Source organism: Pseudomonas sp. TE3644 (assembly GCF_056278815.1).
Genome location: NZ_JBWBQF010000001.1, coordinates 925,001 through 1,039,727, shown reverse-complemented (window position 1 = coordinate 1,039,727; position 114,727 = coordinate 925,001). Strand labels below are relative to the sequence as shown.

The window sequence follows — 114,727 nt, the reverse complement described above, 5'->3', positions numbered from 1 at the left end:
CTGTGCGGCATAGCGTATCGCAGTCCGGCCAAATTCCGGACACAAAAAAAGCGACCCTAAGGTCGCTTTCTTTGTGCTTCAAGGAGTTCAAGGCCTCGAAGCTTTGTATGGCGCAGCGGACGGGACTCGAACCCGCGACCCCCGGCGTGACAGGCCGGTATTCTAACCGACTGAACTACCGCTGCGTATCGCTTGCACTTGCGTGCAGTTGAAACTGGTCTGACCGAGAACTTTCGAGTTTCTCGATCTCTGACCCGGCAAGGCCGAATCAGGTAAAAATGGCGCAGCGGACGGGACTCGAACCCGCGACCCCCGGCGTGACAGGCCGGTATTCTAACCGACTGAACTACCGCTGCGCAGTGTTGGATGCCTTCTCAGTAACAAGGCCTCCCCTCTTGGTTTAGAAGAGGATCAGAGTGGTGGGTGATGACGGGATCGAACCGCCGACCCTCTGCTTGTAAGGCAGATGCTCTCCCGGCTGAGCTAATCACCCGCTTGCCTCTCCAATGACGCGAACTTTACGCAGCTATCGAAGGTAAGTCAATAACTTTATTGAAGTTTTTTCCAAAAAGTCGGTATTGCCACAGCCCTGCCCCTGCAGGGTGACACCGTAGCCGCTGCCGCCAGGCTGCGCTGGCCCTGTGCTCCGCTGGAGATCTCCAGTGTACTCAGGGGCGAGCGCAGCCTGGCGGCAGCGGCTACGGGTCGGATGCGAGGGTTATTCCTGGTAAATCATCTTGCGGGTCATGCCGCCGTCCACCACCAGTTCCTGCCCGGTGACAAAGCCTGCATTTTTGGACAACAGCCAGGCCACCAGCGCCGCCACGTCTTCCACGGTACCCACGCGCCCCGCCGGGTGCTGGGCGTGGTCGGCATCGCTCAGCGGTGCTGCGCGACGCTCGGACAGGTCGCGGGCATCAATCCAGCCCGGGCTCACCGCATTGACGCGGATCTCCGGGCCGAGGCTGATGGCCAGGGCGTGGGTCAAGGCAACCAGGCCGCCTTTACTGGCAGCGTACGCTTCGGTGTCCGGTTCGGACTGGCCAGCGCGGGTAGACGCCAGGTTGACGATGGCCCCGCAATGCGCGCGCAGGTACGGCGCACAATGCTTGGCCAACAACATGGGGCCGCTGAGGTTGACGGCCAGCACGCGGTTCCACTTCTCCAGCGCCAGCGTTTCCAGCGTGGTGTTGTGGGGGTCGGTGATGGCGGCGTTGCACACCAGCGCGTCCAGGCGGCCGAACTGGCCCAGCACCTGGGCCACGCCTTTCTTGACCTGGGCTTCGTCGGCCACGTCCATGGCGATGAACACCGCGTTCTCGCCCAGGGCCTTGGCCACCTTGGGGCCGCGCTCGCGGTCAAGGTCGGTGAGCACCACCTGCCAGCCCTCGGCAATCAGCCAGGCAGCGATGCCCAGGCCGATGCCGCGCGCCGCCCCAGTGACCAGGGCAACCCGGCCATTGTGGCTGGCGCTTTTCGCAGACCAGTCGATCACAAGGCCGCCAGGCCGCGCGCAAGGTCGGCTTGCAGGTCGGCTACGTCTTCCAGGCCTACGGCCACGCGGATCAGGCTGTCACGGATACCGGCGGCTTCGCGCTCGGCAGGCGACAGGCGACCGTGGGAGGTGGTGCCCGGGTGGGTGATGGTGGTTTTGCTGTCGCCCAGGTTGGCGGTGATGGAGATCAGGCGGGTAGCGTCGATGAAGCGCCAGGCGCCCTCTTTGCCGCCTTTCACTTCAAAGCTGACCACGCCGCCGAAACCGCCACGCATCTGACGCTTGGCCAGTTCGTGCTGCGGGTGGCTAGGCAGGCCGGCGTAGTGCACTTTCTCGATGCCGTCCTGTTGCTCCAGCCATTCGGCCAGGGCCTGGGCGCTGGCGCAGTGGGCGCGCATGCGCAGGTTCAGGGTTTCCAGGCCCTTGAGGAAGATCCAGGCGTTGAACGGGCTCAGCGAAGCACCGGCGGTACGCACCACACCGACCATTTCCTTCATGTGCTCGGCACGGCCGGCCACTACGCCACCCATGCAACGGCCCTGGCCGTCGATGAACTTGGTGGCCGAGTGCACGACAATGTCGGCGCCCAGTTTCAGCGGCTGTTGCAATGCCGGCGTGCTGAAGCAGTTGTCCACTACCAGCAGGGTGCCTTTGGCGTGGGCAATCTCGGCCAGGGCGGTGATGTCTACCAATTCCGCCAGCGGGTTGGACGGCGATTCGACGAACAGCAGCTTGGTGTTGGGCTTGATGGCCGCGTCCCAGCCCGCCAGGTTGGCCAGTGGCACGTAGTCCACCTCGATGCCGAAGCGCTTGAAGTACTTGTCGAAGAGGCTGATGGTGGAGCCGAACACGCTTTGCGAGATCAGCACGTGGTCGCCGGCACTGCACAGGCCCATGGCCACGGCGGTGATGGCGGCCATGCCGGTGGCAAAGCCCACGGCCTGCTCGGCACCTTCCAGGGCGGCGATGCGCTCTTCGAACGAGCGGACAGTCGGGTTGGTGTAGCGCGAATAGACGTTGCCCGGCACTTCACCGGCAAAGCGCGCCGCCGCATCGGCAGCGGTGCGGAAAACGTAGCTGGAGGTGAAGAACAGCGGGTCGCTGTGTTCGCCTTCCGGCGTGCGGTGCTGACCGGCGCGTACGGCCAGGGTGTCGAAGCTGACCCCTTCCAGATCGCTGTCCAGTCGCCCGGCGTCCCATTCCTGTGTCATGCCGCTACTCCTAAAGCTGGTAATTAGAAAACGCAGGCGGTCAGTCTACCAAATTCCGCTGAAGCAGGCCTGTAGCCGCTGCCGCCAGGCTGCGCTGGCCCTGTTCCACGCCGCAGATCCAGTGTACTGAAGGGACAGCGCAGCCTGGCGGCAGCGGCTACGGGTGAAAGCACCGGCCTGTTCAGGCAGCGAAGGAATTTCTGGGGAAGCCGGCTTCCGTCGCAAAGCCCATGGCATCAAACGTACATCCAGGCATCCGGGGCTTGGAATCAATCAAGTCCGCGACTTTGCCAATCCAGTCGGAGCCTGGATCGATGCGTCGCAGCAGGAACCACAGCACCGAGATCAAGCCGTACATGCGTTTTCTCGCATTGGCATCGAGATTCAGCGCGCGAAAGTACGGTTCTGCTGCGGGCAGAACAATCGGATTGCCATCAGACTGGTTCCACACTCGGGTATGGTGGGCGCAGCGGTTGCGAAGCGTGTTGATGGCCCGCAGCCAACTCTTGAACGCCTTGACGTCCGAAAGGCCCAGCCGTGCCAGTATCCACCCCTGAGGCTTTCGCTTCAGTAACTGGAAGTAAATCGACAGCGTGCCGAAATCCCAGGCCTCCACCGCAACCCAAAATGGAATTGCCCGGTTCGTGAGCCGGTGCCATTGCAGACATTCCTCGCTGCTGTCTTCCAGCTTTTTCTGCTGGCGGCCCTTCCATGCGTCCCACTTGCTCTGATTGAAACCCGGCTTGACACCTATCCACATCGGCTCGATGAGCGCAGGAGATGCATAGGCCAGGCTGTCATTTCGTCCAAGCTCATGGGCGAAGAGCGTCTTGAGGTGCACCTCCACCGTTTCGATGGCTTCCAGCATGAGGAGCCGGAGCGCCTTATCGAACCGATACAGGTCTACCGCAGCATCAAACAGGGTTCCGGGCTGAAAATCGTCAAGGCGCACCGGCCTGTCCGTGTGTGGGCAGACGAGGTGCCGCCCCGCAGGGTCCAGAGCAAACACCCGCGATGGATACCAGAACCCACTCAAACGGTAGTATCCCAAACGAGCCAGCTCGCGCTCTGCCCGCGACGGGCAAGCGATCTGCATGCCCCGCTGCCGAAGCAGAGCAACCATATCCGGATAGCCAAGAAAGGGTTTCGGTGAGATCAGCCGGGCCAAATTCCATGCCCCAAAAACAAGAAGGCCTGACCGTAATGCCGGTCAAGCCGGCAACATAGGATCAGGCGCTGTTGGGATGATGATGCCGCGCAGGAGCAGCATCGTCAACCGAAGAGGGCCGAACGGCAGCCCTCAAATGTTACTTCTTTATACCTGTGAACAACCAGCCAACTCAGTTGTTATACAGATCAATAATCGCACTCACCGCCTGGGTCTTGATCTTCGAAGCGTCGTTACGCGCCTGTTCGATCTTGTTCAGGTATTTGTCGTCGATGTCACCGGTCACGTACTTGCCGTCGAACACCGCGCAGTCGAAGTGCTCGATCTTGACCTTGCCACCGCCCACTGCATCGATCAGGTCCGGCAGGTCCTGGTAGATCAGCCAGTCGGCGCCGATCAGGTCGGCCACTTCCTGGGTGCTGCGGTTGTGGGCGATCAGTTCGTGGGCGCTTGGCATGTCGATGCCGTAGACGTTCGGGTAGCGAACGGCCGGGGCTGCCGAGCAGAAGTAGACGTTTTTGGCGCCAGCTTCACGGGCCATCTGGATGATCTGCTTGCAAGTGGTGCCGCGCACGATGGAGTCATCCACCAGCATGACGTTCTTGCCGCGGAATTCCAGCTCGATGGCGTTGAGCTTCTGGCGTACCGATTTCTTGCGCGCGGCCTGGCCGGGCATGATGAAGGTACGGCCGATGTAGCGGTTCTTGACGAAGCCTTCGCGGAATTTCACGCCCAGGTGGTTGGCCAGCTCCAGCGCCGCGGTGCGGCTGGTGTCCGGGATCGGGATGACCACGTCGATGTCGTGCTCGGGACGCTCGCGCAGGATCTTCTCGGCCAGCTTCTCGCCCATGCGCAGACGCGCCTTGTACACCGAGATGCCGTCGATGATCGAGTCGGGACGGGCCAGGTACACGTGCTCGAAGATGCACGGTGCGTAGTGCGGGTTAGGCGCGCACTGACGGGTGTGCAGCTTGCCGTCTTCGGTGATGTACACCGCTTCGCCCGGGGCCAGGTCGCGGATCAGGGTGAAGCCCAGCACGTCCAGGGACACGCTTTCGGAGGCGATCATGTATTCCACGCCTTCATCGGTGTGGCGCTGGCCGAAGACGATCGGGCGGATCGCGTTCGGGTCACGGAAGCCGACGATGCCGTAGCCGGTGATCATCGCCACCACGGCGTAGCCGCCCTTGCAGCGCTTGTGCACATCGGCCACGGCCGCGAACACGTCTTCCTCGGTTGGCTGCAATTGCTTGCGGGTAGCCAGCTCGTGGGCGAACACGTTCAGCAGCACTTCGGAGTCGGAACTAGTGTTGACGTGACGCAGGTCCGATTCGTAGATTTCCTTGGCCAACTGTTCAACGTTGGTCAGGTTGCCGTTGTGCGCCAGGGTGATGCCGTAAGGCGAGTTGACGTAGAACGGCTGGGCCTCGGCCGAGGTCGAGCTGCCCGCGGTCGGGTAGCGCACGTGACCGATGCCCATGGTGCCGACCAGGCGCTGCATATGGCGCTGCTGGAAGACGTCACGCACCAACCCGTTGTCCTTGCGCAGGAATAACCGGCCATCATGACTGGTCACAATACCGGCAGCGTCCTGGCCGCGGTGCTGGAGGACGGTTAGCGCGTCATACAGCGCCTGATTGACGTTCGACTTACCGACGATACCGACGATGCCACACATGCGACGCAACCCCTACTTAATGAATCTGAACTGAACAACCCTTCATTGACCCTTGTGAGCGGTCGGGAAGAGTTGATCCTTGAACGGAATATCAACTGGTGTGCTGATTCCGCTGGCGAGCCACTGGCTGGTCATCCCCAGGACGAGGTTTTTCGACCAGTCGGCGACCAATAGAAATTGGGGCACCAGCCGAGACTGTTGCCACCAGGTGTCTTGTTGAAACGGGCCCAGGCTCAGCAGCCCGACGCCGACGACCACCAGCAGGCCGCCGCGCGCCGCGCCAAAGGCGGTGCCCAGGAACCGATCGGTGCCGGACAGGCCGGTCACGCGGATCAGTTCACCAATGAGAAAATTGACCATCGCGCCCACCAGCAGCGTGGCGACGAACAGGATGGCGCAGCCTGCAATCACGCGGGCCGAAGGCGTCTGGATGTAACCTTCCAGGTACTGGGACAAAGCGCCTCCGAACATCCAGGCGACCGCACCGGCAATGATCCAGGTGAGCAGAGACAAGGCTTCCTTGACGAAGCCGCGCTTCAAGCTGATCAAAGCGGAGATGGCGATAATCGCGAGTATCGCCCAGTCAACCCAGGTAAATGCCACGGTGCAGCCTGCAACAGGATAAGGCGGCGCATTTTAGCAGAGCGCCGCCTTCTGGGTAAGCAGCGATTGCCAGCTGTTTAGTTACGCTCTGGCTGGAAACGCACCACAAAACCCTTGACGTTCTGCTGGCGGCTGATCAAGTCACGCAGGCGCTCGGCCTCGGCGCGGTCGATCAACGGCCCCACGAACACCCGGTTCATGCCGTCGGCCGAGCGTACATAGGCATTATAGCCCTGGCTGCGCAGGGACTTCTGCAGGCTGTCGGCGCCGCTGCGGCTGGACAGGCTGGCCAGCTGCACGGCCCAGCTGACCGGCAGGCCGTTGGCGTCGATCTTGCTGGCCGCAGGGTCTACCTTGGCCACCGGGGCCGGCGCAGGCTTGACCACCGGCGCAGGCGCTGGCGCCGGCTTGGGCGCTGGCGCCTGAACCTGGGCCTGTTGCTGCACGCGCGGGGCCGGCGCCGGGGCGACGACCGGTTGCGGCGCAACCGGCATGGAGGGCGGCGGCGCCGTGGGCGCGGCCTGGGCCTCGACCGATTCGGCGTCCTGGGGCAGGTTCTGCTGCTCAGGCACCGGCACGGGCTCGACCTTGACCTGCGGCACCACCGGCGCCTGCGGGGCTTCGGGCGCGTCGACACGCACCTGGCGCAGCTCGTCCTGGCGGGAAAACAGCATCGGCAGGAAGATCACTGCCAGGGCGATCAGCACCAAAGCGCCGACCATGCGCTGCTTGAACACCTTATCCAGCAAAGCCATCCGCAACTTCCTCCGTGGCATGCCGCGCCAGCCACTCCAGGGCCTGGCCGACACAATAAAAAGATCCGAACAGCAGTATTTCGTCAGCCTCGGTGGCCAGCTCGCACTGGGCCTCCAGGGCCTGTTCGACGCTGGCATGTGACGCCACGGTCGCGCCAAGGTTCGCCAGGGCATACACCAGCTCGCTCGCAGGCCGCGTGCGAGTGGTTGGCAGCGGCGCTACCGCCCATTGCTCGACAGCACCCGCCAGCGGCGCGATGACACCGTCCAGGTCCTTGTCGGCCAGCAAACCGAACACCGCCAGGCGCTTGCCCACCGGTGGTCGAGCTGCCAGGCGGCGGGCCAGGTATTGCGCGGCATGGGGGTTGTGCCCCACGTCCAGCAACAGGTTCAGGCGCTTGCCCTTCCAGGTGACCTGGCGGCGATCCAGACGCCCGGTGACACGGGTGGCCAGCAGCGCGGCGACCAGCGATTCACGCTGCCACGCAAGACCCGTCAGGCGATAGGCCTGCAGGGCCAGTGCGGCGTTTTCCATGGGCAGGTCCAGCAGCGGCAGGCCGTCGAGCACCAGCGGCTCGCCGTCCAGGCCGCGGCCACGCCACTGCCATTGGCTGTCGCCAATGCTGAGGTCGTAGTCCTGGCCACGCAAGAAGAATGGGCAGCCAAGCTCGGCCACCTTGTCCAGCACGGTGTGCGGCGGGTCGAGGTCGCCGCACAGGGCGGGATGGCCGGCGCGCAGGATGCCGGCCTTCTCGAAGCCCACCGATTCGCGGGTGTTGCCCAGGTAGTCGGCGTGATCCAGGCCCACGCTGGTGATCAGCGAGATATCGGCATCGATCAGGTTGACCGCGTCCAGGCGCCCGCCCAGGCCCACTTCCAGCACCACGGCGTCCAGCGCTGCGCGCTTGAACAACCAGAAGGCCGCCAGTGTGCCCATTTCGAAATAGGTCAGGGAAATCTCGCCCCGCGCCGCTTCAAGCGCCGCGAAGGCTTCGCACAGCTGTGCATCGTCGACCTCCACGCCATCGATCAGCACCCGCTCGTTGTAGCGCAGCAGGTGTGGCGAGGCGTAGACGCCGACGTTCAGGCCCTGGGCCTTGAGCAAGGACGCAACGAATGCGCAGGTAGACCCCTTGCCGTTGGTACCGGTGACCGTGATCACGCGGGGCGCCAGGCGCCCCAGGCCCAGCCGCGCCAGCACTTGCTGGCAACGGTCCAGGCCCATGTCGATGGCCGCCGGGTGCAACTGCTCCAGATAAGCGAGCCACTCGCCCAGGGTACGTTGCGTCATACAGTGGCAGGCGCCGGCGGAACCACGATCGGCTCGATGGGTGCGGCGACGAAAGTCGGCGTCGGCAGGCCCATCATCTGTGCCAGCAGGCTGCCCAGGCGTGGGCGCAGTTCCTGACGGGCGACGATCATGTCGATGGCGCCGTGTTCCAGCAGGAACTCGCTGCGCTGGAAGCCTTCAGGCAGTTTTTCACGCACGGTCTGCTCGATCACGCGCGGGCCGGCGAAGCCGATCAGGGCTTTAGGCTCGGCGACGATGACGTCACCCAGCATGGCCAGGGAGGCGGAAACACCACCGTAGACCGGATCGGTCAGCACGGAGATGAACGGCAGGCCTTCTTCGCGCAGGCGGGCCAGCACGGCAGAGGTCTTGGCCATCTGCATCAGCGAGATCAGCGCTTCCTGCATGCGCGCACCACCGGAGGCGGCGAAGCACACCATTGGGCAACGGTTTTCCAGGGCGTAGTTGGCGGCGCGTACGAAACGCTCGCCGACGATGGCGCCCATGGAGCCGCCCATGAACGAGAATTCAAAGGCGCTGCACACCACCGGCATGCCCAGCAGGGTGCCGCTGATGGAGATCAGCGCATCTTTCTCGCCGGTCTGCTTCTGGGCGCCCACCAGGCGGTCCTTGTACTTCTTGCCGTCACGGAATTTCAGGCGATCGACCGGCTCCAGGTCCGCGCCCAGCTCGTTGCGGCCTTCGGCGTCCAGGAAGATGTCCAAGCGGGCACGTGCGCCGATGCGCATGTGATGGTTGCACTTGGGGCACACGTCCAGGGTTTTTTCCAGTTCTGGACGATACAGCACCGCCTCGCAGGACGGGCACTTGTGCCACAGGCCTTCAGGGACCGAGCTTTTCTTCACCTCGGAACGCATGATCGAAGGGATCAGTTTGTCTACCAACCAGTTGCTCATGCTTTCTTTCTCCAGTAACGGGGACAGCTCGCGCGATCCCGCGCATGCCCTTTGAGCTCAATTTAATTCGTGTAAAGGATGGGGAACTGCACGTGTGCGCTCGCGCCATCTTCAAATTTCGCGTGGCCGACCCTTCGGTCGCCATCGCCTTGCCAGAGGTATGGACGGTGGCAGATTGGCAACCGTCACATCCCCAGGCACTCAATCCCTGTAGCCGCTGCCGCCAGGCTGCGCTGGCCCTTCAGTACACCTGACAATAATGTGTTGCAATGCGGGCCAGCGCAGCCTTCGGCAGCGGCTACAACACAGCAGCCTTGCGTACTTCGTGCATGAACGCTTCGATCTTATCCGCGTCCTTGATGCCTTTCGCGGCCTCTACCCCGCCGCTGACGTCTACCGCGTACGGCTTCACCCGGGCGATGGCCTCGGCCACGTTGGCCGCCGACAGCCCGCCGGCCAGAATGATCGGCTTGCTCAGGCGCTCGGGCACCAGGCCCCAGTCGAACGCCTCGCCGGTACCGCCCGGCACGCCGGGCACAAAGGTGTCCAGCAGGATGCCGCGGGCGCCGCTGAACTGCTTGCAGATGGCTTCCAGGTCTTCACCGGGGCGCACGCGCACCGCCTTGATGTACGGGCGGTGGTAGCCCTCGCAGTCGGCCGGGGTTTCGTCACCGTGAAACTGCAGCAGGTCCAGCGGCACCACTTCCAGAATCTCATTCAGCTCGCAGCGGCTGGCGTTGACGAACAGCCCCACGGTGGTCACGAACGGCGGCAGGGCATTGACGATTGCCCGCGCCTGCTCGGCCGTGACCGCCCGCGGGCTCTTGGCATAGAACACCAGGCCGATGGCGTCGGCGCCCGCCTCGGCTGCGGCCAGCGCGTCCTCGATGCGGGTAATCCCGCAGATTTTGCTGCGAACGGCGGACATATGCGGAAAACCTCAGGAAGACGCCAAAGCTCTGGATGTTAGCAAATGCATTCCAGTCCGTCAGCCTGGCAGTGTATCGAAGCCTGTCAGGAAGTGCGGGCCGATGTAGCGCTCCGGCAACGGGAACTCGTCGCGGTACTCCACCTGCACCAGGTACAGGCCGAACGGGTGCGCGGTGACGCCACCGGCGCGGCGCTCGCGGCCTTCCAGCACTTCGCGCATCCACTCCACCGGCCGCTCGCCGGCGCCGATGGTCATCAGCACACCGGCGATGTTGCGCACCATGTGGTGCAGGAAGGCGTTGGCGCGGATGTCCAGCACGATCATCTTGCCGTGGCGGGTGACGCGGGCGTGGTGCATCTGCTTGATGGGCGACTTGGCCTGGCACTGGCCAGCGCGGAAGGCGCTGAAGTCATGGGTGCCGATCAGGTACTGGGCCGCCTCGGCCATGCGCTCCACGTCCAGCGGGCGGTGGTTCCAGGTGATCTCGTCGCCCAGGTGCGCGGGGCGGATCTGATCGTTGTAGATCACGTAGCGGTAGCGACGGGCAATGGCCTTGAAGCGCGCGTGGAAGGTCGACGGCATCTCCTTGGCCCAGGTGACGCTGATGTCGTGGGGCAGGTTGATGTTGGCGCCCATGGTCCAGGCCTTCATGGAGCGCACGGCGCGGGTGTCGAAATGCACCACCTGGCCGCAGGCGTGCACGCCGGCGTCGGTGCGGCCGGCGCACATCAGGTCCACGGGCGAGTCGGCGACGATCGACAGGGCCTTCTCCAGGGTTTCCTGCACGGTCAGCACGCCGCTGGCCTGGCGCTGCCAGCCGCGGTATCGCGAGCCTTTGTATTCAACGCCCAGGGCGATGCGGGTAAAGCCTTCGGCAGCGACTTCGCTGGCCGATTGTTGAAGAATGTCCACGTGGTTCAAGCCTGTGATAAAGCGCAATGGCCGCCATTATACGGGGCCGGGGCGCAGAAACGACAACGGCAGCCACGCGGGCTGCCGTTGTCGTCGGGTTGCAGAGGGATCAGACCAGCTTGGACAGCATCTCGCGCGCTTCGGTCTGCTGGCCGGCGGTGCCTTCCTTGACCACTTCGTCGAGGATGTCGCGCGCACCGTCATGGTCGCCCATGTCGATGTAGGCGCGTGCCAGGTCCAGCTTGGTCGCCGATTCGTCGGTGCCCGACAGGTAGTCGAAATCATCTTCGAACGGCGGCAGGTCGTCGAGGTTGTCCAGGTCGTCCAGCGCAGCAGGCTCGGGAGCCTTGAACGGCTCGGCGATCGGCGGGTGCTCCAGGCTGGCCGACAGCTCGTCCAGTTCGGCGCTGACATCGCCCAGGTCGGCATGCAGCTTGTCCGGGGTGCTGGCGGGCGCGCTGTCCATTTCCTCGGCCAGGGACAGGTCGAAGTCTTCCGGCAGTTCCAGGTCATCCACGGGCGCCGGCGGCACCTCGGGCTTGTCCAGGTTCAGCTCGTTTTCGAAATCGGCCAACTGGGCGTCCAGTTCAGCCTGCGCTTCTGGGGCCAGCGCTGGCGCAGCCGGTTCGTCGTCGGCGATGTCCAGGTCGAATTCGGCCAGGTCATCCACGGGCGGTTCTTCGGCAGGCACGTTGTGCTGGGCCAGCAGCGCTTCGAAGTCCAGGTCGTCCTCGTCCAGGGCCGAGGGTGCCTCCACCTCTGGCTCGGGATTGGCGGCGGCTTCCAGCGGCTGCGGGGCGTCCAGCTCCAGGTCATCGTCGAAGTCGGCAACGTCCAGGTCCGGTTCGGCCGGGGCGCTGAGGTCATCGTCCAGGTTGAGGTCGAAGTCGCTGTCGAAGGTGTCGTCGATAGGGTCGGCCGAACCCGGCTCGTCCATCAACAGGTCCTTGACGTACTGGGCGTCCAGTTCGGCAGCCACGGCCGCAGCGCTGGCGGCCGCCATGGCCACGCCGAGCATCGCCGGGAAGCGCGCCTTCAGGTTTTCGACGGCGTTGTGGTTTTCGCCGTTGGCCACCAGTTGGCGCTCCTCGCCGATGAACGCGCTGCGATCGCCCTGGTGGGCGTAGGCTTCCATCAGTTTCAGGCGCAGGTCGCTGCGCGCCGGCTCGGCCTTGACGGCCGGTTCCAGCAGCTCGACAGCTTCGTTGAAGCGGTGCTCGGCGAGCAGACGGTCGGCTTCGGCCAGCACGTCGGCAGCGGGTTCACCTTGGGCGACAGGGGCCGGGACTGGTTCGATCACCGAGGCCACCAGTGGCTCGACCACCGGCGCGACCACTACCGGCTCGGCGGCCGGGCGCAGCGGCGGCGTGGGGATGACTTCGGAGTGCGGGGCGGCAACCACCGGCGCAGGCTCGGCGGCGGCCACGGCGGCAGCGGCCGAAGCGGCCACCATCGCAGGCGCCAGCTTCACCGACGGCGCCGGGGTTTCCAGGCCTTCGAAGCTACCGGGTGGCAAGTCGATATCCTTGTCGAAATCCGTTTCTTCCGACAGGGCGCGGGCCATGCGCATGTGTTTTTCCGCTTCCAGCTGGGCCTTGCGCTTGCGCGCCAGCAGCAGCGCCGCCAGCAGCAGGATCAGCACGGCAGCGCCGCCCACCAGGCCGAGCATGATCGGGCTGGTCAGCAGTTTGGTGAACAGGCCAGGCTTGTCTTCGACCGGGGCCGGCGGCTCCACCGGGGCGGTGACCACTGGCGCAGGTGGCGGCGTAACGGCCTCTGGCGCAGGGGTGGCAGGCGCCGCTTCCGGCGGTGGGGTCAGTTGGGCGTTGACCGCAGGGGCCGGGGCCTCGGCAGCCGGTGCGGCCGGGGCTGCAGCCTCGGCCGGCGCCGGCGCTGGAGCGGGCGCAGCCGCACCGGCCGCTTCCAGCTTGGCCAGTTGATCGTTCTTGAGCTGGATCAGCTTCTGCAGCTTGTCCAGCTGGCTCTGCAGGTCGCCCATGCGGCTTTTCAGCTCGGCATTGTCGCGACGGGTAGCGTCCAGGTTTTCCTTGGCCTGTGCCAGGCGTGCCTGACGGTCACCCGCCTTGCCCTGCCCGTTCTTGCCATCGGCGGCTACCAGGCTGAGCTTGTCGCCCGCCTCAGTCTGCGCCGGGGCGTTGCCAGTACCGGTGCGACGGGTGGCGTCCAGCTGCTGGGCGCGCGGGCCCAGACGGCGGCCTTCACGCCAGGCGGCGTTCTGGCGGGCCACTTCGGTAATCGCCGGGCCTTGGCCCAGGGCGGTGGCCTGCTGGCTGTCGGGCAGGCGCAGCACCTGGCCGGTCTTGAGCCGGTTGATGTTGCCATCGACGAAGGCGTCGGGGTTCAGGGCCTGGATGGCCAGCATGGTCTGCTGCACCGAGGCGCCATTGTTCGGGTACTTCTGGGCAATGTCCCACAAGGTGTCGCGCTTGCCGGTGGTGAACTCGCCCTGCTTGGCAGGGGTTGGCGCAGTCACCGCAGGCGTGGCCGCCGGCTGCACCGGTGCGGCGCCCTGGGGGGCGAACTTGGAGGCGTCGACCATCACGCTGTAATCGCGCAGCAAACGGCCCTGTGGCCACAGCACCTGCACCAGGAATTTGAGCATCGGCTCGCTGACCGGCTGCCTGGAGGTGACGCGAATCACGCTGCGGCCGCCGCTGTTGATCACCGGGGTGAAGGTCAGGTCGCTGAGGATGGCGTCGCGGTTGACGCCCGCCTTCTGGAACTCCTCGGGCGTGGCCAGGCTGGGCTTGATGTCGGCCGGTGCCAGGTCGCGGACGTCGAGCAGTTCGATCTCGGCCACCAGTGGCTGGTTGGCAGCCGATTTCAGGGTGACTTCACCCAGATCCAGTGCACGCGCCATACCGGATGACAGCGCCGAAGCGGCGGCTATTGCTAACACCAGTTTGCGAACTTGAACCATGGCCTAATCCTTGTTTGAACATTTCCTCGGCAAGCGAGAAGAAGTGAAAAGCTGCCTGCAGGCAACTCACCTCAAGCAATACGACCCGGATTTGACGCCGGGTTAGAATCATTATGTAAAGTGTTGCCAAGTATCTTTTACAGCTGGTCTTTTATCAACAACTCCGCCAGCTGCACGGCATTGAGCGCAGCGCCTTTGCGCACGTTATCGAGCGTAGCCCAAAGGTTGAGTTCGCAAGTGTCATCAATGCCCGTACGTACGCGACCAACATAGACTACATCCTGGCCCACTGCGTCACCCACAGGCGTTGGATAATCGCCCTCTTCCACCAACTCGATGCCTTCGGCGCTGTCCAGCGCGGTATTGACGGCGGCAAGGTCCACGGCACGCTCGGTCTGCACCGACACAGTGAGGCTATCGCCGAAAAACACCGGAGCTTGAATGCAAGTCACGGAAATCTTTAACAAAGGTAGCTCAAGCAGCTCGCGCAGTTCGCTGACCAGGCGTTTTTCCAGGCTGCCATGGCCTTGTTCATCGAGCTTGCCCACCTGGGGCAGCAGGTTGAACGCCACCTGACGGTCGAAGAAGCGCGGTTCCAGCGGGCGCGCGTTGAGCAGCTCGGCGGTCTGGCGCGCCAGCTCACTGACGGCTTCGCGGCCCAGGGCCGACACGGCCATGGCAACGGTGACGTTGACCTTCACCAGGCCCAGTTGTTCACGCAGCGGCGCCAGGATCAGCGCCAGGGCCACGGCGCTGGAGCTGGGGCTGCCTAGCTGTACCGGGGTTTTGAGGGTATCCAGCACAGCGGCGTTGACCTCGGGCACCACGTGCGGTGCAGCCAGGTCGCCCGACAGGTCGATGACCATGCAGCCGGCAGCGCTGGCGCGCGCGGCGAAACTGCGGGTTACCGCGCTGCCGGCGGCGAAGAAGGCGATACGCACCTGGCTGAAGTCAAACTGCTCCACCTCACGCACGCGCACGTTTTTGCCGCGGAACGGCACCGAGGCGCCAGCGGATTCGATGCTGGCCAGCAGGTGCAGGTTGCCGACGGGGAAGCTGCGTTCCTCAAGGACCTGCACCAGGGTTTCGCCGACGGTACCGGTGGCGCCGATGATGGCGATGTCGAAGGTCTGGGGCATGGGGGGTTCCTCGGGGGGTTGGCAGGGGGGCGGGACTTTATATCTAATTGTTGCGCTTGTCTTGGGGGTGGGTGGGGGCTCTGGTGCATGTCTTGGGTTTTTTTGGTGTTCATGCGATCGCGCGCCGCCCGCGCGGCGCTTCCCGGGCAGAGCCCGGTCCTACATTTGTTGCAACGTACCATTGCCTTTGAGATCGCCTAGTCCGCCTTGTGTGTTCACTGCAGATCTGTAGTGAACACACAAGGCGGACCAGGGAATACCACAGACAAAATTGGCCCGAAACAAACGTAGGACCGGGCTCTGCCCGGGAAGCGCCGCGCGGGCGGCGCGCGATCGCATGAACACCAAAAAACCCAAGGCATGCACCTCGCAACCACACCCCATAAAAAAACCCGCACCAAAAGGCACGGGTCTCTTTCAACTCAAACCAAAGCTCACCGCTCCAGCAAAATCCGCAGCATGCGACGCAGCGGCTCCGCCGCGCCCCACAGCAGCTGGTCACCCACGGTGAAAGCACCCAGGTACTGCGAACCCATGTTCAGCTTGCGCAAGCGGCCCACCGGCACGTTCAGGGTACCTGTAACGTTGGTCGGGCTCAGCTCCTGCATGCTGATGTCACGATGGTTTGGCACCAGCTTGACCCACGGGTTGTGCTGGCTGATCAAACCTTCGATGTCGGCCAGCGGCACGTCCTTGTTCAGCTTGATGGTCAGCGCCTGGCTGTGGCAACGCATGGCGCCGATGCGCACGCAGATGCCGTCGACCGGGATCGGGCTTTTGAAGCGGCCCAGGATCTTGTTGGTCTCGGCCTGGGCCTTCCACTCTTCGCGGCTCTGGCCGTTGGGCAGTTCCTTGTCGATCCACGGGATCAGGCTGCCCGCCAGCGGCACACCGAAGTTCTCGGTAGGGTAGGCTTCGCTGCGCATGGCCTCGGCCACTTTGCGGTCGATGTCCAGGATGGCGCTGGCCGGGTTGGCCAGGTCATCGGCCACGGTGGCGTGGGTGGTGCCCATCTGCTTGATCAGCTCGCGCATGTTCTGCGCACCGGCGCCCGAGGCCGCCTGGTAGGTCATGGCACTCATCCATTCCACCAGGCCGGCTTCGAACAGGCCGCCCAGGCCCATCAGCATCAGGCTGACGGTGCAGTTGCCGCCGATGTAGTTCTTGGTACCGGCGTCCAGCTGCTGGTCGATGACCTTGCGGTTGACCGGGTCCAGGACGATGACCGCGTCATCCTGCATGCGCAGGCTGGAAGCGGCGTCGATCCAGTAACCCTGCCAGCCGGCTTCACGCAGCTTGGGAAAAACCTCGCTGGTGTAGTCGCCACCCTGGCAGGTCAGAATGACGTCGAGGGTTTTCAACTCTTCAATGCTGTAAGCGTCCTTGAGCGGGGCAATATCCTTGCCTACCGCCGGGCCCTGGCCGCCGACATTGGAAGTGGTGAAAAACACCGGCTCGATAAGATCGAAGTCCTGCTCTTCCAGCATCCGCTGCATGAGCACGGAACCGACCATACCGCGCCAACCGATCAGACCTACACGTTTCATCGCAACTACACCTTTGACAAAAAAGTGGGCCGCTACTGCTGTAGCGGGCCCAAGAGATTACAGATTCCGCAGCGCCGCGACTACTGCATCACCCATTTCCTGCGTACCAACCTTCGCACAACCGTCCGACCAGATGTCGCCGGTGCGCAGGCCCTGGTCCAATACCAGGCTTACGGCCTTCTCGATGCCATCGGCCGCAGCCTGCTGGTTGAAGCTGTAACGCAGCATCATCGACACCGACAGAATGGTCGCCAGCGGGTTGGCGATGCCCTTGCCCGCGATGTCCGGCGCCGAACCGTGGCACGGCTCGTACATGCCCTTGTTGTTGGCATCCAGCGAGGCCGACGGCAGCATGCCGATGGAACCGGTGAGCATGGAAGCTTCGTCCGACAGGATGTCACCGAACATGTTGTCGGTCACCATCACGTCGAATTGCTTGGGCGCGCGCACCAGTTGCATGGCGGCGTTGTCCACGTACATGTGGCTCAGCTCGACGTCCGGGTAGTCCTTGGCCACTTCCTCGACCACTTCACGCCACAGTTGGCTGGAAGCCAGCACGTTGGCCTTGTCCACCGAGCACAGCTTCTTGCCACGCACGCGGGCCATGTCGAAACCGACGCGGGCGATGCGGCGGATTTCGCTTTCGCTGTACGGCAGGGTGTCGTACGCCTGACGCTCGCCGTTTTCCAGCTCGCGGTTGCCACGCGGGGCGCCGAAGTAGATGCCGCCGGTCAGCTCACGAACGATGAGGATGTCCAGGCCCGCGACGATTTCTGGCTTGAGGCTGGAAGCGTCGGCCAGTTGCGGGTAGAGGATGGCCGGACGCAGGTTGCCGAACAGGCCCAGTTGCGCGCGGATTTTCAGCAGGCCGCGCTCAGGGCGGATGTCACGCTCGATCTTGTCCCATTTCGGGCCACCCACGGCGCCCAGCAGCACGGCATCGGCCTTGCGCGCCAGTTCCAGCGTCTCGTCGGCCAGGGGCACGCCGTGCTTGTCGATGGCGGCGCCACCGATCACGTCGTGCTGCAGTTCGAAGCCCAGATTGAACTTGTCGTTGGCCAGGTTCAGCACTTTGACCGCTTCGGTCATGATTTCTGGGCCAATACCGTCGCCTGGGAGAATCAGAATCTGCTTGCTCATGCTTTCCTCGATCTTTTGTTCAATTCGGAATTGCGGTGCGGCCTTCGCGGACACGGTCCGCTCCTACCCGTTCGGTGTAGGAGCGGACCGTGTCCGCGAAGCTTTTAGGCGTCGCGGAACAACCAAGGCTGGCTGGCCCGGTGCTTGCCCTCGAACGCCGCGATGGCATCGCCATCCTGCAGGGTCAGGCCGATGTCGTCCAGGCCGTTGAGCAGGCAGTGCTTGCGGAATTCGTCGATCTCGAAGCTCAGCACCTTGCCGTCGGCACGGGTGACGGTCTGGGCTTGCAAATCGATGGTCAGCTGGTAGCCAGGGTTGGCTTCAACCTGTTGGAACAGCTCGTCGACTTCAGCGTCGTCGAGGATGATCGGCAGCAGGCCGTTCTTGAAGCTGTTGTTGAAGAAAATGTCGGCGTAGCTCGGCGCGATGATGGTGCGGAAGCCGTATTCTTCCAGCGCCCATGGCGCGTGCTCACGGCTGGAGCCGCAACCGAAATTTTCGCGGGCCAACAGCACGCTGGCGCCTTGGTAACGCTCGTGGTTGAGCACGAAGTCCTTGTTCAGCGGGCGCTTGGAGTTGTCCTGGTAAGGCTGGCCCACGTCCAGGTAACGCCACTCGTCGAACAGGTTGGGGCCAAAGCCGGTGCGCTTGATCGACTTCAAAAATTGCTTGGGGATGATCTGGTCGGTGTCGACGTTGGCACGGTCCAAAGGCGCGACGAGGCCAGTGTGCTGGGTAAAGGCTTTCATGCTGCGCTCCCTTGAATCAATTCACGGACATCGATGAAACGACCGGTCACCGCGGCAGCGGCGGCCATGGCCGGGCTGACCAAGTGGGTACGGCCACCGGCGCCCTGACGGCCTTCGAAATTGCGGTTGGAGGTGGAGGCGCAATGCTCGCCGGACTCCAGGCGGTCGGGGTTCATGGCCAGGCACATGGAGCAGCCCGGTTCACGCCACTCGAAGCCCGCTTCGAGGAAAATCTTGTCCAGGCCTTCTTTCTCGGCCTGTTCCTTGACCAGGCCCGAGCCCGGCACGACGATGGCTTGCTTAACCGTGGCGGCCACCTTGCGGCCCTTGGCGATCTCGGCGGCGGCGCGCAGGTCTTCGATGCGCGAGTTGGTGCACGAGCCGATGAACACGCGGTCCAGCTGGATATCGGTGATCGCCTGGTTGGCGCTCAGGCCCATGTACTTCAGGGCGCGTTCGATGGAGCCACGCTTGACCGGGTCGGCTTCTTTGGCCGGGTCCGGCACGTTCTGGTCAACGGCCAGGACCATTTCCGGCGAGGTGCCCCAGCTGACTTGCGGCTTGATCTGCGCAGCGTCCAATTCAACCACGGTGTCGAACACGGCGTCGGCGTCGGACACCAGGTGCTTCCAGGCTTCGACCGCCTTGGTCCAGTTCTCGCCCTTTGGCGCGAATGGACGGCCTTCGACGTAGGCGACGGTCTTGTCATCCGCCGCCACCAGGCCCACGCGGGCACCGGCTTCGATGGACATGTTGCAGATGGTCATACGGCCTTCGATGGACAGGTCGCGAATGGCGCTGCCAGCGAATTCCATGGCATGGCCGTTACCGCCGGCGGTGCCGATCTTGCCGATCACGGCCAGCACGATGTCCTTGGCGGTGACGCCGAAGGGCAATTGGCCTTCCACGCGCACCAGCATGTTCTTCATTTTCTTGGCCACCAGGCACTGGGTAGCGAGCACGTGCTCCACTTCCGAGGTGCCGATACCGTGGGCCAAGGCGCCGAAAGCGCCGTGGGTGGAGGTGTGCGAGTCACCGCAGACCACGGTCATGCCCGGCAAGGTTGCGCCCTGCTCCGGGCTGATCACGTGCACGATGCCCTGGCGCACGTCGTTCATCTTGAACTCGGTGATGCCGTATTCATCGCAGTTGTCGTCCAGGGTCTGCACCTGCAGCCGCGACACCTGGTCGACGATGGCCTCGATGCCGCCCTTGCGCTCGGGCGTGGTCGGCACGTTGTGGTCCGGGGTGGCGATGTTGGCGTCGATGCGCCACGGCTTGCGATTGGCCAGGCGCAGACCTTCGAAAGCCTGGGGCGAGGTCACTTCATGGATGATGTGACGATCAATGTAGATCAGCGCCGAACCGTCGTCGCGCTGTTTGACCAAATGCGAGTCCCAGAGCTTGTCGTAGAGCGTTTTGCCGGCCATCAGACTTTCCTCATCAGTATCTTTTCTGTGCCAATAACCGCTTGGCTTGTAGGGCGAATGCTAAGGGGTTACATTGGATTACTCAAATTCATAATTTTCATGCTTTGGATAACCAATAGGAATCCGACTGGATGGACCTGGCCAACCTCAACGCCTTCCTCGCCATCGCCGAATGCGGCAGCTTTTCCGGGGCCGGCGAACGCCTGCACTTGACCCAACCGGCCATCAGCAAACGCATCGCGGGCCTGGAGCAACAACTCAATGTACGCCTGTTCGACCGCCTTGGGCGCGAAGTCAGCCTGACGGAAGCCGGCCGCGCCCTGCTGCCGCGCGCCTACCAGATTCTCAACGTGCTGGACGACACCCGCCGGGCGCTGACCAACCTGACCGGCGAGGTCAGTGGCCGGCTCACGCTTGCCACCAGCCACCACATCGGCCTGCACCGCCTGCCGCCGGTACTGCGCGCCTTTACCAAGCGCTACCCGGATGTGGCCCTGGACATTCAGTTCCTGGATTCGGAAGTGGCCTACGAGGAAATCCTCCACGGCCGCGCGGAACTGGCCGTCATTACCCTGGCCCCGGAGCCCCATACACTGGTGCGCGCCGTGCCGGTGTGGACCGACCCGCTGGACTTCGTGGTGGCCCCCGAACACCCGCTGGCGCTGAACGGCGCGGTGAGCCTGGCGGATATCGCCTATCATCCGGCGGTGTTCCCGGGCGGCAATACCTTTACGCACCACATTGTGCAGCGCCTGTTCGAGGCCCGGGGGCTGACCGCCAACATCGCCATGAGCACCAACTACCTGGAAACCATCAAGATGATGGTGTCCATCGGCCTGGCCTGGAGCGTGCTGCCGCGCACCATGCTGGACGAGCAGGTGCGCAGTATTGCGTTGCCGGGCATACAGCTCAGTCGCCAGCTAGGCTACATCGTGCACACCGAAAGAACGCTGTCCAACGCTGCGCGGGCCTTCATGGCCCTGCTGGATGCCGAACCCGACACGCTTGCGGGGTAGCACAAGCGCGCAGACGGTCTACCTTAAGGAAGCCATCCGCCAAAGGTCTGGTGCCCATGTCAAAGTCAGCTTCACGCTTTCCGCGATTGCCGCGCATTCATGCGGCCGATCCCCAGGAATCCGAGCAGAGCTGGGAGAGTGCCCCGCAATTGCTGGCCGCGCTCAACGGCGCGCACCTGGGGGCCTGGTTCTGGGACATCGAAACCGGGCAGATCAGCTGGTCGCGGGGCACCCAGGCGCTGTTCGGCTTCGACCCGCAAGTGCCGCTGCCCAATGACATGGACTACCTGGACCTGCTGCCCAAGGAAGACCGCAACCGCACCACCCAGGCGGTGCAGGCCATTCTGCGCGGCGAGCCGCTGGAGCAGGCCCTGCGCCACCGCATCCGCTGGCCCGACGGCAGCCTGCACTGGCTGGAGATCAACGGCAGCCTGATCGCCAACAAGGACGGCCGCCCCCAGATGATCGGCGTGATCCGCGAGATCACCCGCCAGCGCGAGCGCGAAACCGCGCTGATCAACTCCGAAAAGCGCTTCGCCACCCTCTTCCACCTCAGCCCCAACGTGGTGCTGCTGACCCGTCGGGCCGATGGCCTGATCCACGAGGTCAATCATCATTTCGAAAAGACCCTGGGCTGGGCCGCGCACCAGATCATCAACAAGACCACCGTGGAGCTGGGCCTGTGGGCCGAGCCGGAACAGCGCCACAAGATGCTCGAAGCCACCCGCCACACCGGCGAGCCGGTGAACATGGAGGTGCGCTTCTGCGCCAGCTCCGGGCAGATCCACGACGGCATCCTGTGCACCCAGAACATCGAGCTGGAAGGCGACAGCTACCTGCTCAGCACCTTTATCGACACCACCGAGAACAAACGCGCCGAACAAGCCCTCAAGGACAGCCAGGAGCGCCTGGACTTGGCGTTGGACTCGGCGCAGCTGGGCACTTGGGACTGGCACATCCCCAGCGGCATGCTCTACGGCTCGGCGCGCGCCGCGCAGTTGCACGGCCTGGAGCCGGTGCCCTTTCACGAGTCGTTCGAAGCCTTTTTCGAAGGCGTGCCGGACGATGAGCGCAACACCATGCGCCAGGCCTACCGCAGCCTGCGCGAGGGCCCGGCAGGCAATTACCAGATTACCTACCGCATCGCCCTGGAAAATGGCGGCTCGCGCTACATTGAGAGCCGCGCGCGGCTGTATCGCGACGACAACGGCCAGCCGCTGCGCATGGCCGGCACGCTGCTGGACATCACCGAGCAGGTGGAGCGCGAGCAGCGCCTGGTCAGCTCCGAGGAAAAGTTCGCCAGCTTGTTCCAGGCCAGTACCGACCCCATTTGCGTGACCTTGCAAGCCAGCGGGCATTTCATCGAGATCAACCCCAGCTTTACCCAGACCTTTGGCTGGAGCGCCGACGAGGTCAAGGGCGGCAACGCCGACGAGCTGGGCTTCTGGCTGGACCGTGCCGATCGCCTACAGCGCATCGAAGAAGTGATCCGCGAACGCGCCCTCAACAACGTCGCCGTACAGGTGATGCACAAGGACGGGCAGATTCTCACCTGCCTGATCTCCAGCCGCCTGATCACCGTGGACAACCAGCCCTGCGTGGTCACCACCCTGCGCGACATCACCCAGCAACAACGCGCCGAAGCGGCGCTCAAGAGCAGCGAGGAGAAGTTCGCCAAGGCCTTTCACTCCAGCCCCGACGCCATCACCATCACCGAACGCGCCAATGGCCGCTACGTGGAGGTCAACGATGGTTTTTGCCGCCTGACCGGCTACAAGGCCGACGAGGTGCTGGGGCGCAGCGTAGAGGACGTGGGCTTCTGGGCCGATCCGCGCGAGCAGGCGCTGCTGATGGCCGAGCTGGACGAGCACGGCCACGTGCACCATCGCGAACTGATCGGGCGCAACAAGCGCGGCGAAACCCTGACACTGGAAGTGTCCATCGAGCCCATCACCCTCAACGAATCCCCGTGCCTGTTGCTCAACGCCCGCGACGTCAGCCAGCTCAAGAACGCCCAGGCGCAGATTCGTCACCTGGCCTACCACGATCCGCTGACCAACCTGCCCAACCGTGCCCTGCTGATGGACCGCCTGAGCCAGCAGATCGCCCTGCTCAAGCGTCACAACCTGCGCGGCGCCCTGCTATTCCTCGACCTTGACCACTTCAAGCATATCAACGACTCACTGGGCCACCCGGTGGGCGACACGGTGCTGAAGATCATCACCGCGCGCCTGGAGGCCAGCGTGCGCCTGGAAGACACCGTGGCGCGCCTGGGTGGCGACGAATTCGTGGTGCTGCTGACCGGCCTTGAGGGCACCCGCGGCCAGGTCACCGCCAAGGTCCGCGAACTGGCCGACACCCTGCGCGAACTGCTGGCCGAGCCCATGTCGCTGGACGGCCAGCGCCTGCAGGTGACGCCCAGCATCGGCGTGGCGCTGATCCCCGACCACGGCACCACCCCGGCCGACCTGCTCAAGCGCGCCGATATCGCCCTGTACCGGGCCAAGGACTCGGGGCGCAATACCACCCAGCTGTACCACAACAGCATGCAGAAGGCCGCCAGCGAACGCCTGCAAATGGAGAACGACTTGCGCATGGCCGTGGCCCGGGGCGAGCTTAGCCTGCACTTCCAGCCCCAGGTGGACGCCCGCGAAGACCGCATCGTCGGCGCCGAGGTGCTGCTGCGCTGGCACCACCCGCTGCTGGGCCAGCAGTCGCCGGCGCAGTTCATTCAGGTACTGGAAGAAAGCGGCCTGATTCTGGAAGTAGGCAGCTGGATCCTCGACGAAGCCTGCAATGCCTGTGCTCAGTTACTGAAGGACGGGCTGATCGACGTCAACGATTTCGCCCTGTGCGTGAACATCAGCCCCCGGCAGTTTCGCCAGAACGACTTCGTGGAACGGGTGGCGCGCAGCCTCAGCCAGCACAACCTGCCGTGCACATTGCTGAAGCTGGAGATCACCGAAGGCATCGTCATCCAGAACCTGGAAGACACCATCAGCAAGATGCGCAGCCTCAAGAAGCTGGGGGTCAGCTTTGCCATGGATGATTTTGGCACCGGGTATTCGTCGCTGACGTACCTCAAGCGCCTGCCGGTGGATGCCTTGAAGATCGACCAGTCCTTTGTGCGCGACGCGCCGCAGGACCCCAACGATGCCGAGATTGTGCGGGCGATCGTGGCCATGGCGCGCAGCCTGGAGCTGACGGTGATTGCCGAGGGCGTGGAGCTGTCGGAGCAGCTGGAGTTTCTTGAGCGGCTGGGGTGCCATTTGTACCAGGGGTATTTGCACAGCCGGCCGTTGCCGTTGGCGGAGTTCAGGCAGATGCTGGTTGAGGATTTGCACTAATACCGCGTCGCCTGGTTCCCGAGCTTCGCCCGGTCCCACATTGGAATGCATTCCCCATGTGGGACCGGGCGAAGCTCGGGAACCAGGCGACGCGAACAAAAAAGGGCGCCACCCGGGCGCCCTTTTCATTGCATCGTGATTATTGCAGCGCTGGCTGCGCCACCCCATTGATCGGGATACGCTTGGCCTTGGCCTCTTCCGGCACCACGCGCAGCAGGTCAATGTTGAGCAGCCCATTGGCCAGCCCCGCCGCTTTCACTTCGATGTGATCAGCCAGGCGGAACGACAGCTTGAACGCCCGCTGGGCAATGCCCTGGTGCAGATAGGTCACGGTTTCGCCGTTGCCTTCGCGCTTGCCGCCGCTGACGGTCAGCACGCCTTTCTCCACTTGCAGCTCCAGGTCCGATTCCTGGAAGCCTGCCGCGGCAACGACGATGCGGTATTGGTCATCGCCATGTTTTTCGACGTTGTAGGGCGGGTAGCTGCTACCCGATTCATTGCGCAACGCCGACTCGAACAGATCGTTGAAACGATCGAAACCCACGGAATGGCGGAACAGTGGGGCGAGGGAAAATGCAGCAGTCATGGTCAATCTCCTGAGATTCAGCAAGGTTTGGTACGCGACCCGACTTCGGCATCGCGTACTAAACAGATATGGATTGCCAACAGGATTTCAAGAAAGCCCCTGAAAATTTTTTCTGCCTGACTGGCAATTTCCTTTGAACGTGAGGGCCAGCGCAGCCTGACGGCAGCGGCTACGGAGCCTGTAGCCGCTGCCGCCAGGCTGCGCTGGCCCTCACCTATCAGGCTGCTTCCAAGGCCTGCACACCCAGCAACTGCCCTACCCGCTCGCAATCGGTCTCCCGCCGCACCAGGGCAAACAGCTCCACCGCCTCCGGGAAGGTGCGCGTCAGCATTGCCAGCCACTGCTTCAAGCGCCCCGGCGCCTGGCGCGGGGTGAGGTCGATCACCGCCTGGCGCCAGAATTCCTGCAGCAGCGGCATCAGCTCGGCCCAGGTCATGGGCGCCAACTCGATGCCGGCCTGGGCTGCGGCGATCTGCCGGGCCAGGTCGGGGCGCGACACCAGGCCACGGCCCAGCATGATGTCCGGCACGCCGCTGACCTCGCGACAGCGGCGCCAGTCATCAACTGTCCACACTTCGCCGTTGGCATACACCGGCACTTTGACCACATCCCGCACCTTGGCCACCCACTCCCAGTGCGCCGGCGGCTTGTAGCCGTCGACCTTGGTGCGCGCATGCACCACCAGCACCTCGGCGCCGCCCTCGGCCAAGGCCTCGGCACACACCAGGGCGCCGTCGGGGCTTTCGAAGCCCAGGCGCATCTTGGCCGTGACCGGGATATGCGCCGGCACGGCACGGCGCACTTCGCAGAGGATGTTGTTGAGCAGCTCCGGCTCCTTGAGCAATACCGCGCCGCCACGGGACTTGTTGACCGTCTTGGCCGGGCAGCCGAAGTTCAGGTCGATCACCGGTGCGCCGAGGCTGACCGCCAGCGCGGCGTTGTCCGCCAGGCAGATGGGGTCGGAGCCCAGCAGTTGCACGCGCATCTGCGTGCCGGCCGGCGTCACGCAGCCGCTGGCCAGCTCCGGCGCCATCTTGTGGAACACGGCGGGCGGCAACAGCATGTCGTTGACACGAATGAACTCGGTGACACACCAGTCGATACCGCCGACACGGGTCAGCACGTCACGCAGGATGTTGTCGACCAGGCCTTCCATGGGGGCCAGGGCAATGTGCATGGGGAATCTCGGGGGAGGATGAAAAAGTGGCGGGCATTGTACACCGGATCCCCCCTGCCACGCCTGTAGCCGCTGCCGCAGGCTGCGCTGGCCGGTGACAACCCTGCAAATCTTCAGTGGGGCCCAGGGCCAGCGCAGCCTGGCGGCAGCGGCTACGCTCAGGTGGTCATCAAGGCAGGACCATAACCATCAATGAATTCGGGCGGCATGCGCTTGGGCTTGCCGCTGGCCAGGTCAATGCAGCAGAACGTGGTGTGGGCGCGCAACAGCGTCACTCCGTCCCGGGGACGAATCAGCTGGAAGCGCCGGGTCATCTTCAGGCGCTGGTCGGAGTCGACGATCCAGGTGGCCATCTGCAGCTCGTCGTTTTCGTAGGCGGCCGCCAGATAATCGATTTCATGACGCACCACCGCCATGGCCCGATTCAGGCGCCGATACTCGGTCAAATCCAGCCCCAGGCGCTGCGAGTGCCGCCAAGCGCAGCGCTCCAGCCACGTCACGTACACGGCGTTGTTGGCATGCCCCAATCCATCGATATCGTCGGCACCGACACTCAGGTCGATGACAAACGGCGTAGCCAGATCCCAGTTCATACGCGCTCTCGCTCCTGCTCCAAAGGCAGGCGCCAGTCTAGCGCACCCTTACGCCGATTGCCGCGCCTGGCTGGGACTGAGCAGGCCTAGCACGCCATCAAGCAGCTGAGGATCAGCCAGCACACGCTGGTGACCGCCTTCAGGCAACACCAGCAAGCGGCTACCGAACCAGGCCTGATGGATGGCGTGGGCCTCGGCCACCGGCACCAACGGGTCGTTGTCGGCGTGCACGATCAAGCCCGGCATCTCCAGTTGATAGCGGCTGACGTCGAGCTGCGCGGCGGCAATGCCCACCGTGCGCTCCACCTGACGGATGAACGCCGAACGGGCGCGCGCCGGCAGGCCGACATGGGCGGCGAAATTGCGCAGCATGCCGAGGATGCGGGCGGGCGCCGAGACACTGACCAGCACCTCGGCCTTCAGCCCCCACTGACTGGCCAGCAAGGCGGCCGCACCGCCCATGGAGTGGCCGATCACCGCGCGCAGGGGCGGCAGCTCGGCCGCGGCCTCCAGCAGCGCGTGGGCAAACAGCACCACGTGGGCCTGGCTGCCTCGCGAACGACCATGCCCCGGCCCTTCCAGTGCAACCACGCTGTAGCCCGCCTGCACCAGGGCCTCGATCAACGCGGCAAATTGCGTGGGCCGTCCTTCCCAGCCGTGCATCAGCAACACCGTGGGGCCTTGGCCCCAGCGCAGCACCGACAGGCCGAAACGCAGAGTGACCCGCTCGGCCCGCGCCAACAACGGTAACTCCCAGTGCCTGGGCGGCAGCGTGTGCGGCTGCATGAAGGCCAGGCGCATGCGCGCGGCGATCTGTTGCGGGGCCAGGTGCCCCAGGGTCTGGTTGACGCCGCGAATCCAGGTGAGCGTGGTCATGAGGCAACTCCCGGGGGTTAGCGCACCGCCGCCTTGGCGGCGCGCAGGATACGGTCGGACAGCTCGGTCTGGCCCAGGGCACGCCCCAGGGCCAGGCCACCAATCATCAAGGCCAAATCGGCCAGCGCTTTGTCGGTGTCTTCGGGGCTGTCGGCCAGCTGCCCCACCAGCAACTGCACATGCTCGGTCAGCACATCGCGAAACGCCTCGGGCAGGCGCCCCATTTCGCCCAATGCGGTGGGCAGCGGGCAGGCGCGGTCTTCGGCATCGCGATGGTTGCGGGACAGGTAATAGCGGGCCATCAGGGCGCGGCGCTCGTCGGCCGGCAGATTGGGATCGACCTGTTCAAGCAAGGCGCGACGCTGGCCCAGCAACTGGCTGAAGGCTTCCAGCATCAGCGCGTCCTTGCTGTCGAAATGGGCGTAGAACCCGCCGACCGTCATGCCGGCCGCGCCCATCACTTCACTGACGCTGGGGTCGGCCACGCCCCGCAGGATCATGGCCTTGCGGGCGGCCTCGAGAATCTTTTCGCGGCTCTGGGCTTTCTTGTCGAGCATGGAGCACCTCCGAATATTATGGAGGTAATATTATACCTGTAATATTTTTACGCAAGACGCCGGGCCTGCCACTGGTCGGCAAGCCAAAAACGGAAGGGGGTCAAATCGCAGACAAACAAAAGGCCCATTCAACCAGTGAATGAGCCTTAAAAATCCCGCAGAGCGGGCAAATCGTGGCGTCCCCTAGGGGACTCGAACCCCTGTTACCGCCGTGAAAGGGCGGTGTCCTAGGCCACTAGACGAAGGGGACGCAAAACCTTCGAGCAAGTCTGTTTTCACAGACCCTGGCAATTTGGTGGAGCTAAACGGGATCGAACCGTTGACCTCTTGCATGCCATGCAAGCGCTCTCCCAGCTGAGCTATAGCCCCAAATTTATCGTCTTGCGACGCGACAGCCCGTTACACGTGCCGTCACTTAAAAACAAAAGGCTCATCCAAAAGGCGAATGAGCCTCAAAATTCCCGCAGAGCGGGCAAATCGTGGCGTCCCCTAGGGGACTCGAACCCCTGTTACCGCCGTGAAAGGGCGGTGTCCTAGGCCACTAGACGAAGGGGACGCAAAACCTTCGAGCAAGTCCGTTTTCACGAACCCTGGCAAATTGGTGGAGCTAAACGGGATCGAACCGTTGACCTCTTGCATGCCATGCAAGCGCTCTCCCAGCTGAGCTATAGCCCCAAATTTATCGTCTTGCGACGCAGCGACCTATACAGCATCGCTAATTTAAAATGGCGTCCCCTAGGGGACTCGAACCCCTGTTACCGCCGTGAAAGGGCGGTGTCCTAGGCCACTAGACGAAGGGGACAAAACCTTCTTACCAAGATCAGTCTGGATCTGATCTGACTGAAGTCAAACGGCGACTTCAGCCTGGAAATTTGGTGGAGCTAAACGGGATCGAACCGTTGACCTCTTGCATGCCATGCAAGCGCTCTCCCAGCTGAGCTATAGCCCCACAATCTTCAGCGCTTCGCATTTCTGCGTGTTGCTGTGTGGACGGGGCGCATATTAAGACCGGATCGAAGGGCTGTCAAACTTATTTTTGAAAAAATTCAAAACTTTTTTCCAGCAATACAACCACTTACCGACGAAACAGGCGCCCTGCCCCGGATTTGCTGGGGCGTGACCACAAACACAGAACAACGTAGCCGCTGCCGAAGGCTGCGCTGGCCTGTGTGCACACCGGAGATCTCCAGCGAGGATATGGGCCAGCGCAGCCTGCGGCAGCGGCTACAGGGGAGAATCAGCCAAGGTCAGGCGATGCTGGCCAGCAGCTTTTCCCATTCCTTGTTCTCTTTCTTCGACACGCCGCCCAGCAGGTCCAGCGCCTGGCGCAGACGGAAGCGGGTCAGGTCCGGGCCCAGGATTTCCATGGCGTCCAGTACCGAGACCGAGCTGGCCTGGCCGGTGATGGCGGCGAACATCAGCGGCATGGCGTCACGCAGCTTCAAGCCCAGCGACTCGACCACGGCCTGGATGGTGGCGGTGATGCGGTCCTTCTCCCAAGTGCGCAGGGATTCCAGTTTCCACAGAATCAGCTGCATCACTTGGCGAACCTGATCGCATGACAGTTTCTTGTGCTCGAACAGACAGGCGTCCAACTGCAGGCCACCGGCGAAGAAGAAGCCGCCCAGCGGTGCGATCTGGCTGAAGGTTTCGACGCGGCCCTGCACATGCGGCGCGATCTTCATCATGTAGTCAGCGTTGAACGCCCACTTCTGCACGCGCGCGGCGAACTCGTGCACCGGCAGCTCACGCAACCACTGGCCGTTGAGCCAGGAGAGCTTCTCGATGTCGAAGATCGGACCACCCAGGGACACGCGCGACAGGTCGAAGTGCTCGACCATCTCGGCCAGCGAGAACTTCTCGCGCTCATCGGGCATGGACCAGCCCATGCGGCCCAGGTAGTTGAGCATCGCTTCAGGCATGAAGCCCATGCGCTCGTAGAAGGTTACCGAGGTCGGGTTCTTGCGCTTGGACAGCTTGCTCTTGTCGGGGTTGCGCAGCAGCGGCATGTAGCACAGCACCGGCTGTTCCCAACCGAAGTACTCGTACAGCTTCATCAGCTTGGGCGCCGACGGCAGCCACTCTTCGCCACGCAGCACGTGGGTGATACCCATCAGGTGGTCGTCCACCACGTTGGCCAGGAAGTAGGTGGGCAGGCCGTCGGTTTTCATCAGGACTTGCATGTCCATGCGGTCCCACGGGATCTCGACGTTGCCACGCAGCATGTCCGGCACCACGCACACGCCTTCGGTCGGCACTTTCATGCGGATCACGTGTGGCTCGCCAGCAGCCAGGCGGGCCGCCACTTCTTCTTTCGACAGCAGCAGCGCGCGGCCGTCGTAGCGTGGGGTTTCACCGCGGGCCATCTGCTCGGCACGCATCTGGTCCAGCTCTTCGGCGGTGCAGAAGCACGGGAAGGCATGGCCCAGGTCAACCAGCTGCTGAGCGTACTGCTTGTAGATGTCGCCACGCTCGCTCTGCCGGTACGGGCCGTGCGGGCCGCCTACGTCCGGGCCTTCGCTCCACTCGATGCCCAGCCAGCGCAGGGCGTCGAAGATCTGCTGTTCGGACTCGCGGGTCGAACGCAGCTGGTCGGTGTCTTCGATGCGCAGGATGAACTCGCCGCCATGCTGTTTGGCAAAGCAGTAGTTGAACAGAGCAATGTAGGCCGTGCCGACATGGGGGTCGCCAGTAGGCGATGGCGCGATACGAGTGCGAACGGTGGTCATGGTGTTCTCGGACAATAATATGAAACAAAGTAGGCGATGTTAGCAGGGCTGAGGTCTCCGGCTCCAGCAATGCGCCACATTACCGGCTATCAACGGCATGATTGCCGCTTGCCGGTGGCCAGCCAACCCTCGATTATCCCCGCTTGGCACCCTGCCCCACCCTTTCGACGGATCGACCATGCCTGCGCCGCTCAAACGCCGACTGCTGATATTCGCCACCCTGGTTCTGCTGATTGCCGCCGGTTTCTTCGGCCACTGGTGGTTCAAGGGCCGGTTCCTGGAAACCACCGACAACGCCTACGTGCAGGGTGAGATCACCCGCGTGTCCAGCCAGCTGGGCGCGCGCATCGACCAGGTGCTGGTGCAGGACAACCAGCACGTGAACCAGGGCGACCTGCTGGTGACCCTGGACGGCGCCGACTTCCAGTTCGCCGTGGAACGCGCCCAGGCCACCCTCGACACCCGTCAGGCCGAGCGCCTGCAAGCGCAGAGCAAACTGGCCCAGCAAGGCAGCCTGATTGCCGCCGGTGAAGCCCAGGTGGTGGCCAGCCAGGCCACCCTGGGCCGCAGCCAGATCGACCTGAACCGCGCCGAAGCGCTGCGCAAGCCCGGCTATGTGTCTGAAGAGCGGGTGACCACCCTGTCCGCCGACACCCGCGTAGCGCATTCCCAAGTCAGCAAGGCCCAGGCCGACCTGCAAGGCCAGCGCCAGCAGATCAACGCCCTGAACGCCGAGATCAAGCGCCTGGACGCACAGATCGCCACCGCCCGCACCGACCTGGCCCAGGCCCGGGTCAACCTGGCGCGCAGCCAGATCCACGCGCCCATCAGCGGCCTGATCGGCCAGCGCGCCGCGCGCCCCGGGCAATACGTGCAGCCTGGCGCCTACCTGCTGTCGATCGTGCCCGATGAAGACATCTGGGTGCAGGCCAACTTCAAGGAAACCCAGATCGGCCGCATGCAACCGGGGCAAACCGCGCACCTGACCTTCGACAGCTTCCCCGACCAGCCCATCGATGGCCGCGTCGAAAGCCTGTTCGCCGCCTCCGGTGCGCAATTCAGCCTGCTGCCCCCGGACAACGCCACCGGCAACTTCACCAAGGTGGTACAGCGCATCCCGGTGAAGCTGACCTTCGCCGCCGACAACCCGTTGCACGGCAAGATCCGCCCGGGCATGTCCGTGACCGTCAGCGTCACCGTCGCCGATGGCCGGTGATCAACTGCTGCGCCCGGTGGGTGAGCCCACCCGGCGCGACTGGATCGCGGTGATGAGCGTGATGCTCGGCGCCTTCATGGCGGTGCTGGACATCCAGATCACCAACTCCTCGCTCAAGGACATCCAGGGCGCCCTGTCGGCCACCCTGGAGGAAGGCTCGTGGATTTCCACCTCCTACCTGGTGGCCGAGATCATCATGATCCCCCTCACCGCCTGGCTAGTGCAGTTGCTGTCAGCGCGGCGCCTGGCGGTGTGGGTGTCGCTGGGTTTCCTGGCCTCCTCGCTGCTGTGCTCCATGGCCTGGAACCTGGAAAGCATGATCGTGTTCCGCGCCATGCAGGGCTTCACCGGCGGCGCGCTGATCCCGCTGGCGTTCACCCTGACGCTGATCAAACTGCCCGAGCACCACCGCGCCAAGGGCATGGCCATGTTCGCCATGACCGCCACCTTCGCCCCCTCGATCGGCCCGACACTGGGCGGCTGGCTGACCGAGAATTTTGGCTGGCAGTACATCTTCTACATCAACGTGCCGCCCGGCCTGCTGATGATCGCCGGGCTGCTCTACGGCCTGGAAAAGAAAGCGCCACACTGGGAACTGCTGAAAAGCACCGACTACGCCGGCATCCTCACCCTGGGCGTGGGCCTGGGTTGCCTGCAGGTATTCCTGGAGGAAGGCCACCGGCAAGACTGGCTGGAATCCAGCGAAATCGTGGTGCTGGCGGTGATCGCCCTGCTCAGCCTGACCAGCTTCGTGATATTGCAGGTATCGCGGCCCAATCCGCTGATCAACCTGGGCATCTTGCGCAACCGCAACTTTGGCCTGTCGAGCATCGCCAGCCTGGGCATGGGCGTGGGGCTGTACGGCTCGATCTACCTGCTGCCGCTGTACCTGGCCCAGGTGCAGAACTACAACGCCCTGCAGATTGGCGAGGTGATCATGTGGATGGGCCTGCCGCAGCTGGTGCTGATCCCGCTGGTGCCGCAGTTGATGAAAGTCATCTCACCGAAGATTCTCTGCACCCTGGGCTTCGGCCTGTTCGGCCTGGCGAGTTTTTCCTCGGGGGTGCTGAACCCGGACTTTGCCGGCAGCCAGTTCAACCAGATCCAGATCATCCGCGCCCTGGGCCAGCCGCTGATCATGGTAACCATCTCGCTGATCGCCACCGCCTACCTGCAACCCCAGGATGCGGGCTCGGCGTCGAGCCTGTTCAACATCCTGCGCAACCTGGGCGGCGCCATCGGCATTGCCTTGCTGGCAACGCTGCTGGATGCGCGCACCAAGGTGTACTTCGATTACCTGCGCGAGGCGGTGGTGCCGGGCAACCCGCAGGTGGCGGAGCGGCTGGGGCAGTTGAGCGAGCGGTTGGGCAGTGACACGGCGGCGCTGGGACGCATGAGCGAGATCGTGCATCAGCAGGCGCTGATCATGGCCTACAACGATGCGTTTCACTGGGTGGGGCTGGGGTTGGGGATTGCGATGGTGGCGGTGTTGTTGACGCGGGCGTTGCCCAAGGGTGTGGCGGTGGCTGCGGCGCATTGATCTGATTTTCGCGGTGAAGCCACCGGCCTCTCGCGAGCAAGCTTTGCTCCCACAGGTGTACGACTCAGTTGCGGTCAACACTGTGGGAGCAAAGCTTGCTCGCGATGGGCGCGACGCAATTCACCCGCGGTGCAACTTGCTCATCAACTCCGCCTCAGCCTGGGTCAACCCGCAGGACTGGGTCAGCTCATCCACACTGGCGCCCATGCCTACCAGGCGCGCGGCCTGGGCGAAGGACAGGCTGGAGGGGTCACGCTGTTCCAGCATGCTCAGCTTGTCCGGCAACGGCGCAACCACCGCGCGCAGTTCGTGAATGTCTTCACCCATGCGCACGGTGCCGTTCTGGTAATCCTCGACGCGGCGCGCCAGGTCCTTGATGCGCTGGTCGCGAATGGCATCGCCGGCCGCCTGCTGGGCGGCGATCTCACGCTGCCCGCGGATGGTGGACAGCAATACGGCGAGCGTGGCCACCCACAGGATGGCCAGAACGATGACGCCTACCTCTAAAATCAATCAGATGCTCTCCAGCTCGGACCACTCTTCCTCGGTCATCATCTTGTCCAGCTCAACCAGAATCAGCAGCTCGCCGTTCTTGTTGCACACGCCCTGGATGAATTTGGCCGATTCTTCGTTACCTACGTTTGGAGCAGTTTCCACTTCCGACTGACGCAGGTAAACCACTTCCGCCACGCTATCGACCAGAATACCGACGACTTGCTTGTCGGCTTCGATGATGACGATACGGGTGTTGTCGCTGACGTCGGCCGGCATCAGGCCGAAGCGCTGGCGGGTGTCGATCACGGTGACCACGTTGCCGCGCAGGTTGATGATGCCCAGCACGTAGCTTGGCGCGCCCGGCACCGGGGCGATTTCGGTGTAGCGCAGTACTTCCTGTACCTGCATCACGTTGATGCCATACGACTCATTATCCAGGCGAAAGGTTACCCACTGCAGAATAGGATCTTCGGAACCTTGTGCAGACGACTTCTTCATACCCCTAACCTCTCGAAAACCGTGATGACGGTGTGTGTGCAGTACAGTGGCGCCGGCGCGGCGCCGCTTGTCATTTAAGTTGTTGCATATGTTTCACGGCGCCGCTGGCAATCAGCTCGGCCAGGGCCGAGACGTCCAGCAGCGCGCACATGTGTTCGATCACCGTGCCCGCCAGCCACGGCCGTTGGCCACGCTGGCTGCGCCACTTGATCTCGGCCGGGTCCAGGCGCAGCGAACGGCTGACCTGATGCACCGCCAGCCCCCACTCGTAGCCCTGCACCGAAATCACGTACTGCAGGCCCTGCTGGAAATCGTCGCGGTAGCGGTCGGGCATCACCCAGCGCGCCGTGTCGAGCACCTTCAGGTTGCCGGCCTGGCTGGGCAGTATCCCCAAAAACCAGTTCGGCTGGCCGAACAGCGGCGTCAGCTCATGCCCGGCCAGGGCGTAGATCGAGCCCAGGCACACCAGCGGCACTGCCAGGGTCAGGCCGGCCACGTCGAACAGCAGGCACTCGAAAGGCTCTGCGGCCCAACTGGGACGGCCGTCAACCGTGGCCGGCGGCACGGCGCCCGGGGGCGTCGGCCGATGGACTTCCACTACAGGTTCCACCGGTGTTGCCACTATTTCGGCAGCAGGCGGCGAAACTTGCGCGGGTGGCTCTACCACTGGCGCGGGTGGCGTTACCACGGGCGCAGGCGCCGGCACCACTTCAGGGGCGCGGGCTACAGGCGGCGGCGCAACCTGGGCCTTGGGCTCGGGGCGCGCATCGCGCACCTGCTCTTCCAGTACGGCGGCCTGGAACTCGTCCAAAGCATCGTTGCTGGCTTCAAGCTCTTCGGTGGCGTCCTGCAGCAGGCCGTCCAGGTAGGACTGCAAGGCCAGCTGCGGCTTGGTAGCGGTAAACACCGTGCGGTTCATCAAGCCACCTGCGCGACAAGTTGCTGCGCCAGCAAATGCTTGAGCAGCACGCGGTAGGCGAGGACGCCGCGGCTTTTGGGGTCGAACTGCGACGGCGTCTGGCCCTTGCTGCTGGCGTCACGCAGGCGCGTATCCACCGGGATGAAGCCCTGCCAGATCTGCTCCGGGTAGGCATCCTTGAGCACCCGCAGGGTACCGATGGAGGCCTGGGTGCGACGGTCGAACAGGGTCGGCACGATGCTGAACGGCAGCGGCTGCTTGCGCGAACGGTTGATCATGGCAAGCGTACTGACCATGCGTTCCAGGCCCTTGACCGCCAGGTACTCGGTCTGCACCGGTATCACCAGCTGCTGGCTGGCCGCCAGGGCGTTGACCATCAGCACGCCCAGCAACGGCGGGCTGTCGATAATGGCGTAGTCGAAGTCCTGCCACAGCTGCGCCAAGGTTTTGGCGATTACCAGGCCCAGGCCGCTTTGGCCAGGCGATTGACGCTCAAGGGTAGCCAGCGCCGTGCTGGACGGCAGCAGCGCCACCTTTTCGTCGCTGGTGGGCAGCAACAATTGCCCCGGCAAGCCTGCCGGCACCTGGCCCTTGTGCAGGAACAGGTCGTAGCAGCTGTGCTCCAGCGCATCGGGATTGTGCCCGAAGTAACTGGTCATGGAACCGTGGGGGTCAAGGTCGACCACGACCACGCGCTTGCCCGCCTCGGCCAGCAGGCCGGCCAGGGCGATGGAGGTGGTGGTCTTGCCGACCCCACCTTTTTGGTTGGCTACTGCCCAGACTCTCATGGGATTGTTTCCTCCCGGCACGGCAGCGAAGGCCTACCGAGACATGCGACTCAAGTTATAAAGCCGGTGACGGGGAATTGACAGCTTTGCCCCCCACCGACTGCGATACGGGCGACGGTGCAGTTTGTGTGCCAGCACGACGTAACGCCGCATCCGGCGTGACATTGGCGCTGCCGGCACCGGTAATGCTGCGGCGTACATCCAGGTTGCGCGAGATCACCAGCACCACGCGACGGTTGTGGGCACGCCCGTCGGCGGTGGCATTGGTGTCGATAGGCTGGAACTCGCCGTAACCCACCGAGGCCATACGCGACGGGTTGATGCCCTCCATCGCCAGCATGCGCACGATGCTCGAGGCCCGCGCCGAGGACAGTTCCCAGTTGGTGGGGTACTGCGCGGTGCGGATCGGCTGATCGTCGGTAAAGCCTTCCACATGGATGGGGTTGCCGAACGGCTTGATGATGTCGGCCACCTTGGCAATGATGCTGAACGCCTTGTCGCTGGGGATGGCGTCGCCACTGCCGAACAGCAGGCCGGACTTGAGCTCGATCTCGATCCACAGCTCGTTGCCGCGCACGGTCAACTGGTTGGACTTGATCAGGTCACCGAAGCCGTCGCGCACCTGGTCGGCGATGCTTTTGAGCGGGTCCTGCGCGGCGCTGGCAATGCCGGCGTCAGGCTGTTCGCTGTCGGTCACCAACGGCTCGGAGGGGCGCATGGTCAGCGGCCGCTCATCACCGATGGGGATGGGCTTGAGGCTGCGCTGGGGGTCGTTGAACACCCCCACCAGCGCCTGGGACAAGACTTTGTACTTGCCTTCGTTGATCGACGAGATCGAGTACATCACCACGAAAAAGGCGAACAGCAAGGTGATGAAGTCCGCATAAGACACCAGCCAGCGCTCGTGATTTTCGTGCTCTTCGGTATGACGACGGCGGGCCATGACTAATCCCTCACTCCATGAAGCCTTGCAGCTTGAGCTCGATGGAACGCGGGTTCTCGCCTTCGGCGATCGACAGGATGCCTTCGAGCAGCATCTCCCGGTACAGCGCCTGGCGCACGGCAATGGCCTTGAGCTTGTTGGCGACGGGCAGCAGGATCAGGTTGGCGGTGGCCACGCCATAAATGGTGGCGACGAAGGCCACGGCGATGCCGTTGCCCAGTTGCGAAGGGTCGGCCAGGTTGCCCATTACATGGATCAGGCCCATCACCGCACCGATGATACCGATGGTGGGCGCGTAGCCGCCCATGCTCTCGAACACCTTGGCGGCCTGGATATCGCGGGCCTCCTGGGTGAGGAAATCCACTTCCAGAATGCTGCGGATGGCCGCCGGCTCCGCGCCGTCCACCAGCAGTTGCAGGCCCTTGCGCGAATAGCTGTCAGGCTCGCTGTCGGCCACCGACTCCAGGCCCAGCAGGCCTTCCTTGCGCGCGGTAAGGCTCCAGTTGACCACGCGGTCGATGCCGCCGGCCAGGTCGATGCGCGGCGGGAACAGAATCCAGATGACGTTCTGCATGGCGCGCTTGAACGCACTGATCGGCGACTGCAGCAAGCAGGCCGCCAGGGTGCCGCCGATGACGATCAGCGCCGCCGGGCCATTGAGCAACGCCCCCAGGCTGCCGCCTTCCAGGAAGTTGCCGCCGATGATGGCGATGAAGGCCAGCAACAGGCCCAGTAAGCTGAGTACGTCCATCAGACACAGGCCTCGACCAGGTGCCGACCGATGTCGTCGAGGCCGTACACGGCATCGGCGAGGTTGGCTTTGACGATGGCCATGGGCATGCCGTAGATCACGCAGCTGGCCTCATCCTGAGCCCAGACGTGGCTGCCACCCTGCTTGAGCAGACGCGCGCCTTCACGGCCGTCCGCACCCATGCCGGTCAGCACCACGGCCAATACCTTGTCGCCATAGGACTTGGCGGCCGAGCCGAAGGTGATGTCCACGCACGGCTTGTAGTTCAAACGCTCGTCGCCCGGCAGGATCTTCACCGTGCCACGGCCGTCGACCATCATTTGCTTGCCACCCGGGGCCAGCAGGGCCAGGCCTGGGCGCAGCACGTCGCCGTCCTCGGCTTCCTTGACGCTGATGCGGCACAGCTTGTCCAGGCGCTCGGCGAAGGCCTTGGTAAAGGCCGCCGGCATGTGCTGGATCAGCACGATGGGCGCCGGGAAGCTGGCGGGCAACTGGGTCAGCACGCGCTGCAGGGCCACCGGGCCGCCAGTGGACGTACCGATGGCCACCAGTTTGTAGTTCTTGCGCTTGGGCGCAGGCGACGACGGTGCGTGCTCGGCCCGTGCCGGCGCATGGCTGGCCGCCGGGGTGCGGGCAGGCACCGGTCGTGGCGCAGGCGCATGGCTGCTGGCCAGGCTGCTGGTGGCAGCAGGTGCCGGCGCCGGTGCAGCGGGCGCCGGTGCGCTGTAGCTGGTGAAACGACGATTACTGCGCGAGATGGTATGCACCTTCTCGCACAGCATCTGCTTGACCTTCTCGGGGTTGCGCGAGATGTCTTCGAAATTCTTGGGCAGGTAATCCACCGCACCCGCGTCCAGCGCATCCAGGGTCACCCGGGCGCCTTCGTGGGTCAGCGAGGAGAACATCAGCACCGGGGTCGGGCAACGTTGCATGATATGACGCACGGCGGTGATGCCGTCCATCATGGGCATCTCGTAGTCCATGGTGATGACATCGGGCTTGAGCGACTGGGCCAGCTCGATCGCTTCCTTGCCATTGGTCGCGGTGCCCACTACCTGGATAGCGGGGTCCGACGAAAGAATTTCCGAGACGCGGCGGCGGAAGAAACCGGAATCATCCACCACCAGGACCTTGACTGCCATAAACACTCCATTAGAGGGCGGGCGCACCTTGCGCCCCGCCCCCAGAATCAAATACGCCGCGCTGCGTAGCGCTTGAGCATGCTCGGAACATCGAGAATCAGGGCGATGCGACCGTCACCGGTAATGGTGGCGCCCGACATGCCCGGCGTACCCTGGAGCATCTTGCCCAGTGGCTTGATGACAACCTCTTCCTGGCCCACCAATTGATCGACCACAAAGCCGATGCGCTGGGTGCCCACCGACAGAATCACCACGTGGCCTTCACGCTGCTCCTCGTGCGCGGCCGAACTGACCAGCCAGCGCTTGAGGTAGAACAGTGGCAGCGCCTTGTCGCGCACGATCACCACTTCCTGACCGTCGACCACGTTGGTGCGCGACAGGTCCAGGTGGAAAATCTCGTTGACGTTGACCAGCGGGAAAGCGAAGGCCTGGTTGCCCAGCATCACCATCAGGGTCGGCATGATCGCCAGGGTCAACGGCACCTTGATGACGATCTTCGAACCCTGGCCCTTGGCCGAGTAGATGTTGATCGAGCCGTTGAGCTGGGAGATCTTGGTTTTCACCACGTCCATGCCCACGCCGCGGCCCGACACGTCGGAAATCTCGGTCTTGGTGGAGAAGCCCGGGGCGAAGATCAGGTTGTAGCAGTCGGTCTCGCTCAGGCGGTCGGCTGCATCCTTGTCCATCAGGCCTTTTTCAACGGCCTTGGCACGCAGCACGTTGGGGTCCATGCCCTTGCCGTCATCGCTGATGGACAAGAGGATATGGTCACCTTCCTGCTCGGCGGACAGCACCACCTTGCCGTTGCGCGATTTGCCGGCGGCTTCGCGCTCTTCGGGGGTTTCCACGCCGTGGTCGACGGCGTTGCGCACCAAGTGCACCAGTGGGTCGGCCAGGGCCTCCACCAGGTTTTTGTCCAGGTCAGTCTCTTCGCCGATCAGCTCCAGGTTGATCTCTTTCTTGAGCTGGCGTGCCAGGTCGCGAACCTGACGAGGGAAGCGGCCGAAGACCTTCTTGATCGGCTGCATGCGGGTCTTCATGACTGCGGTCTGCAGGTCGGCGGTCACCACGTCCAGGTTGGACACCGCCTTTTGCATGGACTCGTCGCCGCTGTTGGCACCCAGGCGCACCAGACGGTTACGCACCAGCACCAGCTCGCCGACCATGTTCATGATTTCGTCCAGCCGCGCGGTGTCGACGCGCACGGTGGTTTCCGCTTCGCTGGGGGCGTGTTTTTCCGCAGCCGGGGCAGCAGCGCGAGCCGGGGCAGGCGCGGCGGCAGCCTTGGCCGGTGCCGGGGCGGCAGCGGGCTTGGCGGCCGGCTTGGCAGCCACCGGGGCAGCCACGGCGGCAGCGCCGGCAGCCCCGGCAGCAGGTTCGGTGAACTTGCCCTTGCCGTGCAGCTCGTCGAGCAGGGATTCGAATTCGTCGTCGGTGATCAGGTCACCGCCTGCCGCCTTCGGTGCTTCGCCTGCAGCAGGCGCGGCATCGGCGGGCTTGGCATCACCTGCGAGGGCGTCGGGCACAAAGGAGCCCTTGCCATGCAGCTGATCCAGCAAGGCTTCGAATTCGTCATCGGTGATTTCGTCGCTGGCCGCACCACTGGCGGCAGCCGGCGCAGCCGGGGTTGCCACGGCGTCAGGCGCGAACTGGCCCTTGCCATGCAACTGGTCCAGCAGCGACTCGAATTCGTCGTCGGTGATTTCGTCGCTGTCGGCGGCAGGCGCCTGACTGGCCGGTGCCTGGGCAACAGGCGCTTCGGCCTGGGCCTTGGCGGCATTGAGCGAGTCCAGCAGTTGTTCGAATTCACTGTCAGTGATGTCGCCTGAATCGGCAACTTCTTCGGCTTCCGGTGCCGGCTCCTCGACCACCGCCACGGCCTCTTCAGGGCCCGCAGGCTCCGCCAGGCGTGACAATGCTGCGAGCAGCTCAGGGGTGGCTGGGGTGATGTCGGTACGCTCGCGGACTTCGGTGAACATGCCGTTCACCGCGTCGAGCGCTTCGAGCACCACGTCCATCAGCTCCGAGTCCACGCGACGCTCACCCTTGCGCAGGATGTCGAACACGTTCTCGGCGATGTGACAGCACTCCACCAGCTCGTTGAGCTGGAGGAAGCCGGCGCCCCCTTTTACAGTGTGAAAACCGCGAAAAATTGCATTGAGCAAATCACCGTCATCGGGTCGGCTTTCCAGCTCGACCAATTGTTCGGAAAGTTGCTCAAGAATTTCACCGGCTTCTACCAGGAAATCCTGGAGGATTTCTTCGTCGGCGCCGAAGCTCATTTAACGTGCCCCTTAAAAACCAAGACTGGATAGCAGATCGTCGACATCGTCCTGACCGGACACAACGTCTTCACGTTTATCGGCATGAATCTGCGGACCTTCACCCCGAGTGGGATGTTTTTCTTGATCTTTTTCTGCACGAAGCTGATCACGATCGTGTTCGATACCCGCAAAGCGGTCTACCTGGCTGGCCATGAGCACCAGCTTGAGCAGATTGCTCTCCACTTCCGTGACCAATTGGGTCACGCGCTTGATCACCTGACCGGTAAGGTCCTGGTAATCCTGCGCCAGCAGAATGTCGTTCAGCGCGCCGGAGACCTTGCGGGTGCCCTGCTCGCTTTGCGTCAGAAAGCCGTCGACGCGCTTCACCAGCTCGCGGAATTCGGCGGCGCCGACTTCCTTGCGCATGAAGCGCTGCCAGTCGGCGCTCAGCGCCTTGGCATCGGTGCTCAGTTCATTGAGCACCGGCGTGCTCTGCTCCACCAGGTCCATGGTGCGGTTGGCCGCACCCTCGGTGAGCCTGACCACATAAGAGAGGCGCTCGGTAGCATCCGTGATCTGTGAAACTTCCTCGGCTTGCGGCATGTGCGGGTCAATCTGGAAACTGACGATCGCACTGTGCAGCTCGCGGGTGAGCTTGCCAACTTCCTGGTACAGGCCACGATCACGGGTCTGGTTCAGCTCATGGATCAATTGCACAGCGTCGCCGAATTTGCCTTTTTCCAGGCTCTCGACCAACTCCTGGGCATGTTTCTTCAGGGTCGACTCGAAGTCGCCCAAAGATGAGTTCTTATGCTCCATAGCACCCCCGTGGCGGACATCAGCTATTGACGCGCTCGAAAATCTTCTCGATTTTCTCTTTCAGCACTTGTGCCGTGAATGGCTTGACCACGTAGCCGTTGACGCCAGCCTGGGCCGCTTCGATGATCTGCTCGCGCTTGGCCTCGGCGGTCACCATCAGCACCGGCAGGTGCTTGAGGCGATCATCGGCGCGCACCTGGCGCAGCAGGTCGATGCCGGACATGCCAGGCATGTTCCAGTCGGTCACCAGGAAGTCGAAGCTGCCGCTGTGCAGCATCGGCAGTGCGGTGACGCCATCATCGGCTTCCTGGGTATTGGTGAAGCCCAGGTCGCGCAACAGGTTCTTGATGATCCGCCGCATCGTCGAGAAGTCGTCAACGATGAGGATTTTCATGTTCTTGTCCAATTAGACCTCCAAGCAGTCTTAAACGCGTCCGGTCCCCGAACGCGCATTCAATCAAATCTGGCTAGTGCACTACATGACGTGCGGCAAGGAAAATACCCATGCCGCATCCCCAAATCCAGCCCGGCATCACGCAATCGCGCCTGTAGCCGCTGCCGAAGGCTGCGCTGGCCCTCTTCACACTGGATATTTCCAGTGAACCCCAGGGCCAGCGCAGCCTGGCGGCAGCGGCTACAGGGCAGTGATACCCGAACCTTGAAAACCCCGTTTAGGCGCGTGCGCGCCATTCGCCCAGCCGGCTGCGCAGACGCGCCGCGCATTGGCTGTGCAACTGGCTGACCCGCGATTCGCTGACCCCCAGCACTTCGCCGATCTCCTTGAGGTTCAGCTCCTCATCGTAATAGAGGGCCAGAACCAGACGCTCGCGCTCCGGAAGATTGGCAATGGCGTCGGTCAATGCCGCCTGGAAGCGCTCGTCTTCCAGGTCCCGCGAGGGCTCAAGGCCCTGGCTGGCGCCATCCTCGTGCAGGCCTTCATGCTCGCCGTCCTGCAACAGGTCGTCGAAGCTGAACAGGCGGCTGCCCAGGGTGTCGTTCAAAATCGCGTAGTAATCATCCAGACTCAACTGGAGTTCGGCCGCAACTTCATGATCTTTAGCGTCGCGACCGGTTTTCGCTTCGATTGCGCGAATCGCGTCACTGACCATGCGGGTGTTGCGGTGCACCGAGCGCGGTGCCCAGTCACCCTTGCGCACCTCGTCCAGCATGGCGCCACGAATGCGGATACCGGCGTAGGTCTCGAAACTGGCACCCTTGGTGGAGTCGTACTTGGTCGACACCTCCAGCAGGCCGATCATGCCGGCCTGGATCAGGTCTTCGACCTGAACGCTGGCCGGCAGACGCGCCAGCAAGTGGTAGGCAATACGCTTGACCAGTGGCGCATAGCGCTCGATCAGCTCGTACTGCTGAGACTCGCGGGAGGCCTTGCTGTACATCCGATAGCCGCTGGCGCTCATGATACCGGCCCTGCACTGGTCTGCTGCACCAGGCGCTCGACGAAGAACTCCAGATGCCCGCGTGGGTTGGCTGGCAACGGCCAGGTGTCGACCTTCTGGGCGATGGCCTTGAAGGCCAGCGCGCATTTGGAGCGTGGGAACGCTTCGTAGACCGCGCGCTGTTTCTGCACGGCCTTGCGCACGCATTCGTCATACGGCACGGCGCCCACGTATTGCAGGGCCACGTCGAGGAAGCGGTCGGTCACCTTGGTCAGCTTGGCGAACAGGTTACGGCCTTCCTGCGGGCTCTGGGCCATGTTGGCCAGCACGCGGAAGCGGTTCATGCCGTAATCGCGGTTCAGCAGTTTGATCAACGCGTAGGCGTCGGTGATCGAGGTCGGCTCGTCGCACACCACCAGCAGTACTTCCTGGGCGGCGCGCACAAAGCTGACTACCGAATCGCCGATGCCGGCCGCGGTGTCGATCACCAGCACATCGAGGTTGTCGCCGATGTCGCTGAAAGCCTGGATCAGGCCTGCGTGTTGAGCGGGTGTCAGGTGCACCATGCTCTGGGTGCCGGACGCGGCCGGCACGATGCGGATGCCACCGGGGCCCTGGAGCAGCACATCGCGCAGCTCACAGCGGCCCTCGATCACATCGGCGAGGGTTCTTTTCGGTGTCAGGCCCAGCAGGACGTCGACGTTCGCCAGGCCAAGGTCTGCGTCCAACAACATCACTCGACGACCCAGTTCGGCCAGCGCCAGAGACAAGTTCACTGACACGTTGGTCTTGCCGACGCCGCCTTTGCCGCCTGTAACGGCGATCACCTGTACGGGATGCATGCTGCCCATGTTCGTTCTTTACCTTGTCTTACTTAGACCGAGGCCACATGACTGGCTGCGCTTTCAACAACTTGAAGAATGCCCGGCAGACCAACAATGTAGGTAGATTGCAACGACTTCATAACATTCACCTCAGCCAACACGTTTACTCGGGCTGTGGTAGAGATCAGCGAACATATCGGCCATGGCCTCTTCGCTGGGCTCATCCTGCATTTGCACGTTCACCGCGCGGCTGACCAACTGGTGCCGTCGTGGCAAGTGCAAATCGTCCGGAATGCGTGGCCCGTCGGTGAGATAAGCCACTGGTAGTTCATGACCAATCGCCAGGCTCAGCACTTCGCCAAGGCTTGCCGATTCGTCCAATTTCGTCAGGATACAACCTGCCAGCCCGCAACGCTTGTAACTATGGTAAGCGGCGCTCAACACTTGCTTCTGGCTGGTGGTGGCCAGGACCAGATAATTGCGCGACTTGATGCCGCGACCGGCCAGGCTTTCCAGCTGCAGGCGCAGGGCCGGGTCGCTGGCTTGCAGGCCGGCGGTATCGATCAGCACCACGCGCTTGCGCAGCAGCGGCTCCAGCGCCTGGGCCAGGGACTGGCCCGGGTCGACGTGGGTCACCGGCACATTGAGAATACGACCCAGGGTCTTGAGCTGCTCCTGGGCACCGATGCGGAAGCTGTCCATGCTCACCAGCGCGATGTTCTGCGCGCCGTACTTGAGCACGTAACGGGCTGCCAGCTTGGCCAGGGTGGTGGTCTTGCCCATGCCGGCAGGGCCGACCATGGCGATCACACCGCCCTCCTCCAATGGCTCCACCTCCGGGGTGGCGATCATGCGGGCCAGGTGCGCCAGCAACATGCGCCAGGCCTGACGTGGCTCGTTGATCTCGCCCACCATTTCCAGCAGCTCGCGCGACAGCGGGCCCGACAGGCCGATGCGCTGCAGGCGGCGCCACAGGTTGGCCTGGGCGGGCTTGCTGCCTTGCAGCTGCGTCCAGGCCAGGGAGCCAAGTTGCACTTCCAGCAGCTCGCGCAGGCCGTTGAGTTCCGAACGCATCGACTCGAACAGGCGCTGGTCTACCGGCGCGGCGGCAGGCGGGGCCTGCGGGCGTGGCGGTTCCTGGAACACCGGTTCCACCAGCGGCTCGGCCGCGGTCAGCGGCAGGCCGGCAAACAGCTGCCGGTTGGTGACCGCGTCGCTTTCGCCACGGGTGGTCAGTTCGGCCTGGGCATTGACGATACGCGACTGCGTTTTGCGCAGTTCGTCCTCAAGCTCCATGTTCGGCACACGCGGTGCCAGCGCGGACAGTTTGTAGTCCAGCGCGGCAGTGAGCTCGACGCCGCCGGCAATCCGACGGTTGCCGATGATCGCGGCATCGGCGCCCAGCTCGTCACGGACCAGCTTCATGGCCTGACGCATATCGGCGGCGAAAAAACGCTTAACTTGCATAACCCACTACCTCAGCCGTTGGGCCCTACTGTCGCAACGATAGTTACTTGCTTGTTGTCAGGAATTTCCTGGTACGCCAAGACATGTAAATTTGGTACTGCCAGGCGGCCGAAGCGCGAGAGCATCGCGCGGATCGGACCCGCCACCAGGAGGATCACCGGTTGCCCGGCCATTTCCTGGCGTTGTGCCGCATCGATCAGGGAACGTTGCAGCTTCTCGGCCATGCTTGGCTCCAGCAGAACGCCTTCTTCCTGACCTTGACCGGCCTTCTGCAAACTATTGAGCAATATCTGTTCCAACCTTGGTTCCAGGGTGATAACAGGCAGCTCGGAGTCAAGCCCTACAATGCTTTGGACGATTGCGCGGCTCAGGCCGACACGAACAGCCTGCACCAAAGCGGCGGTATCTTGACTCTTCACGGCGTTGTTGGCGATGGCTTCGGCGATGCTGCGAATGTCGCGCACCGGCACTTGCTCGGCCAACAGCGCCTGCAACACCTTCAACAGGTTGGACAGCGACAGCACGCCCGGCACCAACTCTTCGGCAAGCTTGGGCGAGCCTTTTGCCAGTACGGACAGCAATTGCTGGACTTCCTCGTGACCAATCAGCTCGTGAGCGTGCTTGGACAGGATCTGGTTCAAGTGCGTGGCCACTACCGTACTGGCGTCCACCACGGTGTAACCCAGCGACTGCGCCTGCGGCCGGTTGCTCAACTCGATCCATACCGCGTCCAGGCCAAAAGCCGGATCCTTGGCGGTAATACCGTTGAGGGTGCCAAACACTTGGCCCGGGTTGATCGCCAGCTCGCGGTCCGGGTAAATCTCGGCTTCGGCCAGGATCACGCCCATCAGCGTCAAACGGTAGGCGCTGGGCGCCAGGTCCAGGTTGTCGCGGATGTGCACGGTGGGCATCAGGAAGCCCAGGTCCTGGGACAGCTTCTTGCGCACACCCTTGATCCGCGCCAGCAGCTGGCCACCCTGGTTGCGGTCCACCAGCGGAATCAGCCGGTAGCCCACTTCCAGGCCGATCATGTCGATCGGGGTCACGTCGTCCCAGCCCAGCTCCTTGGTGTCCTGGGCGCGGGTCGGCGATGGCAGCAGGTCCTGCTGGCGCTGCACTTCGGCAGCGGCAGCCACCTTGGCCTCACTCTGTTTTTTCCACACCAGGTACGCAGCACCACCTGCCAGCCCTGCCAGAAACAGGAACGATACATGGGGCATGCCCGGTACCGCGCCCATCACCGCCATCAGGCCCGCGGACACCGCCAGCGCCTTGGGCGAGGCAAACATCTGACGGTTGATCTGCTTACCCATGTCTTCGGAGCCCGAAGCACGGGTCACCATGATGGCCGCGGCCGTCGACAGCAACAGTGATGGCAATTGTGCCACTAATCCGTCACCAATGGTCAGCAGAGCGTAAACCTTGCCCGCTTCGGAGAAACTCAAGCCGTGCTGGAAGATACCAACGGCCATGCCGCCCAGCAGGTTGATGAACAGGATCAGCAGGCCGGCGATGGCGTCACCGCGCACGAACTTGCTGGCACCGTCCATGGAACCGTAGAACTCGGCTTCCTGGGCCACTTCCAGGCGGCGCAGCTTGGCCTGGGCCTGGTCGATGAGGCCGGCGTTGAGGTCGGCGTCGATGGCCATCTGTTTGCCGGGCATGGCGTCCAGGGTGAAGCGCGCGCTCACCTCGGAGATACGCCCGGCACCCTTGGTCACTACCACGAAGTTGATGATCATGAGGATGGCGAACACCACCGCACCGACCACGTAGTTACCGCCGATCACCACCTCACCGAAGGCCTGGATCACCTTGCCCGCGGCCTGGTGGCCGTCGTGGCCGTGCAGCATCACCACCCGGGTGGACGCCACGTTCAGCGCCAGGCGCAGCAATGTGGCCACCAGAAGGATGGTGGGGAACACGGCGAAGTCCAGCGGCCGCAGGGCGTACACGCACACCAGCAGTACCACGATCGACAACGCGATGTTGAAGGTGAAAAACACGTCGAGCAAAAACGGCGGAACCGGCAACATCATCATTGCCAGCATGATCAACAGCAACAGCGGCACACCCAGACTGCCCCGGCCGAGGCCGACCAGGTTGCTGCGCGCGGTGTTGATTAACTGAGTGCGATCCACCGATAGTCCCCGTGATCTCAAGCAAACTTTTGACGCCTTGGTGGCGCTGTGGGTATGCCTTTGCAAGAACCTTTCCAACTTTTGTGGAAGGCGGGAAATTCGGTGTCGCCTGGTTCCCGGGCAGAGCCCGGTCCTACACCGATCACGGCAGTTGTGTCAGTGATGCAAAGCGGTCCGCCTTCGGAGGCGCTGCAGGTTCATTGCTGGAACCCTCAAAAGCGGACCGCTTTGCCTTCCTGACACAACTGCCGCGATCGGTGTAGGACCGGGCTCTGCCCGGGAACCAGACACCACCAATCAACTATCCCGACGCAAATCCGGTGGGATCGGCAGGTCCTTGAGCGGGATAGGCCGCTTGCCGCGCCCGGCGCGGTATTGGCGGATCTGGTAGACGTAGGCCAGCACCTGGGCCACGGCCAGGTACAGGCCGGCAGGAATCTGCTGCTCAAGCTCGGTGGAGTAGAAGATCGACCGCGCCAGCGCCGGTGATTCGAGGATCTGGATGTTGTGCTCGTTGCCGATCTCGCGGATCTTCAAGGCAATGAAGTCGGTACCCTTGGCCAGCAGCATCGGCGCATTGCCCTTCTCGGGGTCGTACTTGAGCGCCACGGCGTAGTGGGTCGGGTTGGTGATGATCACGTCGGCCGTGGGGATGGCCGACATCATGCGCCGCTGGGACATCTCGCGCTGCAACTGGCGAATGCGCTGTTTGACCTCCGGCCGCCCTTCGCTGTCCTTGTGCTCGTCGCGCACCTCCTGCTTGGTCATCAGCAGCTTCTGGCGCGACTGGTACATCTGGATCGGCACGTCCACGGCAGCAATGATCATCAAGCCCATGGACATCCACAGCGCGTTCCAGCCCACCAGTTGCACGCAGTGGATAATGGCCATTTCCAGCGGCTCGTGGGCAATGCTCAGCAGGTCGTTACGGTCCTTTTTCAACACGAACAGCGCCACCAGCAGCACCACGAAAAATTTCGCCAGCGCCTTCAGCAGCTCGGTCAGCGCGTGCATGGAGAACATGCGCTTGATGCCGCTGAGCGGGTTCATGCGACTGAATTTGGGCGCCAGGGACCCCGGCGAGAACAGCCAGCCCCCCAGGGAGATGGGCGCGATGAACGACACCACGATCAGCACCACCAGGATCGGCATCACCGCGCTGATCGCCAGCTTGCCCGACGCCAGCAGGAACAGGCCCATCTGGCTCTGATCCAGAATGGCCTCGCGGCTGAGGTGGAAGTTCATGCGCATCAGCTCCATCAGCGTCTGCGCCAGATGCCCGCCGTAGGCCAGCAAGGCGCCGCAGCCGCCGATCATCACCGCCAGGGTGTTGAGCTCCTTGGAGCGGGCCACTTCGCCATTTTCACGCGCCTCACGGAGTTTTTTCTCCGTGGGGTCTTCTGTCTTGTCCTGACCGCTCTCGCTTTCTGCCATGTCAGCGTGCCCGTGCCAGCTCGCGCAGCCACTGCAAGGCCTCGGTGGCCATGGGCTGGTATTGGTTGAGAATATCGCCCAGGCTCAGCCACAGGATCACCATGCCCATGACCAGCGTCAGCGGAAAGCCGATGGAAAAGATGTTCAACTGCGGCGCGGCGCGAGTCATCACGCCGAAGGCGACGTTGACCACCAGCAGCGCGGTGATGGCCGGCAACACCAGGACCACCGCCGCCGCCAGCACCCAGCTCATGTGCATCACCAGTTCCCAGAACTGATTGACCAGCACACCGCCGCCCACCGGCAAGGTGGTAAAGCTCTCCACCAGCACTTCGAACGCAACCAGGTGGCCGTTCATGGCCAGGAACAGCAGGGTCACCAGCATGGTGAAGAACTGCCCCACCACCGCCGTCTGCACGCCGTTGACCGGGTCGTTCATGGAAGCGAAGCCCATGCCCATCTGGATGGCCAGGATCTGCCCGGCAATCAGGAAGGCCTGGAACAGCATCTGCAGGGAGAAACCCAGCAACGAGCCGATGATGATCTGCTCACCCGCCAGCATCAGCCCTTTGAGCGTCAAGGCATCCACCACCGGCATCGGCGGCAGCGACGGCGCGATCACCACCGTGATGGCCAGGGCCAGGTACAGGCGAATGCGCTTGGAGACCATGGTGGTGCCGAACACCGGCATGGCCATCAGCATGGAACCCACGCGAAACAGCGGCAGCATGAAGCTGGCGACCCAGGCGCCGATCTGGGCGTCGGTCAGGTGCAGGAGCGGGTTCATCCAATCACTTGCGGGATGCTGGTGTACAAGTTGGTGATGTACTCCATGAACGTACGCACCAGCCACGGCCCGACGATGATCAGGGTGATCAGCATCACCAGCAGGCGCGGCAGAAAGCTCAGGGTCTGTTCGTTGATCTGCGTGGCCGCCTGGAACATGGCCACGATCAGGCCCACCACCAGGCTGGGCACCACCAGGATGCCGACCATCACGGTGGTCAGCCACAACGCGCTGCGAAACAGGTCAACAGCCACTTCAGGGGTCATGACGAATCTCCGTGGGGCGCCTCAGACGCCGCCAAAACTGCCGGCCAGGGTACCGATGATCAATGCCCAGCCATCTACCAGCACAAACAGCATGATCTTGAACGGCAGCGAAATGATCAGCGGCGACAGCATCATCATACCCATCGCCATCAGCACGCTGGCTACCACCAGGTCGATGATCAGGAACGGGATGAAGATCATGAAGCCGATCTGGAACGCGGTCTTGAGTTCGGACGTGACGAACGCCGGCACCACGATGGTCAGCGGCGCCTGGTCGGGGCTGGCGATGTCGGTGCGCCGCGACAGGCGCATGAACAGGTCCAGGTCACTCTGGCGCGTCTGCGCCAGCATGAAGTCCTTCACCGGCCCTTCGGCCTTGAGCACCGCATCCTGGGCGCTCATTTTCTCGGCCAGGTACGGTTGCAGGGCCTGCTGGTTCACCTTGTCGAACACCGGCGCCATGATGAACATGGTCAGGAACAGCGCCATGCCCGTCAGCAACTGGTTGGACGGCGTCTGCTGCAGGCCCAGGGCCTGACGCAGGATGGAGAAGACGATGATGATGCGGGTAAAGCTGGTCATCAGCATGACGAACGCCGGAATAAAGCTCAGCGCCGTCATGATCAGCAGAATCTGCAGGCTGACCGAGTATTCCTGCTGGCCGTTGGCGCCAGTGCCCAGGGTGATCGCCGGGATCGACAACGGGTCGGCAGCCAGCGCCATCGGCGCGGCCACCACCAGTGCCAGGGTCAACAAAAAGCGCAACGCGCCCATCAGTGCTTATCCTTGTGGTCCTTGCCCAGCAACTCCATCAGGCGCTGGGCAAACTCTGGCGAGGCCGGCTTGGTTTTCGCCGGCATCTCGATAGGCTGCTGCATCACGTGCAGCGGGGCAATGCGGCCCGGGCTCAGGCCCAGCAGAATCTGCTCACCGCCCACCTGCACCAGCACCAGCCGGTCGCGCGGGCCCAGGGCACGCGAGCCCAGCAGCTCGATCACTTGGCCACCGCTGGGGGCGTTCTGCTGAACGCGGCGCAGCACCCAGGCCAGGGCGAAGATCAGGCCGATGACCAGCAACAGCCCCAGCATCAGCTGCGTCAGTTGCCCGGCAATGCCCCCGCCCAGGGCCGAACCCACCGCCGGCGCGGCGGGTGCCGCGGCCGGGGCAGCGCCTGGCGCAGGCGGCGTCACGGTGGCGGCGAATGCCGGCAGTGGCAGGGCCAGCAGCAACGTCAGCAAGCGGCCCATTCAGCGCAGCTTCTTGATACGTTCGCTGGGGCTGATCACGTCGGTCAGGCGGATGCCGAACTTCTCGTTGACCACCACGACTTCGCCATGGGCGATCAGCGTGCCGTTGACCAGCACGTCCAGCGGCTCGCCGGCCAGGCGGTCCAGCTCGATCACCGAGCCCTGGTTGAGTTGCAGCAGGTTGCGGATGTTGATGTCGGTGGCGCCCACTTCCATGGAGATGGTCACCGGGATGTCCAGGATCACGTCCAGGTTGGGGCCGTCCATGCTCACCGGGCCGTTATGCTTGGGCGAGCTGCCGAATTCTTCCATCGCCAGGCGCGAGCCGCCCGAGCTGCCGGCGTCGGCGGCCAGCAGTGCATCGATGTCGCTTTGCCCGGCGTCGCCGGATTCACCCAGGGCCGCAGCCCATTCGTCAGCCAGGGCCTGGTCTTCCGGGGAGGTCATTTCGTGTTCGTCAGCCATCAGAGGTCCTCGACGGGCAGTAAATTCAGGGTTGTAGGCTTATCGACACTGCCTTAGCGGCGCTCGATCGGCTCGATTACTTGCAATGCCAGGTTGCCCTTGTGGGAGCCCAGCTTGGCCTTGAAAGACGGCACGCCGTTGGCGCGCAGAATCAATTCTTCCGGCAGTTCCACCGGGATCACGTCGCCGGGCTGCATGTGCAGGATGTCGCGCAGGCGCAGCTGGCGACGGGCAACCGTGGCACCCACCGGCACGCTGACGTCCAGCAGGTCTTCGCGCAGGGCCTTGCTCCAGCGCTCGTCCTGGTCGTCCAGGTCGGACTGGAAGCCGGCGTCGAGCATCTCGCGAATCGGCTCCACCATCGAGTACGGCATGGTCACGTGCAGGTCGCCGCCACCGCCATCGAGTTCGATGTGGAAGGTGGACACCACTACCGCTTCGCTTGGGCCGACGATGTTGGCCATGGCCGGGTTCACTTCGGAGTTGATGTACTCGAAGTTCACTTCCATGATCGCCTGCCAGGCTTCCTTCATGTCGATGAAGGCCTGGTCCAGCACCATGCGCACCACGCGCAGTTCGGTAGGCGTGAACTCACGCCCTTCGATCTTGGCGTGGCGGCCATCGCCACCGAAGAAGTTGTCCACCAGCTTGAACACCAGCTTGGCGTCGAGGATGAACAGGCCGGTACCGCGCAAGGGTTTGACCTTGACCAGGTTGAGGCTGGTGGGCACGTAAAGCGAGTGCACGTATTCACCGAATTTCATCACCTGCACACCGCCCACCGCCACGTCCGCCGAGCGGCGCAGCAGGTTGAACATGCTGATGCGGGTGTAGCGGGCAAAGCGCTCGTTGATCATCTCGAGCGTCGGCATGCGGCCGCGCACGATACGGTCCTGGCTGGTCAGGTCATAACTTTTGACGCTGCCAGGCTCGCCAATACTCTCGGTCTGCACCAGCCCATCGTCGACGCCGTGCAACAGGGCGTCGATCTCATCCTGGGACAGCAGGTCTTGCACGGCCATGTCGTGTTCCTACTGCAATACGAAGTTAGTGAAAAGCAACTGGTCGATGACCGGCTTGCCGACTTCTTTCTGGGCCACGGCCTGCACCGCCGCCGTGGCTTTCTGGCGCAGCATCTCCTGGCCCACCGGGGTGGCCAGGGTGGCGAAGTTCTCGCCGGAGAACATCATCACCAGGTCATTGCGGATGACCGGCATATGCACCATCAGGGCATCCAGGTCAGTTTTGTCGCGGGCCTGCATGGTCAGGCTGACCTGCATGTAGCGGTCGCGGCCGTCCTGCTTGAAGTTGACCACGAACGCCGGGGTCAGCGGCTGATACAGCGCCGGCTGCTTGCCAGCAGGGGCTGCGGCGGCAGCTTCGGCCGGCTTGGCCTCGGCGCCTTTGTGCAGGAAGAACCAGGTAGCACCCACGGAACCACCAATGACCAGCAGCAGCACCACCACAAGAAGAATGATCATCTTGAGCTTGCCTTTACCTGCGCTGGGTTCTTTCTCTGCTGCTTCGCTCTTCGCCATGCCAATAATCCGTCACTAATCGGGGGGTTAACACTCACCTGCACAGGGTGGAGCAAGTGTTATGCCAGATTTGTCGGGATTTTCACAAAGCCGGGATCTTCGGTGAACGCAAAGGCCAGGCTGCGCTGGCCCCAATGCCCACCCAATCAGGCGTAGTAATCGATCGCGCTGGTGCCGACGATCACCTGCTGCACGGTCGGCTCGGCCGCCAGCGGCGAGGCCGCCGCCACACCGTCCAGGCTGTCGCTGCCACTGGTGCCGCGGCTGGTGCGCTGGCCTTGCTGCGCCTGGTCCTGGGAGGACTGGCGCGACTGGTCGGAGACGTTCACGTCAAGCTGGCCCATGCCCTGCTCGGCGAACATGTCCTTGAGCTTGCCCTGCTGGCTTTCCAGCGCTTCACGCACGTGCAGGTGGGCGCTGGTGAAGGTCACGGCGGTGGCCTGGTCGGGGCTCATGTCCACGCGGATGCTCAGGCGACCCAGTTCGGCCGGGGTCAGCTGGATGTCCGCCGACTTCAGGTTCTGGCTGGACAGGTACATCACGCGGTTGACCACGCCTTCGGTCCAGCCACTCTGGTTCATCGCCAGTTGCGTGGTGGGCGCCTGCACGGGAGTGGCCGCAGCGGTCTTGGCCGTCGGCGCGTCGGTCATGGCCGCCAGGCGATTGGCGAAATCGTCGATACGTGTGTCGGCCGTGGCACCTTTGACGTTTTTCAGACCTTCCTCGATCTGGCCGCCGAATGCCTGGTCGCTGACGTCGCTTTCACCCGAGGCCTTCTGCTGCACCACCATGGCGGCAAGGCCCGTGGCAAAACTTTGGTCCGTGCCGGCGTTGACGTTGCTGGCCGCCTTGTCGTCGGTCTGCGCATGGGCCGAGGTGGTGCCCTGGGCCTTGGCGCTTTGCTCCAGCGCCAGGCGCAGGGCAGGCATGTTGGCCAGCGGGTCGTCCTTGGACGGATCGAAGCTGTCGGCCTCGGTGCTGGCGGTGGCGTCCTGCGCCGGCGCAGGGGTCGGCACCTGAATCAGGGCGGCGGTCTGCGCAGGGTCCGGCACAGGCGTGGGCTGCTGCGCCTGAAGCTGGGTCAGGTCCGGCGTCGGTGCCACGGGGGTGGTCGGGTCCTGGGGGGTTACGGCAACCGGGGTGGCGTCGGTGGACGTGGCATCGGCGACCGCATCATCATCCTGATCATCGTCCTTGGCCTTGTCGGCCTTGTCGCTCTTGGCCGTGCTGTCGCCCTTGTCCGCCTTGGCGGTCTTTTGGGCAGGCAAATCCTTGCCGCTACCGGCAACCGCGGGCTTGGTGGCGGCAGTATCCTTGTCGCTGGCAGTCTTGCTCTTGGCTTGGCTGGCGACCTGATCCTGCCGGCTGGCGGCCTGCTGATGGTCCGCCACCGTGGACTTGACCGTGGTGGGCTGGGACTGCTTGGCATACACCTTGGCGAAGTCGGAAGACGTGTCCTTGGCGGGCTCGGCGGTTTTGCTCAGGCTGGCTAGGGTGCTGGCCTGAGTGCTCGCCGTGCTGCTGAGCTGCAAGAGAGGGTTTGACGCGACTGACATTGACAGGTCTCCGCTGCACTGAAATCGGGGGTACAGGTGCAGGGTTGGTAGCAAGAGTCGGGCCAGATGTAAAAAATTCGATACTTTGCAGACGATTACCTTGTAGCCGCTGCCGCCAGGCTGCGCTGGCCCTGTGTACCACTGCAGATCTTCAGGGTTCACACCGGCCAGCGCAGCCTGACGGCAGCGGCTACGATATCAGCAGGGAAAGCGCTGGCGCTCGTCGCGGTAGAGGCGGCGCACTTCGGCGAATTCGTGGTCGATGCGGTTGACCAGGTCTTCGATGTCGTTGAGTGGCGGGTGCTTGACGCGCTCTTCCAGCTGGCGACAAAGATCCGCCAGCTGCAGGGCGCCCATGTTGCTGCTGCTGCCCTTGAAGCTGTGGGCAGCCTGGCCCAGCTGATGCGGGTCGGTGGCCTTGTGCAATTCGTTGAGGCGCACTTCCGAGTCGGTCAGAAAAGTATCGAGCAACAGCGGATACTCCTCCTCCATGACTTCCTGCAACGCGCTGAGCACGTCGTAATCCAGATGCTGGTTGGACACTTGTTCGCTCCTTGATCAAGCCTGGGATTATGCCAGAGCCTCCCAGGAAAATTCCACGCAGGCGCTGCGTCCGTCGTCAGACCACTGCGCACTGTCGCTCAATTGCCTGATCAACCGCAGCCCTCGCCCGGAAAGCCCTTTGTCCTCCAGGGGCCGCGACATCACCTGACGCGCATCGAAGCCGTGACCGCTGTCCTCGACATCGATGATCAGCCGCCCGCCCCGGCCCTCGGGCTGCACCAGGAAATGCAGGCGTACATACCCGTCGGTCAACTGGCTGAGGCGGGTATTGCGTTGTTCATAGTATTGCGCAAAACCTTCGGCGTCGCGCTTGAGATTGGAATCCAGGCCCAGCACCCCGTGTTCCAGGGCATTGGAGTACAGCTCCGACAGCACGCTGTACAGCGCCCCGCTCTGGGCTCGCAGGCCATGGATTTCCTGCAGCAGTTGCAGCAGGTAGGGCAAGGGGTTGAAGCGCTTGAGGGTATCGGCGCGCAACTCCAGGCTCATGGACCAGTTCAGCGGGCTGGACGCGCCGCTGTCGGAATAGACCAGGGCCGGCTGTTCGAGCGTGTCGGGCTCGACCATCTTGACCTGGACCATGCTGACGTCGTCGCGCGACTCGCCGCGGAACTGCTTGAGCGCTGCCTGGATGTCCTCGAACAGCAGGTCCGGGTCCTTGTTGAGGTCGAACACCCGCTGCAAGCGCTCCAGGCCAAACAACTGATCATCGCTGTCTGCGGTGTCGATCACCCCGTCCGACATCAGGAACAAGCGATCACCAGGCTCCAGGGCAAACACCTCGGTCTTGTCCTGGAAGGTGGCACGCGACAGCACGCCCAATGGCAGGTGGCGCGAACGCAGCGGCACATGCTCGTTCTCTTCGACGCGGTGCAGGTAGCCGTCAGGCATGCCGCCGTTCCACACCTCGACGATGCGGCGCTGGAAGTTGAGGTTGAGCAGGGTCGCGCAGCAGAACATGTCCACCGGCAGGATGCGTTTGAGCTTGGCGTTCATCTCGCGCAGGATCTCCGGCAGGCCGTAGCCCTTGGCGGTCATGCCGTAGAACACTTCGGCCAGGGGCATGGCGCCCACCGCCGCCGGCAAGCCGTGGCCGGTGAAATCGCCCAGCAGCAGGTGCATGCCGCCCGACGGTGTGAACGAGGCCAGCAGCAGGTCGCCATTGAACAGCGCGTAGGGCGACTGCATGTAGCGAATATTGGGTGAGCTGAGGCAGCCGGAATGGGCCACCTGATCGAATACCGCCTTGGCCACGCGCTGCTCGTTCAGCAGGTAGCCGTGGTGGCGGGTAATCTGGTCGCGCTGCTCCAGCACCGTCGCCTGCAGGCGACGCAGACGGTCCATGGCCTTGATCTTGGCGGCCAGGATTACCTGGTTGTAGGGTTTCGCCAGAAAATCGTCACCACCGGCCTCCAGGCAGCGCACCAGCGCCTGCTCTTCGGTCATGGAGGTGAGAAAAATGATCGGCACCAGCGCCTCGCCGGCCAGCTCCTTGATTTGCCGCGCAGCCTCGAAGCCGTCCACCACCGGCATCATGGCGTCCAGCAGCACCAGCTGCGGACGGCGTTCGGCGAATACATCGATGGCTTCCTGGCCATCGCTGGCGGTCAACACGCGGTGGCCTTGTCTGCGTACGATGCTGGACAGCAACATGCGGTCGGTCATGTTGTCATCGGCGATCAGTACGGTCAGCGGTTCACTGGCCGCGAGCATGTTCATTCGATCTCGAACAACTTGTCGAAGTTGGAAATCGCCAGGATTTTCTTGACGTCACTGTTGCTGTTCACCAGCCGCACCTTGGCCGAGTCGCCGCCAGCGTGGTCGCGCAGCAGCAACAGCATGCCCAGGGCCGAGCTGTCGAGGTAGGTGGTGTTCTTCAGATCGATGCGATAGGCCTTGGGCTTCTCGTTCACACGCTCGTAGGCGTTGCGAAAGTCCTGATGGGAACCAAAGTCGAACCGACCATTAATGCTGATGGTCAGCTCTTTTCCCTGGGCGGAGTAGTCAGCGTTTACGGCCATGTACGAAATTCCTTTAAATTAGCCAGCTCCGTACAAGGTTTAGCATCGTGGACGGCCACCGGCAACCTGCGGCTTGACAAATAATTGGCTAGAAACTGGCCTGGCGCGGCAAACGCTGGGACAGTTCGTCGAGCAGCTTCTGCTCGCGCTTGTCCTCCAGCGCCCGGGCTTCATCGATGTAGCGCTGTACCAGCTTGCGCAGCCCCTCTACCCGCGCGTAGGCCTGTTGCCAGGTGACCCGCGCGTTTTCGAGGTTTTTCTGGTGCCAGGCCAGGCTCTGCCTCTGTTGGGCAACGGCAGTTTCCAGTTGGTTCAAAAAACGCTGGTAGTTCATCAGCCATTGGCCGGACACACCCTTGCTGCCGTAGGTGTGCCACTGGGCCTGGTAGTCCTCGCGATAGCGATCGAGCTCTGCAAGTTTGGTTTCGGACAGACGGACCTGGCCCTGAAAGTGCCCCAGCCGCTGGGCGGCGGTGCGCTCGGTCTTTTCGGCCATGTCCACCACCGGGGCCAGGCGGGCTGCGCGACTGATCGCCATGGCCTATCAGCTCGGCGCGACAGGCTTGAACACGGCAGCCAGGCGCTCGCTGCTGGCGGCCAGGCTTTCGTTGTCATCCAGCCCTTGGCGCAGGTAGCGCACCAGGGTGGGGTGCAGGTTGATCGCCAGGTCCGTCTCGCGGTCGCCGCCGGGCACGTAGGCGCCCACGCTGATCAGGTCGCGGCTTTGCTGGTAGCGCGACCACAGCTGTTTGAAGTGCTGGGCCTGGCCCATGTGCTGCGGGCTGACCACGCTGGGCATTACCCGGCTGATCGAGGCTTCGATGTCGATGGCCGGGTAGTGCCCCTCCTCCGCCAGGCGCCGCGACAGCACGATGTGGCCATCGAGCACGCCCCGCGCCGAGTCGGCGATGGGGTCCTGCTGGTCATCGCCTTCGGACAGCACGGTGTAGAAAGCGGTGATCGAACCACCGCCGGCCTCGGCGTTGCCGGCGCGCTCCACCAGCTTGGGCAGCTTGGCGAACACCGACGGCGGGTAACCCTTGGTGGCCGGCGGTTCGCCGATGGCCAGGGCGATTTCCCGCTGGGCCTGGGCGAAACGGGTCAGGGAGTCCATCAGCAACAGGACGTTCTTGCCCTTGTCGCGGAAATATTCGGCGATGCGCGTGCAGTACATGGCCGCGCGCAGTCGCATCAGCGGCGCTTCGTCGGCGGGCGACGCCACCACCACCGAGCGCTTGAGGCCTTCCTCGCCCAGGATGTGCTCAATGAATTCCTTCACCTCGCGGCCCCGTTCGCCGATCAGGCCGACGACGATGATGTCAGCCTCGGTGAAGCGGGTCATCATGCCCAGCAGCACGCTCTTGCCCACGCCGGTACCGGCGAACAGGCCCAGACGCTGGCCGCGGCCTACCGTCAACAAACCGTTGATGCAGCGAATGCCCACGTCCAGCGGCTGGCTGATGGGGTCGCGCTTGAGCGGGTTGATGGTGGGGCCGTCCATGGGCACCCAGTCTTCGGCCTTCATGCCGCCCTTGCCGTCCAGCGCGCGGCCGGCACCGTCAAGAATACGGCCCAGCATGCTCATGCCCATGGGCAGGCGGCCGGTGTCGGCCAGCGGCACCACGCGGGCGCCGGGGGCAATGCCCGCCACGCTGCCCACCGGCATCAGGAATACCTTGGTACCGGAGAAGCCCATCACCTCGGCTTCCACCTGCACGGGGTGATAGCTGTCGTCGTTGATCACCACGCAGCGGCTGCCCATGGCGGCGCGCAGGCCTTCGGCCTCCAGCGTCAGGCCGACCATGCGCAGCAGGCGGCCTTCCAGCACCGGTTGTGCCGGCAGGCTCACGGCCGGGGCGTAGCTGCCCAGGCGCTTGGCGAAGCTGGTGCGATCAAGGCGCATCGGGGCCTTCCAGGTCGACGCTCAGGTCGGGTTCGGCGGGGTGCTGGGCCTGCTCGTGCAACTGATCGAACAGCTGCGCCAAGGCCTGGGTAATGCGTGTCTCGATGCTGGCGTCGATGCGGCTGTGCTCTGATTCCACGCGGCAACCGCCCGGCAGCAGCGCGCTGTCTTCCAGGATGCGCCAGGTTTCTTCATGACGCTCGCGCAGGCCCTTGACCTGCTCGAAGTCCTGCGGGTTGACGAAGATCCGCACGTTGCCGGCGCCCATGGGCAGCAGCTTGAGGGCTTCGCGCAGCACGTGCTCGATCTGGCTGGAGTCGGTCTTGAGTTCGCGCTGGATCACCTGGCGGGTGATGTGCCCTACCAGTTCCACCAGGGATTTTTCGATCTGGCTGTCCTGCTCGGCGATGGGGGCCATCAGGTGCTGCATCAGCTGTTCCAGGTTTTGCAGCTTGGCGGCCAGGGCCACTTCGGCCTCCTGGCGCACCTTGAGGGTGGTGCTGTGGAAGCCTTCTTTCTCGCCGGTGGCGAAGCCTTCGTTGTAGGCCTCCTGGCGGATGCTTTCCAGCTCTTCGAGGGTCAGTGGCTGCACTTCTTCAAGCGGCACTTCCTCGATTTCCTCGATCACCGGTTCCGGCTCGGGCTCAGGCTCGGGTATCTCGGGGTCGAAGCTGGGGATGGCCCACAGGTCGAAACCTTGCAGATCCTCGGCGCGAATCAGGTCACTGGGGTGTTGTTCGGAGGGGCGGGACATTGATTATTCCTGATGGCGCCAGAATGCGTTGCACAAAAAAGGACCGCCTTGTAGCCGCTGCCGCCAGGCTGCGCTGGCCCTGACCCACACTGTAGATCTGCAGTGCAAATAGGGGCCAGCGCAGCCTGGCGGCAGCGGCTACAGGGGCTTAGATCATTTCCTCGCCGCCCTTGCCACCCAGCACGATCTCGCCGGCTTCGGCCATGCGGCGGGCAATGGTGAGGATTTCCTTCTGCGCCGTTTCCACGTCGCTGACCCGCACCGGGCCCTTGGCTTCCAGGTCGTCGCGCAGCAGTTCGGCGGCACGCTTGGACATGTTCTTGAAGATCTTTTCCTTGACGTTCTCGTCCGACCCCTTGAGCGCCAGTACCAGCACGTCCGAGGACACTTCGCGCAGCAGCGCCTGGATGCCGCGGTCGTCCACGTCGGCCAGGTTGTTGAACACGAACATGAGGTCTTCGATCTGGCTGGACAGGTCTTCGTCGACCTCGCGAATCGAATCCATCAGCGCGCCTTCCACCGAGCTGTCGAGGAAGTTCATGATATCGGCCGCACGTTTGATACCACCCAGGGTGGTACGTGCCGCGTTGGAGTTGCCCGAGAACTGCTTCTCCAGAATCAGGTTCAGCTCTTTGAGCGCCGCAGGCTGCACGGTGTTCAGCGAGGAGACGCGCAGGATGATGTCCAGGCGCACCTTGTGGTCAAAGTGACCCAGCACTTCACCGGCCTGGTCGGCGTCCAGATAGGCCACCACGATGGCCTGGATCTGCGGGTGCTCAAAGCGGATGACGTCGGCGACGGCGCGCGGCTCCATCCACTTCAGGCTGTCCAGGCCGCTGGTGTTGCCACCCAGCAGGATGCGGTCGATCAGGCCGTTGGCCTTGTCTTCGCCCAGGGCCGAGGTCAGCATCTTGCGGATATAGGTGTCCGAACCGACGCCCAGGCTGGTCTGATCGCCGACGATCTCGACGAACTCGCTCATCACCTGCTCGACCTGCTCGCGGTGCACGTTGCGCATCTGCGCCATCGCCACACCCACTTTCTGGACTTCCTTGGGGCCCATGTGCCGCAGCACCTGGGCAGCGTCGGTCTCGCCCAGGGACAGCAGCAGGATGGCTGCCTTGTCGACTTTGGTCAGTTTGGCGACAAGCGCTTGGTTGTTACTCATCGGCGTTAATCCACTCTTTCACGACCTGGGCCACGCGACCCGGATCTTCGGCCACCAGACTCTTGATTGCGTTCAGCTGAGCATCATAGCCCTCGCTTGGGCTCGGCAGCAGAATACTCTGCGGGCCGCCCAGGGAGACGCGGTCGTTGGCCAGTTCGCCATCCAGACCGCCCATGCCACCCAGTTCCACATCGCCGTCGGCGCCAACCAGGCCTTTGCCCTTGCCGCCGCCGGTGATGTTGTTGAGCACCGGGCGCAGTACACCGAACACCAGCACCAGGATAAACAGCACGCCCAACACTTGCTTGACCACGTCCCAGAACCAGGGCTGCTGGTAGAAGGACACTTCCGGCACCACTTCGCCACGGTCCGGCGAGAACGGTGCGTTGATCACCGTCACGCTGTCGCCACGGCTGGCGTCGAAGCCTACCGCATCCTGCACCAGGCGGGTAAAGCGGCCCAGGTCGTCGGCACTCCACGGGGTGTGGGTGACTTCGCCCTTGGCGTCAGTCTTGACCTGGTCGTCCACTACCACGGCCACCGACAGGCGGGTCAGGCGACCCTGCTGCTGCTTGGTGTGGCTGATGGAACGGTCCAGCTCGAAGTTCTTGGTCGACTGGTTACGCTTGTCGGCCGGGTACGGCGCCAGCATCGGCTGACCGGTGGCCGGGTCCATGATCTGCTGACCATTGGCGTCCAGCAACGGCTGGCCTGGCGGGATCGCCGCCGGCGTAGCGGCTGCTGCCGCACCGGTTTTCTGCGGTGCGCTGGCCGGGTTCGGCGGCTGGTTGCTCAAGGCACCCGGCACGCCGGACGGGCCGCTGCCGCTGGAACGCTGTTCGGTCACCGACTGTTCGCTGCGCAGGGCTGGCTGGTCGGGGTTGAATTGCTCGCTGGTGGATTCCACCGCGCTGAAATCGACGTTGGCCGACACTTCCGCTTTATAGCGGTCGTTGCCCAGCACCGGTTCCAGAATGTTGTGCACACGCTGGGTGAGCATGCTTTCCATTTTGCGGCTGTAGTCAAACTGCTTGCCGGCCATGGTCAGCTCGGAGTCTTGCAGCTGGTCGGACAGCAGGTGGCCTTTCTGGTCCACCACGGCAACGCCGGATTTGTCCATTTCAGGCACGCTGGTGGCCACCAGGTTGACGATGGCCAGCACTTGCCCGGCGTCCAGGGTGCGGCCCGGGTACAGCTCCACCAGCACAGAGGCGGTAGGCTTGCGGTCGTCACGCACGAACACCGAGCTTTTCGGGATGGCCAGGTGCACGCGGGCACCCTTGACGTTGTTCAGGCTGGAAATAGTCCGCGCCAGCTCGCCTTCCAGGCCTTGGCGATAGCGAGCGGTTTCCATGAACTGGCTGGTGCCCAGCGCCTGTTCCTTGTCCATGATTTCGTAGCCGACGTTGCCGTCGCTGGGTGCCACGCCGGCAGCTGCCAGCTTCATGCGCGCACGGCCGATGTCATCGGCCTTGACCAGCAGCGCGCCGGAGTTGGGCTCAACGGTGTACGGAATGTCGGCCGCGTTGAGGGTTTCCATCACTTGCTTGGTGTCCATGCCGGCCAGGCTGCCGTACAACGGACGGTAATCGGGCTGCTGCGACCACAGCACCACGGCAAAACCAATCGCCACGCTTGCAGCCAGGCCGACCAACAGGCCCACCTGACGCAACACGGTCATCTTGGAAATATTCTCCAGGAAAGAAAGGCCCATCAGCGGCGACTTGCCACCGGCTGCGCCACTCTTGGCGGGTACGTTATCCACGACTGCGTCTGCCATGTCTCAATCTCGCCCTTAAACCGGCATCTGCATGATGTCTTGGTACGCCTGAACCAGCTTGTTGCGTACCTGGGTCAGCGCCTGGAACGACACGCTGGCTTTTTGCGACGCGACCATCACGTCGGTGATGTCGACACCGCTTTTGCCGATTTCGAAGGCGTTAGCCAACTGATCGGACGCCTGTTGGGTGTCGCTGACCTTGTTCACCGCATTGCCGAGCAAATCGGCAAAGCTGCTGGTACCGGCCACTTCGGGCGCGGCAGCAGTTTTGCTGGCCCCCATGGCATCGGCCTGCATGGTGCGCATGTCCATAATCAGACGGTTGAATTCAATACCTTGGCTCATGGATCACTCTCTCCGACGGCCCGCAATTTTTTGACACTGTTACAACGGATACAAAGGAGGTAGCAACAAGGGTGCCAGCTCCTGACTTGCATCACGAATTCGTTACAAAACAATCCCCAAGCACACGACCTACCCGTAGCCGCTGCCGAAGGCTGCGCTGGCCCCAGCGTACAATCGAAGCTTCTCGGGTGTACTCGGGGGCCAGCGCAGCCTGGCGGCAGCGGCTACAGGGGCATGCGTTGGGAATGGGATATTCAACTGGCGTACAGGCTGGCCTCGACGTCCATGCCGGCGTCGCGCATCTGCGCCAGCTTGTAGCGCAAGGTGCGCGGGCTGATGCCCAGGCGTTCGGCGGCCTCCTTGCGGCGGCCGCGCTCGGTGCGCAGGGTGTCGATGATCAGCTGGAACTCGCGACGACGCAGGTCGTCGCCCAGGCCACCGGCAGCCTCGGCCGGCAGCGCCGTCAAGGACTCGACGGGGGCCGGCGCGCTGCGCACGATGGACAGCGCAGGCAACGGCGCCGCACCCACAGGCCCTGCCAGGCAGAAGTCTTCGGCCTGGATCAGGCCGCCCTGCTGCAGGATCAAGGCACGCTGAATGGCGTTGTCCAGTTCACGCACATTACCCGGCCACGGGTAACTCACCAGGCAAGCCTGGGCACCGGGCGCCAGGCGCACGGCGGCGTGCTTCATTTTATTGACGTGTTTGGCCAGCAGGCGCTCGGCCAGCGGCAGAATGTCGGCGGTGCGCTCACGCAGCGGACGCCAGGCCAGCGGGAACACCGACAGGCGATAATACAAGTCTTCGCGGAAACGCCCCGCCGCCACTTCGCCGGCCAGATCGCGGTTGGTGGTAGCCACCACGCGGATGTCCAGGGCGATGGGCTTGCGCGCGCCTACCCGTTCCACTTCGCGTTCCTGCAGCACTCGCAGCAGCTTGGCCTGCAAGCCCAGCGGCATTTCGGAGATTTCGTCGAGCAACAGGGTACCGCCGTCGGCCTGCTCGAACTTGCCCGGCTGCGCGGCAATGGCGCCGGTAAACGAGCCCTTCTCATGGCCGAACAGCGTGGCTTCCAGCATGTTGTCGGGAATGGCCGCGCAGTTGATGGCAATGAACGGCTGACCAGCACGGTTGGATTGCTGGTGAATGTAGCGCGCCAGCACTTCCTTGCCGGTGCCCGACTCACCCGAAATCAATACGGTGGAATCGCTGCGTGCCACGCGGGCGGCCAGTTCCAGCAGTTGCGCACTGGCCGGCTCAACCGCCACCGGGCCTTCTTTCTCAGCGGCCCCCAGGCAGCCCAGGGCATGCCGCGCCACCAGGTCCAGCAGGGCCTTGGGCAGGAACGGCTTGACCAGATAGTCGGCCGCACCGGCGCGCATCGCCTCCACGGCGCGGTCGACGGCGGCATGCGCGGTCATCAACAGCACCGGCAGTTGCGGCTGGCGCGCGCGCAACTGGCACAGCAACTGATGGCCGTCCATGCCCGGCATATTGACGTCGCTGATGACCATGCCGAAGACCTCGCTGGCCACCGCCAGCAAAGCATCTTCGGCGCTGCCGACCGCGCGGTATTCATAGCCGCCCAGCTCCAGGGTATCGCCCAGCGCTTCGCGCAGGGCCCGATCATCTTCAACCAGCAGGACCTTGATGGCCATCAGCGTTACTCCTGCACCGCACGGGCATGGATCATGGGCAGCGTCACCAGCGCACAGGTACCGCGCCCCAGGCGCGAGCGAATCACCAACTCGCCCTGGTGGGCGCGGGAAACCGCCTTGACCACGGCCAGGCCCAGGCCGGTGCCGGTGGTCTTGGTGGTGAAGAACGGCTCGCCCAGGCGCGCCAGCACGGCCGGCTCGATGCCGCTGCCGTTGTCGCTGATCGCCAGGCGCAGCTGGTGATCGCGCGCATACAGGTGAATCTTCAGGTGGACCTGGCCCTGGCTGGACTGGATCGAGTTCTCGATCAGGTTCAGCAAGGCGCCCACCAGGGTGTCGCGGTTGCACAGCAGTTCGCCGCGAGGGCAATCGAACTGCCAGCGCACCGACAAATCCTGCACATGGGTATGGGCCGCCGACTGCAGGGCCTTGAACAGGGCCGCGGGCGTCAGGCGGTCGCTGAGCGGCAACTCGCCGCGGGCGAACACCAGCATGTCGCGCACTTGATGTTCCAGCTCGTGCAGGCGCTCCTTGAGGCGCCCGGCAAAGCGCTGCTGGGTTTCCACCGGCAGCGCCTGCTCCGTCAAATGGCTGGCGTAGAGCAGCGCGGCCGACAGCGGCGTACGAATCTGATGGGCCAGTGACGCCACCATGCGCCCCAAGGACGAGAGACGCTCGTGGCGCGCCAGCTGATCCTGCAGACGACGGGTTTCCGTCAGGTCATTGAGCAACACCAGTTGGCCCGGCTCGGCGTCCAGCGAGCGGGTGGCGATCGACAGGCGACGGCCATCCTTCAGGGAAATTTCATGGCCATCGTCTTCACGCGGCGCAAAGCAGCGGGCAATCACCTGGCGCCACAACATGCCTTCCAGGGGCTCGCCCAGCAACTGGGACGCCGCCGGGTTGGCTTCGCGCACCACGCCCTGGCCGTCGATGACGATAACGCCACCAGGCAACGAGTGCAGCAAGTGCTGCAGGCGATTAGCCAGGCGCTCTTTCTCGGCCAGTTCGGCCATGCGCTGGGCGCTGACCACCGCCAGTTCGCCCTTGAGCTCTGCCACCCGGGCTTCGAGCATGCCGTAGGAATCGCTGAGCTGGGTGGACATCTGGTTGAACAGCGCAAACGCCTGCTCAAGGCCAAGCCGGCTGGCCTGTTCAACGCAGGGCTTACCCTCGAGTTCAGGGTCAGTGGTCATGGGGGCGGCCTGTGGCATCGTGATCTCTCGCGTGGCATACCGTCATAAATGGGTATCGTGACGGGTATGTAGCAATCGTCGTGCCGAATCATTTTGTGCGCCGCTTCACAGGGGCAAAGATTGGAATCATCCTTGATACAAATCAAGGAAAGGCAATATAGACGGGGGGTTGAGCGAGGAAGAGAAGTGCGGGGAAGGATACAAAACAAGTTCACCGGCGCATCCCTGCGCCGGTTAGCGGAACTCAAGCGTCAATCATCTGTCTGATCATCGCCCTCACGGCGGCTCATGCCGTACTTGCGCATCTTCTCCACCAGGGTGGTACGACGGATACGCAGGCGCTCGGCCGCACGCGCGACAATACCGTTGGCGTCATCCAGCGCCTGCTGGATCAGCCCCTGCTCCAGGCCACCCAGGTAGTCCTTCAGGTCCAGGCCCTCGGGCGGCAGCATGGCGCCGGTGGTGAAGTCCGGCGTATGGCCGTTGATGGCCACGCGCTCTTCCAGGTCGCTGCGCAGGCTGTCGACCAACTGCTCGTCTTCATCATCCACGTAACGGAATTTCTTCGGCAGCTCTGCGACGCCGATGACGCCGTACGGGTGCATGATCGCCATGCGTTCGACCAGGTTGGCCAACTCGCGGACGTTGCCCGGCCAGCCGTGGCGGCACAGCGACATGATGGCGGCGGAGTTGAAACGAATCGAACCGCGCTTTTCGTGCTCCATGCGCGAGATCAGTTCATTCATCAACAGCGGAATGTCCTCGACGCGTTCGCGCAGGGGCGCCATTTCGATCGGGAACACGTTCAGGCGGTAGTACAGGTCCTCACGGAACGTACCCACCTCGATCATGCTTTCCAGGTTCTTGTGCGTGGCAGCGATGATGCGCACATCGATGCTCTGGGTCTTGTTGCTGCCCACGCGCTCGAAGGTACGCTCCTGCAGCACGCGCAGCAGTTTGACCTGCATGGGCAGCGGCATGTCGCCGATTTCGTCGAGGAACAGGGTACCGCCGTTGGCCAGTTCGAAGCGCCCTGCCCGGCTGGTGATGGCGCCGGTGAAGGCGCCCTTCTCATGGCCGAACAGTTCGCTTTCCAGCAACTCGGCAGGGATGGCCCCGCAGTTGACCGGCACGAACGGCGCGTCGCGGCGCTTGGAGTGGTAGTGCAGGTTACGCGCCACCACTTCCTTGCCGGTGCCCGACTCACCCAGGATCAGCACGCTGGCGTCGGTGTCGGCCACCTGTTGCATCATCTGGCGCACGTGCTGGATGGCACGGCTGGTGCCTACCAGGCTGCGGAACAGGTTGGGCTCGCGCTGACGGCCACGCTCGCGGGCCTGGTCGTACATCTCGCGATAGACCTGGGCGCGGTGCAGGGAGTCCAGCAGCTTGCTGTAGCTGGGCGGCATTTCCAGGCTGGAAAGCACGCGCCGGCGCAAGTCTTCTGGCAGCTCGGCCGTGTTGGTTTCACCTAAAAGCAATACCGGAAGGAACTCATCCCAGCCGGCGATGGTCTTAAGCAATCCTTGAAGGGTACCGGGGGCATTCACGGTCCCGACAAGGACGCAAAGCACTTCCCGATTCGACGACAACGAATCGACCACCTGCTGCCAGTCGGTACTGGTGCAGGGCAAATTTTCTTCGCCGAGAAAATTGAGTATCACCGCCAGGTCCCGGCGGCGAACGCTATCGTCATCGATTAGCAGAATTTTGGTTTCACGCCACATGCAATAGCAACTTCCCTAGTCAACTCGATGCCCTTTACGGGCAAGCTAGACGTCAATTCGCCGTTTACGGATGGTAGACGCCTGAAGAAAGTAAACAGCTACTAGTTAAGTCAAAAAAGCGAATACAGTCAAATTTATGGCGCATTACTTCTGATCAACCGAGCAAATTAACGGAACAGATGGTAAACCTTTGCAGCGTTGTGCGCATGTTTCAGTTGTGACATCTCGTCGACTATTGCCTTGCGCTCACCCCTGCTGACCTCCAGCAACTGCCGATACACAGCCAGCAGACCCTCGAGCTTGCTGCGCACTTCGCCTTCATCTTCCGGCTTTTCGGTGGCCAAGGCATCCACGCAGGCGCGGCACTGGCGGTCCAGTTCGCGGATGGCTTCCCAGTCCCGGGCGGCCAGCGCATCGGTCAGGGCGTGGCTGGTGTGTTCAATTCGTTGCAGCGCACTCATGTCGACTTCCTCGGACATTGGCTTTACTCAACTGTAGCAATGGCATCCCAGCCACTCTTGACGGTAATCAGCAGGCGGGCGACTTCGTCGATCATGTCCATATCGTTTTTGCGATTGGCTTCGCCCAGGCGCTGCATCATGTAAGCGTACAGCGCATCCAGGTCCTGAAGCGAGGCCGGATCACCGCCACTCTTCTCAGGATCCAGGCCGGTACGCAAGCCACCGATGATTTCGATGGCCCGGCTGATCATGACGCCCTTCTGCGCAATCTGGCCACGGCTCATCGCACCCTTGGCTTGCGCCAGGCGATCGAGCCCGCCTTCCATGAGCATTTGCACCAGGCGGTGAGGGCTCGCCTCGGAGGTCTGCGCCACAGAACTGACCTTCTGGTATTGGCGAAGGGCTTTCATGCGATTCATGTTGCTTCCTCGTTACACGTCAACAGTGATGTGTGTTGCATGACCATTGTGTCGACTGGTCCGCAAAAAACTTTAGGGCGCCTGGGCGCCAGCCTGAAAACGACAAAGCCCGGGGTGTCGAAAAACGACGCGCCCGGGCCCTTTGCAGCGGTATGAATCAGTCTGACGAGCTGGAGTTCAGCGCGTTCAGGGTGGTCATCACGCTGGAGCTGGTGGCGTTGAGCTGGGCTACCAAGGTGTCCATGGCCGTGTATTTGGCGGTCAGGGTAGTGGTCAGCGTGGTCATGCGCGAATCGAGGTCGGTCTGCTGATCATTCAGATCGCTGGTAGTCGCCGCGTATTGCTTGATGCGGGTCTCGAGAATGCCGCCGGTCTGGGTATACGGCGTGATGACCGAGGTCAAGCGAGTGAGCAGGCCACTGGTACCCACGAACAGACCGGCAACGTTGCCGGCGTTGGTGGTCATGGCCGTGTCCCAGTCGGTGTCGCTCATCAGCAGGGTGCCGTCGGTCTGCGTGGTAACGCCCAACTGCGACAGGATGCTCAGATTGCCGCTGGTGGTGCTCGTCTTGGTCAACTGCCCCTGGATGGCCGCCAGCAACGAGCGCATCCCCGAGTCACCCGTCAGCGCGCCAGCGGTGGTGGTGGCTGAGCTACTGGTACTCTCGGTGGCGCCGGTGGCGGTTACGGCTGTCTGCGCGGTCACTGCCAGCATCAACGCGTTGTAGGCACTGACGAAAGTGGTGACCGACGTTTTCATGTCGTCGGTGCTGGAGCCAACGGTGATCGCTGTCGTGCCGGTGCCGGTCAGGTTGATGGTAACGCCACTTACCGCAGTCGTCAGCGAGTTGCTGGAGCTGGTCATGCTGTCCAGCCCATCAATCGAATACTTCGCGTCCTGAGGCAGAGTACCGAGATAGCCCGCACTACTACTGGAACCCTTTTGAGTACCATCGATAGCCAAGGCGTCAATACCACTGACCGACAAGCCCGTATTTTCACCAGTCGTGGTCGACGACAGCACCAGGCGAGACGCGCCACTGGAGTCAGTTACCAAGTTGGCCGAGATACCGGCAGACTGCAACTGGCTGTTGATTGCATCACGCACGCCAGACAGGGTGGTGTTTGCCGCCAACGATACAGAGTACGCGGTGCCATCTGCCTGAGTGATACTCAGGGTGGTCGCGGCGGTTGTCATGACAGTCGTTGCACCGCCCGAAACGGCAGCCGTCGTGACCTTGGAGCTGGTGGCAATCTGCGACACGGTCAGGTTATAGGTACCCGCCGCTGCCGTGTTGCTCGACTTCGCGGTCGCGACCGTCTCCAGCGACGAGGTCGCTGCCAGACCAGTGAACGAGTTGACATCATTCAACGCCGCCATGGCGGTAGTGAACGTCTTCAGAGCCTCGTTGACAGTGCTGACTGCAGAGCTCAACGCCGCCGTGGTCGACAGCTGCGCAGTGATCTGATCCTGTTTCGGCGCCTTCTGCGCGTTGACAAGTGCTTCAACGATGGCTGCGGTATCGACACCCGAGCCGATGCCGCTGACGGTGATGCCGCCCGAACTGCTGACCGCGGTCGTGCCAGTAGTGCTGGTCGAGCTCGTGGTGCTGGAAGTAGTGGTCATTGGTTGAACTCCCGTTCAGGCGACTGTCGGCTTTTTGACAAAACGCCTAGAGTAAGCAGATTTCTACAAATTCAATCAAGTCTCGTGCCAACGCACTCAGACCTGCGTATCCAACAGCATACTGTCGGTTTCTTTCAAGTAGCGCGCCAACTTCAAGGCGGCTTCGGTCGGCAGTTGCCGTACCACTTCCCCACTGTCGGTAGCGATGATCTTGACCACTACCTGGTGGGTTGTATCGTCAATGGAAAACCTGAGGCCGCGCTGCGTGGAATCAGCATGGTCCTGCAAGTCCTTCACTGCCTTGTCCAATTCTTCCCGGCTGGGCTCTTGCGTGCTGCTGGTGTCGCTTGTAGCCGTCGCGGTGGCGGTGCTCGCCGCGGGCACAGCGGGCGCGACTGCGCTGGCGGCCGTCGCTTGCGTTGCAACCTGGGGGTAAGACGCGCTCAATTTGACGCTCATGTCCATGTCCGTCACCTCGAAAATGTGAAAAAACGAAAGGGCACTCGTGAGCACCCTTCCGTTTAACTAGCCGTTGCTATTACTGAAGCAGCTTCAGTACAGCGGAAGGCAGTTGGTTGGCTTGCGACAGGATCGCGGTGGAAGCCGACTGCAGAGTTTGTTGCTTGGTCAGTTCAGCAGTTTCAGCAGCGAAGTCAGCATCCTGAATGGTCGAACGCGAAGCGGTAGCGTTCGAAACGATGTTGTTCAGGTTGGAGATGGTGCTGGAGAAACGGTTTTGCTTGGCACCCAGGTCAGCACGAGCGCTGTTGATGGTGGCCAGTGCGGCGTCGATGGCGGAGATCGAGGCGTCGACCGCGCTGTGCGCTGCGTCGTTGCTGGTACCCGAGATCGAAGTCGACGACAGACCCAGGCCGCTGGCCGAGAAGTTGCCGGTCAGGGACAGGGTGATGTGCTGGTCGGAACCAGTCATCGCGCCAACCTGGAATTCCAGAGTCGAAGCCGAACCGTCCAGCAGTTTCATGCCGGTACCGAAAGTGGTCGAAGTCGAGATACGGGTCAGTTCTTCGCTCATCTGAGCGTATTCGGCGTTCAGCGAGGTACGGTCAGCGGTGCTGTTGGAGTCGTTTCGCGACTGAACGGCCAGTTCACGCATACGTTGCAGAATGTTGGTCGACTCTTGCAGAGCGCCTTCAGCGGTCTGGGCGATCGAGATACCGTCGTTGGCGTTCTTGGTAGCCATGGTCAGGCCGTTGATCTGAGTGGTCAGACGGCTGGCGATTTGCAGGCCAGCGGCGTCGTCTTTGGCGCTGTTGATTTTCAGGCCGGAAGACAGACGAGTCATTGCGGTGGACAGAGCGCTGGAAGCGTTGTTCAGGTTGTTCTGAACGGTCAGCGAAGCGATGTTAGTGTTTACAGTCAAAGCCATGACGAAATTCCTCGATGGGTGGGTGCAGCGGCTTCCGGCCCTGGCAACCGCCGGGTGTGGCCTAGAGAACCTTCGTAATAGTTATCGTCGTGATGGGAAGTTGCTTGAGGGCTTTTTTTGAAAAAAAACGCCATCAGTGCGCCTCCCCTTGTAAACCGGGGGTTTCAGCCCCCTCGACGATCCCTTTACCTTGACCCGCCCGCGTATCGACTGTGACACAGATCACATTTTTGCCCGCCCCGGGTCGTCACGGCCCGGAGCTGGGGATTGATGATAGATGAAATTTGGCAATGCGAAATGATTGTGGGACCGGGCGAAGCTCGGGAAGAGGCCAACCAAAATATCGAGTCGTCCGCTTCCCGAGCTTCGCCCGGTCCCACAGGGTGTTTCAGATGTCGCCCTGGCGCATCAGCTCCAGCAATTCATATTCAAGATAATCGGCCAGCGCCAACCAGTTCTGCCCTTCCTGGCACGCCAGCATCTCGCCCAGCACTGCCGCCCATTGCTGCTGCAACGCAGGCGGCGTGCGATCAAACAGCGGTATCAGCGCGCCGAACAATTCCACCATCACCAACGCCGCTTCCACATCCCGCCCCAGGCGGAACAGATGGGCACAGGCAACCGCCGGTTCACGGTATTGCGCAAAACCTCTCATTGGCACCACTCCGCATCGAACTGCGTGCCGGCGATCATCGCCCCGGCACGGCTGGTATTGAAGAACGGCACCTGGGGGTGGCCGGCAATGTAGCGCTCAAGCTCCACCAAATAGCTGCGGAAGTTGAGCTGGGTACGCACGCGCTGGCCGCGACCGTCGAGTACCCAGTGCTTGGCGGCCTGCAACTGCGGCCCCAGGTCGCCATCGCTCCAACCGGCGTGGGTCTTGTCGCCCGGGAAAGCAAAGTCGGCGCCAAACAGCGTCACCTGCCCTGCCCCCATCTTCACGGCCAGGTCCACCGCCGGGTGAATCACGCTGCCGCCCACATAGAGGCTGGCCTTGGGCAGTTGCTCGCGCAGCTGCGCATACACCGGGCTGGCGGAGTAGCCAACGTGACGCGGGCCCCTCCAGCTTTCCAGCAACGACTTCTCCAGCAACGGCAAGTACACCAGCCCCACGGCCTCGGAGCCCTCGGCCGGCAAGTGGCGACTGCTGATGCGCTGATCGATGCTGACTACCAGATCGGGCACGATGCCGTGGGCGAGCAATGGCCGGTAGGCGGTATCAACGCTGATGAAGAAAGGGCGATCCGCTTGCTCGCGCACCGCCTTTAGCTTGGCAAAGTGCTGCTCCAGGCTGGGCCCCGTGGCAATCACGAAAAACCCCCGCCCCGGCTGCGAGCCGAACAGCTGCGCCACGTCGGGGTCGCTGTGCAACAGCGGCAGCGCCTCTTCCAGGCGCCGGGCAATCTCCGGATCCTGGGCGGTGAATTCGCGGTTGTTGAACGCCAGGTGCACTTCGCTGGTCAGCCGGTCGCGAATCCGCGCGTTGTGGTCGTCGGCCAGCACCAGCTCCGAAGGCAGGGCGAAGAACGGCAGGCAGATTTCAGGGTGATCGCCGGCCATCACCAGCTCGACTCGAGGGTCGGCCAGCCAGTCGTCCTGTTCGAGGATTTGCAGCACCAGGGCGAACACGGCGCTGTTGAGGATGTGCACCGTGAGGCGCTGGAGTGCGGGGCGTTGCAGCAGGACGCGCTGCAGGTCGCCCAGGCCGGTGCCGTATACATGAACCTGGGGCGCTTGCTCAGCGATGGTCGCGGCCTGGAGCTGGGCCTCGGCGAGGCGATCATGACGACTGGTAAGCTGCACGCCGCTGATGCTCAGGGTGGTGCCCAGGCCCTCGACCAGCTGTGCAGGCACAGTGTCAGGACTTTCCAGTTGCAGGCGGTCGAACAACAGCGGCCAGCGCGTTTGCAAAAGGTGCGCGTTGCGCTGGGGGATGTCGGTCATGGGAGGCGGCCTTGGTGATACGTTCAGCCCACAAGCGTATCAGAAGGCGAAACCCTGTAGCAGCACAGGGTTGTGGGAGCGGGCTCTGCCCGCGAAGGATACGCCGCGTATCCAGTCAGGACTGCGGCGTTCTTTTCGCGGGCAGAGCCCGCTCCCACAATCACATCAGGTGGGGAATCAGCGATGCAGAATCGCCGAGCCCCAGGACAGCCCCACGCCGAAGCCGCTGATGGCCACGCGTTTCCAGGTCGCGTCCATCACGTGCTTTTCCAGCAGCAACGGCACGCTGGACGATACGGTGTTGCCCGTCTCGACCATGTCCTTGATGAACTTCTCGGGCTTGTCCTCGAAGCGACGCGCCACGGCGTCGACGATGGCGGCGCTGCCCTGGTGGATGCAGAACGCATCGATGTCGTCCGGCGTCAGGCCCGATTCGCCCAGCAGTTCATGCAGGTGCGCTGGCACTTTCAGCAGTGCGAAGTTGAACACCTGGCGGCCGTTCATGAAGAACACGCCATCGGTGACCTTCAGGTGCGGCGCACCCGAACCGTCGGTGCCGAACTTGGCCTTGCCCAGCTGCCATACCGCATCCTCACCCATCCAGGTGGCGGTCGCGGCATCACCGAACAGCATGGTGGTGTTGCGGTCTTCCGGGTCGACGATCTTCGAATACGGGTCGGCGGTGATCAGCAGGCCGTTTTTCAGGCCAGCGGCTTCCATGAAGCCCTTCATCGCGTAGATGCCGTAGACATAACCCGAACAGCCCAGGGAGATGTCGAACGCCGCCACGTGGGTCGGCAGGCCCAGTTTGTCCTGGACGATGGCGGCCGTGTGCGGCAGGCCTTCTTCGTCACCGTTCTGGGTGACGACGATCAGCGCGTCGATGGACTCGCGTTTAAGCTCGGGGTTATTCGCAAACAGAGCATTGACCGCTTCGACGCACAGGTCGGAGGTCTCCTGGCCCGCGTCTTTGCGCGGCAGGAAAGCGGAGCCGATCTTGCCCAGGATGAACTCTTCGTCCTTGGCAAATTTGGCACCCTGGGCGTAGTTATCAACGCCTTCGGAAGGCACGTAACTCGCTATGCTTTTTATGCCAATCATTATGGCTTCCCAATAATAAAGAGCTAAATATCACCGCTCACATGATGGAGGGGCGCCAACAAAACCGGGATTTGCATCACCCGCGAGGGGGCGAAAACAGGCGACGCCGGGGCCATGAGTCATGGCACTGCGCCCACGTCACCCAACATCAGGTTACAGTGGAGATGCCCGTTATGACTCACAGGTCACGTTGATTCAACATGATTTCGCGTTTTTTGGCCATGCTTAAGCGACCGTTCAGTCAATCATTGACCAATCCAGCGCCATGCCGCGGGCCAGAGGGCGGCGTGCCGCACGCCCCAGCACGTTGTCCAGGTGCCGTGGGGCAAGGCCCAGGCCGGGACGAATGGCACGCACATTGTCGCGGGTCAGCGGCTCACCCGCCGCCACGTCACGCACCACGTACAGCGAGCGGCGGTACACCAGCGACTTCTGCTCGGCGGTGGTGGCGCCGTACTGCACCTGGCCCAGGGCCTGCCAGGCACGCTCGGTCTCGGTGACCAGGCTGGCCAGTTCCGCCGGCTCCAGCGAGAAGCTGGCGTCCACGCCACCGGCGCTGCGGTCGAGGGTAAAGTGCTTTTCCACCACGCTGGCGCCCAGTGCCACCGCCGCCACTGCCGCGCCCACGCCCATGGTGTGGTCGGACAGGCCCACTTCGCAGCCGAACAACTCGCGCATATGGGCGATGGTGCGCAGGTGGGTGTTGAGCGGGGAAGCCGGGTAGGTGCTGGTGCACTTGAGCAGGATCAGGTCACGGCAGCCGGCGGCGCGGGCGGCGCGCACGCTTTCGTCCAGCTCGGCGACGCTGGCCATGCCGGTGGAGATGATCAGTGGCTTGCCGGTGGAGGCTGCCTTGCGGATCAGCGGCAGGTCGGTGTTCTCGAAACTGGCGATCTTGTAGGCCGGCACCTCCAGGCTTTCCAGGAAGTCGACGGCGCTCTCATCGAACGGCGAGGAGAACGCCAGCATGCCGTGGCTTTTCGCCCGTTCGAAGATCGGCGCGTGCCATTCCCACGGTGTGTGCGCCTGCTGGTACAGCGCGTACAGCGAGGTGTCGGCCCACAGGCTGTCGGGGTCGCTGATGCGGAACTCGCCCTGGTCGATGTCCAGGGTCATGGTGTCGGCGGTGTAGGTCTGCAACTTCAGCGCATGGGCGCCCGCCTTGGCGGCGGCATCGACGATGGCCAGCGCGCGCTCCAGCGACTGATTGTGGTTGCCGCTCATCTCGGCGATGACAAAGGGCGGCGCGTCGAGGCCGATGGCGCGGTGACCGATCTTGAAGCTGGGCATAGAACTATCCTTGCGACGGTGCTGCGGCAAACAGGGCCCAGGCCAGGCGCAAGGCGCCCATGCCGTCCACCAGTTGACGAGAGTGTTCGGCCAGGGAATGGCGGCGCTGAACGTCGTCCAGCAGCCCCATCACCGACTGGCGAAGGGCCTGTGAGCTGACATCGGCGGCTTCGCCCAGGTACACGTGGGCGCCCGCCACCGCCATCAGTTCGGCGTTGGCCTGCTGGTTATGGGCCACGGCCAGGCAAATGGTCGGCATGCCCACGGCCGCGCGCTCCCAGGTGGTGCCGCCACCGGCGCCGATGAACAGGTCGGCGGTGGCCATCAGCGCCGGGAAATCCTCGACGAAGCTGTGCAGGGCCCAGTTCGGCCGCGTGGCCACGTAGGCTTGCAGGTGGGCCCAGTCCGGGTTGTTGTGGCCGGCGATGAAGTCCACTTCAAGGCCGGTGAGGCCTTCAAGGGCGACCATGGCCTTGAGCGTATTGCCGTTGAAATCGAAACCGCCGAAGTTGACCAGCACGCGCTGCACGTGCGGGCGGATCGACACTCGCAGGGCCTCGTAGGCCGAGCCCAGCAAGGCATGACGCGGGCCAAAATAGGTGTTGCAGTCAGGCGTCAGCAGGCCGGCGTAGGCCTCGGCGCTGGCCGTCAGGTTCTGGTCCAGCAGCAGGTCGGCGCTGTGCTCGCGATTGGCCAGGTCATCGATGGCCATGATCCGCGGCGCGTAGGCCCGCGCGGCGGTTTCCCAGCGCGCATCGAGGCCGTAGTGGTCGACGATGACCCAGTCGAACTGGCCGACGTTTTTCAACGCCTCGATATCGTCCTGCCACGGCAGCAGCGCTTCGATGTCGCAGCTGCTGGCGCCAGGCTTCATGGCATAGGTGTTCCAGCCCTCGGCCGACAGGTTCACCAGGCGGTGGCCGGGCAGCGTCAGGCTGGCGAACGTGACCTGGGCACCCTGCTTGCGCAGACAGTGGGCCAGGGTCAGGCAACGGGCGATATGGCCACTGCCGATGGTGTGCGAAGCGTCGGCACGGATCAGCACCTTCACGGGTTCAACTCCCCAGCCGCCTTGAGGGCGGCAAACATGTATTCGGCGCGACGCCAGTCTTCCGGCGTGTCGATGTCCTGCACACGGTGGCGCGGCAGCATGATCGGCAGGCTGTGCCCAGCGAACATGGGCAGGCCCTGCAACCAGGCCTGGCGGCGCCCCCAGTAAAACTGCCCGGCGTCATGCCAGGCGGGCGTCAGGTCCTGGGAGCGAACCTGACTGAATTCGGGATACAACGCGGCGACACCGCCCTGCCCGTCCAACTGCAAGGCACGCTGGACCGCGAAGGCGTAACTGCACACCGAGAACGCAAAACACTTGTCGTCATTGCCCTGCAAGGCGGCCAGCCCCTGCTGCAGGTCGGCAGCCGTGAGCATAGGCGCTGTAGCATAGATGCAGCAGGCCAGGTCGTGGGCGGTGCCCAAGGCCTGCAAGGCGTGCTGCACCACCGCCGTGGTACCGGTGTGATGATCGGCCAGGCTGGCAGGCCGGCGGAACGGCACCTGCGCGCCGTGGGCACGGGCCACCTCGGCGATTTCATCGTCGTCGGTGCTCACCACCACCTCGTCGAACAACCCGCTGCCCAAGGCCGCACGGATGGACCAGGCAATGATCGGCACGCCGTCGAACAACTTGAGGTTTTTGCGTGGGATACGCTGGCTGCCACCACGGGCGGGGATGATCGCCACCGCGCTCATGGGCACACAATCCCTTTCAGGGTAGCAACGACCTGGTCCTGCTCGGCATCCGTCATGGCGGCGAACAGCGGCAGGCTGATGGCCTGGCTGTAATACTGCTCGGCCTCGGGGAAGTCGCCCAGGGCGAAGCCCATGTCCCGGTAATAAGGTTGCAGGTGCACGGGGATGTAGTGCAGTTGCACGCCGATACCGGCAGCACGCAGCGCCTCGAACACCTCGCGATGGCCCAGGGCGATGCGCGGCAGGTTCAGGCGCACCACATACAGGTGCCATGCCGATTGGGCGCCCGCCTGCACGCCGGGCAGGTTCACCGGCAAGTCGGCCAGCAAGCGTGCATAGCGCGCCGCCAGTTGCCGGCGGCGGGCCACGAAACGGTCCAGCTTGTGCAGCTGCGACAGGCCCAGGGCCGCCTGCATGTCGGTCATGCGGTAATTGAAGCCCAGCTCCACCTGCTGGTAGTACCAGGGGCCGTGGCTGGGTTCATCCATGTCCACTGCATCGCGGGTCATGCCGTGGCTGCGCAGGCGCTTGAGGCGCGCGGCCAGTTCCGGGCTGTTGGTCAGCACCATGCCCCCCTCGCCGGTGGTGATGATTTTCACCGGGTGGAAGCTGAACACGGTCATTTGCGCGAATTCGCCACAACCCACCGGGCGCCCTTCGTAGCGCGCGCCCACGGCGTGGGACGCGTCCTCGATCAGGCAGAAGCCGTAGCGCTCGGCCAATTGGGCGATGGCGCGCATGTCGCAACTCTGGCCGGCGAAGGCCACGGCCACCACGACCTTGGGCAGGCGCCCCTGCTGCTCGGCCATCGCCAGCTTCTGCGCCAGTTTGTCGGCGTCCAGGTTCAGGGTGCCGGGGTCGATGTCGACGAAGTCCACCTGGGCGCCGCAATAGCGGCCACAGTTGGCCGAGGCCAGGAAGGTGTTGGGCGAGGTCCACAGCCAGTCGCCCTCGCCCAGGCCCGCCGCCAGGCAGGCGATGTGCAGGGCGGCCGTGGCGTTGCACACCGCCACACCGTGACCGGCGTGGCAATATTGCGCCATGGCGCTTTCGAAGCGCTCAAGGGCAGGCCCCTGGGTCAGCCAGTCCGACTGCAGCACCTGCACCACGGCGTCGATGTCGGCGGCGTCAATGCTTTGCCGACCGTACGGAATCACGGCTTGAGTTCCGCGTGCAGGGCAGCGATCTGCTGTACATCGAGGAACTGCGGGTTGATGTCGGAGCGGTATTCGAAGTCCTCGCTCACCGGCCGGCCGCGCTCGCCCAGGCCATCCAGGGCAAAGTCCAGGTCGGTGTGGGTGAAGCGGATCGACGGCTGGATGGTGTAGTGGTCGTCGAATTCCAGGGTGGCGCGGGCGTCGTCCAGCGGCACCATCAGCTCGTGCAGCTTTTCACCTGGGCGGATGCCCACCAGGGTCTGCGGCAACTCGGGGGCCATGGCCGTGGCCAGGTCGACGATGCGGATCGACGGGATTTTCGGCACGAAGATCTCGCCGCCGTGCATGCGGGCGAAATTGTCGAGCACGAACTGCACGCCGTGGTCCAAGGTGATCCAGAAGCGCGTCATGCGCGGGTCGGTGATCGGCAGCTCGCGGGCCTTTTCACTGATCAGCTTGCTGAAGAACGGCACCACCGAGCCACGCGAGCCGGCGACGTTGCCGTAGCGCACCACGGCAAAACGGGTTTGCTGGTCACCGGCAATGTTGTTGGCGGCCACGAACAGCTTGTCCGACAGCAGCTTGGTGGCGCCGTACAGGTTGATCGGGCTGGCGGCCTTGTCGGTGGACAGGGCGATGACCTTCTTCACGCCATTGTCGATGGCCGCGGCAATCACGTTCTCGGCGCCGTTGACGTTGGTGCGGATGCATTCGGTGGGGTTGTATTCCGCCGCCGGCACTTGCTTTAGGGCGGCAGCGTGGATCACGTAATCGATGCCGCGCATGGCCACGCGCAGGCGCTCGGCGTCGCGCACGTCACCAATGAAGTAGCGCATGCACGGGGCGTTGAAGCTCTGCTGCATCTCGTACTGCTTGAGCTCGTCGCGGGAAAACACCACCACGCGCTTGGGCTGGTACTGCTCAAGCAGGCGACGAATGAAATTGCGACCGAAGGAACCGGTACCGCCGGTGATGAAGAGGGATTTGCCGTTGAACATGCACAGGTTCCTTAGATCAGGCGGCCGCCGGGGGACGGTTTTCTGACCCGGGCCGCGGATTCCGTGATGTTGAGCAAAATGCAGGCCATGTCGCCCCACCATTGCGTAACCGCTGCCGAAGGCTGCGCTGGCCCTGTGCCTCTCGCTGCAGATCTGCGGGGTTCACGCTGGCCAGCGCAGCCTGGCGGCAGCGGCTACAGGCGGAGCGTAGCCGCTGCCGAAGGCTGCGCTGGCCCTGTGCTTCGCTGTAGATCTGTGGGGTTCACGCCGGCCAGCGCAGCCTGGCGGCAGCGGCTACAGGCGGACCGTAGCTGCTGCCGAAGGCTGCGCTGGCCCTGTGCGTCGCTGTAGATCTGTGGGGTTCACGCTGGCCAGCGCAGCCTGGCGGCAGCGGCTACAGGCGGACCGTAGCCGCTGCCGAAGGCTGCGCGGGCCCTGTGCCTCGCTGTAGATCTGTGGGGGTTCACGCGGGCCAGCGCAGCCTGGCGGCAGCGGCTACAGGCAGACCGTAGCCGCTGCCGAAGGCTGCGCTGGCCCTGTGCTTCGCTGTAGATCTGTGGGGGTTCACGCCGGCCAGCGCAGCCTGGCGGCAGCGGCTACAGGCGGACCGTAGCCGCTGCCGAAGGCTGCGCTGGCCCTGTGCTTCGCTGTAATCTGTGGGGGTTCACGCCGGCCAGCGCAGCCTGGTGGCAGCGGCTAGAAGCGGTGCTTTGTATCGGATGTTTTTCTTTACGCATGTATTTGGCAGAGAAATTGCTGTTACGCCTCTGTCGACGCCTGGCGTCCGTTTATTGACGGCCCCCCACGCGCGCAGGACCTTCCGTGGAGCGCCAGCACAATCATGTCCAAAGTCATCCCCGTTACCAGCCCGCTTCTGCCTCCGCTGGAAGAATTCATCCCGTACCTGGAAGAAATCTGGCAAACGCGCCGCCTGACCAACGCCGGCCCGTTCCACCAGCAGTTGGAAAAGGCCCTGGCAGACTACCTGGGCGTGGAGCACCTGTGCCTGTTCGCCAACGGCACCCTGGCACTGGTGACCGCGCTGCAGGCGCTGCGCATTACCGGCGAGGTCATTACCACCCCGTATTCGTTCGTGGCCACCACCCATTCGCTGCTGTGGAATGACCTCAAGCCCGTGTTCGTCGACATCGATCCGGTCACCTGCAACCTGGACCCTGCCAGCATCGAGAAGGCCATCACGCCCGCCACCAGCGCCATCCTGCCGGTGCATTGCTACGGCACGCCGTGTGATGTGGAGGCCATCCAGACCATCGCCGACAACTACGGCCTGAAAGTCATCTACGACGCCGCCCACTGTTTCGGCGTACGCCAGAACGGCACCAGCGTGCTGCGCCACGGTGACCTGTCGATCCTCAGCTTCCACGCCACCAAGGTGTTCAACACCTTCGAAGGCGGCGCCATCGTGTGCCCCGACGCCAAGACCAAGAAGCGCATCGACTACCTGAAAAACTTCGGTTTCGCCGACGAAGTGACGGTGGTGGCGCCCGGCATCAACGGCAAGATGAGCGAAATCAACGCCGCCTTCGGCATGCTGCAACTGCGCCACATCGATGACGCCCTGGCGCGCCGCAAGCTGATCGACCAGGCCTACCGCCAGGGCCTGGAAGGCGTGCAGGGCATCCGCCTGATGCAGCGCCGCACCGACCTGACCGCCAACTATTCGTACCTGCCGATTTTCATCGACAGCGACTACCCGCTCAGCCGCGACCAGGTCTACGACCTGATGCGCGACCACGACATTCTGGCCCGTCGCTACTTCTACCCGCTGATCAGCGAATTCCCCATGTACCGCGGCCTGCCGTCCGCCGCCGGCGAATTGCTGCCGGTTGCAGAAAAAACCTCACGCCAAGTGCTGTGCCTGCCGATATATCCTGATCTGGCCCAGGAAGTGGTGGACACCATCTGCCACTTGCTGCGCCATCACGCACAGCCAACGGGAGTGCCGCGATGAACGTTCGTCAGGTCCTGGTGTTTCCGGCCGGTACCGAAATCGGCCTGGAGATTTTCCACGCCTTGCAATACTGCAAGGAAGTCCGGATCCACGGCGCCGGGCAGCCCATCAGCAACCCGGCGCAGCTGGTGTACCCCGACTACCACCCGCTGCCCAGCATCCACGAAGAGGGCTGGCTGCCGGCGCTGGTCAAGCTGTGCAAGCAGCTGAAGATCGACTACATCTTCCCCGCCTACGACGACGCCATCATTGCCCTGCATGAGGTGGCCGACAAGCTGCCGGCGGTCATCGTCGGCGCCAGCCCCGAGGTGTGCCGGCTGACCCGGCGCAAGTCCAGCACGTATGAGCGCCTGCGTGACACCGTGCAGGTGCCGCAGGTGTTCAAGCACGCCGAACAGGTCGAAAGCTTCCCGGTGTTCGTCAAGCCGGACCGTGGCCAAGGCAGCCAGGGCATCGCCCGCTGCGATGACGCCGCCGCCCTGCAACGCGCCTGCGCCGCCCTGCCCGACCCGCTGATCTGCCAGTACCTGCCCGGCGAAGAATTCACCGTGGACTGCTTCTCCGATCGCGAGCGCGGCCTGCTGTATGCCTCGGCGCGCCGCCGCCTGCGCATCCGCAACGGCATCGCCGTCAACAGCGTCACCGAAGAATTGCCCCAGGCCCAGGCCATGGCCCAGCGCATCAGCGACGAACTGAAGATGCGCGGCGCCTGGTTCTTCCAGGTCAAGCGCGCCGCCGACGGTGCCCTGACCCTGCTGGAAGTGGCCCCACGCATTGCCGGCAGCATGTCCACCAACCGCGTGCGCGGGGTGAACTTCGCTCTGCTGAGCATTTACGAGCAGGAACGTGCGCCGGTGGGCATCCTGGCCTACGAAGGCTGCGTGGAAGTGGACCGCGCCCTGGGCAACCGCTACCGCCATGACGTGCAGTACTCCACCCTGTACGTGGACCTGGACGACACGCTGATTTTCCGCGAGCAGGTCAACACCCAGGTGGTGAGCCTGGTGTACCGCGCCCTCAACCTGGGCCGCACGGTGAAGCTGATCACCCGCCACCGCCATGACCTGGCCGCTACCCTTGCGCGCTTTCGCCTGGCCGGCCTGTTCGACGAGATCATCCACATTACCGACGGCCAGCCGAAGTCGGCGTTTATCCGCGAGAGCGACGCCATCCTGGTGGACGACAGCTACGCCGAGCGCCTGGAAGTGTCGCGCAGCCGCGGTATCCATACCTTCGACTGCAGCATGATCGAAATGCTGCTGACCAGCCCAGAACCGTAAGGACGGCGCCATGACCACGGTAATCACTTACGGCACGTTCGACCTGTTCCATGTCGGCCACGTCCACCTGCTGCGCCGCCTCAAGGGCCTGGGCGACCGCCTGGTGGTGGGCTGCTCCACCGATGAGTTCAACCACCAGAAGGGCAAGAAATCCATCGCCCCCTATGCCCAGCGGGTCGAGATCCTCAAGTCGGTGCGCTACGTGGACCACGTGATCCCGGAAACCCACTGGGACCAGAAGCGCAGCGACATCCTGCGCGAAGGCGCGCACATCTTCGCCATCGGTGATGACTGGGCGGGCAAGTTCGACGACCTCAGCGACATCTGCCAGGTGGTGTACCTGCCGCGCACCCGCGACATTTCCTCGACCGAAATCCGCCGCCTGGCCCAGGCCCTGCACGCTGACCAGATGCTGGAATTGCAGCGCGCGGTGGATCAGCTGCAACGGGTCGTGGACCAGCTGCAATCTCGATAAACAGACAAAGCAATACCGGGCTATGGAGCGTTGAATGCGTAAACTGGTTGCGGACCTGGTGGTACTTCCGCTGTGGCGCCTGATTGACCGCTGTGTGAGCAAGAAGCCACAGCGCTGGGGGTTTTGTGTCCATCACCTGAAATCCGATCAGTTCGTGGAAAACGCCCGCGCGGTGTTCGAGGCCGTGAAAGCCGACCCTGCGCTGGAGAAAATCATCTTCACCCGTGGCGTACCCGTGACCTTCACCCTGGAAGGGGCGGTGAACACGCGCATCGTCGACCTGCAGACCCTTACCGGGCTGTTCGTGCTGTGGCGCTGCAAGGTGCTGCTGGTGACCCACTCAGTGTCCATGGACCTGTCCATGCGCTGGCCACCGCGCCAGTTCAGCGTGGTACGCCCGGCACTCAAGCCGCGCACCATCATCAACCTGTGGCACGGCATCCCGCTCAAGAAGCTGCTGGCCCTGGCCAACGATGAAGTGCGCAAGCACACCGACCGCGTGGCCTTCCGGCGCATCGAGCGCTCGCACTACGCCGGGCTGATCACCTCGTCGGCCATCGACAGCCACGCCATGGCCACCATGTTCCACCCCATCACCTATGACCGCGTGTGGGTGACCGGCCTGCCGCGCAGCGACTTCCTGGTGATGCCACGCCCGCAACTGCCCGCCTACCTGCGCGACGGCCTGGAACGCATCGAGCGCCTCAAGGGCGACAAAACCCTGATCGTCTACGCCCCCACCTACCGTCAGGTCAGCGTGGCGGGTGCGGCGTATTACCAGTTCAGCGAACAGGAAGCCCAGGCCATCCGCGCCCTGCTGGCCCGCCACAACGCCATCCTGGGCATCCGCCTGCACTACTTCAAGAACGCCGCCGAGGTATTCAACATCGAGCAACTGATCGACGGCCAGAACATCGTCGAGCTGGACCACCAGCAGTACCCCGACATTGCCTGCGTGCTGCGCGCAGCAGACCTGGTGGTGACCGACTATTCCAGCGTGTACATCGATGCGCTGTACCTGGACAAACCGGTGTTCAGCTTCGCCTATGACCTTGAGCACTACCAGCAACAGCAGGACGGCGTGCTGTACGACCTGGACCTGGTGTTCCCCGGCCCCGTGGTGGGCAGCTCCGACGCCCTGCTACAGGCCCTGGACCAGGAACTGCGCGCGCCTGCGCAAGTGGACAGCGACCGCTACCGCATGGCCCGCAAACTGTTTTTCGCCCACACCGACGCCGGCAACTGCCAGCGCGTGATCGAACGCATCAGACAACTGGCTTGATCCCAGACAACTTCTCAACAGGTGGATAACTCATGGCCGGTCGGCTTCATCGCAAACCCGGGTTCCCGTACTACATCACCGCGCCCGACTACCGCGAAACCTCTGCCGGTATCCAGGTGTTGCACTACCTGTGCCACGCCCTCAACCTGCAAGGCCACGACGCCTGGGTGACGGGCTGCAGCAAGGTCAACCCGGACCTCAAGACGCCGATCCTCACCGAGGGTATCCGCCAGCAGCACCAGCGCGACGGCCGCACGCCGATTGCCGTGTACGCCGAGGTGTACCCCGGCAACATCCTCAACACCCCGGTGTGCGTGCGCTACATGCTCAACCGCGAAGGCGCCCTGGGCCCTGGCTCGGTGGAAGCCGGCCCGGATGATCTGTTCTTCTACTTCCGCCCCGAGTTCTACCAGGGCGCTGCGGATGAATCGGTCAACGTGCTGACGCTGCCGTCCACCGACATGAACCTGTTCGCCCCCGACGACAGCCGGGTGCGCACCAGCAACTACCTGTACCTGCACCGCCTGCCCGCCGAAGCGGTGAACTACGCCCAGCTGCCTGACGACATCCAGCTGCTGTCGATGGACAGCCCGCTGACCCTGCAACAGCTGGCCCACGCCTTCAAGGGCGCCAAGGCGCTGTACACCTACGAAGCCGGTTCGACCTGCACCAAGGCGCTGCTCAGCGGCTGCCCGGTGGTGGCCCTGCGCGCGCCTGGCCATGAACACCTGGCCGCCACGCAGAAGACCGCCGACGACCTGGGCGGCGGTTTCGCCTGGGACGACAGCGACGCCAGCCTGGAGCGGGCCCGCGCCGAATTGCCGGGCATGCGCGCCTACCAACTGGGCATCGAAGACATTTTCTGGGACCAGTTGGACGAGTTCGTGCGCCTGACCCAGGCCCGCGCCGCCGCCGAGAACAGCCGCGACAGCGGTTCGATCAGCGACTGGCTGGCCAGCCGCGCGCCGGTGAAAAGCCATGCCGCGCTGATCGACGAGCACCTGCAACAGCATCGCCAGGACGGCCGCCTGGGCATCGTCATCATCGACCGCGAGGGCAACCTGGAGCCAGTGATCCAGACCCTGCAAAGCCTGGACAGCGACACCGCGCATTACGACAACCTGGGCGTCATGGTGCTGACACCGCTGACCCTGGACCCACAGCACTCCAACGCCGACCTGCAATTCGTCACCTACACCCCGGGGCAGTTGGAGCAGACCCTCAACGCACGCCTGGGCGCGTTTGACTGCGCCTGGTTCATGCGCGTTGAGGCCGGCGTGCGCTTCTTGCCCGCAGGCCTGCAGACCATGGCCCTGGAGCTGCTGGCCGCACCGGGTTGCCGCGCCATTTATGGCGACGAGTTCTACCGCGTCGGCGCCAGCGACATGAACAGCGCCTACCGCCCCGGCTTCAACCTGGACTATCTGCTCAGCGCCCCGGCACACATGAGCCGTCACTGGTTGTGGAACAAGGCCTGTGTGCAGGCCATGGGCGGTTTCGAACATGAGTGCGGCAGCGCCAGCGAATTGGCGATGATCCTGCGCCTGGTGGAAAGCGAAGGCCTGGCTGGCCTTGGCCACGTCAACGAACCGATCCTGGTGGCCGACACGCCCAGCAGCGCCGCCGACCCGCACGTGGAAGCGTTGCTGCACCGTCACCTGCAAGCGCGCGGCTATGCCCAGGCGCGGGTGGCAGCCCTTGCCGACGGCCATTACCGCATTCTCTACAACCTGCCGCACCACTCGCGCAGCACGGTGATGGTGCTGGCCGACCAGCCGCTGGCGCTGTTGCAGCGCTGCCTGAACAGCTTGCTGGAAGTGACCGCCAACCCGGACTTCGACGTGGTGATGGTGAACGTCGCCGGTACCAGCGAGTCCACCCGCGCGTGGCTGGCCACCCTGGGTCGCGACTATGATTCGCGCGTGTGGGTGGCGTCCCATGCGCAGTTGCCAGCGGTAGCGGCGCTCAATGCCACCGCGGCCACATTGACCAACGATTACCTGGTGATGCTGGCCGGCAACACGCTGATCGAACAGCCACAATGGCTGGATAACCTGATCAACCACGCGGTGCGTGGCGAAGTGGCGGTGGTGGGGCCCAAGCTGGTCGACAGCCAAGGCCGCTGCCAGAGTGCCGGGTTGATCCTGGGCCTGGACGACATCGCCGGCCCTGCGTTTTTCAACGAACCGAGCGATGCGCGCGGATACCTGGACCGCCTGCTGGTGGACCAGAACTACAGCGCCGTGAGCGGCGACTGCCTGATGATGCGCCGCGAGGTGTTCAATCAGCTGGGTGGCCTGGACAATGCGCTGAGCCTGAGCGCGGCCACCCTGGACCTGTGCCTGCGCAGCCTGCAGGCCGGTTGCCTGACGGTCTGGACCCCGTTCGCCCACGTGACGCTGCTCGACAGCGTACAACCGCTGCCCTCGGCCGCCGCCGAAGAAGCGGCGCGCCTGGAGCGTCGCACCCTGCAACAGCGCTGGCTGCCCCTGCTGGCGGACGACCCGGCCTACAACCAGAACCTGCGCCTGGACCGTGGCGGCTTCCGCCCCGACTACCGCTTCAGCCGCGAATGGCGCCGTATCGGCCAGGCGCTGCTGCCGCGCGTACTGTGCCAGACCGCGGTCAGTGGCGAAGAGCAGATCACCCAGCAAGTGTTCAAGGCCCTGCAGGATAGCCAGCGCCTGGAAGGCGTGGTGTGCCAGCCGATGCTCAGCGCGCTGGAACTGCAGCGCTTTGCGCCGGACAGCATCGTTTACTCACTGTCGCTGACCGACCCGCTGCGCATCGCACAGATCGAAGAACAGGCCGTGGTGCCGGCGCTACGGGTGGTGGACTTGAGCCAGAGCATCGCCCAGGCGCTGGACCAGGGGCTGGATCTGAAGGGTTACATCGCAGCGATCATGCCGCAGTTGCAGGCCGTGGCGCCGCTGGTGGATCGGCTGGTGATCCCGGATGCCGAAGCGGCGGAGGCGTTGCGGGCGGTGCATAAGGATGTGCGGCAGTGGCATACGCCGGATTTGGAGAATATCGCGCGGCATTGGTTGGTGGCCTGACTGTAGCCGCTGCCGCCAGGCTGCGCTGGCCGGTGTGAACACTGGAGATTTTCAGTGAGCCGCAGGACAAGCGCAGCCTATCGGCAGCGGCTACAGCGCGGTAACTGTCTTGAGACCGCGTCGTCTGCATCGCGACTAAAGTCGGCTCCTACGCCGCACGTGGTAGGAGCCGGCCTTGGCCGCGATGCAGGCAACGCAATGCATCCCGTAGCCGCTGCCGCCAGGCTGCGCTGGCCGGTGTAAACACTGGAGATTTTCAGTGAGGCACAGGGCCAGCGCAGCCTATCGGCAGCGGCTACAGCGCTGTAACTGTCTTGAGACCGCGTCGTCTGCATCGCGACTAAAGTCGGCTCCTACGCGGTCCGTGGTAGGAGCCGGCCTTGGCCGCGATGCAGGCAACGCAATGCATCCTGTAGCCGCTGCCGCCAGGCTGCGCTGGCCGGTGTGAGCACTGGAGATTTTCAGTGGGGCACAGGGCCAGCGCAGCCTATCGGCAGCGGCTACAGCGCTGTAACTGTCTTGAGACCGCGTCGTCTGCATCGCGACTAAAGTCGGCTCCTACGCCGTCCGTGGTAGGAGCTGGCCTTGGCCGCGATGCAGGCAACGCAATGCATCCTGTAGCCGCTGCCGCCAGGCTGCGCTGGCCGGTGTGAGCACTGGAGATTTTCAGTGGGGCACAGGGCCAGCGCAGCCTATCGGCAGCGGCTACAGCGCTGTAACTGTCTTGAGACCGCGTCGTCTGCATCGCGACTAAAGTCGGCTCCTACGCCGTCCGTGGTAGGAGCTGGCCTTGGCCGCGATGCAGGCAACGCAATGCATCCTGTAGCCGCTGCCGCCAGGCTGCGCTGGGCGGTGTGAGCACTGGAGATTTTCAGTGAGGTACAGGGCCAGCGCAGCCTATCGGCAGCGGCTACAGCGCTGTAACTGTCTTGAGACCGCGTCGTCTGCATCGCGACTAAAGTCGGCTCCTACGCCGGCCGTGGTAGGAGCCGGCCTTGGCCGCGATGCAGGCAACGCGATGCATCCTGTAGCCGCTGCCGCCAGGCTGCGCTGGGCGGTGTGAGCACTGGAGATTTTCAGTGGGGCACAGGGCCAGCGCAGCCTATCGGCAGCGGCTACAGCGCTGTAACTGTCTTGAGACCGCGTCGTCTGCATCGCGACTAAAGTCGGCTCCTACGCGGTCCGTGGTAGGAGCCGGCCTTGGCCGCGATGCAGGCAACGCAATGCATCCTGTAGCCGCTGCCGCCAGGCTGCGCTGGGCGGTGTGAGCACTGGAGATATCCAGCGAGGCACAGGGCCAGCGCAGCCTATCGGCAGCGGCTACAGGGTTAGGCGGGCATCCAAGCCTTCAACCAACTCCCCAACGCCGCGCCATCAAACATGAAGTCGCGCTGCACCGCCGCCCTCAACTCATCCCCCATCCGCGCACTGGCATCCAGGTCCGCCAGGTGCATGCGGATCGCTTCCAGCCACTCGTGGGTGCTGTTGGTCTTCACCGAGGTCACCGGGAAGTCGCCGCGGTAGCTGCGGGTGTCGGTGCACACCACGGGGTAGCCGCAGGCGCCGTATTCGAGCAGGCGCAGGTTGCTCTTGCAGTCGTTGAAGATGTGCTGTTCCAGCGGCGCCAGGGCCAGGTCCAGGTTGAGGCTGGCCATTTTCTGCGGGTACAGTTCCAGCGGTACGGCGGCGTGGTATTCGTGCACGTAGGGGCGCAGTTCGTCCGGGCACATGCCCAAAAATACCCATTCCACTTCGTCCGCCAGGGCTTTGACCACGTCCTTGATCAACAGCAGATCGCCGGTGTGGCTGGTGCCACCGCCCCAGCCCACGCGTGGCTTGCGGCCTACGCGGCGCTGGCTGGTCAGGTGGCGCCAGCGGTCAGGCGGCAGCATGTTGGGCACCACCACGATGTCGTGGTGCATGCTGGACATGGCGTCGGCCAGGGAGTCGGTGGACACCACCAGACGGTCGCACAGCCCTACCCCGCGCTGTAGGGTTTCGCGGATGTCGCGGTGCAGGTAGCGGCGGTGTTCGTTTTGCTCCGGCACGTCCAGCAGGTAGTCGTCCAGCTCGAAGATGCGGAAGGCCTTGGAGAACTCCTTGACCTGGGCGATGCCGTCCACGGGACCGGCACTGTAGCGGCCCTGGAAGACGATGCTGTCCGGCGCGATGCGTTCGATTTCCAGGATCGACGGCGTGCCGAAGTTGACCTGGTGCGTGGCCAGGCCAGCCTTGGCCAGTTCGGCCAGCGGCTGGATGACGCGGTAGTGCCCCACCGCACCCTTGTTGATCGGCAGGCCCAGCACGAACGGCAGCGTGTGCCGGGCAAACGGCTGCCAGCCATGGCGCAGGCCAACGTTCATGGTGAAGCTGGCGCCCATCAGGCTCAGGTTCTTGTTGTAAGCAGGGTCGCGGGCCAACTTGGGCAGCCAGCGGTTGAAAGCGGCGCGCTGGGTCTGGCGCCAGTCCAGCAGGGCTTCGCTGTCGGGCACCTGCTCCTGGCGGCGCACCATCAGTGCGGCGAACGGCGTCCACACCACCAGGTAGCCCTGCTCGCCCACGCGCAGGCACAGGTCGACATCGGCAAAGCCGTGGGCCAGGTCACCTTCGGCCAGGCCATCGAGTTCCAGGAACAGCTGCTTGTCGATCAGCAGGCATTGCTGGCTGACGGCGCTGTAGTTCTGCACCACTTGCAGACGGTGCAGGTAACCGGCAGCCGTCGCCGGCTCGCCGACGAATACCGAACCCACGGCGCCCCGCAGGCCCAGCACCAGACCCGCGTGCTCGACGCTGCCGTCCGGGCCTTGCAGGCGCGCGCCCACCACGCCGACTTCATGGCGGCGGGCATGGCCGAGCATTTCGTCCAGCCAGCCAGCGTCGAGCACCACGCAGTCCTGACTCAGGGTCAGCAGGTACTCGCCACGGGCATCGCGGGCGCCCAGGTTGACCAGCGCCGACAGGCTGCTGGCCGCCGGTGCCTGGAGCACGCGCAGCTTGGCGCCGCCAATCTCGGCCATGGCTTGCAGCCAGTCACGCACATCGGCTTTTTCATCGGCCGGGGTCACCACCACCACTTCGAACTGGGTGTAGGCGGTACGCGCCAGCAGGCTTTCCAGGCAGTCCTGCAAACCGCGCAGGCGGCCTTGGCTGGCGACGACGACGCTGACCAGCGGTTGGCCGACGTGCCGGTATTGAATGCGGTTGACCAGGCGGATGTCGGCCTGGCCGATGTCGAAGTCCAGCGCCAAGCGCTTGAGGTGGCGCGCCACCATCGGCGCGTTGCCTTCGCGCACACTGGGCTCGCCCAGCCAGGACGGGAAGTGCTGGCGGGCATGCAGCAGCACTTCACCGATGTGTTCGATGGCGTGCGGGCCACGGTTTTCCACCAGGCGGAAAATCAGGTCGTGGGGGCTGAGCTCGATCAGGCCCGGGGCAAAGCCGCCGTGCTCGATAAAGGCCTCGCGGCTGAACGCCAGGCCACGGCCCACGTAGGGGTAGCTGCGCAACAGGTCGAGGTTGAAGTCGGGGCGGAACACCGGCGCGCGATGGCCGTCGGCTTCCAGGGCATCTTCGTCCCAGTAGCAGGCCTGCATGGCATCGCGCTCGGCGATGCGTTCGGCCAGCAGCAGCAAGGCATGGGCGGTCAGTTCGTCACCGGCGCGCAGCAGGCAGAACCAGTCGTAGCCGTCCAGTTCGCGCAGCATGCTGTTGAGCTGCAGCGGCCAGTCGGCATTGAGCGGCATGCTCAAGGTGTTGCCGACGATGGTCGGCTCGGTGGCGGTGGCCGACATCACCAGGATGGCTTCCGGCGACCAGGTCTGCGCCGCCAGGCTGTCGAGGGTGGCCTGCAGGCTGCCGTCGCCACGGTGGTCGATGATCACCGGGATGATCTTGGCCTGGCGTGCCCAGCCGTCGACCCGGGCGGGCAGTTGCTGCAGTTGCGCCGGGGTGAAGTCGCGGCATTGCAGCCATTGCTCGTAGACCGCGTCGTAGTCGTCGCAGTTGACGCCCACGTGGTCGAACATGGTGTCGGCCTGCACGCCAAACATGCGGCCCAGCCCCACCTCTTCCCAGGCCGCGGCGGTGGCGTTCAGTGCATGGTGGCGTACGCCGCCGATCTTTTCGGCACGCTCACCTTCACGTCCACTCAGGAACTGCACCATGGCCTGGTATTCACCCTGGCGGGCAATCTCCAGGTCGGCGATGGCGGCCAGGCGCAGCGGCTTGAGGCGCTCCACCGCCAGGTATTTGTCGACAATGCCCAGGTCGCCCTTGCACAGCAGGCAGCAATACAGCATCAGGTCGAGCATGGCCTCGAACGGCGCCTCGCTGACGGTCAGTGCAGGCATCAGCGGGGCCACGTCGGCACGGCGCAGCAGCACGCTGCTCAGGCCGCCGATGAAGTTGACCGGCCATACCTCGAACATGCTCAGCAGGTCGCTGCCCTTGAAGCGCGTGTCGCCGGCGATGAAACCGGAGTTCTCCATGCGGTTGGGCATGATGCGGTTGCCAGGGTCGGACAGGTAGTGCTGGCTGCTGGCGACGCTGATATCCGGGTTGCGCACCAGCACGTCTGCCAGCAGCGGCGTGTGCTCGGGCATCAGCCAGTCTTCGTCGAACAGCACCTTGATGAACTCGCCCTGGGCCAGGCCGACGCAGGCATTGATCGTGGCGTTGAGGCCCAGCGCCTGCTGGTTGGCCACGTAGCGCAGGCTGACATGGGCCGGCAGGTTCTGGCGGGTGGTTTCAACGGCCTGGCGAATCTCGCTGCCCTGGGTGTCGTCGCACACCACCACGTCCAGGCGCGGATAGTTCTGAGCCACGGCGCTGTTCAGCGCCCGGGGGAAATTCTTGGGGTCCAGGGCGGGGATGACGATGCTGACAAGCGGGGTGGTGTTCATGCCTCAAGACTCAACATTCAGCGGCCGCGCAGCGACCAGGCTTCGGAAAAAGGTGCGGGAAAAAATGCGGCGCCAGGCTCGGCCCCGTGAAGGGCCGCGAATGGCGCCGCGAAAAACTGGCTCATGGCTCAGATCTTGTTGAACAGGCTCAACTGGGCGATCTTCGCGAAAGCGGCCTGGGACGCCTCCAGCATGGTCTGCTGCAACGTCAGGTTGATCGAGGCGGTGGCCATGTCGGTGTCGCCGATGTCCGACTGGGTGGTCTTGTTCGCCAGGCTCAACGAGGTGTTCTCGGTGGTCTGAATGGTGATGGCATTGCCGGTGGCGCCGATCACGCCGCGGGCGATGCCCACCTGCTCACTGGCCTCGGACAGGTTGGCGATGGCCGAGGTGACCGAGTTCTGCAGCGCCAGCAGCTTGGTGTTGTCACCGTTGATGGGCGTGTTCATCGCCGTGGCCAACTGCGACAGGGTGTCGAGCACGTTCTGGGTCTTGTGGGCGTTGACCGAGACCTGGAAGGTGTCACCGGCAGCGGGCGTGCCACTGACGTCGAAGGTGGCACCGGCTGCCGAGATCGAGGTGTCGCCGCTGGCCATGGTGCCGGTGGCGATGGCCTTGCTGTCGGTGGTGTAGGGCTGGGCGTACACCGAGTAGTCGTTGGCGCTGGTGAACTTGATCACCGCCCCCGAGCTTGGGAAGGTGCTGGTGTAGGTCGCCGCGTTAGTCACCGAGCCGCTGGTGAGCTGTGCCGTAGAGGTGTTGCCGGAGCTGCGCGACGGGGTCAGCGTGTCCGGGGTGCTGGCCAGGGTGATCACGTGGCCAGCGGTGGTGCCGCTGTTGGCGGTGTCCACCTTGAGGGTGAAATCCACGCCGCGCAGGCTGAACTGGGTGCCGCCTTCGGTGGTCGGGCTGAAGGTGCCGTTGCCGGTCACTTCCGAGGTAATGTCGTTGCCCGAGGCGTCGGTGATCGCGTACTGGGTGTCACTGGTGAAGGTGACGGTGTACGGCTCGCCGGCGGTGAAGGATTTGTTGTAGGTGGCTTCCGAATCCATCTGGCCCGGGGAGATCGACACCTTGTTGTCGTTCACCGCAGGCGAGGTGACGGTGGAGCTGGTACGGCTGGTGTTGGTGGCCTGCTCGAACGCGGTGTAACCGGTGACGCCGGTGGGCAGGCTCAGGGTGTCGGACACCTGCACGCTCAGGGCGGTCTGGTCGCCCTGGTAGGTGTAGCTGCCGTCGCTGTTCTTCACGTACGGCGGCGTGGTGCTCTTGGAGCCGGAGAACATGTAGTTGCCCGAGGCGTCCTTGGTGTTGAGCAGGCCCAGCACCTGGTCTTGCAGCTGGCTGATCTCGGCGCCGATGGACTGGCGGTCGGCGTCGGTGAGCGAGCCGTCGCCGGCGTTCACCGCCAGTTCCTGGGCGCGCACCAGCGCGTTGTTGATCGAGTTCAACACGCTTTCCTGGTTGTTCAGCGAGTTGGTGGCGGTGCTCATGTTGGTGCTGTACTGGGTCAGCAGCGAGCTTTGCTGTTGCAGTTGCAGCAGCTTGGCCGCGCCCACCGGGTCGTCGCCGGCGGTCTTGATGCGCACGCCGGAGCTGATCTGCTCCTGGGTCTTGGCCGTGGCCGAGAACGCCGAGGAGTAGTTGGCCGCGCTGGTCTCGAAGTATTGAGAAGTGGAAATACGCATGGTCGACTAACCCTCAGAGTGCGTTGAGCAAGGTGGTAAAGGTGTCTTGGGCCGTCTTGATGATTTGCGAGGCGGCGGTGTAGTACTGCTGGTATTTGACCAGTGCAGCCGCTTCGTCATCCAGGTTGACGCCCGAAACCGAGTCGCGGTTGGCCTTGGCCGTGGTCAGCACCGTGGAGGTGGCGCTGGCGTCGGTGACTGCCTGCGACGCCTGCGCACCCACGCCGGACACCAGCGAGGCGTAGGCGGTGGTGAAGCTGACGCCGCCGGTGGCCGAGCCGGTGCCGACGGTGGACGTGGTCTGCAGACCCAGCAGCGCGGTGGCGTTGCGGTTGTCCGAAGAGCCGGCGGTGGTCAGCGCCACGCTGTAGCTGTCGTTGGTGGCCGGCGTGCCGCTGACCGTGGTGGAGAAGGTGAAGCTCATCGGGTTGCCGTCACTGTCGTTCATGACGGTGCCGGTGCTGTCGAGCATCGGTACGCTGATGCTCAGGTCATTGGATGAGCCCGGCACGATGGTGCCGGTGCCGATGTTATTGCCCTTGGCGTCATAGACGGTGTAGCTCTGGGTGCCGCTGGACGCCGCGCCGAACACCAGCTTGACCGGCGCGGAGTTGTCCAGCGCGGTCTGCATGGTGGACTTGGAGGTGCTGTCGTAGATGTCCACGGCCGTGGTCAACACCGGCTGGGTGAAGGTGCCGGTGCCCGAGTTGCTGCTGCTGGCCGTACCGGTCAGCGTGCCCGACAGTGCCAGCGTGCTGGAGTCGGTCATGGTGGTGGTGATGGCACTGGCCGCGTTGCGGGTCGGGGTGACCTTGAAGCTGTCACCGGCGCTGACCGCGCTGCCACTCAGGGCCAGGGTGAAGCCGTCGATCACCGGCGCCGGGGTGGTGCTCAGGTCGTAGCTGCCCATGTTGGTGCCGTCCGAACGCGTCACGCTGTAGGCCGTGGCGCTGGTGAACGTCACCTGGTAGTCGTCATTGGTCAACGTGCCGGTGTCGGCGATGGTCACGTTGAGGTTGCCCGAGCCTGCGCTGTTGTTGGACGAGGCCAGGCTGCGCTGGCTGATGGCCGTGGAGCTGTTGATGCTGGAGAACAGGTTGGAACCCAGGTCACCGTTGCTGTCCAGGCCCTGGCCCAGCTGGGAGTTGATGCTGTCGGACACGGTCAGGGCGATCTGGCCCAGGGTGTTCTGCGCCGGCACCAGCACGTCGCTGCGATAGCGCAGCAGGCCGCCGATGGAGCCACCGGTAACCACCGAGGTCACGTCGGTGCTGTAGTTGCCGTAGTTGACGCTCAGCGCGTACTGGGATTTGTCGGTGGTGCTGGGCGCCGCCGTCAGGGTGTTGGCGGTGTTGCCGCTGACCAGCGCCTGGCCGGTGCCCAGGTACACATCGTAGCCGCCGTTGCTGTTGGTCTGAACGGTCACGCCGACCAGTTCATTGAGCGAGCGCACGGCTTCGTTGCGCGCATCCAGCAGGCTGTTGGGGGTGTTGCCCGAAGCCGACGCCGTGGTGATCTGCTGGTTCAGCGAGGCGATCTGCTTGGTGATGTCGTTCACCTGGCCAGCCAAAGTGCTCAACTGCGAGTTGATGCCTTCGTTCTGCGAAGTGATCTGCGACGAAATCGAGTTGAAACGGTTGCTCAGGGTCTGTGCAGCGGTGACCAGCAACTGGCGCGACGAGGTGTCGCTGGGGTTGCTGGACGCGGTCTGCAGGGCCGAGAAGAAACTGGTCAGGGTCGAGCTGATGCCGGTGGCGCTGTCGGACAGCAGGCTGTCCAGGCTGGCGACGTTGTCGCTGTAGGTAGCGGCGTCGGCGCTCAGGGCCGTGGTGGTCTGCAGCTGCGAGTCCATGTAGCTGTTGTAGATGCGGCGCACGTCGGAAATGGTGGTACCGGTGCCGACAAAGCCCACGCCCACGTTCTGCATGGCAGACGACACGGACAGGGCCGACTCTCGCGAATAGCCAGCCGTCGAAACGTTGGTGATGTTGTTACTGGTGACCGTCAAAGCCGTCTGGCTGGCGTTAAGCCCGGAAAGCCCGATTGAAATCAGTGACATGATTCAAAACCTTATAAATGGGTGGAGGCACTGCCCAGCGCGTAGTTCTGGTAGCCCTTCATCTGCCTGGCTATCTGCGAAATCTTGCTGGCGTAGTCCGGGTCAGTTGCGTACCCGGCCTTCTGCAACTCTTTTACAAACTGTTCTGGGTTATCGGCCGACTTCACCACAGCTTGATAGCGATCGTTGTTCTGCAACAGGCTGACCAGATCGTGGAAGCTGTCGGCGTAGGAATCGTAGGAGCGGAACTGCGCCGTCTCCTTGACCATCTTGCCGTTGCGGAACTCGCTGGTGATGGCGCGTGCCTGATCGCCCTGCCAATTGCCGCTGGCCTTGATGCCGAACAGGTTGTGGCTGCTCTTGCCACTGTCGTCGCGCATGACCGAGCGGCCCCAGCCGGTTTCCAGTGCCGCCTGGGCCACCAGCACGCTGGGGTCCACGCCAATGCGCGCGGCGGCGTCCTTGGCCAGGGGCAACATGGTGGCGACGAAATCGTCGGCCGTGCTGAAGGCTTTCTTGGCCGGCGCCAGCGGTGGCTGGGCCACGCTGCGGCCGATGATGCGAATGTCGCCGCTGGCAATGGCCGCCTGGGCCGATTGCCATTCGCCGCCGTTGTCGGCGCTGTCGTCGGCGTCGATGGCGGCGGTTTGCGCAGCACTGGTGGCAGTGTTGACCTTGATGCCGTTGCGCGCCAGCGCCTGGGTGGCCGCGGCCGTGCCCTCGGTGCTGGCCGCCGTGGACGGCACGATGCCGGCCATGATGCGATCGGCCAGTTTGCTGGGCAGCGACAGGCGACGCTGGTTGAGCATCGCCACGTCGTTGCTGTGGGCGCTGCCGGCGGCGTTGTTCAGCGCGTGCTTGAGGTCGGCCGCGGTGTTGCGCCCACCGTTGAGCGTGGACAGCGCCGGGGCGTTGTGCGCGAACGGGTTCTCGCCGGTGTGCTGCACGCCCTTGTTCTTGGACAGCTGACGCATCAGCACGTCCTGCAGGCCGATGCCGTTGCCCTGCTTGGACAAGGTCACGGCCAGCTGCTGGTCGTACATGGACTGATACTGCTTGGTGGTTTCGGTGTTCATCGGGTTGTCCTTGCCCAACACATCGTTGGCAGAACGCATCGACTTGAGCATCTCACCGACGAACAGCGACTCGAACTCCTGCGCCACCTTCTTCAGGTTGGCGTCGCTGTCCTTGTCGCCGGTCTTCAGCGCATTCAGGCGATTGAGGTCCGTGTAGGCCCCGGAATCGACCGGGGCGCTGACGCCACCCTTTGGCATATCCATGGTCCGCTACCTCAAATCACGATCAGGTCGGCTTGCAAGGCGCCGGCCTGTTTCAACGCTTCAAGGATGGCCATCAGGTCGCTGGGCGCTGCGCCCACCTGGTTGACGGCGCGGACGATCTCGTCAAGCGTGGTGCCAGGGCCGAACTTGAACATCGGCTTGGCTTCCTGCTGGGCGTTGATCTTGGAGCGTGGCACCACGGCTGTCTGGCCGTTGGACAGCGGGCCAGGCTGGCTGACGATCGGGTCTTCGGTGATGGTCACGGTCAGGCTGCCGTGGGTCACGGCCGCTGGCGACACTTTGACGTTCTGGCCGATGACGATGGTGCCGGTACGCGAGTTGATGATGACCTTGGCCGCCGCAGCGCCCGGGTCCACTTCCAGGTTTTCCAGCACCGAGATGTAGTCCACGCGCTGGCTTGGGTCGATAGGCGCAGTGACGCGCACCGAACCGCCGTCGACGGCCTGGGCCACGCCTGGGCCGAGCATGTTGTTGATCTTGTCGACAATGTGCTTGGCGGTGGTGAAGTCAGAACGGTTGAGGTTCAGCGTCAGGCTGTTGCCCTGGTTGAAACCGCTGGGTACCGAACGTTCCACCGAGGCACCGCCAGGGATGCGACCGGCCGACGGTACGTTGACGGTGATCTTGGAGCCGTCCTTGCCTTCGGCGTCGAAGCCGCCCACCACCAGGTTGCCCTGGGCGATGGCATAGACGTTGCCGTCGATACCTTTCAACGGGGTCATCAGCAGGCTGCCGCCGCGCAGGCTCTTGGAGTTACCGATCGACGACACGGTGACGTCGATGGTTTGCCCAGGCTTGGAGAACGGTGGCAGGTCGGCATGGATGGACACCGCCGCGACGTTTTTCAGCTGCGTGGTACCCGTGCCGGTGGGCACCTTGATGCCGAACTGCGCCAGCATGTTGTTGAAGGTCTGCAGGGTGAACGGGGTCTGGGTGGTCTGGTCACCAGTACCGTCCAGGCCCACCACCAGGCCGTAGCCGATCAACTGGTTGGAGCGCACGCCGGAAATGCTCGCGATGTCCTTCAGGCGCTCGGCCTGGGCGGCGGTTGCCGTTACCAGGGCCGAGGCAGCCAGCAGGGTCACGGCCATCAGGTGCTTGAATTTACGCATGGTCGTGGACACCTAGAAAGGCCAGTAAGGGCTCATGAAGAAACGGTCAAGCCAACCCACCTGGTTGGACTCGGCGAAGGCGCCGGTGCCCGAGTAGGTAATGCGCGCATCGGCGACACGGGTCGACGACACGGTGTTGTCGGTGGCGATGTCGTCGGCACGGATCAGGCCGGCGATACGCACCAGCTCTTCACCGGTGTTGAGCGTCATCCACTTCTCGCCGCGTACCGACAGGATGCCGTTGGGAAGCACGTCGGCCACGGTGACGGTGATCGAACCGGTCAGGCTGTTGGCCTGGTCGGCCTTGGCCGTGCCGTCGGTGGCGCGCGAACCGGTGTAGCCGGCGTCCAGGGTGGCCTTGCCGCCGGTCAGCGGGTTGGTGCCGGACACGCCGGCGCCAAACAGCGAGGTCAGGCCCATGGAGGTGGTCGAGTCCTTGCTCAGCTTGGAGTCGGCACTTTTGCTGGCCGCGGTTTTCTCGGCCAGGGTCACGGTGATGATGTCACCCACACGGAACGCCTTGCGGTCGGTGTACAGGTTCTGGTCGAAACCGGACTGGTAAATCGAGCCGTTGTTGGACGCCGCCGGCAGCGGGGTGCGCGGCAGCACCGGCGCGTAGTACGGGTCATTGGGCTTGGGTGGCGGCGACATGCAACCCGACAACAAAGCGATCCCACTCAAGGCAAGAACACTGGACAAACGACTCATGACACTGACCTCACGGTGTTGCTGGCGCCGGCGGCGCCGTGTGGCTGAATTACAGATTCTGCGTTACGTACTGGAGCATCTGGTCGGCAGTGGAGATCACTTTCGAGTTCATCTCGTAGGCGCGCTGCGTGGTGATCATGTTCACCAGCTCTTCCACGGTGCTGACGTTGGAGTTTTCCAGAGTGTTCTGCAGGGTGGTACCGAAGCCGTTCAGGCCTGGGGTGCCGACCTGCGGCGCGCCGCTGGAAGCGGTTTCCAGGTACAGGTTGCTGCCGATGGCTTGCAGGCCGGCCGGGTTGATGAAGTCGGCGGTCTGCAGGTTGCCGATCACCGTGGAGGTGGCGCTGGCGGCGGTGGTGATCGACACGGTACCGTCGGTGCCCACGGTGAAGGTCTGGGCGTTGGTAGGTACCACGATCGCCGGGTTCAGGGCGTTGCCGCTGGCGGTCACGATCTGGCCGTTGGAGTCCAGGTGGAAGGTGCCGTCGCGGGTGTACGCGGTGGTGCCGTCCGGCTGAGTGATCTGGAAGAAGCCACGGCCGTTGATGGCCATGTCCAGCGGCTGGTCGGTGGTGGCCAGGCTGCCGGCGGTAAAGTTCTTCTGGGTGCCGACGATGCGCACACCGGTACCCAGCTGCAGGCCGGACGGCAGTTCGGTGTCAGTGGTGGAGTTGGCACCTGGCTGACGCTTGGTTTGGTACAGCAGGTCCTGGAACTCGGCGCGGTCGGCCTTGAAGCCGGTGGTCGAGACGTTGGCCAGGTTGTTGGAAATGGTCGTCAGGTTCATGTCCTGAGCGGCAAGACCGGTCTTGCTGACGTAAAGTGCCGGAAGCATTCTGTTCTCCTATGTGCGCGCCTGTTTTTCGCCGCGCCCCAGTCATTTATCAGGTGTTCTGCAAGACCCGCGCCATGGACTCATCGTCCTCTTTGGCGGTGGTCATCATCTTGATGTGCAGCTCGAATTGCTTGGACAGGGCCAGCACCGAGGTCATCTCTTCCACGGCGTTGACGTTGCTGGCCTGCAGGAAGCCGGAGGTAACGCTGGACGTGGCATCGGCCGCGGCCGGTTGGCCATCCTTGGTGTGCAGCAGGCCGTCGGTGCCCTTGACCAGGTTGCGCGGGTCGGGCTTGACCAGCTTGATGCGGTCCACTTGCGCCATCACTTCCGGGCCCTGGCCCATGGAGCGAATGCTGATGGTGCCGTCGCTGCCCACTTCGATCTGCTGCTCGGGCGGCACGGCAATCGGGCCACCGTTGCCCATGACCGGCAAACCATTGCCGTCGCGCAGCACGCCCAGGGCGTCGACGTTCATGCTGGCCATGCGCACATAGCCTTCGCTGCCGTCGGGCGATTGCACGGCGATGTAGCTGTCGCCATCGGCGGCCACGTCCAGGTCACGACCGGTTGCCACCATGGCACCGGGGGTGAAATCGGTGCCGGGGTTTTCGGTCATGGCGTAGGCGCGCGAGGCGTACACGTCGCCGAATACCGGCATCGAGCGGGCCTGTTCCAGGTCGCGCTGGAAGCCGTTGGTGGAAACGTTGGCCAGGTTGTTGGCGTGCGACTTCATCGCCAATGAGTTCTGATTGGCGCCGCTCGTTGCCACGTAAAGCATTTTGTCCAAGGTATGTCTCCCATGACGGGCGAATGCCGCCGACCACTGTTCTGACAGGGATATAGCAACAAGCGGGCCAAGGTTGGAAAAGGCTTTGTGTAGCCGGTGTTACAGGGCCATGGCGGGGTTTGCGCCCTGCCCTGCCGCCGGGCCGAGACGGAAAAACGGCGCGTGGCTGCCGGTTGGCGGCAATGGGCGCCAGAAAACTGGAAACGCCGCCACGTTTTACGCCAAGGATGTAGCCGCTGCCGAAGGCTGCGCTGGCCGGCGTGAACCCTGAAGATTTACAGCGAGGCACAGGGCCAGCGCAGCCTTCGGCAGCGGCTACGGGTGAGCGCGCAGCCACAAAAAAGCCCGGGCTGTCAGGCCCGGGCTTCTGGTGTGTTTCAGGTTACAACTACGAAACCATTTGGATAGTGGTCTGCATGATGGTGCTTTCGGTGGAGATGGTCTTGGCGTTGGCCTGGTAGTTGGACTGCGCCTTGATCAGGTTCACCAATTCCTCGGTCAGGTCGACGTTGGAGTCTTCCAGCGAGGAGGCGGTCAGGTCACCCATGGTGCCGGTGCCCGGAGTGCCGATCACCGGCACGCCCGAAGCGTAGGTTTCACGCCAGTCGGTGCCACCGGCCGGGCTCAGGCCCTGCACGTTGGCGAAGTTGGCCAGGGCCACTTGACCGATGATGTTGGTCTTGCCGTTGGTGAAGGTGGCGGTCAGCTGACCGGTGTCGCTCACCGACAGGGCCGACAATTCGCCGGTGGCGTAGCCGTCCTGGTCCTTGGCAGTCGTGGCCGAAGTGGCGTTGTACTGGGTCAGGTTGGACATGTCCAGGGTGATGTCGGTGCTGGCCGATGCACCGTTGGAGGCGTAGGTACCGTCGCTCTGCTCGGCGGCTGGCACCCAGCCGGCCAGGCTGAAGGTACCGTCGTCGTTCACGCTCAGGCCGCCGGTCACGTCGCCAGCGGTGTAGCTGTAGGAGCCGTCGGAGTTGAACGACAGGGTGTTGGCCAGCGGCGTGGTCGACGTCGGGTCGGTCGGGTTGACGCCGTCGATGGTGGTGTACATGGTCCAGCTGTTGGACGTGTCATCCTTCACGAAATACTGGTTCAGCTGGTGGGCGTTGCCCTGGCTGTCGTACACGTCGGTGTTGAAGGTGTAGTTGTAGCTGCTGGTGTTGCTGGCGCTGAACGGGCTGACGGTCGGGGTGGTCGCGCTGGAGTTCAGGTTGACGGTTTCCGAGATCTGGGTAGTCGCCTTGGGCGCCAGGTTCGAGGTATCGATGGCCAGGTTCGACAGCACGCCGGAGGTCAGCTTGCCGGTGGTGTCGGTGGTGTAACCCTGCAGGTTGTTGCCGCTGGAGTCGACGATGTTGCCCGACTTGTCGCTGTAGAAGGCGCCGGCACGGGTGTACAGCTTGGAGCCGTTGTCGCTCAGCACGAAGAAGCCGTTGCCGTTGATGGCCATGTCCAGGCTGTTGCCGGTGGACGAGATGTTGCCCTGGGTGAACTGCTGCGATACGGCCGCAGTGGTCACGCCGCTACCCACGGTGGTCTTGCCCGAGGTGCCACGGATGGACGCTGCGTACTGGTCGGCGAATTCGGCGCGCGACGATTTGAAACCGGTGGTGGCGACGTTGGCAATGTTATTGCCGGTGACGTCCAGTGCTTTGTTGGCTGCTGCCAGGCCACTGAGGCCGACGTTGAAAGACATAAGTTCACTCCTGCGCCGTAGCCGGCATTAAATTCCGATGGTTTGGACAGAGGACAGGCCAACACTGGTGCCAGTCGCAAGGTTGAGGGTCATCTCGCCGCCGCTGGTGGTGGCCATGGTGACGCTGTTTACCGTGTTGGGCAGGTTGGTGGTCATCACGGTCGAGGTGTCGTCGATGGTGGCGACGGCCTTGAAGGTGTAGGTGCCCGAGTCAACGGTATTGCCGTCGCCGTCCTTGCCATCCCAGGTAAAGCTGTAAGTGCCGGCCGACTGGGTACCCATGTCCAGGGTACGCACCAGGGTGCCGTCACTGCTGTAGACGCCGATGGTGTTGCTGGTGCTGGAGTCGGTCAGGTTCACCGAGCCGGTCAGGCCCTTGCTGGTGTCGACATCGGCGGTGGTGCCGGTGACGGTCACCGAGTGGCCGACCAGCGAGGACGCTTGCAGGGCCTGGGACGACTGGTACGAGGTGAGGATGGTGCTCACCGAGTCGTTGAGGCTCTGCATGCTTTCCAGGCTGCTGAACTGCGCCAGCTGGGAAACGAAGGCGGTGTTGTCCTGTGGGTCCAGGGGGTTCTGGTTCTGCATCTGCGTAACCAGCAGTTGCAGGAACGCGTCCTTGCCCAGGGCGCTGCCAGCGGTACCGGTGGAGCTGTCAGTGGTACTGGTGGTTTTCTGCAGCGCTGTCAGGACGGATGAGGCCGAAGTGCTGTCGGTAGTTGTAGTCATGCTGGTTCGCCCCTATCACTGACCCAGGGTCAGGACTTTCTGCATCATGGTTTTCGCGGTATTCATGATGTCCGCGTTGGTCTGGAACGAACGGCTGGCGGAGATCATGTCGGCCATCTCCTCCACCACGTTGACGTTCGGGTAGTACACGTAGCCGTCGGCGTTGGCGGCCGGATTCTTGGGTTCGTAGCGGGCTTCCAGATTGCTCTGGTCCTCGATCACGCCCGACACCTGCACGCCGCTGCCGGCCGCATCCTGATCCTGGAACAGCGAGCCGCTGTCACCTTCGGACTGGGTCTGGTCGAACACGGTGGCAAACACCGGGTGCCGTGCGCGGTAGGTCTGGTCGATGCTGGACGAGACGGTCTCGGCGTTGGCGATGTTACTGGCGACGGTGTTCAGGCGAGTGGTCTGGGCACTCATGCCGGTACCGGCAATGTTGAAAACGCTGGCTAGAGACATGAATTACTCCCCACGGATGGCTGACACCAGCCCTTTGAATTTGGCGTTGAGCAGCGTGAAGCTGGCCTGGAAGTTCACCGAGTTCTCGGCGTAGCTGGCGGTTTCCACCTGCGCGTCGACGGTGTTCTGGTCCAGCGACGGCTGGCTGGGGGTGCGGTACAGCAATTGCTGGTCACCCATGCTCACGCCATCGGCTTCGATGTGCTTGCTGTTGGTCCGCTCAAGTTCAAAGGTGCCGTTCTGACGCTTGTCGCCTTCGGCTTGCAGCACGGCGGCAAAGTCCAGGTCACGGGCCTTGTAGTTAGGCGTGTCGGCGTTGGCCAGGTTGTTGGCCAGCACTTCAGCGCGCTGGGCGCGGAACGCCAGTGCCTGTTCGTGAATACCCAGCGCTTTGTCGAAACTGATGCTCATGTTGGAAACCTTTAAACGGCGGACCGGATGTTGGTGACAGGAGAGATAGCAAGGGCCGTGCCAGATTGTGAGGGGCCCGGTTTTGCTGGGGTTGGCCGGATGTGGCAAGCGGCAATGCCAGAAAAGCGGCAAGTGGGTTCCGCTGGGTGCCAACAAAGCGGCAATGGGTGATTGCCGCCTGTAGCCGCTGCCGCCAGGCTGCGCCGGCCGGGGTCAACCCAGGGGATATTCAGTGAGGCATGGGGCCAGCGCAGCCTGGCGGCAGCGGCTACAGCGGCGTGGATACCCTGGAAACAACAAAGGCCCCGAAGGGCCTTTGCTTTATTTTGCCTGGTAGATGATGCCCGGGCTGCATTGAACCATCTGGTAGTGGTCCGGCAAGCCGTTGAGCGCCTCCGAGGCGCCCAGGAACAGGTAGCCACCTGGCTTGAGGGTGCCGTGGATACGCAACAGGATGTCCTTCTTCACCTGCGCCGAGAAGTAGATCAGCACGTTGCGGCAGAACACCACGTCGAACTTGCCCAGCGCCGCGTAGCTGTCCAGCAGGTTGAAGGAGCGAAACTCCACGCGGCTGCGGATCGGCGCCTTGACCGCCCAGCGGCCCGGGGCCTTGGTGTCGAAGTAGCGCTGCAGGCGGTCCGCCGACAGGCCGCGGCCGATGGCCAGGCTGTCGTACTCACCGCTCTTGCAGTTGGTCAGCATGGAGCCGGACAGGTCGGTGGCAACAATCTGCGCGCCCGACTTGAGCTGGCCCAGGTTGGTGCGCTCGAACTCGTCGATGGTCATCGACAGCGAATAGGGTTCCTGCCCCGAGGAACACGCCGCCGACCAGATGCGCAGGCGCTGGCCCGGCGAATTCTTGACGAACTCGGGCAGCACTCTGTTTTTCATGACTTCGAAGGGGTAGGTATCACGGAACCACAGGGTTTCGTTGGTGGTCATGGCGTCCACCACCTGCTCGCGCAGACCACTGCGCGGCTGGGTCTGGATGCGCTGCACCAGCTCGCCCAGGGACTTGATGCCCTGCTGCTCCATCAGCTTGTTGAGACGGCTGGAAACAAGATACTGCTTGTTCTCGCCCAACAGAATGCCACAGGCCTTTTCCAGGAAGACCCGGAACTGTTCGAAATCCAAATTACCCGTAGACAATGGTGCCGCCTCTTAAATCGTCTGTCGTGTCCGGGGCATGGGTGCCCCGGCCGTTAGCCTGCTGCCTTGATTCGATCAACCACGCGCTGCGCCAGATCATCGGGCCGGAACTTGGCCAGGAAATCATCGGCGCCCACTTTCTTGACCATCGCCTGGTTGAACACCCCCGAAAGGGAGGTGTGCAAGGTGATGTGCAAGTTTTTCATGCGTGGGTCGCTGCGAATCTCCGCAGTCAAGGTATAGCCGTCCATCTCGGGCATTTCGATGTCGGAAATCATCATGAGGAATTCTTCCTCGGGACGCTTGCCCTCATCCACCAGCTTGCGCAGGTAGTCCAACGCCTGGCGCCCGTCATTCAAGGCTACCACCTCCACACCCACCGTCTGCAGGCAGCGCGTCACCTGCTTGCGCGCCACCGAGGAATCATCGACGGTCAACACGCGCAGCGATACGGCCTTGCTTTGGGTTTCCTGATCCACCACGCCGTGGGAAATAGCCTCGGAGGTGGGTGCCACTTCGGCGAGGATTTTCTCCACGTCGATGATTTCGACGAGCTGATTGTCCACCCGAGTCACTGCCGTGAGGTAGTGATCGCGGCCGGTGCCCTTGGGTGGCGGATGGATCTCCTCCCAGTTCATGTTGACGATGCGCTCCACCGAGTGCACCAGGAAGCCCTGGATCTTGGTGTTGTACTCCGTGATGATCACGAACGTATTCTTGATGTCCTGCTGCAAACTGCGCGCACCGGTCGCCAATGCCAGATCGAGGATCGGGATGGTCGCCCCACGAATATTCGCCACACCGCGCACTACCGGGCTGGACTTGGGCATCACGGTCAGGTTGGGGCATTGCAGCACCTCCCGCACCTTGAACACGTTGATGCCATAGAGCTGCGAACCGTTCAGACGGAACAGCAGCAGCTCCAGGCGGTTCTGCCCTACCAGTTGAGTGCGCTGGTTCACCGAATCCATTACACCAGCCATGCCCGTGACTCCTTAAAACCTTCGCGTGGATCGTACCTTGCCACTGAATCGGCACGACCCTTGCTTTTTATAGTGTATGAACGCAAAAACGACATTTTCCCGACGCATGGCACAGAGACTACTCTGCGGGCTTGCTGCGGTCTGCCTTTTCGGATTCGGCAATGCCTCCCAGGCAGAGGAATTCACAACTCCTGAGCAGCTTATCGGTACGACCCAGGGTTTTCTTGAGTTCACGGTAGAGGATTATCTGGCAACCAGCCAGACCGAAGGCCGTTATGAGGTGCAGGTCAACAATCTGGACCCGCGTTTGCGCATGGGGTTGTGCGACAAGGAATTGACAGCGGCGCTGCAAAGCCCGGCCACCCCCATCGGTCGCGTGTCGGTGCGGGTGCGCTGTGACGGCAGCTCGCCCTGGACCGTGTTCGTGCCGGCCCAGGTGAAACTGTTCCGTGACGTGGTCACCACCACACGCCCCCTCAAGCGCGACGGCGTGATCGCCGACGGCGACGTGGCCATGCGCGAGCGCGATGTGGGCTTGCTGAGCCAGGGCTACCTGACGGCGCTCGATCAGGCCGTGGGGCAGAAGCTTCTCCGACCAACGGTCAATGACCAGGTGCTGACCCCCGCCCACATCGAGGCGCCGGACACCATCAAGAAAGGCGACAATGTGGTCATCACCGCCACCACCGGGGGTTTGGCGGTCAAAATGCCCGGCGAAGCACTGTCCAAAGGCGCGATGAGCGAGCAGATCCGGGTACGCAACCTTAACTCCAACCGCGTGATCAAGGCCCGCGTCACCGGCCCCGGCCAGGTGGAAGTGGCTATGTAAATGCTGGCGGTTCGCGGCGTATTTTCCTAGACTGAGGGCTGCGCAGCCCCCAGTTCTGGTGCATCGGCGCTTTGTATCAAAGTGCCTAAAGTTATTCGGGGTTTGGCCGAAAACAAGGCAAGCGTCCAAATACCCAGAGGTTTTTTATTATGGTTATCGACTTCAGTCGTTTGAACAATTCCTCGCAAGTGTCGAGCTCGACACGTACGAGCGGCAGCAAGGACACCACCGATACTTCGGTGAGCACCGACACAGCAGCCACTACTACGTCCACTGGCAGCACCAGCGGCGGGGAATCCGTACACCTGAGTTCCGAGGCTCAGCAGTTGCAGAAAATCACTGACAAGCTGCGCGATCAGCCGACCGTCGACAGTGCCCGCGTGGCGCAGTTGAAAGCGGCCGTCGCCGATGGCAGCTATAAAGTGGATAGCAGCCGCGTAGCCAGCAAACTGCTAAATTTTGAAGCCCAGCGCTAGGGCACATGCCCTGCGCAGAGGCTTCTGGACGCTTGAAAACCAGAGCTCGCCATGCACGACAGAAACCTACTGCTGTTGATTGAAGAAGATATCGCTCCGGCGCAGCAACTGCTTGCGCTATTGCAGCACGAGTCGCTGGCCCTGCACGGCCGTGATATGCCGTTGCTGGAGAATATCCTCGCGCAAAAACAGTCGTTGATCGTTCTGCTCGAGCAGCATGGCCGTAAACGCACCGAAATCCTGCACCACCTCAAGTTGTCAGCCGATCGCAAAGGTCTGGAAATCCTTGCCCAACACTCGCACCTTGGAGCCGATTTGCTGGCTCGGGGCGATTTGCTCACGGGGCTGCTGGCCGATTGCCAGGCAGCGAATGAGCAAAACGGCAAGTCGATTCGCCTGCAACAACTCACCACCGCCAACCAGATGCGCATCCTGATGGGCGGTGAAACCCCCTCGCTTTATGATGCCCGAGGCTCCACGTCGAAACTGGCCAAGCCTCGTCCGTTGAGTCAGGCTTGACCTTCCTTACCAAGGCGTGGAACATGCTGCCATAACGCCAGCACCTGCGTGTGTCGTTTTTTGCCTGGAGATTGATAAACCGTGTTCAATGCCACAAACGCGGAAGACGCTCCGCAGCCCCCCAAGGTGCTGACTACGCCCTTGGAAATCGCCGCCAACCTGCGCGCGCTGCTGCAGAGCCATGATCCTTTGATCATCACATTTCACGAGCGCAGCCAGCGCTTCCAGACCTATCTGGTCGAATTGGACCGTGACAGCAATGTCCTGGCCTTCGACGAGATGATTCCGCGTGACGGCGAGAAATTTCTCGCGGCCGGCGAGCCGTTCAAGGTGGAAGGCTTCCATGATGGCGTGCGCATCGCCTGGGACGTGGAACACGCCCTGACCATCGATGAAAACGAAGGGGGTCGCGTCTACCACGGCCCGCTGCCGACGGAGGTGATCTACCACCAGCGTCGCAACGCCTTCCGTGCCGCACTGAAGCTGGCCCACCTGGTGGATGTGTCGATTGCGGGCGAAAAGCTCAAGGGCGAGTTCATCGGCAAGCTGCTGGATATTTCTGCCACCGGCTGCAAGCTGCGCTTTGAGGGCGATATCTCCGAGCGCCTGCAACTGGGCCAGGTGTATGACCGCTTTGTCGCCAACCTGCCGTTCGGCAAGATGACCGCGCCGGTCGAATTGCGCCACTTGCATTACGAAGAGCGCATCAACACGACGTTCGCCGGCATGCGTTTCCACAACATGACGGGCCTGGTGCAGCGTCAGGTGGAGCGTTTTGTGTTCGACCTGCAGCGCGAGGCGCGCCGGTTCGACAAAGACGACTACTGAGTTGTAGTCGCCATGAAAAAAGGCCCGGTCATTGCCATGACCGGGCCTTTTTTGTAGCCGCTGGCGCCAGGCTGCGCTGGCTGGTGTGAACCCGTCAGATCTGCGACGAGGTACAGGGCCAGCGCAGCCTGGCGGCAGCGGCTACGGTTACTGTTCTTCTTCGCTGAGGCTGCGGCCGACCTTTTTGCCGTCGCCCATTTCTGCGGCTTCGTCCAGCTCGTCGGCGATCGGGTCGGGGACGTGATCAGGGGTGACGTGCATCTGATCGTGCACTGACTGCTCGTCGACGCGCGGGTCCAGCGCCGCCACCAGGGGCGAGCTGGACATACTGTCGGGCATGGCCACGTGGTGCAGCGGCGCATCGTCGACCTGGTGCAGGTTGGTGACGGCCTTAGGCCGGATTCGCCACACCAGCACCAGGGCGAAGAAGCTGAAGAAGGCGTAGAGCATGTGACTGCCGAATGACTTCATCAGCACCCCGGCCACCAGTGGGCCGATGCTGGCCCCTACCCCGTAAGTGACCAATAGCATTGCCGTCAGCGATACGCGGCGCTCCGGCTCCACATGGTCGTTGGAAAAGGCGTTGGCCAGGGGATAGAGACAGAACTGCAGCAAAGACACCAGGAAGCCTGCGCCGAACAGCACCTCCAGGGGCACGCTGGGCAGTATCGCCAAGGGCAAGGCGGCAACGCCCAGCAGCAGCGCGAAGGTGCGAATCAACACGGCGCGGTCATAACGGTCCGAGAGCCAGCCCAGCGGCCATTGCACCAACAAGCCGGCAAAGATGCACGAACCCATGAACAAGCCCACCTGCTCGGTCGTCAGGCCCTGCTGAGAGGCGTACAGCGGCGCCAGGCCGTAGAACGAGCCTACGATCAGCCCCGAACCCAGCACGGTACTCAGCGACTGCGGTACGCGCTTGAGGAAGAAGCGCGGCTCCATGGGCGCAGGCTTGAGCGGTGCGGGGTGGATGCGCTGCGTCATCGCCACCGGCACCAGGCACAGGGCGAAGCACAGGGCCACCAGCATCAGCAGTTCCAGCCCCAGTTGCGGGTGGATCACCAGAATCAACTGGCCCAGGACCAGCCCCAGGTACGACGCAATCATGTAGCCGCTGAACACGGCACCACGCTGCTTGGCGTCGGCCTGCTCGTTGAGCCAGCTTTCGATGACCATGTATTGGCACATCATGCCCAGGCCCACGATCATCCGCAGGAACAGCCAGGCGGGCAGGTAATTGACCAGGCCATGGCCCAGCACCGCGGCGCAGACGATACCGGCACACGTGGTATAAGCCCGGATATGCCCTACCCGGGCGATCAGCCGGTGGCCGATCTTGCCGCCCAGCACCAGGCCAAAATAGTTGGCCGCCATCAGCGCACCCACCCATAGCCCATCCACATGATCGGCCGCCAGGCGCAGGGCCAGGTAAGTACTTAACAGGCCCGAGCCGATCAACATCATCAACGCGGCGAAATACAGCGCACGAAAGGGTTTCCATATTTGGCGCATTGACGTTCCGAGCGGCTCCTTGAATGGGTTAGGCGGTGCCTAAAGGGTAGGTAGCTGGATACAAACGGGCAAGGCCGATTATGCCTGAGCAGCGGGCGCAGGCTGCGCTCATGGGAGGAATTATTCGTGGGTTGGTTCAATGTGTATGGGGGGGGGTGTCAGGGAGGGCCTCATCGCGAGCAAGCTTTGCTCCCACAGTGTTGAGCCTGGCACCTGTGCGGGGCTTTACACTGTGGGAGCAAAGCTTGCTCGCGATGAGGCCAGGACTGCTGGCCGAGATTTTAAATCCCGGAAAAGACAAAACCCCCACCTGCTTTCGCAAGTGGGGGTTTCGGAATTTAATCTTGACGATGACCTACTCTCACATGGGGAAACCCCACACTACCATCGGCGATGCATCGTTTCACTGCTGAGTTCGGGATGGGATCAGGTGGTTCCAATGCTCTATGGTCGTCAAGAAATTCTGTAGCCAGGATGCCCTTTGGGTGGCATTCCAGCGAATCGGGTATGTGATGGTATTTGTGAATCGCAAACTTTCGGCTCGTATCATCTTCACAACACCGCAATCTGGTCATTTCGACGCAAATTGCTTGGGTGTTATATGGTCAAGCCTCACGGGCAATTAGTATTGGTTAGCTCAACGCCTCACAGCGCTTACACACCCAACCTATCAACGTCGTAGTCTTCGACGGCCCTTCAGGGAACTCAAGGTTCCAGTGAGATCTCATCTTGAGGCAAGTTTCCCGCTTAGATGCTTTCAGCGGTTATCTTTTCCGAACATAGCTACCCGGCAATGCCACTGGCGTGACAACCGGAACACCAGAGGTTCGTCCACTCCGGTCCTCTCGTACTAGGAGCAGCCCCTCTCAAATCTCAAACGTCCACGGCAGATAGGGACCGAACTGTCTCACGACGTTCTAAACCCAGCTCGCGTACCACTTTAAATGGCGAACAGCCATACCCTTGGGACCGGCTTCAGCCCCAGGATGTGATGAGCCGACATCGAGGTGCCAAACACCGCCGTCGATATGAACTCTTGGGCGGTATCAGCCTGTTATCCCCGGAGTACCTTTTATCCGTTGAGCGATGGCCCTTCCATACAGAACCACCGGATCACTAAGACCTACTTTCGTACCTGCTCGACGTGTCTGTCTCGCAGTCAAGCGCGCTTTTGCCTTTATACTCTACGACCGATTTCCGACCGGTCTGAGCGCACCTTCGTACTCCTCCGTTACTCTTTAGGAGGAGACCGCCCCAGTCAAACTACCCACCATACACTGTCCTCGATCCGGATAACGGACCTGAGTTAGAACCTCAAAGTTGCCAGGGTGGTATTTCAAGGATGGCTCCACGCGAACTGGCGTCCACGCTTCAAAGCCTCCCACCTATCCTACACAAGCAAATTCAAAGTCCAGTGCAAAGCTATAGTAAAGGTTCACGGGGTCTTTCCGTCTAGCCGCGGATACACTGCATCTTCACAGCGATTTCAATTTCACTGAGTCTCGGGTGGAGACAGCGCCGCCATCGTTACGCCATTCGTGCAGGTCGGAACTTACCCGACAAGGAATTTCGCTACCTTAGGACCGTTATAGTTACGGCCGCCGTTTACCGGGGCTTCGATCAAGAGCTTCGCGTTAGCTAACCCCATCAATTAACCTTCCGGCACCGGGCAGGCGTCACACCCTATACGTCCACTTTCGTGTTTGCAGAGTGCTGTGTTTTTAATAAACAGTCGCAGCGGCCTGGTATCTTCGACCGGCATGAGCTTACGGAGCAAGTCCTTCACCCTCACCGGCGCACCTTCTCCCGAAGTTACGGTGCCATTTTGCCTAGTTCCTTCACCCGAGTTCTCTCAAGCGCCTTGGTATTCTCTACCCAACCACCTGTGTCGGTTTGGGGTACGGTTCCTGGTTACCTGAAGCTTAGAAGCTTTTCTTGGAAGCATGGCATCAACCACTTCGTCGTCTAAAGACAACTCGTCATCAGCTCTCGGCCTTAGAATCCCGGATTTACCTAAGATTCCAGCCTACCACCTTAAACCTGGACAACCAACGCCAAGCTGGCCTAGCCTTCTCCGTCCCTCCATCGCAATAACCAGAAGTACAGGAATATTAACCTGTTTTCCATCGACTACGCTTTTCAGCCTCGCCTTAGGGACCGACTAACCCTGCGTCGATTAACGTTGCGCAGGAAACCTTGGTCTTTCGGCGTGGGTGTTTTTCACACCCATTGTCGTTACTCATGTCAGCATTCGCACTTCTGATACCTCCAGCAAGCTTCTCAACTCACCTTCACAGGCTTACAGAACGCTCCTCTACCGCATCACCAAAAGGTGATACCCGTAGCTTCGGTGCATGGTTTGAGCCCCGTTACATCTTCCGCGCAGGCCGACTCGACTAGTGAGCTATTACGCTTTCTTTAAAGGGTGGCTGCTTCTAAGCCAACCTCCTAGCTGTCTAAGCCTTCCCACATCGTTTCCCACTTAACCATGACTTTGGGACCTTAGCTGACGGTCTGGGTTGTTTCCCTTTTCACGACGGACGTTAGCACCCGCCGTGTGTCTCCCATGCTCGGCACTTGTAGGTATTCGGAGTTTGCATCGGTTTGGTAAGTCGGGATGACCCCCTAGCCGAAACAGTGCTCTACCCCCTACAGTGATACATGAGGCGCTACCTAAATAGCTTTCGAGGAGAACCAGCTATCTCCGAGCTTGATTAGCCTTTCACTCCGATCCACAGGTCATCCGCTAACTTTTCAACGGTAGTCGGTTCGGTCCTCCAGTTAGTGTTACCCAACCTTCAACCTGCCCATGGATAGATCGCCCGGTTTCGGGTCTATACCCAGCGACTAAACGCGCTATTAACACTCGCTTTCGCTACGCCTCCCCTATTCGGTTAAGCTCGCCACTGAATATAAGTCGCTGACCCATTATACAAAAGGTACGCAGTCACAGAACAAAGTCTGCTCCCACTGCTTGTACGCATACGGTTTCAGGATCTATTTCACTCCCCTCTCCGGGGTTCTTTTCGCCTTTCCCTCACGGTACTAGTTCACTATCGGTCAGTCAGTAGTATTTAGCCTTGGAGGATGGTCCCCCCATATTCAGACAAAGTTTCTCGTGCTCCGTCCTACTCGAT

The 114,727-nt window shown here is 63.2% G+C and carries 98 protein-coding genes, 9 tRNA genes and 2 rRNA genes (1 of these 109 only partly in view); 13 read left to right on the top strand and 96 right to left on the bottom strand.

The features are described from left to right. Window positions 1–108: 108 nt before the first annotated feature. From ACZ9GA_RS04760 to leuC, 19 genes are all read right to left on the bottom strand, one after another. Window positions 109–185, bottom strand: a tRNA-Asp gene (locus ACZ9GA_RS04760). Window positions 186–279: 94 nt separating this feature from the next. Then, window positions 280–356: transfer RNA gene (locus tag ACZ9GA_RS04755), tRNA-Asp, on the bottom strand. 61 nt (window positions 357–417) lie between these two features. After that, a tRNA-Val gene (locus ACZ9GA_RS04750) sits at window positions 418–493 on the bottom strand. A 225-nt stretch (window positions 494–718) separates the two neighbouring features. Further along, on the bottom strand, window positions 719–1,495 hold the full coding sequence (locus tag ACZ9GA_RS04745) for an SDR family oxidoreductase (RefSeq protein ID WP_457356832.1): 777 nt from the start codon (window positions 1,493–1,495) through the stop codon (window positions 719–721). Further along, window positions 1,492–2,706, bottom strand: a complete 1,215-nt coding sequence (locus tag ACZ9GA_RS04740) for an O-succinylhomoserine sulfhydrylase (protein WP_027981620.1) — start codon at window positions 2,704–2,706, stop codon at window positions 1,492–1,494. Before ACZ9GA_RS04740 ends, ACZ9GA_RS04745 begins: the two co-directional genes overlap by 4 nt. Window positions 2,707–2,887: 181 nt before the next feature. Further along, a complete protein-coding gene (locus ACZ9GA_RS04735) occupies window positions 2,888–3,874 on the bottom strand; it encodes an Abi family protein (protein WP_457356833.1) in 987 nt (328 codons plus the stop codon). 172 nt (window positions 3,875–4,046) lie between these two features. After that, window positions 4,047–5,552: an amidophosphoribosyltransferase gene (purF, locus tag ACZ9GA_RS04730; protein ID WP_457356834.1), complete on the bottom strand. Its 1,506-nt coding sequence runs from the start codon at window positions 5,550–5,552 to the stop codon at window positions 4,047–4,049. A 42-nt stretch (window positions 5,553–5,594) separates the two neighbouring features. Continuing rightward, window positions 5,595–6,155, bottom strand: a complete 561-nt coding sequence (locus ACZ9GA_RS04725; RefSeq protein ID WP_416426015.1) for a CvpA family protein — start codon at window positions 6,153–6,155, stop codon at window positions 5,595–5,597. 77 nt (window positions 6,156–6,232) lie between these two features. After that, window positions 6,233–6,910: an SPOR domain-containing protein gene (locus tag ACZ9GA_RS04720; protein WP_457356835.1), complete on the bottom strand. Its 678-nt coding sequence runs from the start codon at window positions 6,908–6,910 to the stop codon at window positions 6,233–6,235. Further along, window positions 6,894–8,201, bottom strand: a complete 1,308-nt coding sequence (folC, locus tag ACZ9GA_RS04715) for a bifunctional tetrahydrofolate synthase/dihydrofolate synthase (RefSeq protein ID WP_457356836.1) — start codon at window positions 8,199–8,201, stop codon at window positions 6,894–6,896. The genes ACZ9GA_RS04720 and folC overlap by 17 nt, the downstream gene beginning before the upstream one ends. Continuing rightward, entirely contained in the window at window positions 8,198–9,118 is a 921-nt protein-coding gene (gene accD / locus ACZ9GA_RS04710) for an acetyl-CoA carboxylase, carboxyltransferase subunit beta (protein WP_457356837.1), read from the bottom strand. The genes folC and accD overlap by 4 nt, the downstream gene beginning before the upstream one ends. Window positions 9,119–9,416: 298 nt before the next feature. Then, complete coding sequence (locus tag ACZ9GA_RS04705) at window positions 9,417–10,046, bottom strand: phosphoribosylanthranilate isomerase (RefSeq protein WP_457356838.1); 630 nt, start codon at window positions 10,044–10,046, stop codon at window positions 9,417–9,419. A gap of 60 nt (window positions 10,047–10,106) precedes the next feature. After that, window positions 10,107–10,961, bottom strand: coding sequence for a tRNA pseudouridine(38-40) synthase TruA (gene truA / locus ACZ9GA_RS04700; RefSeq protein WP_457356839.1), 855 nt, complete (start codon window positions 10,959–10,961; stop codon window positions 10,107–10,109). A 109-nt stretch (window positions 10,962–11,070) separates the two neighbouring features. Next, entirely contained in the window at window positions 11,071–13,902 is a 2,832-nt protein-coding gene (locus ACZ9GA_RS04695) for a motility hub landmark protein FimV (RefSeq protein WP_457356840.1), read from the bottom strand. Window positions 13,903–14,039: 137 nt separating this feature from the next. Further along, window positions 14,040–15,041: an aspartate-semialdehyde dehydrogenase gene (locus tag ACZ9GA_RS04690; protein WP_457356841.1), complete on the bottom strand. Its 1,002-nt coding sequence runs from the start codon at window positions 15,039–15,041 to the stop codon at window positions 14,040–14,042. A gap of 434 nt (window positions 15,042–15,475) precedes the next feature. After that, entirely contained in the window at window positions 15,476–16,588 is a 1,113-nt protein-coding gene (gene asd, locus ACZ9GA_RS04685) for an aspartate-semialdehyde dehydrogenase (protein ID WP_027981630.1), read from the bottom strand. A gap of 57 nt (window positions 16,589–16,645) precedes the next feature. Continuing rightward, window positions 16,646–17,728, bottom strand: a complete 1,083-nt coding sequence (leuB, locus tag ACZ9GA_RS04680) for a 3-isopropylmalate dehydrogenase (RefSeq protein WP_457356842.1) — start codon at window positions 17,726–17,728, stop codon at window positions 16,646–16,648. Window positions 17,729–17,832: 104 nt separating this feature from the next. Next, window positions 17,833–18,477, bottom strand: coding sequence for a 3-isopropylmalate dehydratase small subunit (gene leuD / locus ACZ9GA_RS04675; protein WP_457356843.1), 645 nt, complete (start codon window positions 18,475–18,477; stop codon window positions 17,833–17,835). Further along, on the bottom strand, window positions 18,474–19,907 hold the full coding sequence (gene leuC, locus ACZ9GA_RS04670; RefSeq protein WP_457356844.1) for a 3-isopropylmalate dehydratase large subunit: 1,434 nt from the start codon (window positions 19,905–19,907) through the stop codon (window positions 18,474–18,476). The genes leuD and leuC overlap by 4 nt, the downstream gene beginning before the upstream one ends. Before the next feature lie 131 nt (window positions 19,908–20,038). On the opposite strand from leuC, the gene ACZ9GA_RS04665 reads away from it, so the two are divergent. Together ACZ9GA_RS04665 and ACZ9GA_RS04660 are read left to right on the top strand one after the other, a co-directional pair. Next, on the top strand, window positions 20,039–20,923 hold the full coding sequence (locus tag ACZ9GA_RS04665) for a LysR family transcriptional regulator (protein ID WP_457356845.1): 885 nt from the start codon (window positions 20,039–20,041) through the stop codon (window positions 20,921–20,923). Between the two features lie 56 nt (window positions 20,924–20,979). Then, a complete protein-coding gene (locus tag ACZ9GA_RS04660) occupies window positions 20,980–24,270 on the top strand; it encodes a sensor domain-containing protein (protein WP_457356846.1) in 3,291 nt (1,096 codons plus the stop codon). A 139-nt stretch (window positions 24,271–24,409) separates the two neighbouring features. Here the strand turns inward: ACZ9GA_RS04660 and ACZ9GA_RS04655 are convergent, their stop codons facing one another. The 12 genes from ACZ9GA_RS04655 to gltX form a co-directional block, all read right to left on the bottom strand. Continuing rightward, the gene (locus ACZ9GA_RS04655; RefSeq protein WP_027981636.1) at window positions 24,410–24,856 is read right to left on the bottom strand and encodes an Hsp20 family protein; all 447 of its coding nucleotides are present in this window, start codon (window positions 24,854–24,856) and stop codon (window positions 24,410–24,412) included. A gap of 217 nt (window positions 24,857–25,073) precedes the next feature. After that, window positions 25,074–26,033, bottom strand: coding sequence for a tRNA dihydrouridine synthase (locus tag ACZ9GA_RS04650; protein ID WP_457356847.1), 960 nt, complete (start codon window positions 26,031–26,033; stop codon window positions 25,074–25,076). Window positions 26,034–26,191: 158 nt separating this feature from the next. Beyond that, window positions 26,192–26,626 (bottom strand): acyl-CoA thioesterase, encoded by a 435-nt coding sequence (locus tag ACZ9GA_RS04645; RefSeq protein ID WP_457356848.1) that lies wholly within the window; start codon window positions 26,624–26,626, stop codon window positions 26,192–26,194. Between the two features lie 48 nt (window positions 26,627–26,674). Beyond that, entirely contained in the window at window positions 26,675–27,502 is an 828-nt protein-coding gene (locus ACZ9GA_RS04640) for an alpha/beta fold hydrolase (protein ID WP_457356849.1), read from the bottom strand. 17 nt (window positions 27,503–27,519) lie between these two features. Continuing rightward, window positions 27,520–28,059 (bottom strand): TetR/AcrR family transcriptional regulator, encoded by a 540-nt coding sequence (locus tag ACZ9GA_RS04635; RefSeq protein ID WP_457356850.1) that lies wholly within the window; start codon window positions 28,057–28,059, stop codon window positions 27,520–27,522. 174 nt (window positions 28,060–28,233) lie between these two features. Beyond that, window positions 28,234–28,309: transfer RNA gene (locus ACZ9GA_RS04630), tRNA-Glu, on the bottom strand. Window positions 28,310–28,352: 43 nt separating this feature from the next. Beyond that, a tRNA-Ala gene (locus ACZ9GA_RS04625) sits at window positions 28,353–28,428 on the bottom strand. 111 nt (window positions 28,429–28,539) lie between these two features. Then, window positions 28,540–28,615 (bottom strand) — tRNA-Glu (locus ACZ9GA_RS04620). 43 nt (window positions 28,616–28,658) lie between these two features. Continuing rightward, window positions 28,659–28,734: transfer RNA gene (locus ACZ9GA_RS04615), tRNA-Ala, on the bottom strand. 51 nt (window positions 28,735–28,785) lie between these two features. After that, a tRNA-Glu gene (locus ACZ9GA_RS04610) sits at window positions 28,786–28,861 on the bottom strand. A 71-nt stretch (window positions 28,862–28,932) separates the two neighbouring features. Continuing rightward, window positions 28,933–29,008: transfer RNA gene (locus ACZ9GA_RS04605), tRNA-Ala, on the bottom strand. A gap of 298 nt (window positions 29,009–29,306) precedes the next feature. Beyond that, window positions 29,307–30,788 (bottom strand): glutamate--tRNA ligase, encoded by a 1,482-nt coding sequence (gltX, locus tag ACZ9GA_RS04600; RefSeq protein WP_457356851.1) that lies wholly within the window; start codon window positions 30,786–30,788, stop codon window positions 29,307–29,309. 178 nt (window positions 30,789–30,966) lie between these two features. On the opposite strand from gltX, the gene ACZ9GA_RS04595 reads away from it, so the two are divergent. Continuing rightward, on the top strand, window positions 30,967–32,004 hold the full coding sequence (locus ACZ9GA_RS04595) for an HlyD family secretion protein (protein ID WP_457356852.1): 1,038 nt from the start codon (window positions 30,967–30,969) through the stop codon (window positions 32,002–32,004). Then, window positions 31,994–33,544, top strand: a complete 1,551-nt coding sequence (locus ACZ9GA_RS04590) for a DHA2 family efflux MFS transporter permease subunit (RefSeq protein ID WP_476226370.1) — start codon at window positions 31,994–31,996, stop codon at window positions 33,542–33,544. Before ACZ9GA_RS04595 ends, ACZ9GA_RS04590 begins: the two co-directional genes overlap by 11 nt. A gap of 120 nt (window positions 33,545–33,664) precedes the next feature. On the opposite strand, the gene ACZ9GA_RS04585 is transcribed toward ACZ9GA_RS04590, so the two are convergent. The 48 genes from ACZ9GA_RS04585 to pseB all read right to left on the bottom strand — a co-directional run bounded on the left by ACZ9GA_RS04585 (window position 33,665) and on the right by pseB (window position 80,534). Next, window positions 33,665–34,057, bottom strand: coding sequence for a DUF2802 domain-containing protein (locus ACZ9GA_RS04585; protein ID WP_027981644.1), 393 nt, complete (start codon window positions 34,055–34,057; stop codon window positions 33,665–33,667). After that, window positions 34,058–34,537: a chemotaxis protein CheW gene (locus tag ACZ9GA_RS04580; protein WP_027981645.1), complete on the bottom strand. Its 480-nt coding sequence runs from the start codon at window positions 34,535–34,537 to the stop codon at window positions 34,058–34,060. A 70-nt stretch (window positions 34,538–34,607) separates the two neighbouring features. Then, window positions 34,608–35,456, bottom strand: coding sequence for a CheW domain-containing protein (locus ACZ9GA_RS04575; RefSeq protein WP_027981646.1), 849 nt, complete (start codon window positions 35,454–35,456; stop codon window positions 34,608–34,610). Next, window positions 35,456–36,244, bottom strand: coding sequence for a ParA family protein (locus ACZ9GA_RS04570; RefSeq protein WP_027981647.1), 789 nt, complete (start codon window positions 36,242–36,244; stop codon window positions 35,456–35,458). Before ACZ9GA_RS04570 ends, ACZ9GA_RS04575 begins: the two co-directional genes overlap by 1 nt. Window positions 36,245–36,299: 55 nt before the next feature. After that, window positions 36,300–37,187: a flagellar motor protein MotD gene (gene motD / locus ACZ9GA_RS04565; RefSeq protein ID WP_457356853.1), complete on the bottom strand. Its 888-nt coding sequence runs from the start codon at window positions 37,185–37,187 to the stop codon at window positions 36,300–36,302. A gap of 10 nt (window positions 37,188–37,197) precedes the next feature. Further along, window positions 37,198–37,938 carry a flagellar motor protein gene (locus ACZ9GA_RS04560; protein ID WP_457356854.1) on the bottom strand — a complete coding sequence of 247 codons (741 nt, stop codon included), beginning with the start codon at window positions 37,936–37,938 and terminating at the stop codon, window positions 37,198–37,200. After that, on the bottom strand, window positions 37,938–39,080 hold the full coding sequence (locus ACZ9GA_RS04555) for a protein-glutamate methylesterase/protein-glutamine glutaminase (protein ID WP_457356855.1): 1,143 nt from the start codon (window positions 39,078–39,080) through the stop codon (window positions 37,938–37,940). Before ACZ9GA_RS04555 ends, ACZ9GA_RS04560 begins: the two co-directional genes overlap by 1 nt. 47 nt (window positions 39,081–39,127) lie before the next feature. Further along, window positions 39,128–41,362: a chemotaxis protein CheA gene (locus ACZ9GA_RS04550; protein ID WP_457356856.1), complete on the bottom strand. Its 2,235-nt coding sequence runs from the start codon at window positions 41,360–41,362 to the stop codon at window positions 39,128–39,130. A gap of 12 nt (window positions 41,363–41,374) precedes the next feature. Beyond that, window positions 41,375–42,163 (bottom strand): protein phosphatase CheZ, encoded by a 789-nt coding sequence (locus ACZ9GA_RS04545; protein WP_027981652.1) that lies wholly within the window; start codon window positions 42,161–42,163, stop codon window positions 41,375–41,377. A 19-nt stretch (window positions 42,164–42,182) separates the two neighbouring features. Then, a complete protein-coding gene (locus ACZ9GA_RS04540) occupies window positions 42,183–42,557 on the bottom strand; it encodes a chemotaxis response regulator CheY (RefSeq protein ID WP_457356857.1) in 375 nt (124 codons plus the stop codon). A 277-nt stretch (window positions 42,558–42,834) separates the two neighbouring features. Then, the gene (gene fliA, locus ACZ9GA_RS04535; protein WP_457363578.1) at window positions 42,835–43,584 is read right to left on the bottom strand and encodes an RNA polymerase sigma factor FliA; all 750 of its coding nucleotides are present in this window, start codon (window positions 43,582–43,584) and stop codon (window positions 42,835–42,837) included. Continuing rightward, entirely contained in the window at window positions 43,578–44,411 is an 834-nt protein-coding gene (gene fleN / locus ACZ9GA_RS04530) for a flagellar synthesis regulator FleN (protein WP_008374846.1), read from the bottom strand. Before fleN ends, fliA begins: the two co-directional genes overlap by 7 nt. Window positions 44,412–44,534: 123 nt before the next feature. After that, the gene (flhF, locus tag ACZ9GA_RS04525; protein WP_457356858.1) at window positions 44,535–45,851 is read right to left on the bottom strand and encodes a flagellar biosynthesis protein FlhF; all 1,317 of its coding nucleotides are present in this window, start codon (window positions 45,849–45,851) and stop codon (window positions 44,535–44,537) included. Between the two features lie 11 nt (window positions 45,852–45,862). Beyond that, complete coding sequence (gene flhA / locus ACZ9GA_RS04520) at window positions 45,863–47,992, bottom strand: flagellar biosynthesis protein FlhA (protein ID WP_457356859.1); 2,130 nt, start codon at window positions 47,990–47,992, stop codon at window positions 45,863–45,865. Between the two features lie 297 nt (window positions 47,993–48,289). Further along, a complete protein-coding gene (flhB, locus tag ACZ9GA_RS04515) occupies window positions 48,290–49,426 on the bottom strand; it encodes a flagellar biosynthesis protein FlhB (protein ID WP_457356860.1) in 1,137 nt (378 codons plus the stop codon). A gap of 1 nt (window position 49,427) precedes the next feature. Beyond that, entirely contained in the window at window positions 49,428–50,213 is a 786-nt protein-coding gene (gene fliR, locus ACZ9GA_RS04510) for a flagellar biosynthetic protein FliR (RefSeq protein WP_457356861.1), read from the bottom strand. Further along, window positions 50,210–50,479 (bottom strand): flagellar biosynthesis protein FliQ, encoded by a 270-nt coding sequence (fliQ, locus tag ACZ9GA_RS04505; protein ID WP_457356862.1) that lies wholly within the window; start codon window positions 50,477–50,479, stop codon window positions 50,210–50,212. Before fliQ ends, fliR begins: the two co-directional genes overlap by 4 nt. Window positions 50,480–50,500: 21 nt before the next feature. Beyond that, entirely contained in the window at window positions 50,501–51,253 is a 753-nt protein-coding gene (gene fliP / locus ACZ9GA_RS04500; protein ID WP_027981660.1) for a flagellar type III secretion system pore protein FliP, read from the bottom strand. Continuing rightward, a complete protein-coding gene (gene fliO, locus ACZ9GA_RS04495) occupies window positions 51,253–51,726 on the bottom strand; it encodes a flagellar biosynthetic protein FliO (protein WP_457356863.1) in 474 nt (157 codons plus the stop codon). Before fliO ends, fliP begins: the two co-directional genes overlap by 1 nt. Continuing rightward, window positions 51,727–52,191, bottom strand: coding sequence for a flagellar motor switch protein FliN (gene fliN / locus ACZ9GA_RS04490; RefSeq protein WP_457356864.1), 465 nt, complete (start codon window positions 52,189–52,191; stop codon window positions 51,727–51,729). It lies immediately after the preceding gene. 53 nt (window positions 52,192–52,244) lie between these two features. Beyond that, window positions 52,245–53,213, bottom strand: a complete 969-nt coding sequence (gene fliM, locus ACZ9GA_RS04485) for a flagellar motor switch protein FliM (RefSeq protein WP_027981662.1) — start codon at window positions 53,211–53,213, stop codon at window positions 52,245–52,247. A gap of 9 nt (window positions 53,214–53,222) precedes the next feature. Then, entirely contained in the window at window positions 53,223–53,729 is a 507-nt protein-coding gene (gene fliL / locus ACZ9GA_RS04480) for a flagellar basal body-associated protein FliL (protein WP_457356865.1), read from the bottom strand. A 146-nt stretch (window positions 53,730–53,875) separates the two neighbouring features. Further along, window positions 53,876–55,285 (bottom strand): flagellar hook-length control protein FliK, encoded by a 1,410-nt coding sequence (locus tag ACZ9GA_RS04475; protein ID WP_457356866.1) that lies wholly within the window; start codon window positions 55,283–55,285, stop codon window positions 53,876–53,878. A 198-nt stretch (window positions 55,286–55,483) separates the two neighbouring features. Further along, entirely contained in the window at window positions 55,484–55,828 is a 345-nt protein-coding gene (locus tag ACZ9GA_RS04470; RefSeq protein WP_457356867.1) for an Hpt domain-containing protein, read from the bottom strand. A gap of 27 nt (window positions 55,829–55,855) precedes the next feature. Further along, window positions 55,856–57,568, bottom strand: a complete 1,713-nt coding sequence (locus ACZ9GA_RS04465) for a fused response regulator/phosphatase (RefSeq protein WP_457356868.1) — start codon at window positions 57,566–57,568, stop codon at window positions 55,856–55,858. Beyond that, a complete protein-coding gene (locus ACZ9GA_RS04460; RefSeq protein ID WP_027981667.1) occupies window positions 57,565–57,870 on the bottom strand; it encodes an STAS domain-containing protein in 306 nt (101 codons plus the stop codon). The genes ACZ9GA_RS04465 and ACZ9GA_RS04460 overlap by 4 nt, the downstream gene beginning before the upstream one ends. An 88-nt stretch (window positions 57,871–57,958) precedes the next feature. Continuing rightward, window positions 57,959–58,408 carry a flagellar export protein FliJ gene (fliJ, locus tag ACZ9GA_RS04455; RefSeq protein ID WP_457356869.1) on the bottom strand — a complete coding sequence of 150 codons (450 nt, stop codon included), beginning with the start codon at window positions 58,406–58,408 and terminating at the stop codon, window positions 57,959–57,961. Window positions 58,409–58,414: 6 nt separating this feature from the next. After that, complete coding sequence (fliI, locus tag ACZ9GA_RS04450) at window positions 58,415–59,773, bottom strand: flagellar protein export ATPase FliI (RefSeq protein WP_027981669.1); 1,359 nt, start codon at window positions 59,771–59,773, stop codon at window positions 58,415–58,417. Next, window positions 59,763–60,527: a flagellar assembly protein FliH gene (gene fliH / locus ACZ9GA_RS04445; protein ID WP_457356870.1), complete on the bottom strand. Its 765-nt coding sequence runs from the start codon at window positions 60,525–60,527 to the stop codon at window positions 59,763–59,765. Before fliH ends, fliI begins: the two co-directional genes overlap by 11 nt. Window positions 60,528–60,675: 148 nt before the next feature. Next, window positions 60,676–61,695 (bottom strand): flagellar motor switch protein FliG, encoded by a 1,020-nt coding sequence (fliG, locus tag ACZ9GA_RS04440; protein WP_457356871.1) that lies wholly within the window; start codon window positions 61,693–61,695, stop codon window positions 60,676–60,678. Next, window positions 61,688–63,475, bottom strand: a complete 1,788-nt coding sequence (fliF, locus tag ACZ9GA_RS04435) for a flagellar basal-body MS-ring/collar protein FliF (protein WP_027981672.1) — start codon at window positions 63,473–63,475, stop codon at window positions 61,688–61,690. The genes fliG and fliF overlap by 8 nt, the downstream gene beginning before the upstream one ends. A 15-nt stretch (window positions 63,476–63,490) precedes the next feature. After that, window positions 63,491–63,820: a flagellar hook-basal body complex protein FliE gene (gene fliE / locus ACZ9GA_RS04430; protein ID WP_027981673.1), complete on the bottom strand. Its 330-nt coding sequence runs from the start codon at window positions 63,818–63,820 to the stop codon at window positions 63,491–63,493. 254 nt (window positions 63,821–64,074) lie between these two features. Beyond that, window positions 64,075–65,478 (bottom strand): sigma-54-dependent response regulator transcription factor FleR, encoded by a 1,404-nt coding sequence (gene fleR, locus ACZ9GA_RS04425; protein WP_457356872.1) that lies wholly within the window; start codon window positions 65,476–65,478, stop codon window positions 64,075–64,077. A gap of 5 nt (window positions 65,479–65,483) precedes the next feature. After that, a complete protein-coding gene (locus ACZ9GA_RS04420) occupies window positions 65,484–66,674 on the bottom strand; it encodes a sensor histidine kinase (RefSeq protein WP_457356873.1) in 1,191 nt (396 codons plus the stop codon). Between the two features lie 251 nt (window positions 66,675–66,925). Then, complete coding sequence (locus ACZ9GA_RS04415) at window positions 66,926–68,401, bottom strand: sigma-54 dependent transcriptional regulator (protein ID WP_457356874.1); 1,476 nt, start codon at window positions 68,399–68,401, stop codon at window positions 66,926–66,928. Between the two features lie 167 nt (window positions 68,402–68,568). Continuing rightward, complete coding sequence (fliT, locus tag ACZ9GA_RS04410; RefSeq protein WP_457356875.1) at window positions 68,569–68,862, bottom strand: flagellar protein FliT; 294 nt, start codon at window positions 68,860–68,862, stop codon at window positions 68,569–68,571. 23 nt (window positions 68,863–68,885) lie between these two features. After that, on the bottom strand, window positions 68,886–69,281 hold the full coding sequence (gene fliS / locus ACZ9GA_RS04405) for a flagellar export chaperone FliS (protein WP_457356876.1): 396 nt from the start codon (window positions 69,279–69,281) through the stop codon (window positions 68,886–68,888). A gap of 157 nt (window positions 69,282–69,438) precedes the next feature. Further along, on the bottom strand, window positions 69,439–70,908 hold the full coding sequence (gene fliD / locus ACZ9GA_RS04400) for a flagellar filament capping protein FliD (RefSeq protein WP_457356877.1): 1,470 nt from the start codon (window positions 70,906–70,908) through the stop codon (window positions 69,439–69,441). Window positions 70,909–71,004: 96 nt separating this feature from the next. Next, window positions 71,005–71,373: a flagellar protein FlaG gene (locus ACZ9GA_RS04395; protein WP_457356878.1), complete on the bottom strand. Its 369-nt coding sequence runs from the start codon at window positions 71,371–71,373 to the stop codon at window positions 71,005–71,007. Between the two features lie 73 nt (window positions 71,374–71,446). Continuing rightward, complete coding sequence (locus ACZ9GA_RS04390) at window positions 71,447–72,295, bottom strand: flagellin domain-containing protein (RefSeq protein ID WP_027981681.1); 849 nt, start codon at window positions 72,293–72,295, stop codon at window positions 71,447–71,449. 388 nt (window positions 72,296–72,683) lie between these two features. After that, complete coding sequence (locus tag ACZ9GA_RS04385; RefSeq protein ID WP_457356879.1) at window positions 72,684–72,950, bottom strand: hypothetical protein; 267 nt, start codon at window positions 72,948–72,950, stop codon at window positions 72,684–72,686. Further along, window positions 72,947–74,239, bottom strand: a complete 1,293-nt coding sequence (locus ACZ9GA_RS04380) for a motility associated factor glycosyltransferase family protein (RefSeq protein WP_457356880.1) — start codon at window positions 74,237–74,239, stop codon at window positions 72,947–72,949. Before ACZ9GA_RS04380 ends, ACZ9GA_RS04385 begins: the two co-directional genes overlap by 4 nt. Before the next feature lie 177 nt (window positions 74,240–74,416). Further along, a complete protein-coding gene (locus ACZ9GA_RS04375; protein ID WP_027981684.1) occupies window positions 74,417–75,340 on the bottom strand; it encodes a ketoacyl-ACP synthase III in 924 nt (307 codons plus the stop codon). Window positions 75,341–75,577: 237 nt separating this feature from the next. Next, window positions 75,578–76,630, bottom strand: coding sequence for a pseudaminic acid synthase (pseI, locus tag ACZ9GA_RS04370; protein WP_027981685.1), 1,053 nt, complete (start codon window positions 76,628–76,630; stop codon window positions 75,578–75,580). Between the two features lie 4 nt (window positions 76,631–76,634). After that, on the bottom strand, window positions 76,635–77,681 hold the full coding sequence (gene pseG / locus ACZ9GA_RS04365) for a UDP-2,4-diacetamido-2,4,6-trideoxy-beta-L-altropyranose hydrolase (protein ID WP_457356881.1): 1,047 nt from the start codon (window positions 77,679–77,681) through the stop codon (window positions 76,635–76,637). Next, entirely contained in the window at window positions 77,678–78,379 is a 702-nt protein-coding gene (gene pseF / locus ACZ9GA_RS04360) for a pseudaminic acid cytidylyltransferase (RefSeq protein ID WP_457356882.1), read from the bottom strand. Before pseF ends, pseG begins: the two co-directional genes overlap by 4 nt. Beyond that, the gene (gene pseC, locus ACZ9GA_RS04355; protein WP_457356883.1) at window positions 78,376–79,536 is read right to left on the bottom strand and encodes a UDP-4-amino-4,6-dideoxy-N-acetyl-beta-L-altrosamine transaminase; all 1,161 of its coding nucleotides are present in this window, start codon (window positions 79,534–79,536) and stop codon (window positions 78,376–78,378) included. The genes pseF and pseC overlap by 4 nt, the downstream gene beginning before the upstream one ends. Then, on the bottom strand, window positions 79,533–80,534 hold the full coding sequence (gene pseB / locus ACZ9GA_RS04350; protein ID WP_457356884.1) for a UDP-N-acetylglucosamine 4,6-dehydratase (inverting): 1,002 nt from the start codon (window positions 80,532–80,534) through the stop codon (window positions 79,533–79,535). Before pseB ends, pseC begins: the two co-directional genes overlap by 4 nt. A gap of 841 nt (window positions 80,535–81,375) precedes the next feature. Here pseB and vioA point away from each other — a divergent pair. Genes vioA through ACZ9GA_RS04325 form a run of 5 tightly spaced genes read left to right on the top strand, consistent with a single transcriptional unit; the run spans window position 81,376 to window position 88,599 of the window. Beyond that, entirely contained in the window at window positions 81,376–82,506 is a 1,131-nt protein-coding gene (vioA, locus tag ACZ9GA_RS04345) for a dTDP-4-amino-4,6-dideoxy-D-glucose aminotransferase VioA (protein WP_457356885.1), read from the top strand. Next, the gene (locus ACZ9GA_RS04340) at window positions 82,503–83,786 is read left to right on the top strand and encodes an ATP-grasp domain-containing protein (protein ID WP_457356886.1); all 1,284 of its coding nucleotides are present in this window, start codon (window positions 82,503–82,505) and stop codon (window positions 83,784–83,786) included. Before vioA ends, ACZ9GA_RS04340 begins: the two co-directional genes overlap by 4 nt. A gap of 10 nt (window positions 83,787–83,796) precedes the next feature. Continuing rightward, window positions 83,797–84,261, top strand: a complete 465-nt coding sequence (locus tag ACZ9GA_RS04335; RefSeq protein ID WP_457356887.1) for an adenylyltransferase/cytidyltransferase family protein — start codon at window positions 83,797–83,799, stop codon at window positions 84,259–84,261. Window positions 84,262–84,295: 34 nt separating this feature from the next. Then, a complete protein-coding gene (locus tag ACZ9GA_RS04330) occupies window positions 84,296–85,543 on the top strand; it encodes a CDP-glycerol glycerophosphotransferase family protein (RefSeq protein ID WP_457356888.1) in 1,248 nt (415 codons plus the stop codon). A 32-nt stretch (window positions 85,544–85,575) separates the two neighbouring features. After that, window positions 85,576–88,599, top strand: a complete 3,024-nt coding sequence (locus ACZ9GA_RS04325) for a glycosyltransferase (RefSeq protein WP_457356889.1) — start codon at window positions 85,576–85,578, stop codon at window positions 88,597–88,599. A 1,328-nt stretch (window positions 88,600–89,927) separates the two neighbouring features. On the opposite strand, the gene ACZ9GA_RS04320 is transcribed toward ACZ9GA_RS04325, so the two are convergent. The 14 genes from ACZ9GA_RS04320 to ACZ9GA_RS04255 all read right to left on the bottom strand — a co-directional run bounded on the left by ACZ9GA_RS04320 (window position 89,928) and on the right by ACZ9GA_RS04255 (window position 107,426). Beyond that, window positions 89,928–93,500, bottom strand: coding sequence for a glycosyltransferase (locus ACZ9GA_RS04320; RefSeq protein ID WP_457356890.1), 3,573 nt, complete (start codon window positions 93,498–93,500; stop codon window positions 89,928–89,930). A gap of 128 nt (window positions 93,501–93,628) precedes the next feature. After that, complete coding sequence (locus ACZ9GA_RS04315) at window positions 93,629–95,188, bottom strand: flagellar hook-associated protein 3 (protein ID WP_457356891.1); 1,560 nt, start codon at window positions 95,186–95,188, stop codon at window positions 93,629–93,631. Window positions 95,189–95,201: 13 nt separating this feature from the next. Beyond that, window positions 95,202–97,247: a flagellar hook-associated protein FlgK gene (gene flgK, locus ACZ9GA_RS04310; RefSeq protein WP_457356892.1), complete on the bottom strand. Its 2,046-nt coding sequence runs from the start codon at window positions 97,245–97,247 to the stop codon at window positions 95,202–95,204. An 11-nt stretch (window positions 97,248–97,258) separates the two neighbouring features. Further along, window positions 97,259–98,527, bottom strand: coding sequence for a flagellar assembly peptidoglycan hydrolase FlgJ (flgJ, locus tag ACZ9GA_RS04305; RefSeq protein ID WP_457356893.1), 1,269 nt, complete (start codon window positions 98,525–98,527; stop codon window positions 97,259–97,261). A gap of 11 nt (window positions 98,528–98,538) precedes the next feature. Next, window positions 98,539–99,660: a flagellar basal body P-ring protein FlgI gene (locus tag ACZ9GA_RS04300; RefSeq protein WP_457356894.1), complete on the bottom strand. Its 1,122-nt coding sequence runs from the start codon at window positions 99,658–99,660 to the stop codon at window positions 98,539–98,541. Between the two features lie 12 nt (window positions 99,661–99,672). Next, entirely contained in the window at window positions 99,673–100,368 is a 696-nt protein-coding gene (gene flgH, locus ACZ9GA_RS04295) for a flagellar basal body L-ring protein FlgH (RefSeq protein ID WP_457356895.1), read from the bottom strand. A 49-nt stretch (window positions 100,369–100,417) separates the two neighbouring features. Beyond that, window positions 100,418–101,203 (bottom strand): flagellar basal-body rod protein FlgG, encoded by a 786-nt coding sequence (gene flgG, locus ACZ9GA_RS04290; RefSeq protein WP_027981700.1) that lies wholly within the window; start codon window positions 101,201–101,203, stop codon window positions 100,418–100,420. Window positions 101,204–101,252: 49 nt separating this feature from the next. Further along, on the bottom strand, window positions 101,253–101,993 hold the full coding sequence (locus tag ACZ9GA_RS04285; protein WP_457356896.1) for a flagellar basal body rod protein FlgF: 741 nt from the start codon (window positions 101,991–101,993) through the stop codon (window positions 101,253–101,255). 388 nt (window positions 101,994–102,381) lie between these two features. Beyond that, the gene (flgE, locus tag ACZ9GA_RS04280) at window positions 102,382–103,692 is read right to left on the bottom strand and encodes a flagellar hook protein FlgE (RefSeq protein WP_457356897.1); all 1,311 of its coding nucleotides are present in this window, start codon (window positions 103,690–103,692) and stop codon (window positions 102,382–102,384) included. Between the two features lie 27 nt (window positions 103,693–103,719). Beyond that, complete coding sequence (locus ACZ9GA_RS04275) at window positions 103,720–104,421, bottom strand: flagellar hook assembly protein FlgD (RefSeq protein WP_457356898.1); 702 nt, start codon at window positions 104,419–104,421, stop codon at window positions 103,720–103,722. Between the two features lie 15 nt (window positions 104,422–104,436). Beyond that, window positions 104,437–104,883 carry a flagellar basal body rod protein FlgC gene (flgC, locus tag ACZ9GA_RS04270; RefSeq protein ID WP_457356899.1) on the bottom strand — a complete coding sequence of 149 codons (447 nt, stop codon included), beginning with the start codon at window positions 104,881–104,883 and terminating at the stop codon, window positions 104,437–104,439. Window positions 104,884–104,886: 3 nt separating this feature from the next. Continuing rightward, entirely contained in the window at window positions 104,887–105,294 is a 408-nt protein-coding gene (flgB, locus tag ACZ9GA_RS04265; RefSeq protein ID WP_457356900.1) for a flagellar basal body rod protein FlgB, read from the bottom strand. Between the two features lie 321 nt (window positions 105,295–105,615). After that, on the bottom strand, window positions 105,616–106,443 hold the full coding sequence (gene cheR, locus ACZ9GA_RS04260) for a protein-glutamate O-methyltransferase CheR (protein ID WP_457356901.1): 828 nt from the start codon (window positions 106,441–106,443) through the stop codon (window positions 105,616–105,618). Between the two features lie 53 nt (window positions 106,444–106,496). Then, a complete protein-coding gene (locus ACZ9GA_RS04255) occupies window positions 106,497–107,426 on the bottom strand; it encodes a chemotaxis protein CheV (protein WP_457356902.1) in 930 nt (309 codons plus the stop codon). Window positions 107,427–107,502: 76 nt separating this feature from the next. Here ACZ9GA_RS04255 and flgA point away from each other — a divergent pair, with 76 nt between their 5' ends. From flgA to ACZ9GA_RS04235, 4 genes are all read left to right on the top strand, one after another. Continuing rightward, window positions 107,503–108,255 (top strand): flagellar basal body P-ring formation chaperone FlgA, encoded by a 753-nt coding sequence (gene flgA / locus ACZ9GA_RS04250; RefSeq protein WP_457356903.1) that lies wholly within the window; start codon window positions 107,503–107,505, stop codon window positions 108,253–108,255. Window positions 108,256–108,404: 149 nt separating this feature from the next. Continuing rightward, on the top strand, window positions 108,405–108,731 hold the full coding sequence (flgM, locus tag ACZ9GA_RS04245; RefSeq protein ID WP_027981709.1) for a flagellar biosynthesis anti-sigma factor FlgM: 327 nt from the start codon (window positions 108,405–108,407) through the stop codon (window positions 108,729–108,731). A 51-nt stretch (window positions 108,732–108,782) separates the two neighbouring features. Further along, window positions 108,783–109,250, top strand: a complete 468-nt coding sequence (locus ACZ9GA_RS04240; protein ID WP_457356904.1) for a flagella synthesis protein FlgN — start codon at window positions 108,783–108,785, stop codon at window positions 109,248–109,250. Window positions 109,251–109,331: 81 nt separating this feature from the next. Next, window positions 109,332–110,078, top strand: coding sequence for a flagellar brake protein (locus ACZ9GA_RS04235; protein WP_457356905.1), 747 nt, complete (start codon window positions 109,332–109,334; stop codon window positions 110,076–110,078). 147 nt (window positions 110,079–110,225) lie between these two features. Here ACZ9GA_RS04235 and ACZ9GA_RS04230 read toward each other — a convergent pair whose 3' ends face one another. The 3 genes from ACZ9GA_RS04230 to ACZ9GA_RS04220 all read right to left on the bottom strand — a co-directional run. Then, window positions 110,226–111,590: an MFS transporter gene (locus ACZ9GA_RS04230; protein WP_457356906.1), complete on the bottom strand. Its 1,365-nt coding sequence runs from the start codon at window positions 111,588–111,590 to the stop codon at window positions 110,226–110,228. A gap of 342 nt (window positions 111,591–111,932) precedes the next feature. Continuing rightward, window positions 111,933–112,048, bottom strand: a 5S ribosomal RNA gene (gene rrf / locus ACZ9GA_RS04225). A gap of 143 nt (window positions 112,049–112,191) precedes the next feature. Beyond that, window positions 112,192–114,727: ribosomal RNA gene (locus ACZ9GA_RS04220) — 23S ribosomal RNA — on the bottom strand (it continues 357 nt past the right edge of the window).

What these genes read in the sequence shown, in the direction of transcription:
- ACZ9GA_RS04740 (WP_027981620.1), bottom strand. Translation starts at nt 2,706, where the DNA reads ATGACACAGGAATGGGACGCCGGGCGACTGGACAGCGATCTGGAAGGG.
- purF (WP_457356834.1), bottom strand. Translation starts at nt 5,552, where the DNA reads ATGTGTGGCATCGTCGGTATCGTCGGTAAGTCGAACGTCAATCAGGCG.
- ACZ9GA_RS04720 (WP_457356835.1), bottom strand. Translation starts at nt 6,910, where the DNA reads ATGGCTTTGCTGGATAAGGTGTTCAAGCAGCGCATGGTCGGCGCTTTG.
- folC (WP_457356836.1), bottom strand. Translation starts at nt 8,201, where the DNA reads ATGACGCAACGTACCCTGGGCGAGTGGCTCGCTTATCTGGAGCAGTTG.
- accD (WP_457356837.1), bottom strand. Translation starts at nt 9,118, where the DNA reads ATGAGCAACTGGTTGGTAGACAAACTGATCCCTTCGATCATGCGTTCC.
- ACZ9GA_RS04705 (WP_457356838.1), bottom strand. Translation starts at nt 10,046, where the DNA reads ATGTCCGCCGTTCGCAGCAAAATCTGCGGGATTACCCGCATCGAGGAC.
- ACZ9GA_RS04695 (WP_457356840.1), bottom strand. Translation starts at nt 13,902, where the DNA reads ATGGTTCAAGTTCGCAAACTGGTGTTAGCAATAGCCGCCGCTTCGGCG.
- ACZ9GA_RS04690 (WP_457356841.1), bottom strand. Translation starts at nt 15,041, where the DNA reads ATGCCCCAGACCTTCGACATCGCCATCATCGGCGCCACCGGTACCGTC.
- asd (WP_027981630.1), bottom strand. Translation starts at nt 16,588, where the DNA reads ATGAAACGTGTAGGTCTGATCGGTTGGCGCGGTATGGTCGGTTCCGTG.
- leuB (WP_457356842.1), bottom strand. Translation starts at nt 17,728, where the DNA reads ATGAGCAAGCAGATTCTGATTCTCCCAGGCGACGGTATTGGCCCAGAA.
- leuD (WP_457356843.1), bottom strand. Translation starts at nt 18,477, where the DNA reads ATGAAAGCCTTTACCCAGCACACTGGCCTCGTCGCGCCTTTGGACCGT.
- leuC (WP_457356844.1), bottom strand. Translation starts at nt 19,907, where the DNA reads ATGGCCGGCAAAACGCTCTACGACAAGCTCTGGGACTCGCATTTGGTC.
- ACZ9GA_RS04665 (WP_457356845.1), top strand. Translation starts at nt 20,039, where the DNA reads ATGGACCTGGCCAACCTCAACGCCTTCCTCGCCATCGCCGAATGCGGC.
- ACZ9GA_RS04660 (WP_457356846.1), top strand. Translation starts at nt 20,980, where the DNA reads ATGTCAAAGTCAGCTTCACGCTTTCCGCGATTGCCGCGCATTCATGCG.
- ACZ9GA_RS04655 (WP_027981636.1), bottom strand. Translation starts at nt 24,856, where the DNA reads ATGACTGCTGCATTTTCCCTCGCCCCACTGTTCCGCCATTCCGTGGGT.
- ACZ9GA_RS04650 (WP_457356847.1), bottom strand. Translation starts at nt 26,033, where the DNA reads ATGCACATTGCCCTGGCCCCCATGGAAGGCCTGGTCGACAACATCCTG.
- ACZ9GA_RS04645 (WP_457356848.1), bottom strand. Translation starts at nt 26,626, where the DNA reads ATGAACTGGGATCTGGCTACGCCGTTTGTCATCGACCTGAGTGTCGGT.
- ACZ9GA_RS04640 (WP_457356849.1), bottom strand. Translation starts at nt 27,502, where the DNA reads ATGACCACGCTCACCTGGATTCGCGGCGTCAACCAGACCCTGGGGCAC.
- ACZ9GA_RS04635 (WP_457356850.1), bottom strand. Translation starts at nt 28,059, where the DNA reads ATGCTCGACAAGAAAGCCCAGAGCCGCGAAAAGATTCTCGAGGCCGCC.
- gltX (WP_457356851.1), bottom strand. Translation starts at nt 30,788, where the DNA reads ATGACCACCGTTCGCACTCGTATCGCGCCATCGCCTACTGGCGACCCC.
- ACZ9GA_RS04595 (WP_457356852.1), top strand. Translation starts at nt 30,967, where the DNA reads ATGCCTGCGCCGCTCAAACGCCGACTGCTGATATTCGCCACCCTGGTT.
- ACZ9GA_RS04590 (WP_476226370.1), top strand. Translation starts at nt 31,994, where the DNA reads ATGGCCGGTGATCAACTGCTGCGCCCGGTGGGTGAGCCCACCCGGCGC.
- ACZ9GA_RS04580 (WP_027981645.1), bottom strand. Translation starts at nt 34,537, where the DNA reads ATGAAGAAGTCGTCTGCACAAGGTTCCGAAGATCCTATTCTGCAGTGG.
- ACZ9GA_RS04575 (WP_027981646.1), bottom strand. Translation starts at nt 35,456, where the DNA reads ATGAACCGCACGGTGTTTACCGCTACCAAGCCGCAGCTGGCCTTGCAG.
- ACZ9GA_RS04570 (WP_027981647.1), bottom strand. Translation starts at nt 36,244, where the DNA reads ATGAGAGTCTGGGCAGTAGCCAACCAAAAAGGTGGGGTCGGCAAGACC.
- motD (WP_457356853.1), bottom strand. Translation starts at nt 37,187, where the DNA reads ATGGCCCGCCGTCGTCATACCGAAGAGCACGAAAATCACGAGCGCTGG.
- ACZ9GA_RS04560 (WP_457356854.1), bottom strand. Translation starts at nt 37,938, where the DNA reads ATGGACGTACTCAGCTTACTGGGCCTGTTGCTGGCCTTCATCGCCATC.
- ACZ9GA_RS04555 (WP_457356855.1), bottom strand. Translation starts at nt 39,080, where the DNA reads ATGGCAGTCAAGGTCCTGGTGGTGGATGATTCCGGTTTCTTCCGCCGC.
- ACZ9GA_RS04550 (WP_457356856.1), bottom strand. Translation starts at nt 41,362, where the DNA reads ATGAGCTTCGGCGCCGACGAAGAAATCCTCCAGGATTTCCTGGTAGAA.
- ACZ9GA_RS04545 (WP_027981652.1), bottom strand. Translation starts at nt 42,163, where the DNA reads ATGGAGCATAAGAACTCATCTTTGGGCGACTTCGAGTCGACCCTGAAG.
- ACZ9GA_RS04540 (WP_457356857.1), bottom strand. Translation starts at nt 42,557, where the DNA reads ATGAAAATCCTCATCGTTGACGACTTCTCGACGATGCGGCGGATCATC.
- fleN (WP_008374846.1), bottom strand. Translation starts at nt 44,411, where the DNA reads ATGGGCAGCATGCATCCCGTACAGGTGATCGCCGTTACAGGCGGCAAA.
- flhF (WP_457356858.1), bottom strand. Translation starts at nt 45,851, where the DNA reads ATGCAAGTTAAGCGTTTTTTCGCCGCCGATATGCGTCAGGCCATGAAG.
- flhB (WP_457356860.1), bottom strand. Translation starts at nt 49,426, where the DNA reads ATGGCAGAAAGCGAGAGCGGTCAGGACAAGACAGAAGACCCCACGGAG.
- fliR (WP_457356861.1), bottom strand. Translation starts at nt 50,213, where the DNA reads ATGAACCCGCTCCTGCACCTGACCGACGCCCAGATCGGCGCCTGGGTC.
- fliQ (WP_457356862.1), bottom strand. Translation starts at nt 50,479, where the DNA reads ATGACCCCTGAAGTGGCTGTTGACCTGTTTCGCAGCGCGTTGTGGCTG.
- fliP (WP_027981660.1), bottom strand. Translation starts at nt 51,253, where the DNA reads ATGGGCGCGTTGCGCTTTTTGTTGACCCTGGCACTGGTGGTGGCCGCG.
- fliO (WP_457356863.1), bottom strand. Translation starts at nt 51,726, where the DNA reads ATGGGCCGCTTGCTGACGTTGCTGCTGGCCCTGCCACTGCCGGCATTC.
- fliN (WP_457356864.1), bottom strand. Translation starts at nt 52,191, where the DNA reads ATGGCTGACGAACACGAAATGACCTCCCCGGAAGACCAGGCCCTGGCT.
- fliM (WP_027981662.1), bottom strand. Translation starts at nt 53,213, where the DNA reads ATGGCCGTGCAAGACCTGCTGTCCCAGGATGAGATCGACGCCCTGTTG.
- fliL (WP_457356865.1), bottom strand. Translation starts at nt 53,729, where the DNA reads ATGGCGAAGAGCGAAGCAGCAGAGAAAGAACCCAGCGCAGGTAAAGGC.
- ACZ9GA_RS04475 (WP_457356866.1), bottom strand. Translation starts at nt 55,285, where the DNA reads ATGTCAGTCGCGTCAAACCCTCTCTTGCAGCTCAGCAGCACGGCGAGC.
- ACZ9GA_RS04465 (WP_457356868.1), bottom strand. Translation starts at nt 57,568, where the DNA reads ATGAACATGCTCGCGGCCAGTGAACCGCTGACCGTACTGATCGCCGAT.
- ACZ9GA_RS04460 (WP_027981667.1), bottom strand. Translation starts at nt 57,870, where the DNA reads ATGGCCGTAAACGCTGACTACTCCGCCCAGGGAAAAGAGCTGACCATC.
- fliJ (WP_457356869.1), bottom strand. Translation starts at nt 58,408, where the DNA reads ATGGCGATCAGTCGCGCAGCCCGCCTGGCCCCGGTGGTGGACATGGCC.
- fliI (WP_027981669.1), bottom strand. Translation starts at nt 59,773, where the DNA reads ATGCGCCTTGATCGCACCAGCTTCGCCAAGCGCCTGGGCAGCTACGCC.
- fliH (WP_457356870.1), bottom strand. Translation starts at nt 60,527, where the DNA reads ATGTCCCGCCCCTCCGAACAACACCCCAGTGACCTGATTCGCGCCGAG.
- fliG (WP_457356871.1), bottom strand. Translation starts at nt 61,695, where the DNA reads ATGAGTAACAACCAAGCGCTTGTCGCCAAACTGACCAAAGTCGACAAG.
- fliF (WP_027981672.1), bottom strand. Translation starts at nt 63,475, where the DNA reads ATGGCAGACGCAGTCGTGGATAACGTACCCGCCAAGAGTGGCGCAGCC.
- fliE (WP_027981673.1), bottom strand. Translation starts at nt 63,820, where the DNA reads ATGAGCCAAGGTATTGAATTCAACCGTCTGATTATGGACATGCGCACC.
- fleR (WP_457356872.1), bottom strand. Translation starts at nt 65,478, where the DNA reads ATGGCCATCAAGGTCCTGCTGGTTGAAGATGATCGGGCCCTGCGCGAA.
- ACZ9GA_RS04420 (WP_457356873.1), bottom strand. Translation starts at nt 66,674, where the DNA reads ATGACCACTGACCCTGAACTCGAGGGTAAGCCCTGCGTTGAACAGGCC.
- ACZ9GA_RS04415 (WP_457356874.1), bottom strand. Translation starts at nt 68,401, where the DNA reads ATGTGGCGTGAAACCAAAATTCTGCTAATCGATGACGATAGCGTTCGC.
- fliT (WP_457356875.1), bottom strand. Translation starts at nt 68,862, where the DNA reads ATGAGTGCGCTGCAACGAATTGAACACACCAGCCACGCCCTGACCGAT.
- fliS (WP_457356876.1), bottom strand. Translation starts at nt 69,281, where the DNA reads ATGAATCGCATGAAAGCCCTTCGCCAATACCAGAAGGTCAGTTCTGTG.
- fliD (WP_457356877.1), bottom strand. Translation starts at nt 70,908, where the DNA reads ATGACCACTACTTCCAGCACCACGAGCTCGACCAGCACTACTGGCACG.
- ACZ9GA_RS04395 (WP_457356878.1), bottom strand. Translation starts at nt 71,373, where the DNA reads ATGGACATGAGCGTCAAATTGAGCGCGTCTTACCCCCAGGTTGCAACG.
- ACZ9GA_RS04390 (WP_027981681.1), bottom strand. Translation starts at nt 72,295, where the DNA reads ATGGCTTTGACTGTAAACACTAACATCGCTTCGCTGACCGTTCAGAAC.
- ACZ9GA_RS04385 (WP_457356879.1), bottom strand. Translation starts at nt 72,950, where the DNA reads ATGAGAGGTTTTGCGCAATACCGTGAACCGGCGGTTGCCTGTGCCCAT.
- ACZ9GA_RS04380 (WP_457356880.1), bottom strand. Translation starts at nt 74,239, where the DNA reads ATGACCGACATCCCCCAGCGCAACGCGCACCTTTTGCAAACGCGCTGG.
- ACZ9GA_RS04375 (WP_027981684.1), bottom strand. Translation starts at nt 75,340, where the DNA reads ATGATTGGCATAAAAAGCATAGCGAGTTACGTGCCTTCCGAAGGCGTT.
- pseI (WP_027981685.1), bottom strand. Translation starts at nt 76,630, where the DNA reads ATGCCCAGCTTCAAGATCGGTCACCGCGCCATCGGCCTCGACGCGCCG.
- pseF (WP_457356882.1), bottom strand. Translation starts at nt 78,379, where the DNA reads ATGAGCGCGGTGGCGATCATCCCCGCCCGTGGTGGCAGCCAGCGTATC.
- pseB (WP_457356884.1), bottom strand. Translation starts at nt 80,534, where the DNA reads ATGTTCAACGGCAAATCCCTCTTCATCACCGGCGGTACCGGTTCCTTC.
- vioA (WP_457356885.1), top strand. Translation starts at nt 81,376, where the DNA reads ATGTCCAAAGTCATCCCCGTTACCAGCCCGCTTCTGCCTCCGCTGGAA.
- ACZ9GA_RS04340 (WP_457356886.1), top strand. Translation starts at nt 82,503, where the DNA reads ATGAACGTTCGTCAGGTCCTGGTGTTTCCGGCCGGTACCGAAATCGGC.
- ACZ9GA_RS04335 (WP_457356887.1), top strand. Translation starts at nt 83,797, where the DNA reads ATGACCACGGTAATCACTTACGGCACGTTCGACCTGTTCCATGTCGGC.
- ACZ9GA_RS04330 (WP_457356888.1), top strand. Translation starts at nt 84,296, where the DNA reads ATGCGTAAACTGGTTGCGGACCTGGTGGTACTTCCGCTGTGGCGCCTG.
- ACZ9GA_RS04325 (WP_457356889.1), top strand. Translation starts at nt 85,576, where the DNA reads ATGGCCGGTCGGCTTCATCGCAAACCCGGGTTCCCGTACTACATCACC.
- ACZ9GA_RS04320 (WP_457356890.1), bottom strand. Translation starts at nt 93,500, where the DNA reads ATGAACACCACCCCGCTTGTCAGCATCGTCATCCCCGCCCTGGACCCC.
- ACZ9GA_RS04315 (WP_457356891.1), bottom strand. Translation starts at nt 95,188, where the DNA reads ATGCGTATTTCCACTTCTCAATACTTCGAGACCAGCGCGGCCAACTAC.
- flgK (WP_457356892.1), bottom strand. Translation starts at nt 97,247, where the DNA reads ATGTCACTGATTTCAATCGGGCTTTCCGGGCTTAACGCCAGCCAGACG.
- flgJ (WP_457356893.1), bottom strand. Translation starts at nt 98,527, where the DNA reads ATGGATATGCCAAAGGGTGGCGTCAGCGCCCCGGTCGATTCCGGGGCC.
- ACZ9GA_RS04300 (WP_457356894.1), bottom strand. Translation starts at nt 99,660, where the DNA reads ATGCGTAAATTCAAGCACCTGATGGCCGTGACCCTGCTGGCTGCCTCG.
- flgH (WP_457356895.1), bottom strand. Translation starts at nt 100,368, where the DNA reads ATGAGTCGTTTGTCCAGTGTTCTTGCCTTGAGTGGGATCGCTTTGTTG.
- flgG (WP_027981700.1), bottom strand. Translation starts at nt 101,203, where the DNA reads ATGCTTCCGGCACTTTACGTCAGCAAGACCGGTCTTGCCGCTCAGGAC.
- flgE (WP_457356897.1), bottom strand. Translation starts at nt 103,692, where the DNA reads ATGTCTTTCAACGTCGGCCTCAGTGGCCTGGCAGCAGCCAACAAAGCA.
- ACZ9GA_RS04275 (WP_457356898.1), bottom strand. Translation starts at nt 104,421, where the DNA reads ATGACTACAACTACCGACAGCACTTCGGCCTCATCCGTCCTGACAGCG.
- flgC (WP_457356899.1), bottom strand. Translation starts at nt 104,883, where the DNA reads ATGTCTCTAGCCAGCGTTTTCAACATTGCCGGTACCGGCATGAGTGCC.
- flgB (WP_457356900.1), bottom strand. Translation starts at nt 105,294, where the DNA reads ATGAGCATCAGTTTCGACAAAGCGCTGGGTATTCACGAACAGGCACTG.
- ACZ9GA_RS04255 (WP_457356902.1), bottom strand. Translation starts at nt 107,426, where the DNA reads ATGGCTGGTGTAATGGATTCGGTGAACCAGCGCACTCAACTGGTAGGG.
- flgA (WP_457356903.1), top strand. Translation starts at nt 107,503, where the DNA reads ATGAACGCAAAAACGACATTTTCCCGACGCATGGCACAGAGACTACTC.
- flgM (WP_027981709.1), top strand. Translation starts at nt 108,405, where the DNA reads ATGGTTATCGACTTCAGTCGTTTGAACAATTCCTCGCAAGTGTCGAGC.
- ACZ9GA_RS04240 (WP_457356904.1), top strand. Translation starts at nt 108,783, where the DNA reads ATGCACGACAGAAACCTACTGCTGTTGATTGAAGAAGATATCGCTCCG.
- ACZ9GA_RS04230 (WP_457356906.1), bottom strand. Translation starts at nt 111,590, where the DNA reads ATGCGCCAAATATGGAAACCCTTTCGTGCGCTGTATTTCGCCGCGTTG.